The sequence below is a fragment of the Curtobacterium sp. S6 genome (assembly GCF_000710345.2).
In the GTDB taxonomy this organism is placed as follows: domain Bacteria; phylum Actinomycetota; class Actinomycetes; order Actinomycetales; family Micrococcaceae; genus Rothia.
Genome location: NZ_JHEL01000015.1, coordinates 286,763 through 402,105, shown reverse-complemented (window position 1 = coordinate 402,105; position 115,343 = coordinate 286,763). Strand labels below are relative to the sequence as shown.

At 63.0% G+C, this 115,343-nt stretch carries 103 protein-coding genes and 1 tRNA gene (2 of these 104 running past the window's edge); 49 read left to right on the top strand and 55 right to left on the bottom strand.

Going from position 1 to position 115,343, the window contains the following annotated elements; translation table 11 throughout:
• Positions 1 to 30: the 3' portion of a heme o synthase gene (locus CURSPS6_RS04050; RefSeq protein ID WP_051687613.1), read on the top strand. 903 nt of this gene lie to the left of the window's left edge; only the last 30 of its 933 coding nucleotides appear in the window; its start codon lies off the left edge, out of view; the stop codon is at positions 28 to 30.
• A gap of 92 nt (positions 31 to 122) precedes the next feature.
• Here the strand turns inward: CURSPS6_RS04050 and CURSPS6_RS04045 are convergent, their stop codons facing one another.
• The 3 genes from CURSPS6_RS04045 to CURSPS6_RS04035 all read right to left on the bottom strand — a co-directional run bounded on the left by CURSPS6_RS04045 (position 123) and on the right by CURSPS6_RS04035 (position 3,056).
• On the bottom strand, positions 123 to 1,136 hold the full coding sequence (locus CURSPS6_RS04045) for a COX15/CtaA family protein (protein ID WP_030014323.1): 1,014 nt from the start codon (positions 1,134 to 1,136) through the stop codon (positions 123 to 125).
• Between the two features lie 88 nt (positions 1,137 to 1,224).
• Positions 1,225 to 2,040 carry an ABC transporter permease gene (locus CURSPS6_RS04040; RefSeq protein ID WP_082470050.1) on the bottom strand — a complete coding sequence of 272 codons (816 nt, stop codon included), beginning with the start codon at positions 2,038 to 2,040 and terminating at the stop codon, positions 1,225 to 1,227.
• Entirely contained in the window at positions 2,037 to 3,056 is a 1,020-nt protein-coding gene (locus CURSPS6_RS04035; protein ID WP_416371657.1) for an ABC transporter ATP-binding protein, read from the bottom strand. Before CURSPS6_RS04035 ends, CURSPS6_RS04040 begins: the two co-directional genes overlap by 4 nt.
• Positions 3,057 to 3,172: 116 nt before the next feature.
• Between CURSPS6_RS04035 and CURSPS6_RS04030 the strand changes: the two genes are divergently transcribed.
• The 5 genes from CURSPS6_RS04030 (at position 3,173) to CURSPS6_RS04010 (ending at position 7,896) form a co-directional block, all read left to right on the top strand.
• Positions 3,173 to 3,976: an HTH domain-containing protein gene (locus CURSPS6_RS04030; protein ID WP_051687612.1), complete on the top strand. Its 804-nt coding sequence runs from the start codon at positions 3,173 to 3,175 to the stop codon at positions 3,974 to 3,976.
• Positions 3,969 to 5,426, top strand: a complete 1,458-nt coding sequence (gene sufB, locus CURSPS6_RS04025) for a Fe-S cluster assembly protein SufB (protein WP_030014319.1) — start codon at positions 3,969 to 3,971, stop codon at positions 5,424 to 5,426. The genes CURSPS6_RS04030 and sufB overlap by 8 nt, the downstream gene beginning before the upstream one ends.
• A 93-nt stretch (positions 5,427 to 5,519) precedes the next feature.
• Entirely contained in the window at positions 5,520 to 6,746 is a 1,227-nt protein-coding gene (sufD, locus tag CURSPS6_RS04020; protein WP_416371669.1) for a Fe-S cluster assembly protein SufD, read from the top strand.
• Positions 6,747 to 6,793: 47 nt separating this feature from the next.
• On the top strand, positions 6,794 to 7,558 hold the full coding sequence (sufC, locus tag CURSPS6_RS04015; RefSeq protein ID WP_030014317.1) for a Fe-S cluster assembly ATPase SufC: 765 nt from the start codon (positions 6,794 to 6,796) through the stop codon (positions 7,556 to 7,558).
• On the top strand, positions 7,555 to 7,896 hold the full coding sequence (locus CURSPS6_RS04010) for a metal-sulfur cluster assembly factor (RefSeq protein ID WP_030014315.1): 342 nt from the start codon (positions 7,555 to 7,557) through the stop codon (positions 7,894 to 7,896). The genes sufC and CURSPS6_RS04010 overlap by 4 nt, the downstream gene beginning before the upstream one ends.
• Positions 7,897 to 7,983: 87 nt before the next feature.
• Here CURSPS6_RS04010 and CURSPS6_RS04005 read toward each other — a convergent pair whose 3' ends face one another.
• Complete coding sequence (locus tag CURSPS6_RS04005; protein WP_235503667.1) at positions 7,984 to 9,966, bottom strand: PhoX family protein; 1,983 nt, start codon at positions 9,964 to 9,966, stop codon at positions 7,984 to 7,986.
• 402 nt (positions 9,967 to 10,368) lie between these two features.
• Between CURSPS6_RS04005 and CURSPS6_RS04000 the strand changes: the two genes are divergently transcribed.
• Positions 10,369 to 11,967, top strand: a complete 1,599-nt coding sequence (locus CURSPS6_RS04000; RefSeq protein ID WP_030014313.1) for an ABC-F family ATP-binding cassette domain-containing protein — start codon at positions 10,369 to 10,371, stop codon at positions 11,965 to 11,967.
• A 51-nt stretch (positions 11,968 to 12,018) separates the two neighbouring features.
• Here the strand turns inward: CURSPS6_RS04000 and CURSPS6_RS03995 are convergent, their stop codons facing one another.
• Genes CURSPS6_RS03995 through CURSPS6_RS03985 form a run of 3 tightly spaced genes read right to left on the bottom strand, consistent with a single transcriptional unit; the run spans position 12,019 to position 13,755 of the window.
• Entirely contained in the window at positions 12,019 to 12,990 is a 972-nt protein-coding gene (locus CURSPS6_RS03995) for an SURF1 family protein (RefSeq protein WP_030014311.1), read from the bottom strand.
• Between the two features lie 36 nt (positions 12,991 to 13,026).
• Positions 13,027 to 13,260, bottom strand: coding sequence for a hypothetical protein (locus CURSPS6_RS03990; RefSeq protein ID WP_200910826.1), 234 nt, complete (start codon positions 13,258 to 13,260; stop codon positions 13,027 to 13,029).
• Positions 13,261 to 13,299: 39 nt separating this feature from the next.
• On the bottom strand, positions 13,300 to 13,755 hold the full coding sequence (locus CURSPS6_RS03985) for a DUF3099 domain-containing protein (protein WP_051687611.1): 456 nt from the start codon (positions 13,753 to 13,755) through the stop codon (positions 13,300 to 13,302).
• Positions 13,756 to 13,946: 191 nt separating this feature from the next.
• Here CURSPS6_RS03985 and CURSPS6_RS03980 point away from each other — a divergent pair, with 191 nt between their 5' ends.
• Both CURSPS6_RS03980 and CURSPS6_RS03975 read left to right on the top strand, forming a co-directional pair.
• Positions 13,947 to 14,693 carry a beta-ketoacyl-ACP reductase gene (locus CURSPS6_RS03980; RefSeq protein WP_030014307.1) on the top strand — a complete coding sequence of 249 codons (747 nt, stop codon included), beginning with the start codon at positions 13,947 to 13,949 and terminating at the stop codon, positions 14,691 to 14,693.
• A gap of 96 nt (positions 14,694 to 14,789) precedes the next feature.
• A complete protein-coding gene (locus CURSPS6_RS03975) occupies positions 14,790 to 15,533 on the top strand; it encodes an SDR family oxidoreductase (RefSeq protein ID WP_030014305.1) in 744 nt (247 codons plus the stop codon).
• A gap of 73 nt (positions 15,534 to 15,606) precedes the next feature.
• On the opposite strand, the gene serB is transcribed toward CURSPS6_RS03975, so the two are convergent.
• Complete coding sequence (gene serB / locus CURSPS6_RS03970) at positions 15,607 to 16,554, bottom strand: phosphoserine phosphatase SerB (RefSeq protein WP_160319772.1); 948 nt, start codon at positions 16,552 to 16,554, stop codon at positions 15,607 to 15,609.
• Positions 16,555 to 16,661: 107 nt separating this feature from the next.
• Between serB and CURSPS6_RS03965 the strand changes: the two genes are divergently transcribed.
• The 5 genes from CURSPS6_RS03965 (at position 16,662) to CURSPS6_RS03945 (ending at position 20,731) form a co-directional block, all read left to right on the top strand.
• Positions 16,662 to 17,450 carry an ABC transporter ATP-binding protein gene (locus CURSPS6_RS03965; protein WP_030014303.1) on the top strand — a complete coding sequence of 263 codons (789 nt, stop codon included), beginning with the start codon at positions 16,662 to 16,664 and terminating at the stop codon, positions 17,448 to 17,450.
• Positions 17,450 to 18,232, top strand: coding sequence for a sulfite exporter TauE/SafE family protein (locus tag CURSPS6_RS03960; protein WP_030014301.1), 783 nt, complete (start codon positions 17,450 to 17,452; stop codon positions 18,230 to 18,232). The genes CURSPS6_RS03965 and CURSPS6_RS03960 overlap by 1 nt, the downstream gene beginning before the upstream one ends.
• A 27-nt stretch (positions 18,233 to 18,259) precedes the next feature.
• Complete coding sequence (locus tag CURSPS6_RS03955) at positions 18,260 to 19,165, top strand: TrmH family RNA methyltransferase (RefSeq protein WP_030014297.1); 906 nt, start codon at positions 18,260 to 18,262, stop codon at positions 19,163 to 19,165.
• A 155-nt stretch (positions 19,166 to 19,320) separates the two neighbouring features.
• A complete protein-coding gene (locus tag CURSPS6_RS03950; RefSeq protein WP_030014296.1) occupies positions 19,321 to 19,581 on the top strand; it encodes a type B 50S ribosomal protein L31 in 261 nt (86 codons plus the stop codon).
• Between the two features lie 124 nt (positions 19,582 to 19,705).
• Positions 19,706 to 20,731, top strand: coding sequence for an LCP family protein (locus CURSPS6_RS03945; RefSeq protein WP_030014295.1), 1,026 nt, complete (start codon positions 19,706 to 19,708; stop codon positions 20,729 to 20,731).
• Between the two features lie 36 nt (positions 20,732 to 20,767).
• Here the strand turns inward: CURSPS6_RS03945 and CURSPS6_RS03940 are convergent, their stop codons facing one another.
• The 5 genes from CURSPS6_RS03940 to CURSPS6_RS03920 form a co-directional block, all read right to left on the bottom strand.
• Complete coding sequence (locus CURSPS6_RS03940; protein ID WP_051687609.1) at positions 20,768 to 22,468, bottom strand: ABC1 kinase family protein; 1,701 nt, start codon at positions 22,466 to 22,468, stop codon at positions 20,768 to 20,770.
• Positions 22,469 to 24,058, bottom strand: a complete 1,590-nt coding sequence (locus CURSPS6_RS03935) for a hypothetical protein (protein ID WP_051687608.1) — start codon at positions 24,056 to 24,058, stop codon at positions 22,469 to 22,471. It abuts the gene before it with no gap.
• 151 nt (positions 24,059 to 24,209) lie between these two features.
• Positions 24,210 to 26,801 carry an aminopeptidase N gene (gene pepN, locus CURSPS6_RS03930; RefSeq protein WP_030014288.1) on the bottom strand — a complete coding sequence of 864 codons (2,592 nt, stop codon included), beginning with the start codon at positions 26,799 to 26,801 and terminating at the stop codon, positions 24,210 to 24,212.
• Positions 26,802 to 26,926: 125 nt separating this feature from the next.
• On the bottom strand, positions 26,927 to 29,089 hold the full coding sequence (locus tag CURSPS6_RS03925) for an acyl-CoA dehydrogenase (protein ID WP_051687607.1): 2,163 nt from the start codon (positions 29,087 to 29,089) through the stop codon (positions 26,927 to 26,929).
• A 56-nt stretch (positions 29,090 to 29,145) separates the two neighbouring features.
• The gene (locus CURSPS6_RS03920; protein ID WP_160319771.1) at positions 29,146 to 29,847 is read right to left on the bottom strand and encodes a TetR/AcrR family transcriptional regulator; all 702 of its coding nucleotides are present in this window, start codon (positions 29,845 to 29,847) and stop codon (positions 29,146 to 29,148) included.
• A gap of 139 nt (positions 29,848 to 29,986) precedes the next feature.
• Here CURSPS6_RS03920 and CURSPS6_RS03915 point away from each other — a divergent pair, with 139 nt between their 5' ends.
• The 17 genes from CURSPS6_RS03915 (at position 29,987) to CURSPS6_RS03835 (ending at position 48,629) form a co-directional block, all read left to right on the top strand.
• The gene (locus CURSPS6_RS03915) at positions 29,987 to 31,291 is read left to right on the top strand and encodes an acetyl-CoA C-acetyltransferase (RefSeq protein ID WP_082470044.1); all 1,305 of its coding nucleotides are present in this window, start codon (positions 29,987 to 29,989) and stop codon (positions 31,289 to 31,291) included.
• A gap of 36 nt (positions 31,292 to 31,327) precedes the next feature.
• On the top strand, positions 31,328 to 32,665 hold the full coding sequence (locus CURSPS6_RS03910; protein WP_030014283.1) for a 3-oxoacyl-ACP reductase: 1,338 nt from the start codon (positions 31,328 to 31,330) through the stop codon (positions 32,663 to 32,665).
• Positions 32,665 to 33,678: a MaoC/PaaZ C-terminal domain-containing protein gene (locus CURSPS6_RS03905; RefSeq protein WP_051687605.1), complete on the top strand. Its 1,014-nt coding sequence runs from the start codon at positions 32,665 to 32,667 to the stop codon at positions 33,676 to 33,678. The genes CURSPS6_RS03910 and CURSPS6_RS03905 overlap by 1 nt, the downstream gene beginning before the upstream one ends.
• A 101-nt stretch (positions 33,679 to 33,779) precedes the next feature.
• Positions 33,780 to 33,868: transfer RNA gene (locus CURSPS6_RS03900), tRNA-Leu, on the top strand.
• A 166-nt stretch (positions 33,869 to 34,034) separates the two neighbouring features.
• Positions 34,035 to 34,997, top strand: coding sequence for an L-lactate dehydrogenase (locus tag CURSPS6_RS03895; RefSeq protein ID WP_030014281.1), 963 nt, complete (start codon positions 34,035 to 34,037; stop codon positions 34,995 to 34,997).
• An 85-nt stretch (positions 34,998 to 35,082) separates the two neighbouring features.
• Positions 35,083 to 35,403, top strand: a complete 321-nt coding sequence (locus CURSPS6_RS03890) for a hypothetical protein (RefSeq protein WP_030014280.1) — start codon at positions 35,083 to 35,085, stop codon at positions 35,401 to 35,403.
• A gap of 209 nt (positions 35,404 to 35,612) precedes the next feature.
• Complete coding sequence (locus tag CURSPS6_RS03885) at positions 35,613 to 36,443, top strand: undecaprenyl-diphosphate phosphatase (protein WP_030014279.1); 831 nt, start codon at positions 35,613 to 35,615, stop codon at positions 36,441 to 36,443.
• Between the two features lie 35 nt (positions 36,444 to 36,478).
• Complete coding sequence (gene mshC / locus CURSPS6_RS03880) at positions 36,479 to 37,777, top strand: cysteine--1-D-myo-inosityl 2-amino-2-deoxy-alpha-D-glucopyranoside ligase (RefSeq protein ID WP_030014278.1); 1,299 nt, start codon at positions 36,479 to 36,481, stop codon at positions 37,775 to 37,777.
• Positions 37,778 to 37,783: 6 nt separating this feature from the next.
• Positions 37,784 to 38,884 carry a site-2 protease family protein gene (locus tag CURSPS6_RS03875; RefSeq protein ID WP_051687604.1) on the top strand — a complete coding sequence of 367 codons (1,101 nt, stop codon included), beginning with the start codon at positions 37,784 to 37,786 and terminating at the stop codon, positions 38,882 to 38,884.
• An 86-nt stretch (positions 38,885 to 38,970) separates the two neighbouring features.
• A complete protein-coding gene (locus CURSPS6_RS03870) occupies positions 38,971 to 40,020 on the top strand; it encodes a tRNA (adenine-N1)-methyltransferase (RefSeq protein WP_035810173.1) in 1,050 nt (349 codons plus the stop codon).
• A gap of 26 nt (positions 40,021 to 40,046) precedes the next feature.
• On the top strand, positions 40,047 to 41,756 hold the full coding sequence (arc, locus tag CURSPS6_RS03865; protein WP_051687603.1) for a proteasome ATPase: 1,710 nt from the start codon (positions 40,047 to 40,049) through the stop codon (positions 41,754 to 41,756).
• A complete protein-coding gene (gene dop / locus CURSPS6_RS03860; protein WP_035810171.1) occupies positions 41,753 to 43,339 on the top strand; it encodes a depupylase/deamidase Dop in 1,587 nt (528 codons plus the stop codon). Before arc ends, dop begins: the two co-directional genes overlap by 4 nt.
• 21 nt (positions 43,340 to 43,360) lie before the next feature.
• Positions 43,361 to 43,561: a ubiquitin-like protein Pup gene (locus CURSPS6_RS03855; RefSeq protein ID WP_030014270.1), complete on the top strand. Its 201-nt coding sequence runs from the start codon at positions 43,361 to 43,363 to the stop codon at positions 43,559 to 43,561.
• Positions 43,562 to 43,566: 5 nt separating this feature from the next.
• Positions 43,567 to 45,000 (top strand): Pup--protein ligase, encoded by a 1,434-nt coding sequence (pafA, locus tag CURSPS6_RS03850; RefSeq protein WP_030014269.1) that lies wholly within the window; start codon positions 43,567 to 43,569, stop codon positions 44,998 to 45,000.
• A gap of 99 nt (positions 45,001 to 45,099) precedes the next feature.
• Positions 45,100 to 46,071: an FKBP-type peptidyl-prolyl cis-trans isomerase gene (locus CURSPS6_RS03845; protein ID WP_030014268.1), complete on the top strand. Its 972-nt coding sequence runs from the start codon at positions 45,100 to 45,102 to the stop codon at positions 46,069 to 46,071.
• Positions 46,072 to 46,115: 44 nt separating this feature from the next.
• The gene (locus tag CURSPS6_RS03840; protein WP_030014266.1) at positions 46,116 to 46,511 is read left to right on the top strand and encodes an FKBP-type peptidyl-prolyl cis-trans isomerase; all 396 of its coding nucleotides are present in this window, start codon (positions 46,116 to 46,118) and stop codon (positions 46,509 to 46,511) included.
• Between the two features lie 42 nt (positions 46,512 to 46,553).
• The gene (locus tag CURSPS6_RS03835) at positions 46,554 to 48,629 is read left to right on the top strand and encodes a helix-turn-helix transcriptional regulator (protein WP_030014265.1); all 2,076 of its coding nucleotides are present in this window, start codon (positions 46,554 to 46,556) and stop codon (positions 48,627 to 48,629) included.
• A 44-nt stretch (positions 48,630 to 48,673) separates the two neighbouring features.
• Here CURSPS6_RS03835 and CURSPS6_RS12485 read toward each other — a convergent pair whose 3' ends face one another.
• Positions 48,674 to 49,012 (bottom strand): hypothetical protein, encoded by a 339-nt coding sequence (locus CURSPS6_RS12485; RefSeq protein ID WP_152978048.1) that lies wholly within the window; start codon positions 49,010 to 49,012, stop codon positions 48,674 to 48,676.
• Between CURSPS6_RS12485 and tatA the strand changes: the two genes are divergently transcribed.
• The 5 genes from tatA to CURSPS6_RS03805 all read left to right on the top strand — a co-directional run bounded on the left by tatA (position 49,011) and on the right by CURSPS6_RS03805 (position 54,919).
• A complete protein-coding gene (tatA, locus tag CURSPS6_RS03825; RefSeq protein WP_082470040.1) occupies positions 49,011 to 49,316 on the top strand; it encodes a Sec-independent protein translocase subunit TatA in 306 nt (101 codons plus the stop codon). The genes CURSPS6_RS12485 and tatA overlap by 2 nt on opposite strands.
• An 89-nt stretch (positions 49,317 to 49,405) precedes the next feature.
• Complete coding sequence (gene tatC / locus CURSPS6_RS03820) at positions 49,406 to 50,260, top strand: twin-arginine translocase subunit TatC (protein ID WP_030014260.1); 855 nt, start codon at positions 49,406 to 49,408, stop codon at positions 50,258 to 50,260.
• Positions 50,261 to 50,341: 81 nt separating this feature from the next.
• Positions 50,342 to 53,188: a DEAD/DEAH box helicase gene (locus CURSPS6_RS03815; protein ID WP_082470038.1), complete on the top strand. Its 2,847-nt coding sequence runs from the start codon at positions 50,342 to 50,344 to the stop codon at positions 53,186 to 53,188.
• A gap of 5 nt (positions 53,189 to 53,193) precedes the next feature.
• Positions 53,194 to 54,045, top strand: coding sequence for a hypothetical protein (locus CURSPS6_RS03810; protein WP_030014257.1), 852 nt, complete (start codon positions 53,194 to 53,196; stop codon positions 54,043 to 54,045).
• Positions 54,046 to 54,172: 127 nt separating this feature from the next.
• Positions 54,173 to 54,919: a polyprenol monophosphomannose synthase gene (locus CURSPS6_RS03805; protein ID WP_030014255.1), complete on the top strand. Its 747-nt coding sequence runs from the start codon at positions 54,173 to 54,175 to the stop codon at positions 54,917 to 54,919.
• 118 nt (positions 54,920 to 55,037) lie between these two features.
• Here the strand turns inward: CURSPS6_RS03805 and CURSPS6_RS03800 are convergent, their stop codons facing one another.
• The 3 genes from CURSPS6_RS03800 to CURSPS6_RS03790 form a co-directional block, all read right to left on the bottom strand.
• Complete coding sequence (locus CURSPS6_RS03800) at positions 55,038 to 55,388, bottom strand: RNA polymerase-binding protein RbpA (protein WP_030014254.1); 351 nt, start codon at positions 55,386 to 55,388, stop codon at positions 55,038 to 55,040.
• Positions 55,389 to 55,569: 181 nt separating this feature from the next.
• Complete coding sequence (locus tag CURSPS6_RS03795; RefSeq protein WP_082470036.1) at positions 55,570 to 56,769, bottom strand: SPFH domain-containing protein; 1,200 nt, start codon at positions 56,767 to 56,769, stop codon at positions 55,570 to 55,572.
• A gap of 41 nt (positions 56,770 to 56,810) precedes the next feature.
• Positions 56,811 to 57,293 carry an NfeD family protein gene (locus CURSPS6_RS03790; RefSeq protein ID WP_030014250.1) on the bottom strand — a complete coding sequence of 161 codons (483 nt, stop codon included), beginning with the start codon at positions 57,291 to 57,293 and terminating at the stop codon, positions 56,811 to 56,813.
• A gap of 175 nt (positions 57,294 to 57,468) precedes the next feature.
• On the opposite strand from CURSPS6_RS03790, the gene CURSPS6_RS03785 reads away from it, so the two are divergent.
• On the top strand, positions 57,469 to 57,873 hold the full coding sequence (locus CURSPS6_RS03785) for a DUF3054 domain-containing protein (RefSeq protein ID WP_051687601.1): 405 nt from the start codon (positions 57,469 to 57,471) through the stop codon (positions 57,871 to 57,873).
• A gap of 75 nt (positions 57,874 to 57,948) precedes the next feature.
• Here the strand turns inward: CURSPS6_RS03785 and trpD are convergent, their stop codons facing one another.
• Positions 57,949 to 59,004 (bottom strand): anthranilate phosphoribosyltransferase, encoded by a 1,056-nt coding sequence (trpD, locus tag CURSPS6_RS03780; RefSeq protein ID WP_030014247.1) that lies wholly within the window; start codon positions 59,002 to 59,004, stop codon positions 57,949 to 57,951.
• A gap of 250 nt (positions 59,005 to 59,254) precedes the next feature.
• On the opposite strand from trpD, the gene CURSPS6_RS03775 reads away from it, so the two are divergent.
• The 4 genes from CURSPS6_RS03775 to CURSPS6_RS03760 are packed head-to-tail and all read left to right on the top strand — an operon-like array spanning position 59,255 to position 63,527.
• Entirely contained in the window at positions 59,255 to 59,893 is a 639-nt protein-coding gene (locus CURSPS6_RS03775) for a cytochrome c oxidase subunit 3 (protein ID WP_030014246.1), read from the top strand.
• Positions 59,894 to 59,951: 58 nt separating this feature from the next.
• A complete protein-coding gene (locus CURSPS6_RS03770; protein ID WP_030014244.1) occupies positions 59,952 to 60,746 on the top strand; it encodes a cytochrome c in 795 nt (264 codons plus the stop codon).
• Between the two features lie 58 nt (positions 60,747 to 60,804).
• A complete protein-coding gene (locus tag CURSPS6_RS03765; RefSeq protein WP_030014243.1) occupies positions 60,805 to 61,896 on the top strand; it encodes a ubiquinol-cytochrome c reductase iron-sulfur subunit in 1,092 nt (363 codons plus the stop codon).
• A gap of 2 nt (positions 61,897 to 61,898) precedes the next feature.
• Positions 61,899 to 63,527, top strand: coding sequence for a cytochrome b (locus CURSPS6_RS03760; protein ID WP_030014241.1), 1,629 nt, complete (start codon positions 61,899 to 61,901; stop codon positions 63,525 to 63,527).
• 423 nt (positions 63,528 to 63,950) lie between these two features.
• Here the strand turns inward: CURSPS6_RS03760 and CURSPS6_RS03755 are convergent, their stop codons facing one another.
• The 6 genes from CURSPS6_RS03755 to CURSPS6_RS03730 all read right to left on the bottom strand — a co-directional run bounded on the left by CURSPS6_RS03755 (position 63,951) and on the right by CURSPS6_RS03730 (position 70,129).
• A complete protein-coding gene (locus tag CURSPS6_RS03755; RefSeq protein ID WP_321164035.1) occupies positions 63,951 to 64,430 on the bottom strand; it encodes an alpha/beta fold hydrolase in 480 nt (159 codons plus the stop codon).
• A 520-nt stretch (positions 64,431 to 64,950) separates the two neighbouring features.
• Positions 64,951 to 65,352: a cytochrome c oxidase subunit 4 gene (locus CURSPS6_RS03750; RefSeq protein ID WP_030014239.1), complete on the bottom strand. Its 402-nt coding sequence runs from the start codon at positions 65,350 to 65,352 to the stop codon at positions 64,951 to 64,953.
• 11 nt (positions 65,353 to 65,363) lie between these two features.
• On the bottom strand, positions 65,364 to 67,067 hold the full coding sequence (gene ctaD / locus CURSPS6_RS03745; RefSeq protein WP_030014238.1) for a cytochrome c oxidase subunit I: 1,704 nt from the start codon (positions 67,065 to 67,067) through the stop codon (positions 65,364 to 65,366).
• A 10-nt stretch (positions 67,068 to 67,077) separates the two neighbouring features.
• On the bottom strand, positions 67,078 to 67,935 hold the full coding sequence (coxB, locus tag CURSPS6_RS03740) for a cytochrome c oxidase subunit II (RefSeq protein ID WP_030014237.1): 858 nt from the start codon (positions 67,933 to 67,935) through the stop codon (positions 67,078 to 67,080).
• A gap of 294 nt (positions 67,936 to 68,229) precedes the next feature.
• A complete protein-coding gene (locus tag CURSPS6_RS03735) occupies positions 68,230 to 68,592 on the bottom strand; it encodes a HesB/IscA family protein (protein ID WP_030014236.1) in 363 nt (120 codons plus the stop codon).
• 151 nt (positions 68,593 to 68,743) lie between these two features.
• On the bottom strand, positions 68,744 to 70,129 hold the full coding sequence (locus CURSPS6_RS03730) for a dipeptidase (protein ID WP_030014234.1): 1,386 nt from the start codon (positions 70,127 to 70,129) through the stop codon (positions 68,744 to 68,746).
• Between the two features lie 105 nt (positions 70,130 to 70,234).
• Between CURSPS6_RS03730 and CURSPS6_RS03725 the strand changes: the two genes are divergently transcribed.
• Entirely contained in the window at positions 70,235 to 70,834 is a 600-nt protein-coding gene (locus CURSPS6_RS03725) for a DUF3043 domain-containing protein (RefSeq protein ID WP_030014233.1), read from the top strand.
• Positions 70,835 to 70,915: 81 nt separating this feature from the next.
• On the opposite strand, the gene CURSPS6_RS03720 is transcribed toward CURSPS6_RS03725, so the two are convergent.
• The 9 genes from CURSPS6_RS03720 to CURSPS6_RS03680 form a co-directional block, all read right to left on the bottom strand.
• Complete coding sequence (locus CURSPS6_RS03720) at positions 70,916 to 71,962, bottom strand: quinone-dependent dihydroorotate dehydrogenase (RefSeq protein WP_235503725.1); 1,047 nt, start codon at positions 71,960 to 71,962, stop codon at positions 70,916 to 70,918.
• A gap of 94 nt (positions 71,963 to 72,056) precedes the next feature.
• Positions 72,057 to 72,851 carry an isoprenyl transferase gene (locus CURSPS6_RS03715; RefSeq protein WP_082470034.1) on the bottom strand — a complete coding sequence of 265 codons (795 nt, stop codon included), beginning with the start codon at positions 72,849 to 72,851 and terminating at the stop codon, positions 72,057 to 72,059.
• Positions 72,851 to 73,609, bottom strand: coding sequence for a DNA repair protein RecO (gene recO, locus CURSPS6_RS03710; protein ID WP_030014228.1), 759 nt, complete (start codon positions 73,607 to 73,609; stop codon positions 72,851 to 72,853). Before recO ends, CURSPS6_RS03715 begins: the two co-directional genes overlap by 1 nt.
• A gap of 103 nt (positions 73,610 to 73,712) precedes the next feature.
• The gene (gene leuA, locus CURSPS6_RS03705; RefSeq protein ID WP_030014227.1) at positions 73,713 to 75,449 is read right to left on the bottom strand and encodes a 2-isopropylmalate synthase; all 1,737 of its coding nucleotides are present in this window, start codon (positions 75,447 to 75,449) and stop codon (positions 73,713 to 73,715) included.
• Between the two features lie 259 nt (positions 75,450 to 75,708).
• Positions 75,709 to 77,196, bottom strand: coding sequence for an LCP family protein (locus tag CURSPS6_RS03700; protein ID WP_082470033.1), 1,488 nt, complete (start codon positions 77,194 to 77,196; stop codon positions 75,709 to 75,711).
• 111 nt (positions 77,197 to 77,307) lie between these two features.
• Entirely contained in the window at positions 77,308 to 78,396 is a 1,089-nt protein-coding gene (locus CURSPS6_RS03695) for a GTPase Era (RefSeq protein ID WP_030014224.1), read from the bottom strand.
• On the bottom strand, positions 78,397 to 79,686 hold the full coding sequence (locus CURSPS6_RS03690) for a hemolysin family protein (protein WP_035810164.1): 1,290 nt from the start codon (positions 79,684 to 79,686) through the stop codon (positions 78,397 to 78,399). It abuts the gene before it with no gap.
• Between the two features lie 6 nt (positions 79,687 to 79,692).
• A complete protein-coding gene (gene ybeY / locus CURSPS6_RS03685) occupies positions 79,693 to 80,226 on the bottom strand; it encodes an rRNA maturation RNase YbeY (RefSeq protein WP_082470031.1) in 534 nt (177 codons plus the stop codon).
• On the bottom strand, positions 80,223 to 81,203 hold the full coding sequence (locus tag CURSPS6_RS03680) for a PhoH family protein (protein ID WP_082470029.1): 981 nt from the start codon (positions 81,201 to 81,203) through the stop codon (positions 80,223 to 80,225). Before CURSPS6_RS03680 ends, ybeY begins: the two co-directional genes overlap by 4 nt.
• A gap of 297 nt (positions 81,204 to 81,500) precedes the next feature.
• On the opposite strand from CURSPS6_RS03680, the gene CURSPS6_RS03675 reads away from it, so the two are divergent.
• Entirely contained in the window at positions 81,501 to 82,418 is a 918-nt protein-coding gene (locus CURSPS6_RS03675) for a GerMN domain-containing protein (protein WP_082470027.1), read from the top strand.
• A gap of 8 nt (positions 82,419 to 82,426) precedes the next feature.
• On the opposite strand, the gene CURSPS6_RS03670 is transcribed toward CURSPS6_RS03675, so the two are convergent.
• The 3 genes from CURSPS6_RS03670 to hrcA form a co-directional block, all read right to left on the bottom strand.
• Positions 82,427 to 83,191 (bottom strand): 16S rRNA (uracil(1498)-N(3))-methyltransferase, encoded by a 765-nt coding sequence (locus CURSPS6_RS03670; protein ID WP_030014217.1) that lies wholly within the window; start codon positions 83,189 to 83,191, stop codon positions 82,427 to 82,429.
• A gap of 9 nt (positions 83,192 to 83,200) precedes the next feature.
• Entirely contained in the window at positions 83,201 to 84,331 is a 1,131-nt protein-coding gene (gene dnaJ, locus CURSPS6_RS03665; protein WP_030014216.1) for a molecular chaperone DnaJ, read from the bottom strand.
• 64 nt (positions 84,332 to 84,395) lie between these two features.
• Positions 84,396 to 85,409, bottom strand: a complete 1,014-nt coding sequence (gene hrcA, locus CURSPS6_RS03660; protein WP_030014214.1) for a heat-inducible transcriptional repressor HrcA — start codon at positions 85,407 to 85,409, stop codon at positions 84,396 to 84,398.
• A 201-nt stretch (positions 85,410 to 85,610) separates the two neighbouring features.
• On the opposite strand from hrcA, the gene CURSPS6_RS03655 reads away from it, so the two are divergent.
• A complete protein-coding gene (locus CURSPS6_RS03655; protein ID WP_030014213.1) occupies positions 85,611 to 86,480 on the top strand; it encodes a DUF3097 family protein in 870 nt (289 codons plus the stop codon).
• A 147-nt stretch (positions 86,481 to 86,627) separates the two neighbouring features.
• Positions 86,628 to 87,044: a DUF4870 domain-containing protein gene (locus tag CURSPS6_RS03650; protein WP_030014211.1), complete on the top strand. Its 417-nt coding sequence runs from the start codon at positions 86,628 to 86,630 to the stop codon at positions 87,042 to 87,044.
• Between the two features lie 37 nt (positions 87,045 to 87,081).
• Here CURSPS6_RS03650 and hemW read toward each other — a convergent pair whose 3' ends face one another.
• Both hemW and lepA read right to left on the bottom strand, forming a co-directional pair.
• The gene (gene hemW / locus CURSPS6_RS03645; RefSeq protein ID WP_030014210.1) at positions 87,082 to 88,308 is read right to left on the bottom strand and encodes a radical SAM family heme chaperone HemW; all 1,227 of its coding nucleotides are present in this window, start codon (positions 88,306 to 88,308) and stop codon (positions 87,082 to 87,084) included.
• Positions 88,305 to 90,161, bottom strand: coding sequence for a translation elongation factor 4 (gene lepA / locus CURSPS6_RS03640; protein WP_030014208.1), 1,857 nt, complete (start codon positions 90,159 to 90,161; stop codon positions 88,305 to 88,307). Before lepA ends, hemW begins: the two co-directional genes overlap by 4 nt.
• A gap of 102 nt (positions 90,162 to 90,263) precedes the next feature.
• Here lepA and CURSPS6_RS03635 point away from each other — a divergent pair, with 102 nt between their 5' ends.
• Both CURSPS6_RS03635 and rpsT read left to right on the top strand, forming a co-directional pair.
• On the top strand, positions 90,264 to 90,791 hold the full coding sequence (locus CURSPS6_RS03635; protein ID WP_051687596.1) for a type II toxin-antitoxin system PemK/MazF family toxin: 528 nt from the start codon (positions 90,264 to 90,266) through the stop codon (positions 90,789 to 90,791).
• A 219-nt stretch (positions 90,792 to 91,010) separates the two neighbouring features.
• Entirely contained in the window at positions 91,011 to 91,274 is a 264-nt protein-coding gene (rpsT, locus tag CURSPS6_RS03630) for a 30S ribosomal protein S20 (protein ID WP_030014206.1), read from the top strand.
• A 100-nt stretch (positions 91,275 to 91,374) separates the two neighbouring features.
• On the opposite strand, the gene holA is transcribed toward rpsT, so the two are convergent.
• From holA to leuS, 5 genes are all read right to left on the bottom strand, one after another.
• The gene (gene holA, locus CURSPS6_RS03625) at positions 91,375 to 92,391 is read right to left on the bottom strand and encodes a DNA polymerase III subunit delta (RefSeq protein WP_051687595.1); all 1,017 of its coding nucleotides are present in this window, start codon (positions 92,389 to 92,391) and stop codon (positions 91,375 to 91,377) included.
• Positions 92,392 to 92,454: 63 nt separating this feature from the next.
• Positions 92,455 to 94,026: a ComEC/Rec2 family competence protein gene (locus CURSPS6_RS03620; protein ID WP_030014203.1), complete on the bottom strand. Its 1,572-nt coding sequence runs from the start codon at positions 94,024 to 94,026 to the stop codon at positions 92,455 to 92,457.
• Positions 94,020 to 94,922: a ComEA family DNA-binding protein gene (locus tag CURSPS6_RS12285; RefSeq protein ID WP_235503666.1), complete on the bottom strand. Its 903-nt coding sequence runs from the start codon at positions 94,920 to 94,922 to the stop codon at positions 94,020 to 94,022. The genes CURSPS6_RS03620 and CURSPS6_RS12285 overlap by 7 nt, the downstream gene beginning before the upstream one ends.
• A 93-nt stretch (positions 94,923 to 95,015) precedes the next feature.
• The gene (locus tag CURSPS6_RS03610; RefSeq protein WP_051687594.1) at positions 95,016 to 95,963 is read right to left on the bottom strand and encodes a DegV family protein; all 948 of its coding nucleotides are present in this window, start codon (positions 95,961 to 95,963) and stop codon (positions 95,016 to 95,018) included.
• Between the two features lie 8 nt (positions 95,964 to 95,971).
• Positions 95,972 to 98,407 carry a leucine--tRNA ligase gene (gene leuS / locus CURSPS6_RS03605; protein WP_235503724.1) on the bottom strand — a complete coding sequence of 812 codons (2,436 nt, stop codon included), beginning with the start codon at positions 98,405 to 98,407 and terminating at the stop codon, positions 95,972 to 95,974.
• Between the two features lie 253 nt (positions 98,408 to 98,660).
• Here leuS and CURSPS6_RS03600 point away from each other — a divergent pair, with 253 nt between their 5' ends.
• Together CURSPS6_RS03600 and CURSPS6_RS03595 are read left to right on the top strand one after the other, a co-directional pair.
• Complete coding sequence (locus CURSPS6_RS03600; RefSeq protein ID WP_235503665.1) at positions 98,661 to 99,617, top strand: alpha/beta fold hydrolase; 957 nt, start codon at positions 98,661 to 98,663, stop codon at positions 99,615 to 99,617.
• A 26-nt stretch (positions 99,618 to 99,643) separates the two neighbouring features.
• Positions 99,644 to 100,819 carry a glycosyltransferase family 4 protein gene (locus tag CURSPS6_RS03595; protein WP_082470328.1) on the top strand — a complete coding sequence of 392 codons (1,176 nt, stop codon included), beginning with the start codon at positions 99,644 to 99,646 and terminating at the stop codon, positions 100,817 to 100,819.
• Here the strand turns inward: CURSPS6_RS03595 and CURSPS6_RS03590 are convergent.
• The 12 genes from CURSPS6_RS03590 to CURSPS6_RS03540 form a co-directional block, all read right to left on the bottom strand.
• Entirely contained in the window at positions 100,791 to 102,962 is a 2,172-nt protein-coding gene (locus CURSPS6_RS03590; protein WP_030014196.1) for a primosomal protein N', read from the bottom strand. The genes CURSPS6_RS03595 and CURSPS6_RS03590 overlap by 29 nt on opposite strands.
• Entirely contained in the window at positions 102,959 to 104,167 is a 1,209-nt protein-coding gene (metK, locus tag CURSPS6_RS03585) for a methionine adenosyltransferase (RefSeq protein WP_030014195.1), read from the bottom strand. The genes CURSPS6_RS03590 and metK overlap by 4 nt, the downstream gene beginning before the upstream one ends.
• 22 nt (positions 104,168 to 104,189) lie before the next feature.
• Complete coding sequence (gene coaBC, locus CURSPS6_RS03580; RefSeq protein WP_030014194.1) at positions 104,190 to 105,455, bottom strand: bifunctional phosphopantothenoylcysteine decarboxylase/phosphopantothenate--cysteine ligase CoaBC; 1,266 nt, start codon at positions 105,453 to 105,455, stop codon at positions 104,190 to 104,192.
• Between the two features lie 53 nt (positions 105,456 to 105,508).
• Positions 105,509 to 105,907 carry a DNA-directed RNA polymerase subunit omega gene (gene rpoZ / locus CURSPS6_RS12280; RefSeq protein ID WP_082470021.1) on the bottom strand — a complete coding sequence of 133 codons (399 nt, stop codon included), beginning with the start codon at positions 105,905 to 105,907 and terminating at the stop codon, positions 105,509 to 105,511.
• A 206-nt stretch (positions 105,908 to 106,113) separates the two neighbouring features.
• Positions 106,114 to 106,692: a guanylate kinase gene (gmk, locus tag CURSPS6_RS12770; protein ID WP_030014192.1), complete on the bottom strand. Its 579-nt coding sequence runs from the start codon at positions 106,690 to 106,692 to the stop codon at positions 106,114 to 106,116.
• Positions 106,693 to 106,696: 4 nt separating this feature from the next.
• Positions 106,697 to 106,786, bottom strand: coding sequence for a hypothetical protein (locus tag CURSPS6_RS12935; RefSeq protein WP_416371656.1), 90 nt, complete (start codon positions 106,784 to 106,786; stop codon positions 106,697 to 106,699).
• Positions 106,787 to 107,191: 405 nt separating this feature from the next.
• Positions 107,192 to 108,049, bottom strand: a complete 858-nt coding sequence (gene pyrF / locus CURSPS6_RS03565) for an orotidine-5'-phosphate decarboxylase (RefSeq protein WP_051687592.1) — start codon at positions 108,047 to 108,049, stop codon at positions 107,192 to 107,194.
• Positions 108,046 to 111,354, bottom strand: coding sequence for a carbamoyl-phosphate synthase large subunit (gene carB, locus CURSPS6_RS03560; protein WP_030014189.1), 3,309 nt, complete (start codon positions 111,352 to 111,354; stop codon positions 108,046 to 108,048). The genes pyrF and carB overlap by 4 nt, the downstream gene beginning before the upstream one ends.
• 4 nt (positions 111,355 to 111,358) lie before the next feature.
• Positions 111,359 to 112,543 carry a glutamine-hydrolyzing carbamoyl-phosphate synthase small subunit gene (gene carA / locus CURSPS6_RS03555; RefSeq protein ID WP_030014188.1) on the bottom strand — a complete coding sequence of 395 codons (1,185 nt, stop codon included), beginning with the start codon at positions 112,541 to 112,543 and terminating at the stop codon, positions 111,359 to 111,361.
• Positions 112,544 to 112,547: 4 nt separating this feature from the next.
• On the bottom strand, positions 112,548 to 113,132 hold the full coding sequence (locus CURSPS6_RS03550) for a hypothetical protein (RefSeq protein WP_051687591.1): 585 nt from the start codon (positions 113,130 to 113,132) through the stop codon (positions 112,548 to 112,550).
• A 5-nt stretch (positions 113,133 to 113,137) separates the two neighbouring features.
• Positions 113,138 to 114,460: a dihydroorotase gene (locus CURSPS6_RS03545; RefSeq protein WP_030014184.1), complete on the bottom strand. Its 1,323-nt coding sequence runs from the start codon at positions 114,458 to 114,460 to the stop codon at positions 113,138 to 113,140.
• On the bottom strand, positions 114,457 to 115,343 hold the 3' portion of the coding sequence (locus CURSPS6_RS03540) for an aspartate carbamoyltransferase catalytic subunit (protein ID WP_030014182.1). Its footprint extends 109 nt past the window's final position; 887 of the gene's 996 nt are visible here — the last part of the coding sequence; its start codon lies off the right edge, out of view; it ends in the stop codon at positions 114,457 to 114,459. The genes CURSPS6_RS03545 and CURSPS6_RS03540 overlap by 4 nt, the downstream gene beginning before the upstream one ends.

Here is a 115,343-nt window from a genome sequence, read left to right as displayed (position 1 = left end):
GATCCCTTCGTCGGAGGCCCGGTGCTCTGATCCCGGAGGGACCACAAAAAGCCGCACCCATGTGATCATGAGTGCGGCTTTTGCGTGCGGTGGTGATGCCAGAGGACCCTGAGCGTTCGCCCCTAGACGATGCCGTTGGCGTGCGCGATGTCCACTCGGCTCTCGGCGAGCTCCCGGAGGGCAGGCGTTCCCAGAACGACCATGCGTTCGAACAGGAAGGTCACGGTCGCGATCATGAGTCCGGCCCCGATGAGGTGCAACCAGACGAGGGAACCGGGTGAGCCCGTGAAGTACTGCGTGTAGCCGATCGCGCCCTGCAGCATCATGACGATCAGGATCGCGAGGGAATTCCGCGAAATCGCCGGCGCCCAGTCACGCTTCCTGGCAAGGAGGAGGGTGACCACAATGAGGACCAGAAGAAGCCACACCGGCAACGAATGAAACCTGGTCACGATCTCCGGGTTGAACGCGTGACGAGCGGAGGTCGCGTCACCGGAGTGAGGGCCCGTACCGGTCACGAGCGTTCCCATGTAAATCACGATGGTCGACAAGCAGGCGATCACGAAGCCCATGGTCCGCTGCAGGTTATCCGGGCCGGGTCGGTCGGAAAGGCGTTCGCTATCGATCACCGATCGCATGGAATATCGCCGGGCCCGCGCGTAGAAAATGGATGCCAGCGCGATCATGATCCCGGACAGCATGAAGTGCACGCCCACCAACCACGGATTCAGCTTGACCAGGACGGAAAATCCTCCCACGACGGCCTGGACGATGACGCCGAGCCCCAAGGCCAGCGCGATGTAGAAGAGGTCCGTGTAACGGCCCCTGAGGCGCCACACCGCGATGAATGTCGCGATGGCCACGATGCCGACGGCGCCGGTGAGCGTGCGATTGCCGAACTCGATGAATCCGTGGATCCCCATGGCCGGGACGTTCGTCCAGGTTTCATTGGTGCACCGAGGCCACGTGGGGCAACCGAGGCCGGACCCGGTCAGTCGGACGAGCCCGCCGGTGACCACGAGCAAGAGATTGACCAGTACTGAGGCCAGGCCCAGAAACCGAACCCACCCGGTGACGTTGAGCGGGATCAATCGATCCTTCGGGGACCGCGACATGGCCGGGGCGGACGTGGACATTCTGAATACCTCAAATATCTGGAGACAACGCTAGTCGTCACTCATTATCCGTCGCCGGCGTGCCGATATGCGAACCGGTGGATGGTGGCTATGACCACTTGAACCATCGTTTGGCGGCATAGCCGGCAACGACGATCCACAGGATGAGCACCAGGTGGGGCCACCAGTCAAAATACTGGGCCGCCAGGTCCGCACGCAGCGCATCTCCCAGGGCACCGGACGGGAGCAGTGACACCAGCCAGCCGACGACGCCGGGGAAGTGATGCGCGGGAAACAGGGAGCCCCCGACCGCGGCCAGAACCACCCAGAGGGTGTTGACCATCGCCAGAGTCGCCTCCGCACGCACGGTGCCCGCGACCAGCATGCCGACCGCCGTGAAGGCAGCGGCACCGAGCACCAGGCTTGGAAGAGACAAGAGGACGCCGGCTGCCTCCGGTTGCCATCCCAGGCAGAGGCCGACGATGCCGATGACGATGTACTGAATCGCCACGATGGTCAGGACGGCAAGACCTTTGCCCGCGATCAAACCACCGCGCCCCAGCGGGGTCGTCGACAAAAACCGAAGCACCCCGTAGCGCCGGTCGAATCCCGTGGCGATGCCCTGCCCCGAGAGGGCGGTGGACATGGCGCACAAGGCCAGGACGCCCGGCATCGCGATATCCAGCCGACCGACATCCTCGGCTCGGGCGTAGTCATCGAGAAAAGCCGTGAAGGCCAAGGCGAAAAGCGCCATGAGCGGGAAGAGTATCAGCAGCATGAGCTGCTCGCCGTTCTTGAGCATCGCAACGGTCTCGTAGCGACCCTGACGGAAAATCCGGGTTGCACCGGGCGCGGCCGCGTGAGTCTGCTGGTCTTGCACGGTCGAGGGGCCTTCCTGATGCATCTGGTCGGTCGTGTTGCTCATCGAATACTTCTCCCCGAGACGTCGAGGAAGAGATCTTCCAGGCTACGAGGCTTCAAGTCGAAACTGGATGGAAGCTCGTCCCATGATTTCCAGAGCTCGGCCAGCCGGACGAGGTGGTCGGGCGTCAAGGGGCCGGTCAGCTCATACGCCCCGCCCCGCTCTTCGCGCAATTCGAGCCCGTTACCCAAGGACTCCGAGAAGAGATCGGCTATGGACAGCCCCTGAGCGGAGACGGTGAAACGGAGGGTTTGCCCGTTGTAACCGGTCGACAAGAGCTCCTCGACGCGCCCTTCGACGACGTTGCGCCCGCCATCGACGATATAGACGTAGTCGGCCAAGCGCTGCGCATCGTCCATCAGGTGGGTGGTCAGGACGATGCCGGTCCCTTCGTCGCGAAGCTCACGAATCAGGTCGAAGACGACTCGTCGAGATTGCGGGTCGAGCCCCGCCGACGGCTCGTCGAGAAACAGCACTTCCGGGTCGCCGACCAACGCGGCGGCCATGGCAACACGCTGGCGTTGCCCGCCGGACAACCGGCGAATCGCGGTCCGGTCAAAGGTGTCGATGCCCAATCGGTGAATCAACCCGTCGAGGTCGAGGGGGTTCTGATACATCGAGGCGACGTGCTTCAGCAGAGGAATGGGGCGGATGGCCTGGGGGAGCCCGCCTTCCTGGAGCATGATCCCGACCCGTGCCCGGAGGCTCGGGCCCGCTTCGGCAGGATCTTGGCCTAGGAGCCGCACGCGTCCCGCGGTGGGGCGGATCAGCCCCTGAGCGCACGCAAGGGTTGTGGATTTACCGGCTCCGTTGGCTCCGAGCACCGCCGTGACTTCGCCGCGACGAGCTCGCAGGCTGATCCCGTCGACGGCCGTGACGGTCCCCGCGGGACTTCCCGTGGCTGAGTTGCGCCGGGGCCCGCGAGCGACGGGGAATTCCTTACGCAAGTCGTCAACGACAACGGCGGCTTCGCTCACGAACGCTCGAGTTCCGCGTTCCTCATCTCGTAAAACTGGCACTGTCACAGTCTACGATGACCCGACGTTGGCAGAGGCATTGTATTGCGGTGCGGTCCCGCCGCGGGCAAGGTGGGCCTTACTGGATAGGGCGGAATAAATTAGGACATACTTTAGTTATGTATTCCATGAAGCACGCTACCCCGACCAAGGGTGCCTCGCCGCAGGGAGGTGCCGAGACCGAAGAACGAACCCGGGATCGGGTCCTGCAGGGCGTACTGGCCCACGGTCCGGTTTCCGCGGCTGACTTGGGACGCAATTTGGGTCTGACACCAGCCGCCATCCGCAGGCACCTCGAGGCCCTAGAAAAGGAACAGTTCATCGAAGTTACCGTCGTGCGCAAGCGCGGCGGTGGCGCCGGGCGCCCCGCTCGTCGATACGTCATCGCCCCTCAGGGACATGCCGAGCTCGGCAATGACTATCTCGATATCGCGATTGATTCCCTGCACACCATCAAGGAAACATTGGGGGAGGAAGCTCTTCGTGAGTTTGCCCACCGGCGTTTCGAAGAGATGGAACGCAGGTACAGGCCGATCGTCGAGGCGGCAGGTCCCGATATGTCCGACCGGGCCCAGGCGCTCGGTGACGCCATGACCCGTGACGGCTTTGTGGCTAGCACTTCCGTGATGGCCATGGGCAAGGCGGCCCGCACGGTCGAGCTGCCGGAACACCTGCTCTCTAGCATTCAGTTGTGCCAAGGTCACTGCCCGGTCCGTGACCTTGCCCAAGAATTTCCCGAGTTCTGTGATGAAGAGACTCGTCTCATCGCATCCCTTCTGGGGGTCGATGTTCGGCGTCTCTCCACGATGGCCGGGGGAGCTCACGTCTGCACCACACACATCCCATTGGCTCGCGGGACACAGCAAGCCACCGCCCCATCCCAGGGGAAGCGACACTCAGTAAGGAAAGGTCTCAATGACTGAACAAGTTGAGCGCAATGCCGACGGCAACGTCATTTCCGATGTTCTGGAAAGGAACCCTGAGCTCGAAGGGATCGGCACCTACCAATACGGTTGGTACGATTCCGACGACGCCGGGCAGTCCGCCAAACGCGGTCTGAACGAAGACGTTGTTCGTGACATCTCCGCCAAAAAGGATGAGCCGGAATGGATGCTTAACCTTCGCCTGAAGGCTCTTAAGTTCTTTGACCGTAAACCGATGCCGACGTGGGGCGCGGACCTTAACGGGATCGATTTCGACAACATTAAGTACTTCGTGCGCTCGACCGAGCGCCAGGCGGAATCGTGGGAAGACCTCCCCGAGGACATCCGCAATACGTACGAAAAGCTCGGAATCCCCGAGGCCGAGCGGAATCGCCTCGTGGCCGGCGTGGCCGCCCAGTACGAATCCGAAGTGGTGTACCACCAGATTCGCGAGGACCTGGAGCGCCAGGGCGTCATCTTCATGGACACCGACACGGCGCTCAAGGAGCACCCCGAATTCTTCGAAGAGTACTTCGGAACCGTGATTCCCGTCGGTGATAATAAATTCGCGGCGCTGAACACGGCGGTGTGGTCGGGCGGATCGTTCGTTTACGTCCCGCCGGGAGTCCACGTCGAGATCCCGTTGCAGGCCTATTTCCGTATCAACACGGAGAATATGGGCCAGTTCGAGCGAACCCTGATCATCGCGGACGAGGACTCCTACGTTCACTACATCGAGGGTTGCACCGCGCCGATCTACAAGTCCGATTCGCTGCACTCGGCGGTCGTGGAGATCGTGTGCAAGAAGAACGCTCGAGTTCGTTACACGACGATCCAGAACTGGTCGAATAACGTCTACAACCTCGTGACGAAGCGCGCCATCGCTCACGAAGGCGCCACCATGGAGTGGATCGACGGAAACATCGGTTCCAAGGTCACCCAGAAGTACCCCGCGGTCTACATGGTCGGGGAGCACGCCAAGGGCGAGACCCTCTCCATCGCCTTTGCCGGCGAGGGTCAGCACCAGGACACGGGATCGAAGATGGTGCACATCGCACCGAACACCTCGAGCTCGATCGTCTCCAAGTCGGTCGCCCGCTCCGGAGGACGCGCCGCGTATCGGGGACTCGTCCAAGTTCGTGAGGGTGCCAAGCATTCCAAGAACAACGTGGTCTGTGACGCGTTGCTCGTGGACACGATCTCGCGCTCGGACACCTATCCGTACATTGATATCCGCGAGGACGAGGTGACGCTCGGTCACGAGGCGACGGTTTCGCGCGTTTCCGAAGAGCAGCTGTTTTACCTTCAGCAACGCGGACTTCCCGAAGACGAAGCCATGGCGATGATCGTTCGTGGATTCGTGGAACCAATTGCTCGCGAGCTCCCCATGGAATATGCGCTGGAGCTCAACCGTCTTATCGAACTCCAGATGGAAGGATCCGTAGGCTAAAATATGACTGATCAGATCAAACAGGAGCAATCTCAGGCTTCCGAGAAGGTCGACGGCGTCCACATCGGCGGGTCACGCCCGGCCATTCCGGGTATGGACCAGGAAGGCGAGAAGCTGTCTCCGGACCTTGCCAGCGACGACACGATCCGGGCGCGCAAGTCCGAGAACGCCGGCAACGACGGATCCCAGGTCATGCACTCCCGCGCCGAAAGGCCCTGGAGCTTCGACGTCGCCGACTTCTCGTTGCCCAATGGCCGCGAGGAAGAATGGCGGTTCACCCCGATCAAGAAGATCGCGAGCCTCTTCGAGGACGCCGCGACCGACGTCGTGGATGGGCGTCCCGCGGTGAGCGTTTCCTTCGACGGGCCCGAGTCCTGGATCGCCGGACACCTGGCACAGGGCGAAGCGCCTCGCGATACCGTGTTGCGGCCCGCAGATCGCGCGGCCGTCGTCGGCTCCGCGAATGCGCCGGAAGCCCTGCACGTCTTGGTGCCGGAAAACGAAGAACGCCGCGAGCCGGTGACCGTCCGCGTGGAGGGGCATGACGCTTCCGCACGCTCGAACGGTCACCTGGTGATCGAGGCCGGCGCCAATTCGCACAGCACCGTCGTGGTCGACCATTCCGGCTCGACGCGGCACAACGGAAACGTGGAGATCATCGTCGGCCAGGGCGCGACCCTGACCGTTGTCTCGTTGCAGCGTTGGCAGGACGACACCCTGCACGTTGGCCAGCACGACGCCGAGGTCGGCAAGGACGCGCATTACAAGCACATCAACGTGACTCTGGGCGGTAGCGTCGTTCGGTTGAACTCCAACGTGCGCTTCTCGGACGAGGGCGGCAACGCCCAGTTGTTCGGGCTGTACTTCGCGGACGCGGGTCAGCATCTCGAGCACCGTTCGTTCGTCGACCATAACGCCCCGCGCAACACGTCCAACGTGCTTTACAAGGGGACGCTTCAGGGCGAAGACGCACACACCGTGTGGGTGGGTGACGTCCTGATCCAGAAGGCGGCCGAAGGCACCGACAGCTACGAGAAGAACCAGAACCTCGTCTTGACCGACGGGGCGCGCGCGGACTCGGTTCCCAACCTCGAGATCGAGACCGGGATCATCGAGGGCGCCGGCCACGCGTCGACCACGGGCCAATTGGATGCGGAACATCTCTGGTACCTCATGGCCCGAGGAATTCCCGAAAAGCAGGCCCGCCGACTCGTCGTGCGCGGGTTCCTCTACGAGATCATCCAGCAGATCCGCGTGCCCGAGCTTGAGGAGTCCCTGATGGACGCCCTTGAAGACGAACTGGCGATCAGCGACAACTAAGTGCCGGCAGGCAACCGAAGAACTTTATTCACTTCAGAGGAGAATTCATGTCCACTCTTGAGATCAAGGATCTGCACGTCTCGGTCATCCTCGATGACGAAAACACCAAGCCGATCCTCAAAGGCGTCAACCTGACGATCAACTCCGGCGAGATTCACGCCATCATGGGCCCCAACGGCTCGGGCAAGTCGACGCTGGCGTCCACCATCGCCGGTCATCCCAAGTACACCATCGATTCCGGGTCCATCCTGCTGGACGGTGAAGACGTCTCGCAGATGTCCGTCGATGAGCGGGCCCGTGCGGGCCTCTTCTTGGCCATGCAGTACCCGGTCGAAATCCCGGGTGTGACCATGTCCAACTTCCTTCGCTCCGCGAAGACCGCCGTGGATGGGGAGGCACCCGCCCTGCGTACCTGGACCAAGGACGTCAAGGCGGCCATGAACGAGCTGAAGATCGATCCCGACTTCGTGACCCGTAACGTCAACGAGGGCTTCTCGGGTGGCGAGAAGAAGCGTCACGAGATCCTGCAGTTGGAACTCCTCAAGCCGAAATTCGGAATTCTTGATGAGACCGACTCCGGCCTGGACATCGACGCCCTTCAGGTGGTGTCGGAAGGCGTGAACCGCGCCCACGCCGCCAACGACATGGGCGTCATGCTCATCACCCACTACACGCGTATCCTCCGCTACATCAAGCCCGATTTCGTCCACGTTTTCGTCGACGGCCACGTCGCCGACCAGGGCGGCCCGGAGCTGGCCAATCGTCTGGAAGAGGAGGGCTACGTCGGATACCTGCAGGGGGCTAAGGCATGAGCGAAGCAACCACCGAGAAGCCGGCGGGGCGCCCCTCGGAGCAAGAGATCGAGGATGCCCTCGCTAACGTCATCGACCCCGAGCTCGGCGTCAATATCGTGGATCTCGGCCTGCTCTATGGCACCCGCTGGGACGACGACGGCTCGTTGATCATGGACATGACCTTGACGACCGCGGCCTGCCCCTTGCAGGACGTCATCGAGGAGCAGGTCGCGCAAAACCTGGAACCCGTGGTCGACGAATGGCACGTCAACTGGGTCTGGATGCCGCCGTGGGGTCCGGAACGGATCACCGAGGACGGTCGCGACCAGATGCGGGCCCTGGGCTTTAACATCTGATTCGACGGTATACGCCACGATGAGGCCGGTGCGGCTCCGAGAGGAGCCGCACCGGCCTCATCGTCGTTAAGCCCTCAACGCCCTCGCCTACAGGCCGATCGGCGAGTTGTCCCGTTTCCAGGCGACGACCGTGGCCGGCCTGGCAAGGCTGCTCCCGCCGTCCGGCCAATGGGACGACGAAGATTCGACGGTGGCCGTGTCATCTTCGCCGGGATGCTGGACGTTGACCAGAACCCGACGGCCCTGAACGATGGGGCCACAGGTTTCGGCGCCGTTGGGAACCGTGAGGAACTGTTTTGTCAGCCCGCGGGTTGGTCCCTCGAGGGATACACCGAAGAGACCATCGTTGGACTCCAGGGCGTTGCCGTCCGTCGAGATCCAGAGGTTCCCGTGGGGATCGAAGGCCACGTTATCGGGGCACGAAATGGGGGAGACGCTGTTCTTGTCGAAGCCCCCGAAGTAGGTCTCGGCCGCCTGGGGATCCCCGCAGACCAGCAAGAGATTCCACGAAAAGACGGTGCCGGTGTGGTCATCGTCCATTTCCAGGACCAGACCGTTCTTATTTTCCTTGATCGGAGCGTACTCCGCCGTGGGAGCGTCGTGTTTGCCGGGCCGGCCCGCGCCCCGATAGGAATTATTTGTCAAGGCGGCGTAAACCTTACCCGTCGTGGGGCTGGTTTGAATGTCTTCCGGCCGGTCCATCTTGGTGGCTCCGGCCTTATCGCCCGCGATCCGGGTGAACACCAGAACCTCTTCTCCGGTCATCCCGGGGATGTGGGAAGTGACCGAGCCGTCGGGGTTGCTCGTCGCGAGTTTGTGCCAAGCGCCGTGACCGTCGAAAGCGCCGTCTTCGGGCAGCCGCCCCTCCGTGAAGTCCTCGGAATTTCCTTCGAATGATGCGACGTAGAGGGTCCCCTCGTCCAGAGCCTTCATGTTCTCGGCGATCGCCCAGCGGCTGCCGCCCTCCACGATCCTTCGGGACGAGACGAATTTATAGATGTACTCAAAGCGAGAATCGTCCCCGGAGTAGGCGACGATCCTGCCGTCGTCGGCGACGTGGATGGTTGCGGCCTCGTGCTTGAACCTCCCCATGGCGGTGTGCTTGACCGGGGTTGAGGAGGGGTCCCAGGGGTTGATCTCGATCACGTAATTAAACCGATGGGCCTCGTGAGGTTCCAGGCTGAGATCGAAGCGGCGGTCGAATCGCTCCCAGTGACGCACGGTCTCGGAATCCTCCATGCCGTAACGCTTATAACGCTCTTTCGCCTCGTCGCCCGAGACCTGCCCGCCACCGGCGAAGTACTGATCGACGTTCTCTTCTCCGGAGAGGATCGTTCCCCACGGGGTGACCCCGCCGGCGCAGTTTCCCAGGGTTCCGAGCACGGTTGAACCACGGGGATCCTTGCCTGTTCTCAGCAGGTCGCTACCGGCGGCCGGTCCCGTGAGTGTGAACGGGGTCGTGGCCGTGATCCGCCGGTTGTACGGGCCCATCACAGGGGTCAGGCTTCCGTCGCGATCGTTGCCTTGGACCTCGAGCACCGACAAGCCATGAGAGGCCCACTCGATGCGGACCTCGTCTTCGGTGGGATTCTCGGGGTCGTAGCCCGGAAGCATCTGCTGAGGGGTGGTGTACTCGTGATTGCACACGAACAGATAGCGATTCTCCGACTCGTCGAGGGGCAGCAGCGCGGCAAAGTCCGGGTTGAATCCGAACTGAACGGCCGCGGTCTCCGGTGTTTGCCGGTCAAGTTTCCATTCGGGTGCACCCGGTACGACCGGATCTCCCCACCGCACCACGACCTGGCTCGTGTAGCCGGAGGGGACGACGACGGCGTCTTTGGTGTTCGGAGCGACGGCCTCGAAGCGGAGACCCTCGGGAGTGTTGGCTCCCGGGGCCGGCGGGGGACCGGCAGGTACCCCGGCGTGAGCTGCGTCCTGGGCCTGGGCGGACAACACCCCGGAGCCGGCGACCGTCAGCGCGGCGGCGCCGATGCCTTTCAGCACCGACCGGCGATCGAATTCCCGGCGCACAACGTCGCGGAAGTATTCGTTGCTCGAGGTGTTCGACACGGGTCGGGAGCAGGCGTCCCCGCATTTATAAACGCAAGTCCGGTGAGATCGGCTCGATGTGAAATTCAACAACGGAAGTAATTTACGGCCTTGAGGAGACAAGATTCCTCCTAGTCAGGTGCGATGCACGGGTTTCGGTATTTGGTGTCCCTAGCCACAGTGGAAACGTATGCGGCGCGCATTTCTGGCACCGAGAACTCGACTTAACCCGACACCAACGTCGGGTAAACCAGATGTCGTGACAATCCCTACCCGGCAAATATCTTTCGCTGTGATCGTCATCCTTGCAGGGTCCCGTAGAATGGAAAGGATGCCGTGTTCGGCGCCCTGTCGGCGCGAACATCGATCGCACAAGTCACCGCATGACGCACCCTGATCCGTCCGAAAGGTCGATACTCTCCCTTGATTACCGTTTCAAACCTCGAACTGCGCGCAGGCGCTCGTCTCCTCATGGACGAGGTCAATTTCCGAGTGAATCGGGGAGACAAAGTAGGTCTGGTGGGCCGCAACGGTGCAGGCAAGACCACCATGACCAAGGTGCTGGCCGGCCAAGCGCTGCCGGCCAATGGCGAGGTGACCCACTCGGGAACCATCGGATACCTGCCTCAGGATCCAAAGGTCGAGGACATGGAACAGACCGCGCGCGACCGAATCTTCTCGGCCCGCGGGCTCGCCGGTGTGGTCGGGCGCATGCGTCAGGCCCAGGAGGACATGGCCTCGGAGGATCCGGCCGTGCAGGCGAAAGGCATGCGCTCCTACGACCGCCTCGAAGCGGAATTCATTTCGGGTGGCGGCTACGCTGCCGAATCCGAGGCCGCGACGATCACGCACAACCTGGACTTGCCCGAGCGCCTCTTGTCGCAGCCTCTCCGGACGCTGTCGGGCGGTCAGCGCCGACGCGTCGAACTCGCCCGCATCCTGTTCTCGGATGCCGACACGATGCTATTGGACGAGCCGACCAACCACTTGGACGCGGACTCGGTCGACTGGCTTCGCGAATTTCTGCGCAATTACCAGGGTGGGCTCTTGGTGATCAGCCACGACGTCGAGCTCATGGAGCTTGTGGTGAACAAGGTGCTTTACCTGGACGCGATCCGTTGCGTCGTGGACGTCTACAACATGGACTGGAAGCACTACCTTCAACAGCGCGAACAGGACGAGCATCGTCGCAAGCGCGAGCGGGCCAATGCCGAAAAGAAGGCCGGCGCCCTCATGGATCAGGCCAATAAAATGCGGGCCAAAGCGACCAAGGCGGTCGCTGCCCAGCAGATGATCAAACGCGCCGAGCGCCTGATGCGCGAGGTCGAGCCCGAGCAGGCCAAGGATAAGGTCGCCGCCATCCGGTTCCCCGCCCCGGCCGCGTGCGGCAAGACGCCGTTGCGGGCGAGCGGGCTGTCCAAGTCGTATGGGTCCTTGGAGATTTTCACCGATGTGGATTTGGCGATCGACCGCGGGACCCGGGTCGTCGTGTTGGGCCTCAACGGTGCCGGTAAGACGACCCTGTTGCGGATGTTGGCCGGTGTGTCCTCGCCCGATTCGGGGCAGGTGGAACCGGGGCACGGGCTCAAACTGGGATATTTCGCCCAGGAACATGACACGTTGGATCCGGAACGGTCGGTTCTAGAGAACATGCGGACCGCGGCCCCGGATCTCCAGGACACGCAGGTGCGGACGATCTTGGGTTCCTTCCTTTTCCAAGGAGACGACGTCAGCAAGCCCGCCGGCGTTCTCTCCGGTGGCGAAAAGACCCGGCTCGCGCTGGCGACGCTGGTGGCCTCGAGCGCCAACGTCTTGCTCCTGGATGAGCCGACCAATAACTTGGATCCGGCCAGCCGCGAGGAAATCCTCAACGCTCTCAAGACGTACGAAGGCGCCATCGTGATGGTTTCTCACGATGAAGGCGCCGTGGAGGCCCTCGACCCGGAGCGTGTCTTGATGTTGCCGGACGGCATCGAGGATCACTGGAATAAGGAGTACCAGGACCTCATCACCCTCGCCTGAGCCGCCAGCGCCGCGCGGAGCCCTCGGGTCAACCGAGGCCGGTCGACACGGTCACCGCGTCGGCCGGTGGGGGCCCGAGGCGTCGACCTCGGCGTCCTCAATCTCCTCGGCGGTGGGCCGTTTCCGCGTCTTCTGCGGCTTGGGACGCACGATGGCCTTCATGTGCGACGGCATATCGTCGATCATTTCCATTTGCCGCAGCACGATCGACTCGTCGATATCGCCGATGTACCGGCCCTCGGCGTCGTAGAAACGTCCGTAGTATTCCTCGAGCTCGGCCGCGAGCTGGGCGTCCAATCTGTCGTTACGGACCTTCTGCCGCGCGCACCAACCGTAGGCGACGAACACCAGGACGGAGAAGGCGTACCACTGCATCGAATAGGAGAGGTTGGGGCCGGCGTCCTGCTCGGGCTCGCTGAGCCTCGACGGAGACGACGCGGGGGCCGGATCTTCCGAGTCCACGATGCCGTATCCCGATTGCGCCACGGGGTAATCGAGCTGGTGGCCATAACTTTTCAGATCAATCGAGGCGATCTGTCCCGCGGGCGCGTCTTTGCCGGTGTCGGCTTCTCCCGCCTGCAGCCGAGCCACGACGGTCACCGGCCCCTCAGGCGGCGGGGGAACCTGCGAGGCGGGCGTGGCGTTCGAATCTCCCGCCGAAACCCAACCGCGGTCGACGATCACGGTGGATCCCTGTGTCGTCGTAAAGGGAACGAGAACTTCGAATCCGACGCTTCCGTCGTGGGGCCGGTTGCGCACCAATCGCTGATCTTTTGGATGGTAGCTTCCCGTCATGGAGATCGGGGTCCACTGCTTTTCCTGCTGATAGTCCTCGAAATAGTGTCCGGCCTCCGCAAAGGGCACCGGTGTGGCGTTGTAGTTCTGGCTGATTCGGCTATTTCGGTAGTCGAGCGCTTCCTTGCGGTCCATCTGCCAGCCCGCGAGGTAGACGCAGAGCAGAGAAAACAGAATGCACAGACCGAATGCACCGATCCATTTGCCGGAAAGCAGGAATTTATACACGCAGAACCTTTTCGTGTGCCTCGAGATGTGACGAGATCAGCCGCGGTCGTCGATGGGAAGGACATCCTTGAGGAACCCTCGCGCGCCGAGGAAGTCCGCGAGAAATACGCGATGCTCCGAGCACGCCAGCCATACTTTACGCCTATCGGGTGTGTGGACGGACGGGTTATTCCACTCGAGCCGGAATGTGGCCGGCTCCGAGCAACCGCGTCGGGAACAGATCGGTTGCTCCGGTCCGTCGGGTGACCCCATCAGGTCGCGCAGATCCATCGAGACCTCCCTTCCTCGTGGCACGTGGGGGACACGAACCTATTCTTGCGGCTTCTCATCGTTGCGGCCGTGATGACCCGGGCGGAATTCACCGTCGATCACCTCATCCTCGGGGGCCTCGGTGCTTCCGTGAGTTTCCGCACCCGCGGATCCGTCCTGGGTTCCGGGGCGTGAATCGGCGTCGTAGGTTTCACCCGGAATCAGCTCCCGCGGCTGTCGGCCCGGGTCGTAGGAGACGTCGCGCACCTCGGCGTGGTCATTTCCGTTGGCCAACACCACGGCGACCCATGGAAGGACCACGACGCCAACGACGGCGATCCAGCGAATCCATCCGTCGAAGGCCACCGCGACGATGAGGCACACGATGCGTAGCCCCATCTGAAGGGCGTACCGCTTCATGCGATGGTCGATGCCTTCGCTATGGGGAGCTTGAGCACCGGTAATGGTGTGGACGTCCGATGATTCATGGTGAGCCTGGTGGCCGTCGCGTGACATTGTCGGTCCCTCCTCCCGGGTTCGTGATGTTGAGGACCGCATAGTCCTTCATTGTCTCACTTCGGACGATACCCGCGTGGGAAGATCGTCGCCGCCCACGCTGGGCCTCGGCTGCGCCTCGGATAGGATGACAGACTGAATACCTCATCAGGAGAACGGTCCGCGCGACCGGATACAGCCGAAAGGTGATCATGTCAGCACTTCCCTCGACCATCGAGGCCGATCAAGACGTTCAGCCCCGTACTGTCCTCGTGACCGGTGGAAACCGAGGAATCGGGCGATCCATTGCGGAGGCCTACAAGGCGCAAGGCCACCGAGTATGCGTGACCTACCGTTCGGGCGAGGCGCCCGAGGGGTTTTTCGCGGTCAAGGCCGACGTCACCGATTCCGCATCGGTGGACCGTGCGTTTCAGGAGATCGAGGCCGAATTCGGTCCCGTCGAGATCCTCGTGGCGAACGCCGGCATGACCAAAGACACCCTCTTGCTGCGCATGAAGGAGTCGGATTTTACCGACGTCGTCGACACCAACCTCACCGGTGCGTTCCGCGTGGTTCAGCGTGCCGCCAAGGGGTTCATGCGCAAGAAGTTCGGCCGGGTCGTGCTGATCTCCTCGGTCGTGGGCCTGTACGGCTCGCCCGGCCAGATCAACTACTCGGCGTCCAAAGCCGGGCTTGTGGGCATCGCCAGGTCGCTCACGCGTGAGCTAGGCGCCCGCAATGTGACGGCCAACGTGGTCGCCCCGGGGTTCATCGACACCGATATGACCGACGTCTTGCCCGAAGAGACCCAGGCAAAATATTTGGACACGATCCCCGCCCACCGTTTCGGCCAGCCCGAGGACGTGGCCCGAGTCGTGCGGTGGTTGACCAGCGATGAGGCTGCGTACATCAGCGGCGCGGTGATCCCGGTCGATGGCGGCCTGGGCATGGGGCACTAATCTTCACCGACCTTTGCCGCTCGCGCCACCGCGCCGGCGGCTTAACTATCAATCACGCGTTCTCCGGGCGACCGGGGGACGACCAGAAAGGACAGCATGGGCTCGCTCGAGAATAAATCCGCTATTGTCACCGGCTCCTCGCGAGGAGTCGGGGCGGACACCGCCAAAATCCTCGCCGCCGAGGGCGCCGGGGTAGTCATCAATTACCGACAGAAGGCTCCCCGGGCCAATAAGGTCGTCAAGACCATCGAAGAGGCCGGCGGTCGCGCCGTGGCGGTCGGGGCAGACATCACCAACCATGACGATGTCCAGAAGCTCGTCGATACCGCGGTGACCAACTTTGGTGGGCTCGATATCCTCGTCCTCAACGCATCCGGCGGCATGGAGTCGGACCTGGGGGAGGACTACGCGCTCCGGCTCAACCGAGACGCCCAGCTGGACCTTTTGCGGACCGCGGCGGCCTCGATGAATGAAGGGGCACGCGTGGTGTTCGTGACATCGCACCAAGCGCACTTCATCAACGATGTCGAAACGATGCCCGAATACGAGGCCGTGGCGCGATCCAAGCGCGCCGGCGAAGATGCTCTGACCGCCGAGATCCCCGAACTGCGTGAGAAGGGGATTTCCCTCGTCGTGGTCTCGGGAGACATGATCGAGGGGACCGTGACGGCGACCTTGCTGAACCGCGTGCGCCCGGGCACCCTCGATGAACGACGCGCAGAAGCGGGGAAGCTTTATTCGGTCGAAGAATTCGCGCAGGAAGTTGCCAAGATGGTCACCGCCGACGTCGACACGGGCCACATCGAGCTCGTGGGCGGCGCGAAGGGCTTCGTGAACTAAGGCCTGTTCCTCAACCGATCAGGGCGTGTCATGGTGGTGTCCATGACACGCCCTGATGCGTGAGAGTGGGTTTTTAGACGCCGATGAGGTGCCGGACGGCGTCCAACCGGGGAAAATTGATCTGCGATTCGGCGACGTTCCGAAGCGCCGGCTTGGCGTTATAGGCCACACCCAAGCCGGCTCGATCGAGCATCAGCGTGTCGTTGGCGCCGTCACCCACGGCCAGGACGTGCGAGGGCTTGACCCCGAATTTTTTGGCCCATTCCTTGAGGGAATCTTGTTTGATCTGGCCGGTGACGATGGTCCCGCGGACCGAACCGGTCAGCCTGTCGTCCCTGATCTCCAGGTCGTTGGCTCGCGTGCACTCGATATCCAGTTGACGGGCGATTGGCTCGAGGATCTTGATGAAGCCGCCCGAGACGACGCACACGGGGTAGTTCTGCGCGTGAAAGGCATCGACCAGTTGGCGCGCCCCGGGGTTGAGCACCAATGATCGCGCGACCCTGCGCAAGATCCCCACGTGCTGCCCCTTCAGGGTGGCGACGCGCTGGATGAGAGACTCCGAGAAGTCGAGACGGCCCTGCATGGCCTGGGCGGTTACCTCCGCCACCTCCTGACGCACGCCCGCCAGGGCGGCAAGGTCGTCGATCGCCTCGCCATCCAGCAGCGTCGAATCGGCGTCCATCACGAGCATGCGCTTTTGCTCCCGCATGACGCCGGGGTCGATCACGTTGATGTCGTAGCCTCCCGCCGCCCGTTCCAAGGGATCCGGCCGTAAGGACCGCCGGAGTTCCACGACATCGTGGGGCCAACGAACGGTCAGTGTCACGACGCTGTATTGAGGCCCGCCGCGTTGGGGAGCGCGACGCCCGTCCGCACGCACCTCGGCGATTGCGGGCACCGAATAGTCGATGCCGCTGAGAATCTTTGCGCCGACTTGCTCGACGTAGTGGTAGAGACTCTGGTGTCGGTCGCTCGCGGTGCCCTCCATGAGGGCCACGATTCGCAGGTTTTTGCTCATAATGACCATCCTAAGGATCCGATACCTTCGTTCCCAGGTGTGACCGTTAGCTCGCCGTGGAGTGTCTCGGCTAGGTCGTTGGGGGAGACGTGGCTTAAAGTCGAGGTATGAGTGCTGTTTTGGAGCTAGTCAACGTCTCTGTGGTCCGGGGACAGGGCCAACGATTGATCGATGGAATCACCTGGAGCGTGCAGGAAGGTGAACGGTGGGCCATTTTGGGCCCGAACGGTGCGGGAAAATCGACCCTCATGAGCGTCTGCGCCGCCCGCCTCCATCCGACCTCCGGAATGGTCGACATCCTGGACGAGATCTTGGGGGCGGTCGACGTCTTCGAGTTGAGGCCCCGCATCGGCGTGACCTCGGGGGCCATCGCGTCCCAGATTCCCCCGGCGGAGCGGGTTCGCGACGTCGTCGTGACGGCCGCGTACGGCGTGACGGGGCGCTGGCGCGAAGGCTACGACGACATGGACCACGCGCGTGCCAACGAATTGCTTGATCAATGGGGCGTCGCGCACCTCGCGGACCGTACCTTTGGCTCGCTGTCCGACGGTGAGCGCAAGAGGGTGCTCACGGCGCGGGCCCTCATGACCGATCCGGAGCTCATGATTCTCGACGAGCCCGGCGCAGGAATGGACATCGCGGGTCGGGAGGACCTCGTGGCGCGCCTGACCGATCTCGCGAGGGATCCGGAGGCCCCCACGACGTTGCTGGTCACGCACCATCTCGAAGAGCTTCCCCAGGGGCTGACGCATCTGCTGCTCCTCAGCCACGGCAAGATCGTGGCCCAGGGTCCGATCGACGACGTGCTGACCTCCGAGAATCTCACCGAGGCCTATGAGATGCCGCTCAAGCTGTCGAAGATCGACGGCCGATACACGGCGTTCTCCGCTCGCTAATGTCTTTTCTGGAGATATGCATCATTTTGGTGGCCGGCCTGTGGGCCGGAGCCATTAACACGATCGTCGGATCCGGAACACTCGTGACGTTTCCGGTCCTCGTCTCGATGGGCGTACCGCCGGTGACCGCCACGATCTCGAATGCGATGGGTCTCATCGCCGGCAATTTCACCGGCGCCTGGGGATATCGAAAAGAGCTCAAGGGACTTGAGACGACCCTGTGGAAACTCGTGCCGTGTTCACTGGTCGGCGGCATTCTGGGTGCCTATCTCTTGTTGCACTTGCCGGCGAGCGTTTTTGAGTCCATCAGCCCCGTCCTCATCGGCATAGCCCTCCTTTTCGTGATCTTTCAGCCCAAGTTGCAGGCGGTGGTCCGCAAGCGGCGGGAGGGCAAATCCATCACCCCGGCCGACGGCGATCACCAGCCGCCCATCCTGTATGCCCTGGTGTTTTTCGCCGGCGTCTACGGAGGCTATTTCGTCGCGGCGCAGGGCGTGTTGCTCCTGGGCATCCTCGGGGTCTTTCTGCTGGCCTCGTTGCAGGGAGCCAACGCGATCAAGACGGTCCTGGTCGCCGCGGTCAACCTGATCGCCGGGATTTCCTACGTGCTCTTCGCGTTCGACCGCATCGACTGGTGGGTCGTGTTGCTGATCGCCATCAGCTCGACCATCGGATCCTGGGTCGGGGCCAAGATCGGACGGCGCATGAAGCCGGCCGTCCTGCGCACCATCATCGTGATTCTCGGTCTGGCGGCGATCGTCAAGATGGTCTTCCTGGACTGACTCGGCCCACTGCACCTGGAGGCACGGATGAAGAATCCTCAATACGGACCCGACGAGCTCGCCGCCCGTCGGGCGCACGTCGATGCGATCCCGAGCGTGATCCGCATCGGCCACCAAGACCTCGCCCACGCGAACGGACGCGCCGAGGACCAGCGTCTCAGAGACCTCCGGTTCTATCGGGGCCTGACCGACGTGCGCATGCGGACGTCGCGAGAATCCGAATGGGGCGTGTACATCGCGGAGTCCTCCAAGGTCCTGCGGCGTGCACTGGACGCGGGCCATCAACCGATGTCCTTCCTGACCTCCGACAAATGGGCCGCGGACCTGGAAGACGTGCTGCGTGCGTGGCCCGACGTGCCGGCCTACGTGAGCGAGGACGCGGTCCTCGAGGAATTGACGGGATTTCATCTTCACCGGGGTGCGCTGGCGGTCATGCGGCGCCCGCAGCCGGTTGCGGTCGAGGACGTGCTCCGGGGTGCCCGACGCGTCGCGATCCTGGAAGACATCGTGGACCACACCAACATGGGAGCGATCTTTCGTTCGGCCGCCGCTCTGGGGATCGATGCAGTAATCGTCACGCCGCGCTGTGCCGATCCTCTCTATCGTCGGTCTATTCGGGTTTCCATGGGAACGGTCTTTCAGATTCCCTGGGCTCGATCCGAATCCTGGCCGGATGATCTCGCGGTCCTCCACGACCACGGTTTTGTGACGGCGGCCTTGGCCCTCGAGAGCGACTCGATCAGCGTGGCGGAGTTGGGCACGAGGAATCCCGAACGCCTGGCCCTGATCTTGGGAACCGAGGGGCACGGTCTGCACCGACGAACGATTGCAACGGCCTCCGAGACGGTCATGATTCCCATGGGCAACGGCGTGGACTCGCTGAACGTGGCGGCCGCCTCGGCGGTGGCCTTCTGGGAAACGCGCGTCCGTTAATTCCTTCTCCTCTCACCGTTCTCGTGGTAGCGTTGGGAAGTCGTCGCACCGCGGCGTCCTTTGTGTCGTGTTGTGGGCACTCCCACGCTTCACGAAGCATCTCAGCCTCAAACCCTAGGCCTGGCAAAATCCAGTCCGATTGAAAAGGTAGACCCATGCAGACCGATATTCACCCGGATTACCACGCGGTTCTCTTCCGCGACCTCGCTTCCGGCAAGACCTTCCTGACCCGCTCGACCGCCACCAGCCAGAAGACTGAGACCTGGGAAGACGGCAACGAGTACCCGCTGATCGAGGTCGAGATCTCCTCCGAGTCGCACCCGTTCTACACGGGTAAGCAGCGCATCATGGACTCCGCAGGTCGCGTCGAGCGCTTCAACGCTCGCTTCAAGAACTTCGGCAAGGCTGGCAAGTAAGTCGCCCTTTCGCTGGGAAGGTGCCGGGAATCGATCACGATTCCCGGCACCTTTTGTATGTCCGGGGTAAGATCATTCGGGCAATCCGAGCCGCAATCCCTCAATCACCTCACGGAGTATCCGCATGTCGCTCAACGACGACCTCTTGGACCACGGCGACCAGCCGGAGCCCCGGCCACGCAAGAAGCGGCGTGGCGGGCTGATCGTGCTGGGCATCTGTGGAACGCTCGTGCTCGTCGGTCTGATCGCCGTGGGAGCGTATTTCGCGAATCTGGCCCACAATTTCGACGCCGGAACCAAGAAGTTCGAGAATGCCCTGCCGGATAACACCGATAGGCCCGCGGATACGGATGCCTACAACGTCTTGCTCATGGGTAGCGACTCGCGGGAAGGCGAAGCGGACGCGAAGGACGTCTCCGGGCAGCGCGCGGACACCATCATGCTTCTGCACGTGCCCGCGGACGGGGGACAGGCCTATCTGATCTCCATCATGCGTGACACCTGGGTGGATATCCCGGGTCATGGTCCGGCCAAGATCAACGCCGCCCTGGACGAAGGCGGGATCCCGCTGGAGGTCGAGACGATCGAAAAATTGCTCGACACCCGGATCGACCACGTGGCCGGCATTAATTTCGAAGGATTCCGCGACCTGACCAACTCCGTGGGCGGCGTCAACGTCGACGTTCCGATCGGCTTTACCACCGACCACGGGGAGACCTTCCAACAGGGGCCCCAGAAGATGAATGGCGACCGCGCGCTCACCTTTGTGCGGGAAAGGTACGCCTTTGCCGACGGGGACTACCAGCGCGTCAGGGATCAAAGGGCCTATATGCGCGGTTTGATGAAGGCCCTCGGCGATCCGCAGAACTTCGCGAACCCCGTCAAGGTCAACGATATGGTGAAGGACTTTTCGCCGTATGTGCAGGTCGACGATTCGCTCTCGGCCACTCAGGCCGCAAAGATCGGCATGAAAATGGGCCCGAACGGCTTCAAGAACATGAAGATGATGACCCTGCCGAATTCGGGAACCGGATGGTCCGCCGACGGGCAGTCCATCGTGAACCTCGATCAATCGGCGGTCGACAAGCTCAGCCAGGCCATGAAGGACGGGACGATGGACGACTACGCCAAGACCGTGGGAACGGACTAAGGCGCACCACACCTCTCGCCGAGGCGGCGTTGCGGCTCAGAGATTTCCGAGCCTGCGACGCCGCTTCGGGCGTTTAATGCGCAGGCGCGCGGAGCTCAAGAGGTACCCGCCCAACAGGCCGGCGCCTCCCGCCCCTCCGCCGACCAGGAGGCTTTTCCAGGTGGCGTATTTTTCGGGCTGGGTCGAGACGATTTTGGCGGACCCGTTCACGAGTGCGGCCAGGACCGCCCCGGCTACCAGCCGATTCCCGACGACCTCGACGCGATCGATGATCTCTTCGAGCTCGTCGGCGCGCAGATGCACGTCGAACCCGCCGTTCTCGATGACTCCCATGATCTTTCGGAAAGACCCGGGAACTTCGACACCGAAGTCCACGGTCTCCCGGGTGATCTTGGTCAGCCTCTTCAGGAGCGCCTCCGCCGAGATGCGCCGGGAAACGAAGGCCGTGGCGTACGGGGTCAGGACGGCGATGAAATCGAATTCCGGGTCGAGCAACTCCCCGAGGGACTCGGCCGTGGCGATCATCCGGATCAGGAGAGCCGCTTCGGCGGGCAGGCTCAGCTGGTGGCGATGCAATAGGGTCATGACATCGGTCAGCACGCGGCCCAAATTGAGGTCGTCTAGGCTCTGACCGGCATATTGATGGATGATCCGCCCGAGGTCCTGCTCGATCTCCTGCGGGGTCACGTTGCGCCCGTGGGCGTTGGTCAGCCGAATGACGGCACGGCTGCACTGCTTGACGTTTTGCGTGGTCACCCCCAATAACAGGGGCAACATGCTGTCGCGGAAATCCTCGCTGAGTTCCCCGCACATCCCGAAGTCGATCAGGTTGATCGCGCCGTCGGGCCGCACGAAAAGATTGCCGGGGTGGGGATCGGCATGAAAGACGCCGAATTCAAAGATCATCCGGCACATCGCACCGGTCGCGTTGACGGCCAAACGATGTCGGTCAACACCGTGGGCGTCCAGTGCATCGATGTCGCTGATCTTGATCCCGCCGACGCGCTCCTGGGTCAGGATGCGTGAGGTGGTCGCTTCCCAGTAGATCCGCGGGATATTCAGCTCTGGGTCGTCTCGAAAGAACGAGCCGAATCGATCGCAATTGGTGGCTTCTGTCGTGTAATTGAGCTCTTCCAAGAGCGTTTTGGAAAACTCGGCGCTGAGCTCCACGACGTCGTATTGCTTGGCGAGCGGAACGTACCGGCTCAGCAGGGTCGCGAGATCGGAAATGATCTCCAGGTCCTGGTGAACCTCCTCGAGCACCCCGGGTTTCCGGAACTTCACCACCACGGGCTGGCCGTTGAGGACGCCCGCGTGGACCTGACCGATAGAGCCCGAGGCCAGGGGAGAGCTATCGATCGAGTCGAACTGCTCCAACATGGTTTCTTCGGGCTGGCCCGACAGCGATTCGACGAGCTCGCTATAGGGAACGACGGTGGCATCGTCCTGAAGCTTCCGCAGTTCCCGGGTATACGCCTCTGGCAAGAGATCCTGGCGTGTGGAAATGAGCTGGCCGACCTTGATAAACGTTGGTCCGAGCTCCTCGAGGGCCATCCGGAGATGCTGCGGCTGGGATAAACGCTCGCCGGGATCGCTGCGTCTCACGCGGTGAAGGGGGCCGACGATCGGCGCGCCCAGTCCCTCGACAAGAAAACCGAGACCGTGGCGGATGAAGACGTCACCGATCTGGAGGAAACGATCGGTCCGGGAACCCGCTCGTGAAATCAAACGGCCCACTTAGCGTCGCGAACCGGACCCGCGGCCGGTCGGGGAGTCATCGCCTACGGTCTCGTAGTCATCGGAATGCTCCCACTCGGGGTAAATCTCCTCGTACTCGGGAGACTCTTCCTCGTAGTCCGCGTCCACGGGGTGATCGTCGCGATATTCCTCGTCCACATCGACCTCGGGAGCTTCCGACTCGAAGGAGGAGACCTCGTCGGCTTCGGCAGGAAAATCCTGGTCGGCCTGGTGGACGACGTCCTCGCGGGAATCCGCGTCCTCGGCGTCGGTCAGGGGTTGCCCCGTGTCAACCGACGTCGGCTCGGTATCGAATTCCTTCGGGGCCGATGCCTCGGATTCGGGGTGAAAATCGTCATGGTCGGCCTCGTGGTGCTCGCGCTGGGAGACGGAGACGCTGTCCCGGGAACCCTCCGAGCCGGAGGAAACCGAGCGGTTCGGCGGGTTGATGTCGATCTCGTCGTACATACGTCCAGATCCCTGGATACGCCCCAGGTACAGTCCCACGAAGGCCACGGACGCGCCCACGATAATGCCCAAGACGCCCAGAACGGGCTTGAAGAAGATCAGGACGACACCCAGGAAAAGGATCAACAGGCCGAGCGCGCCGAGGCCCCACGCGGACCGTGCGTCCGTTCGGTGCTCGGAATAGCCGGCCAGCGCGGCGGAAGAACTGCCGTGCGTGGCGGGGTGGGTCCGCTCGGCCTCGGCCTTTGGGCTGGCGGCCCGCTTCAGGCTCGGATCTTCCTCGGCCTCGCTCGGGACGTAGCTCGGGTCGAGGTCGTAGTAGTCTTGCTTGGCCTTGAGCTGCGGCAAGGTATTCGGCAATTCGGCGTACCAGGAGCGCGGTATGTCATTGGCCCGGACGGTCTGGACGGTCAGGGACAGCTCGAAGGAACTTCCCCGAATCGTGCCCCACACCGCCGTGAGCTTATTGTGCTGGAACGCGTATCGAACCACCGGCGCCAACTGTTCGGACATCTGCGTGCTCAAGCGGCCGACGACGCGTCGGTCATGAAGCACGTCGACGACGTCGACCTCGGAGCCGTCGGCGAGCTTATGGCGATTGGCCTCGAGCGTCAGAATCACCCGCCCCTCGCCGGAAACGGGAAGGACATCGTGAAGGTATTCCGCGTGTTCGTTCTCGTTGAGCACCTTGACGCTGGATCCCTGGGGGAGGAGCGCCGCGTGCAACGGCGAGGCATTGATCGGGAAGAGCAGCTCGGGTCTGGAGACCGACAGGACGGCCCGGGTTTCGAGGCGGGGGTGGTCCCCATCGCGGCGCTGAGTGGCCCAGAATCGGATCGGGGCGACGGGCGTGTAGCCCGAGAAAATAATGCGGGCCAGGGGATTCCAGTATCGAGCGGAATCCTCGACTCCCATTCGGGCAACCTTGTAGCCGTTGACCCAGATCGCAATGCTCTCCGGAAAGATCGGATTATCCGGTTCGGGCACGAGCTGGGCGGTCGCGTCGACCACCTGCTCGCGGTCCAGGCGTTTTCCGTCGAAGAGCCGCAGAATCTCGGCGTCGTAATAGTCCTCGGTGACAAGCTCCAAAGACCCACGGTCGTTGAGCGCGTAATCCGTCACTGCGAATCTCCTCTGATTTCCCTCTGTACCCGAAGCAGGTCTTCCTAGAATGTCACAATTTGGGCCGGAGGAAGCGTTATCCCCGCCAGTTTTACCGACGTGTTCCGCAACGTGACGGGGCCACGCCGGCTTCCCGCGCGCGGGGTGCGCCTCAGGCCCAACGCTGCCGAATGTGCGCCGCCCGTGTGGCATCTTCCAACCGCTCCGTCAGTTCGCGCCGAAGCGCGTTTGGTGCCGTCGGGTGGGCGTCCAACCAGTGGGCGGCCGCGGTCACGGGGTCGACGTCGTCGTCGAGCTGGGGGAACAGCCCGCGGACGATGCGAGTGGCCATCCCGATCGAATGCTGCTCCCAGACGTCGAGGAGCCGGTCGAAGTACTCGCGGCCCTGTCCCCGCCGGAGCTCTGGCGATCCGGTGGCCAGGCCGGAAGCGGTCGCCGAGAGGATGTCGTTGGACAGGCTCTCGGTGAAGATGCGCTCCCAGTCCCGCGACTTCTCATCCGCATCGGGAAGGGCGGCCAGAGAACGCGCCTGCCCGATGGCCGCGTGCTGGCTCGGCTTGGCGGCGAAGGCTTCCTCGATCGCCGACCGCGTCAGTCGGCCGTGGGCGGCGAGCGCCGTCCTCGCCATCCATTCGAGCTGATCGCCCACCGAAAGGCCGTTCCACGGGGTACCGGGATGGTCCGAGACCCAGGCAAGGAGCTCGGAGGCGACCTCGGCCAAATTCTCCGACGTGCGGGCCAGCACGAGGGCGTGATGGGCCAAGATCCGCTGTGCGTCACTTCCCGGCTCGGCGTTGTCCCAGGAATCACGCAGGGTTCGGCAGAAGGAGGCCGCGCTCACCGAGCGCTCTTCGGGGGAGAGGTAGCTATGGAAAACCGTCTCCGCGTGGGTCAGCATGGTGTCTAGGAGAGTCGAGGATTCCTCCTGCCCGCTTCCGGCCGCCACGTGATCGACGTATCGACGAGGGTCGAGGAGGCCCTCCCGCACCATGTTCCACAGCGAGCTTCCCAGGACGCCACGGTCGATGGCATCGGCCAGTGAATGTCCGTGGCTGAGGGCGAGATCGGTGTCCGCGGCGGCTACGAGCGACAACGCGTAGGTTTGGTCGTCCTGGTTGATCAGCATGAGGCCTTGCCCGGGCTCTTCCGTGTCCACGGGGAGGGATACGACCGTCGACCGGCTCTCGCTCCCTTCGCCGATCTCGCAGGCGACGGTCTCCGCGCGCTTCAGGACGCCGTCCTCGAGGCGCAGCGGTGCCATGTTAAGGACGTGGGGACGCCCGACCGATCGCGACGTCTCGTCAGGAAACGCCTGCTGGATCTCGCGCGTTGCGGAGTCGTAGGTCAGGCGTGTGACACCCGAGGTTTGCAACCATGCCCGGGCCCACGCCCCGAGGTCCCGGCCGCACGTCTCGCTCAGGACGGCCAGGAAGTCGGCCAGTTCGGCCGTTCCGAATTGGTGCCGAGCGAAGTACACGCGAGCAGCCGAGATGAAGCCGTCGAATCCCACGTAGGCGACGAGCTGCTTGAGCACGGAAGCGCCCTTGGCGTAGGTGATCCCGTCAAAGTTTTGCTTGGCCGCTTCGACGTCCGGTATCTCCGCGACGATGGGATGCGTGGTCGAATATTGATCTTGGGTGTAGGCCCACGCCTTGCGTCGGTTGGCGAAGGTCACCCACGATTCGTCGTATCCGCCGACTCGATCCGCGGCCAGCGCACCCATGTACTCGGCAAAGGACTCCTTGAGCCAGAGATCCGACCACCAGCGCATCGTGACCAAGTCGCCGAACCACATGTGGGACATCTCGTGCATGATGACGTTCGCGCGTCCCTCGCGCTGCGCCACGGTGGATCCTTCGGGGAACAGATAAGACTCCGTGAAGGTCACGAGGCCGGGATTTTCCATGGCACCCAAGTTGTACTCGGGCACGAACGCCTGATCGTATTTGCCCCACGGGTAGGCGAAATCGAAGAGGTCCTGGAAAAAGTCCAACCCGGATCTGACGAGCGCGAAGATGTCATCGGAATCCAGATGCTCGGCCATGGACTGGCGGCAATACAGCGTCATCGGGGCCGTGGCCGAGCCGTCGACGGACGGACGATAGAGCGAACTCACGGCGTGATATTGACCGGCGAGGAGGGTCGTGATGTACGTCGACATCCTCTTCGTCGGGGCGAATCGCCGGCGTGAGACTCCCTCGATCACGGGATCGTCATCCGTGGCGACGATTTCGGTATTTGAGGCCACGACCCAGTCGCTCGGAGCCGTGATGGCAAAAGCGAAGACGGCTTTGAGATCCGGTTGTTCAAACGTGGGAAACACCCTGCGGGCGTCGGCCGGCTCGTACTGGGTGTAGAGATAGGTGCGCCCGTCCTGAGGATCGATGAACCGGTGAAGGCCTTCCCCGGAGCGCGAATAGAGCGAGCGTCCGTGAATCACGAGGGTATTCCGCGATGCCAGCCCCGAGAGGAGAATCCTGCTTCCGACGACGGCCTCGGCGAGATTCAGCGCCCGCCCGTTGAGCGTCACGGACTCGATGCTGTGGTGAATGTACTCGATGAATGTCGAGGCCTCGTCCGTGCCGGACACCTCGGCCGAGAAAGCCACCGTGGTCTTTACCGGATAGGACTCCATGGTCGAATCCGCCGCGTGGGTCAGATCGACATGGACGTCGTACCGGTCGATCTCGAGAAGGTTGGATCGGCTTTTGGCTTCGTCATAGGTCAGATTGTCGTTGCGCACACCACAAAGTATAGAAGCTGACTCCTCTGGATCGGCCGGTCCCGACACGGCGCGGGACGGATCGAAGGGTCCCTCGATCCGTCCCGCGTCATGGAGATTGCCGAGGTGCGCCGGTCCCGGACCGATTACTTCTTGCGCTTGCCGGAGCCTTTCAACTTCAGGAGGGTCTTCTCGTCAATGGGAGCCTCCGACGACGCGCGGAGCTTACGGAAGTACTCCTCGGCATCCGCCTGACGAACCTCTTCGAGGCCGCTGGAGATGTCCGCTCGAAGATGAGCTTGTTTCAGGCCGAAGGCCTCGACCAGCTGCAACGAATACGGTTCGACCTTGTCCAAGAGGCGGTTGATGTACTCGTCCAGCGCCCGACCGCGCTGGGTCGAGATGAGCCCGTAGGAGACGTACCAGCCGAGGTTCTTCTGGATCAGGGTCAGGCCGAAGAGGTCGCGAAGCCACGTCATGACCTGCGCGGTGTGTCCCTCGAGCTTTCCGAGGGTCTCGGTCATGGCTTCCCACTGGAGAAGTTCTCCGTGGGACCTGGCCGCCTCGATGAGCTTGACCTGCTGCGAATTGAACAGCTTGGTCGCCTCCGTCGCGGACATCTTCCTGGCGGGTCGAAGCGCGTCGGCGGCCTCCGCGACCATCGTGTGGACCCGGTCCTGCATCAGGTCGCGCTGCCACTTCGGATCCCGCAGTGCCTTGGCCGACTTCTTCTGGGTGCCGGTGTCTTGGATGAGCTGTGCGACCCGACGAAGGCCCGTGCGGTTGAAGGCCAGATCCTCGGCCCTGGAAGAGACGTACTTGGTGATGGTTCCGACATCGAGACCGGCGAATTCTTTGGAGTAGTCCCCGAGCAGGCGTTTGGCCACCAGCTGAAGGAGAACGTGATTGTCACCTTCAAACGTCGCGTACACGTCCAGGTCTTGGTACAGGGAGGTGAAGCGGTTCTTGGTCATGAAGCCCGCCCCGCCCGTGGCCTCGCGGCACTCTTGCAGAGCGTCCAACGCGCCCCACGTCGACAACGGCTTGAGGGCGGCCGCCAACGTTTCCAGCTCGGCGCGGTTTTCCGGGGTGTCTTCGCGGCCGGAGAAAACATCGTCAAAAGTCGACAAGAGATCGTGGTGCGCGAAGGCCTGTGCGTACGTGCGCGCCAGGAGCGGTAAAAGTCGCCGGCGATGAAGCTGGTAGCTCATCAGGGTCGCCTCGGTGTCTCCGCCCGAGGAGAACTGGCGCCTTTCATAGGCGTATCGAATCGCGATGCTGAGCGCGATCTTGGAGGCGTTGACGGCCGAGCCGTCGAGGCTGACGCGCCCCTGAACGAGGGTTCCGAGCATGGTGAAGAACCGTCGCCCTGGCGAATCGATGGGTGAGGTGTAGGTGCCGTCTTCGGCGACGTCGCCGTATCGATTCAACAGGTTGGTGCGCGGAATGCGCACGTGGTCAAAGGCCAAGCGGCCGTTGTCCACGCCGTTGAGCCCGCCCTTGCGTCCGTCATCTTCGGATTGGATCCCGGGGAGATTGACACCCTCGGCGTCGCGAATCGGAACGTAGAAAGCGTGTACGCCGTGGTTGACCCCGGCGGTGATCAACTGAGCGAAGACCACTGCCGCGTTGCCGTGCTGGGCCGCATTGCCCAGGAATTCTTTCCACGCGGCCTTGAACGGGGTATTGATCACGAATTCTTGGGACTGCGCGTCATAGGTCGCCGTGGTCCCGATGGAGGCGACGTCCGAACCGTGGCCGATCTCGGTCATCGCGAACGCGCCGGGGGCCTTGAGGCTCATGATGTCGGGAAGGAAGCGTCGGTGGTGATCCTCGGATCCGAGCTGATGGACCGCGGCACCGAAGAGGCCCCACTGAACGCCGGCCTTAATCTGCAAGGACGGATCCGCCGCCACGAGTTCCTCGAATCCGGCGATATTTCCACCGGGATCATCCTGTCCGCCCACATAGTCGGGGTAGGCGCGATGGACGATTCCGCGGTCCACGAGGATCTTCATCTGGTCCATGACCCGTTCGCGCTGGTCCTGATAGCTGAGGGTATCGATCTTGTGCAACGCCGGGTCCTCGATGATGTCGCGGACCGTCTGGCGGAGGTCCTTCCACGGTCCCATCAGATGGCGGTGGAGGTTCTCGACGTCGATGCGCTCCGCCGTGTCCGGGCCCTGAACGGATTGCACCTCTTCCAGGGCGCCCTGTGAGGTTCCCTCGGGAGAGCCTTTCGAGGAGGTGTGGTGCGGGGTTGCGGGCGCGACATCGTCCGCGCGCGTCGTGTTCTCGTTCAGAGGCATGATTTCTCCTGAATCTTCTGGGGTGGTGTGTGTGTCACGGTATGGATGCGACGGCGTCATCGGCTTTGCTCCAACGGCATGAGGATCCAGCGGGTCAGCTGATCGACCGTTTGTTCTCGGGGAGGGGCCACACCTTCCACGTAGGCGCGGCTCCATTTATTGGTCACGGACTGGACCATCCCGACGACCGCCCGGGCCCAATAGTCCTGGGTCACCTCGTCGGAGAGTTCCGTCCCTCGTAACTCACCGGCCACGTTGTGCAGCGAGTCCAGAAGGACTTTCGCCACGTGGTCGGCGAAAAGGCCGAGCGAGGCGGTGGGTTCGTCGCCCTCATCGGGCCGGGCCCATCCGAGACCGGCATGCGAAGACACGAATTCGTGGATGGATGGCGAACGCTGAACCATCACGAGATACGCGTCGATCATCCGATGGACGGTGTCCGACGGGGACGATCCGTTCGCGGCGGCTTCGACGATTCTTTGTTCGAGGCCGGCCAACAAGAATTCACCCAGTGCTTGGCTGAGCCCCGCTTTGTCGGTGAAGTATCGGTAGTAGACCGATTTGGACGTCCCGGAATGCTGCGCGATCTCTTCCATGGAGGCCTGCGGGCCGATCTTGTGGATCGCGTGCCGGGCTTCCCGGAGGAGTTGCCGGCGTCGAACCTTGCGGTGGTTCTGCCAGCGAGTCGCGCGCCCATCCAGGGCGTCGGCCTCGGCCGGCGGCACTTTCCGAATTTTTACGGCGTCGTTGGTGTTCACGATACGCAGAGTATCAGGTACTCTTGTCTTTTGTAACCCCAGTCACACGGGGCGACGCTCCGCGGACATCAGCCGCGACCTGTCGGTGGACCATATCCGCCAGGTGTGTCGTTCCGACCCATCTAGATCCGGAGGATCCATGACTCAGGCCTATGTTCTCGGCAGCAATCGCATTCCTTTCGCCCGCTCACACGGGGCGTACGCCTCGGCAAGCAATTTGGACATGTTGACGAGCGTTCTCGATGGGCTGGCCGCCCGATACGGCCTCGCCGGTCAACAGGTGGGCGAGGTCGCGGCCGGAGCCGTCCTCAAGCACTCCAAAGACTTCAATCTCACCCGCGAGTCCGTCTTGGGCTCGGCTCTGTCCTCGGCAACTCCGGCCTACGACGTACAGCAGGCCTGCGCTACCGGATTGGAGACCGTGTGGGGGTTGACGAACAAGATCCGTCTGGGTCAGATGGATTCGGCCATCGCGGGCGGCGTCGACTCCGCTTCCGACGCTCCGATCGTCGTCTCCGAAGGATTGCGCCGAAGCCTGCTCAAGCTGGCCCGCGCCAAGACCCTCAAACAACGCCTCGCCGCGGTCTCGTCGCTTCGACCCTCGGATATCAAGCCCCAGGCCCCGGGCACCGGCGAGCCGCGGACCGGTCTCTCCATGGGCGAGCACCAGGCCATCACCACCTCCGAGTGGGAAGTTAGCCGAGAGGAACAGGACCAGCTCGCGCTCACGAGTCATCAGAATCTGGCGGCGGCCTACGACCGCGGTTTCTTCGACGATTTGATCACCGGTTTCCGCGGCCTGAATAAGGACAATAACCTCCGGCCGGATTCCTCCCTCGAGAAGCTCGCAAAGCTCAACCCCGCCTTCGGGCGCAGCCTTCCCGGGGAAGCGACGATGACGGCCGGCAACTCCACCCCGCTGACCGACGGCGCCTCGGCCGTGCTCTTGGGAAGCCAGGAATGGGCCGAGGCCCACCAAATGACGCCTTTGGCTCGCGTCGTCGATGCCCAAGCCGCGGCGGTCGACTTCGTCGACGGTGAAGAGGGCCTGCTCATGGCGCCCGCCTACGCCGTGCCCCAGCTGATCGAGCGCAATAACCTCGCCCTCGGAGATTTCGACTACTACGAAATCCACGAGGCTTTCGCCGGAACCGTGCTGTGCCACCTTAAAGCCTGGGAATCGGAAAAATTCGCGCAAGAGAAATTGGGTCGCGACCACGCCGTCGGCACCATCGACCGCGCAAAGCTCAACGTCAACGGTTCCTCGTTGGCAGCCGGTCACCCCTTCGCCGCTACCGGTGGACGGATCGTCGCGTCCCTCGCCAAGCAACTCCACGAGCAGGCCTCGGCAACGGGTAAGACGCAGCGCGGACTCGTGTCCGTCTGCGCGGCGGGTGGCCTCGGTGTGGCGATGATTCTCGAAGCCGACAAGCCCGGCAACTAGCGCAGACGAAGCAATCACGAGGAGGCAAAACACACGATGAAAGATTCTTACGCACAGCTCGTCAACTCATCGCTGGGGAAGAAGGTTGCGGGAGCCCTCGGACTTCCGCAACCGGTCACGCTTCGCCGTTTCGAACCGGGCCAAGAACTTCTGGCGGATCGTAAGGTCCTGTTGGTCGGCGCAGACGGTTCCGATCGGCTAGCCGACACCCTCTTGGACTGGAACCTTGAGGTTCGGCGGCACCCGGAGACCAAGACGAGGTACGGCGCTATCATCGTCGACTTCACGGACGCGGTGAAGCCCGCCGATCTCCAGCGCGGAGCATTGGCCGTCGGTGCGGCGCTGCGCAGCCTGGGTTCATCGGGCCGCGTCGTCGTGCTGGGCCGTTCGACCGACCCCTCGGACACGCCCGAGATCGCGGCCACCCAGGCGGGCGTCGTGGGATTCATGCGGTCCCTGGCGCACGAGATGCGGAAGGGAGCGACGTGCAATCTGCTCCAGCTTGCCCCGGGAGTGAGCCCCGACGACCAGGCCGTGGCCGGACCATTGCGTTTTCTCCTCTCGGCCCGTTCGGCCTATGTCAGTGGTCAACCGCTGACGGTCGAGGCGGCCGCGGCGGACCAGCTCACGTCGGATCGCCCGGTCGAGGGAAAGGTCGCGGTCGTCACCGGGGCCGCCCGGGGCATTGGAGAGGCGATCGTGCGTCGGCTCCACGAGGATGGGGCGAAGTTGCTCCTGGTCGATGTCCCCGCGGCGGGGGAGTCTCTTTCCCAGGTCGCCAACAGCGTGGGCGGTCGTGCCCTCCAGCTGGACATCACCCATCCGGACGCCGGGAAACGAATTGCCGAGGCGGCCAAGTCGCATTATGGGTCCCTCGACATCGTGATTCACAACGCGGGGATCACGCGCGACAAGATGCTGGCCAACATGGACGAAGCCAAATGGGGGTCGGTTCTGGCGGTCAACCTTGCCTCACAGCTCGCCATGAACCGGCAACTGCTGGATTCAGGCGTGCTCGGCTCTGCTCCGCACATCGTGTCGCTCGCCTCGACGAGCGGCATCGCCGGAAACCGCGGCCAAACCAACTACGCAGCGTCGAAGTCCGGCATCATCGGGATGGTCGCCGCCATGGCTCAGGACCTCAAGGCCGCCGGCGGCACCATCAACGCCGTTGCCCCGGGGTTCATCGAGACCGACATGACCCAGGCCATGCCGACGGTTACCCGGGAGGTTGCCAGGAGGCTGAATTCCCTGCAACAGGGTGGTCGCCCGGAGGATGTCGCCCAAGCCGTCGGGTTCCTTGCCTCGAATGCGGCCGGTGGCGTCAACGGCCAGACCCTCCGCGTCTGCGGACAGTCGATGGTGGGTGCGTGATGAAGGTTCCTGCACTCTCCTCGATCGCCGGATGGCGGAAAGAACATCCCGTGCCGGGGTTGGGAAAGATCTCCGAAGGCACGGGCCCGGCCGGGATGTACGCGAGCATCCTCACCAAGGAGATCGGCTCGGCCGTGAGCAAGCAGCTGAGACGACGGGGTGGCCACGGTTCATCGGATCGACCCCAGCTGCCCGCCCCGGAAGCGCTCGAATCGCGTGAGCGACGCGTTCGGGTCGATGGCCAGAAGAACTCGGAATTCTGTGCGGTGGTGCATTCTCCGGTAGGTGCCAACGCCCACGGCGGGTACCTTCACGCGCTGACGTTCCCGCTCTCCACCGAGGTCATGACCAGCGGCTCCTTTCCGCTCCGGCTCTTGGGCCTCATCCATCTCAAAAACAGCGTCGTGCAGTTGCGCCCGGTCGCGGTGAATAGCACGATCAAGATCAGGTCGAGGGTCAAAGAATTCGGGACCCATCGCAGGGGAGTGACGGTCACGATCCTGGCCGAGATCTGGGACGAGTCGGGCGAGCTGGCCATGACGGACGAATCGCTGTATTTGTCCAAGCAAGCCTCCTCGAAGCAGAAGGAATCCTCGAGCCACTCGGCTGGCCAGAAGTCAGCTGCCTCAACACGCCCGGACCCACGGGAGGGAATGCGTCTCACGGCGCGGTGGCGCCTGGCGGCGGATACCGGTCGCCAATACGCCAAGGTGTCCGGAGACGCGAACCCGATTCACCTGAGCGCGGCGTCGGCCAAGCTCTTCGGTCTCCAGGGATCGATCGCGCACGGGATGTACTGCGCTTCACGGGCCCTCGGACGGCTCGCCGCTGATCCCTCCGCGCCCGGAGAGTGGAACGTGGAATTTGGCGCACCGGTCTTACTGCCGGCGACGGTCGAGCTATGGCGTGACCGCTCGCCCAGCGGCGCTGAACGGCGCGTGCGAGGAATCGGCCGCAAGGCACGAAAAAACTTCGAGCTGGTCTGGTCGCCGTCGAGCGAAGACCGGCAATAGTGCCGAGCATCACAGGTGAACAACGGGTCTGAATTTGCGTGCCTCTTCCGCATCAAGTAAGTTATTACTCGTTGCCCGGGAGATTGCTCCCGAGATCACCTGCGCGGGTGGCGGAATAGGCAGACGCGCTAGCTTGAGGTGCTAGTCCTCGTATTAGAGGGTGGGGGTTCAAGTCCCCCCTCGCGCACCAGCATGAGGCCCCGGTCGGAAACAGTGTTTTCCGCCGGGGCCTTTTTGGTGCCCGTTCGCTCCTTCGTGAATTCCCACTCAAACCAACAACAAACAACACGAATGTGGGATAATGAAGGTGGGCCGTCGGCCCGGATTTTTGGCCAACTCGGCGAAAGGCAACCGACATGAACCGTCAGGATCACTCTTCGAGAAAACTCGGAATCGTAGGAGCGGGAGGTGTCGGTTCCGCGTTGGCCTACGCCACGATGATCCGCGGTTCGGCGTCCGACATCGCCCTCTACGACGTCGACGGGCCGCGCGCAGAGGCCGAGGCCCTGGATATCTCTCACAGTTCGCTCTTCGCCGGCGGAGTTTCCGTCCGGGGCGGTGACGATCCCTCGATCCTTCACGACAGCGACATGGTCGTCGTCACGGCCGGGGCGAGGCAACGGCCAGGACAGTCCCGGCTCGAGTTGGCCGACGCCAACGCCGGCATCTTGTCGACCATGCTTCCCGAGCTGTTGTCGGTGGCTCCCGGCGCCGTCTTCATGTTGGTGACCAACCCCTGCGACGTGCTCACGCTCGTGGGGCAACGCGTCACGGGGCTGCCGCCTCACCGGATCTTCTCCTCGGGGACGGTGATCGATAGCTCACGACTGCGTTTGCTGATCGGGCAAACCGCCCGCGTGATGACGTCGAGCGTCCACGCGATGATCATCGGCGAGCATGGGGACTCGGAATTTCCTCTGTGGTCCCAGGCGAACATCGGTCATATCCCGATCGACGATTGGACTGACGCATCCGGCACCCGCGTCTTTACCGCCCAGAAGCGGGCGGAGCTCGCGGAGGAGGCCATGAAGGCCGCCTACCGGGTCATCAACGGCAAAGGGTCGACGAACTACGCGATCGGCCTCGCGGGAGCGCGAATCGTCGAGGCCGTGCTGGGGGACCAGGCCGCAATTCTTCCGGTCTCCACGGTCTTGGATGGCTATCACGGCCTGAGCGATGTGGCACTATCCGTTCCCTCGGTAGTTGACCGCAGCGGCGTCCGCGAGTGCTTGTCGGTGCCTATGTCGGACGACGAGCTGGAGCGACTCCACCGATCCGCGGAGGCCCTCCGGAAATCCGTGGCGAAACTCAACCTGTGAGCCGACCGGGACGTGGCCGACGGCATACCCGGTTTTCGGCGCGGCCGGTGTTTCCACCTGCGGGAAAGTCGGATAGTTTAGGAGCATGACTACCGAACCGCGCGTCGCGCTCAACTCGCTCATTCAGGCTTTTGAAGAACATCTAACTGCCCTTTCTGCCAAGCGCGGCGAGCAGGACACCGCGGTGGAAAACGCATACCTCGGCATCGCAGACGCCTTCGAGGTTTACGAGGACGCCATCTATGTGGCCTTCAACGAGGTCACCCCGCTGGAGGTCTTCGTCGAAGACGAGGACGATGAGGATGACGACGATTTCGACGACCTCGATGATCTGGATGAAGATCTCGAAGACAACGAAGAGCCCGACGAAGACTACGGGGATCTCGAGGACGAAGACCTCAAATAACGAGTAGTCCCGGTCCGGTGTGGACGGCGGCGGAGGTGGCCTGCGGGCTCCTCCGCCGCCGTCTTTCGTTGGCGGGGCGCCCGGGACCGGGGCTCGCAACCTACGGTGTCGGTCGGGCACCTGTCAGGAACCACGGTGCCGCCTGTAACTTCACCCACAAAGGTTTGTCCGTGCGGCCGGCTGGGCATCGATGTATGTAGAGTCGAGGCGTGGAATGGTTACAAGCAATTATCCTCGGCCTGGTGCAAGGCCTGACTGAATTTCTGCCGATCTCGTCCTCGGCCCATATCAGCATTGTGGGGCAGCTCCTGCCGCACAAGGAGGACCCCGGCGCGGCGTTTACCGCCATCACGCAATTGGGCACCGAGACCGCGGTCCTGTTGTTTTTCTGGCGGGACATTGCCCGGATCATTTCCCGCTGGTTCCTTTCCCTGCGGGGCAAGGTCGATAAGAAGGACCCGGACGCCCGCATGGGCTGGTTCATCATCATCGGTTCGATCCCCATCGGAATTCTCGGCCTGCTGTTGCAGGACTACATCGATACCGAATTCCGTAGCCTATGGATCACCGCGACCATGCTGATCGTCTTCGGCGTCTTCCTGGGAATAGCCGACCGGATCGGCAGGGAGCAGCTCAAGCTGGACGACCTCAATATCAAGCACGGCATTCTCTACGGCCTCGGCCAGGCACTCGCCTTGATTCCCGGCGTTTCGAGGTCCGGCGGAACCATCATGACCGGTCTCTTTCTGGGTTATACCCGTCGGGCCGCCACACGCTATTCGTTCCTCCTGGCCATTCCGGCGGTTTTTCTTTCGGGTCTCTATAAACTCGCCAAGTCGCTGTCCGATGGTTTTGACAGCTTCTATTCGGTCGGGCCCACCCTGTTGGCCACGGTGATTGCCTTTGCCGTGGGATACGTGATGATCGGTTGGCTCTTGAAGTTCATCTCGAATCACAGCTATAGCATTTTCGTGTGGTACCGCATCGCGGCGGGCGTGATCGTCTTCGCGCTCCTCGGCACCGGCGTCATTGCCGCGTAGCCTCACACACACTCGTCCTCACCCGAAAGGTTCCCATGCGCACTTGGTCCGCACCGCACATTCCAGCACTCCAGACCACCGGACCTGTGCCGTCGATCTTCGACTCGCGGCTCAATGACATCGTTCAGCTGCCCGAAGATCGCGCCTCTGCGTCTTTGTACGTCTGCGGCATCACGCCCTACGACGCGACGCACATGGGCCACGCGGCCACGTACGTCGCGTTTGACCTGTTGAACCGGGCATGGCTGGATGCCGGATATGACGTCTCGTTTGTGCAGAACGTGACCGACGTCGACGACCCACTTCTGGAGCGTGCAGCGCAGACCGGCGTCGAATGGGAACAACTCGCCGAGGATCAGACCGATCTGTTCCGGGCCGACATGGAGGCGCTCAACGTCATACCGCCCGAACACTACATCGGCGCCACGGAGTCGGTGGACTGGATCGTCCCCTGGGTCGAACGCATGATCGACGATGGCTACGCGTACCGGGCCGGAGGCTACGTCGACGATTCCGGTACGTCTCATCCCGACGGCGATGTCTACTTCAGTGTGAGGGCGGCCGCCGATTCGGACCACGAACCGGCACGATGGTTCCTGGGGTACGTGTCTCACTATTCCGAACGGGACATGGCACCACTCTTTGCGGAACGCGGCGGCGATCCGGAACGCCCCGGTAAAAAGGACCCGTTCGATGCCCTGCTGTGGCGGGCCCACCGTGAGGGGGAGCCGGCATGGGACGGAGCCTCGCTCGGCCGCGGTCGTCCGGGGTGGCACATCGAGTGCACGGTCATCGCCGAACGGTTCCTGGGGATGCCGTACACGGTGCAGGGCGGCGGCAACGACTTGCGTTTTCCGCATCACGAGATGGGTGCCGGACACGCGTATGCCATGACCGGCGAGCGCATGGCCGACCACTATGTGCACACCGGAATGGTCGGCCTCGATGGCGAGAAGATGAGCAAGTCCAAGGGAAATTTGGTGCTGGTTTCGACGCTCCGTCACGACGGCGTCGAACCCGCGGCGATCCGCTTGGCCATCGTGTCGAATCACTACCGGTCCGACTGGTCCTGGACGGACTCGTTGCTCTCGGACTCCCAAGCGCGGCTCGAGGCATGGCGCCGTGCGATGTCCGCGGAGGCCACCGATTCTCACACGGAGGTCAGCGACGCGGTGATCGATGCGGTGCGAGCGGCACTGGCCCGTGATTTGGACGCCCCCGAGGCCGTCCGCGCCATCGACACCTGGGTCGCGAAGGCCGAAGCCGGCCAGCCCGTGGGAGACCGACGCGAGGTCGCGCGGGTCGTCGAAGCCCGCCTCGGCATAGCACTGTGAGAACCCATGAACGGTCATGAAGGCTATCTCATCGGTCGCATAGCGGGAATCCCGGTCAGATTATCGAGATCGTGGTTCCTCCTGACCGTGCTGATCGTGGTGGGATACGGAAGCTATCTTGCCGACAGGTTCGCGTGGCTGGGCCCGGGTGCTTACCTCGCGGCGTTGACGTTCGCCGTTCTATTGGCCGTTTCGGTGCTCATCCACGAGCTGAGTCACGCCCTCGTGGCGAAGGGTTTCGGCTGGAGCGTCGGGGGAATCAACCTGACGCTCATGGGTGGTCACACCACTTTTCAGTCGGCGCGGTCGAGCGCTGGCCGATCTGCGCTGGTCTCGCTCTCGGGTCCCGTGGCCAACCTCGTCCTGGCGGGAATCGGCTGGGGACTCCTTTCCGTCCTCGACCTGACCGGCTGGTCGGCTCTCGTGTTGTACCTCATCACGACATCCAATGGATTCGTCGGCCTGTTTAACCTCCTGCCGGGCATTCCCCTGGACGGGGGATACGCGGTCGAAGCCATCGCCTGGAAGATCACCAGAAACCGAGATATCGGGACGCGCACCGCCGCCGTCGTGGGTTACCTCACGGCGTTGGGCCTCGTGGCCTGGCTGGTGGTGTCGGGAACCTGGCACAACGTCGGCATGATCGTGTTGACCATGATGGTCGCCTTCATCGTGGTTGCCGGCTCCTCGCAGGCCCTCCGCAATGTTCGGTTGCGCCAGGCGGTCGACGGCCTGTCCGTCGCGGCCTTGGCGCGCCCCACCACGCGAGTCACACGGGATCAACCGCTGAGTGAATTTCCCCCGCTCGACGATCCGCGCGGGGTCTATGTGGTGACCGACGACGGTGGCGCGCCCCAGGGGATCGTCGATGCCACCGCCATGGCGGAGGCGGGGGCCACCGGGGACGCTCAGATTGTGGCCGACAGCCTGATGGTCACGGTCACCTGGAATCGCCCGGTTCCGGCCGGGCTTCAGGGCCAGGCCCTTGTGTCGCATATTGCCCAGCTCCCCGGTCGGATCTGGCCGGTGGCCTCGTGGGGCGGCCCGCCCAAGGTCCTCTTCGAGGCCGACGTGATCGACGCAGTCCGACGAAACCAACAGCGCTGATCCCCGACCGTCCGGGAGCAGGCCGGGGACGTGCAAGAATGGTTCGCGAATCATTCCCATCACGAATCGTCAGGAGTCGCACTGAGATGGCCTCAGAATCTTCGGAACCACAGGGGCAGGCCCCATCTGTCACGGGCGCCCAGAACCGCAGGGGGCCGTTTCGAGCCGGTGAGCGGGTGCAGCTGACGGACGAACGTCGCCGCATGAACACGATTACCCTGGTCGACGGCGGTGAGTTCCACACTCATCGGGGTGTCCTCCTCCACGACGATCTCATTGGACAGCCCGAGGGCACCGTGATCCCCAACTCCGCGGGGTTTCACTACCAGGCTCTCAGGCCTCTGCTGAAGGATTTTGTGTTGTCCATGCCGCGCGGAGCGGCGGTGGTCTATCCCAAAGACGCCGGCCAAATCATCACCATGGCCGATATCTTCCCGGGGGCCCGAGTCATTGAGGCCGGAGTGGGATCGGGAGCACTCAGCATTTCCCTCCTCCGCGCAATCGGCGATGCGGGGCACCTCAGGTCCTTCGAGCGACGCGAAGAATTCGCGGATATCGCCGCCGGAAACGTCGAGACGATGTTCGGCGGTCCCCACCCCGCGTGGGAGCTCACCCTGGGCGACCTGGCGGAGCAGCTGGGGGAGTACGAAGCGCCCGGATCGGTGGACCGCGCCGTCTTGGACATGTTGGCCCCCTGGGAGTGTGTCTCCGCGGTGGGCACCGCGCTCGTACCGGGCGGCGTCGTGATGTGTTACGTCGCCACGGTGACCCAGCTTTCGCGCGTCGCCGAGGCGATCCGCGCGGACGGTCGGTTTACCGAGCCCGAATCCTTCGAGACCATGGTCCGGGGTTGGCACGTTGAAGGCCTCGCGGTCCGTCCCGACCACCGCATGGTTGCCCACACGGGATTCCTCATCTCGGCGCGACGCCTCGCCGACGGGGCCCAACGTTTGGCACCGAAGCGCCGCGCCTCGAAGACGGACTTCACGGAAGAGGATATGAACGCGTGGACCCCTACGGCCCTGGGGGAACGGAACGTGTCCGATCGAAAGTTGCGCCGCGCGGGGCGAGACGCTCAGCGTCAGGCGGAGAACGCGGCTCGCCACGGACACGATGCGGACAGTAGTGGAGAGTAGTACTCCTGCGGTGAGACCATAGAATCATGGCCGAAACTGAACCGACGATTAATTCGCGCGACCACGAGATGACCCTGAGGCAGCTCAACGTCTTGCGCGACCAACGTCTCAACCTCAACAAGCAGTTGAAGGAATCGACGTTACGCAACGACAAGTTGGTCCGCGCGTTGGAGAGCGCGCGCAGCGATATCCAACGACTCAAACAGGCCATCGCCCAAGACCTCGAAGCGCCCATGAACCAAGCCCAAGTGGTTCAGGTCAATCGCAGGAACTTGTCCTCGGCGTCGCTGAGCGACGATGTCTCTCCGCTGGTTGCCACGCAGGCCAGCTTGGACGTCGTGATGGGCGGCCGACGGGTGCGCGTTCCGGTGAGCCCGATCCTCGATGTGGACGAGGTTAAGGTCGGCATGACGGTCCTCCTCACCGAAACCGTGGGCGCCTGCGCCTGCATCGGGTATCGGGCAACGGGCGAAATCGCCAGCGTGCGGGAGCTTCTCGGCCGGGACCGACTCGTCCTGGGCACCGGTTCGAACACCCAAGTCGTGGTCCTCCGCTCTGGGCACCTCGAAGACGTCGACGTCAAGATCGGGGACGCCGTTTCCTACGATTCGGCGAGCGGGATAGCGCTGTCGGTCGTTCCCAAGACCGATGCCGAGGAACTGGTGCTCGAGGACACCCCCGACGTCTCCTATGAAGACGTCGGCGGCCTGACGGCCCAGATCGAACAGATTCGCGACGCGGTGGAGCTTCCCTTCCTGCATCCCGACCTGTATCGAGAACACGATCTGAAGCCTCCGAAGGGAATCCTTCTCTACGGGCCTCCCGGAAACGGTAAGACCCTGATCGCGAAGGCGGTGGCCAAATCGCTCGCCGATCGGATGACCGGACAGTCGAACGACGGGTCGTTGCGCGGATACTTCCTGAACATCAAGGGTCCCGAGCTGCTGGACAAGTTCGTGGGGGAGACGGAACGTCAGATTCGTGCGATCTTCGCCCGGGCACGGGACAAGGCCACCGCGGGCAATCCGGTCGTGATCTTCTTCGATGAGATGGAGTCCCTCTTCCGGACCCGGGGCGCCGGAAAGTCTTCCGACGTGGAAACCACGATCGTGCCTCAGCTGCTCGCCGAAATCGACGGGGTCGAATCCTTGGATAACGTGATCGTTATCGGGGCCACTAACCGAGAAGACATGATTGATCCCGCCGTTCTTCGCCCGGGTCGCCTGGACGTCAAGGTGCGCATCGATCGCCCGGATCTGCAAGGAACCGAGGAGATTTTTGGGCTGTACGTCCACAGCGGGCTTCCGCTGCGCGAGGAGGACATCGAACGACACCACGGGGATCGCGAGACGGTCGTCGCCGCGATGATCCGCTCGGTGGTCGAGGACATCTTCACGAGGGACGAGTCTCACCGTTATCTCGACGCCGTCCTGGTCGACGGTCGGAGAATCCAGGCGTATTGGTCTGACTTCCTGTCGGGCGCCCTGATCCACAACATCGTGGACCGGGCCAAGAAATTGGCCATTAAGGCGTATCTTGACGACGGGGCCAGGGGCATGACCCTGGAGCATTTGCGCGACAGCGCCCGAACGGAATTCCTGCAGCAGAGGGATTCCGCCTCCCGAGGCGATGTCGAGGACTGGCTCGGGCGCATCGGTCACTCCGTTCCGCTCTCGGGGATCGAGATCCCCTCCGCGAGCCGTGATCTCGGCCACGATGCACGGGAGACCTTATGATTTTCGAGCGCATCATGGGGACCGAAACCGAGTTCGGCGTCATCTGTCCCGAGAAACCCTCCGCGAACGAGTCGGTGCTTTCGACGTTGGTCGTCGACAGCTATCCGCACGCGGCCGCAGAGGCCGGATGGGACTACGAATCGGAATCCCCCCTCGACGACGCGCGCGGCTTCAACATGGGCCTCTCCGAGGCCCACCCGAGCCAGCTAACCCACCAAGGTCACGTCCTGACCAGTGAAGACATCGCACGCGAGGCTTTTGAAGACACCCCGGGCATGTTGAACCGGTCGTTCTGGGACCGGGCCGTCATGAACCGGGTGCTTCCAAATGGTGCCCGACTGTACGTCGACCACGCGCATCCTGAATATTCCGCACCGGAGACCACGAATCCCTGGGACGCGATCGCGTGGGATCTCGCCGGTGACCGTGTCGCCGCGGCCGCCGCCTCATCGGTTCAGGGCCGTTACGGAGACTCCTGGCCCGAGGCCATATACCTCTACAAAAACAACACCGACAACAAGTCGGTCTCCTACGGGGCCCACGAGAACTACCTTGTGCCGCGTTCGGTCAACTTTCGTCACTTGGCACGCCACCTCATGCCGTATCTCGCGACCCGGCAGGTCATCACCGGGGCGGGTCGCGCGGGAATCGGTGCGGTGGACGTCCGCCCTGGTTTTCAGATCAGCCAGCGAGCGGACTTCTTTGAACGGGAAATCGGTTTGGAAACGACGATACGTCGGCCCATCGTGAATACTCGCGATGAGCCGCATGCCGATCCAGATCGCTTCCGACGCCTGCACGTGATCACGGGGGACTCGAACCTCTCCCACACGTCGAATCTGCTGAAACTGGCGAGCGCTGCCGCGGTCCTGACCCTTATCGAGCACGACGCCGTCCCCGATATCCAGCTCGCCGATCCCGTGCAGGCGATGCGGCGCACCAGCCACGACCTGGGTCTCCAGGAATTGCTAGAGCTCAAAGACGGGCGCCGGATGACCGCGCTGGAGATCCAGCGTGCCTATGCCGAGGCCGCCCTGGACCTGGCCGACCGGAAGGGATGGCGCGACGAGCCGTCCGAGAAGATCTTCCGCATCTGGTTCGAGGTGCTCGACGGTTTGCAGAAGGATGTTCTGTCGATGGCCGACCGGCTCGATTGGGTGGCCAAACTGGCCTTGATCCGGCAGTACCAGGATCGAGACGTTGACATCGCGAGCCCCAAGATCCAGGCGCTCGACCTGCAATACGCGGACTTAAGGCCGTCGAAGAGCCTGTATAGCAAGCTGGTTTCCCTCGGAAGAATGAAGACGTTGATCCCACAGGATCGCATCGATGCCGCCGCGGTTGAGCCACCGGCCGATACGCGCGCCTTTCTTCGGGGAAAGCTCCTGGGGAGATGGCCTCACCAGATCCAGTCGGCGGGGTGGGACGTGTTGACGGTTGCTGACCCGCACACCGATCGGAGACACCGGTGGCTCATGGATGACCCAGAGCGCTGGACCCGGTCCGAAACGGATCGGGTGATCGCCTCGAGCCAGAGCGCCCATCAGGCTTTATCGAAGCTTGGGCTCCGTAAGATTCAGTGACGAGGAAAGGACTATTTCGACATGGCACAATTTCGCGAATCTTCGCAACAATCGTCCCAGGACAATACCCAGGAGCAGGACCAGAGCCTGATCCAGGGCACTAGTCACGGCGACCAAGATCTGGTCAGCGAGACCGATAGCATCCTGGATGAAATCGACAGCGTCCTCGAGGAAAACGCCGAGGACTACGTCCGTGGGTTCGTTCAGAAGGGCGGCCAGTAGGCCGCATGAAGAACAGAATTTTCGGCATAGAAACCGAATTCGGCATTCGGTACTCGATGTCCGGGATGGGTCACCTGGGGCCGGAAGAGGCCGCCCGGAAGCTTTTCCGTCCGGTGGTGGATTGGGGGAGATCCTCCAACGTCTTCCTCGACAACGGGGCCCGTCTGTACCTGGATGTGGGCTCCCACCCCGAGTACGCGACCGCCGAATGCGCCGACCTCACCGACCTCGTGAGGCAGGACAAGGCCGGGGAACGACTCTTCGAGCGTCTGGCATTGCACGCGGAGGAGTCCCTCGCATCGCAAGACATGGCCGGGCGTCTGCACCTTTTCAAAAATAATGTGGATTCCGCCGGCCATTCATTCGGGTCTCATGAGAATTACTTGCTCTCGCGCAAGGCCGAATTTTCCCGACTCGTCCGGTTCCTCGTTCCCTTCCTCGTGAGCCGCCAACTCGTGGTTGGCGCGGGGCGAGTCCATCCCTCGGGGCCGCCCGAGGCTCAGGGTTCTCCCGGATCGGGGGAAGCCTCCTATTCTTTCTCTCAGCGAGCAGATTACGTGTGGGAGGCCTCGTCGTCGGCGACCACGCGGTCTCGGCCTCTGATCAACACCCGTGACGAGCCGCACGCCGATGCGTCTCAATACCGTCGATTGCACGTCATCGTCGGCGACTCCAACATGTCGGAGACGACCACGCTGCTTCGGCTGGGAATGACCGACATCATCCTTCAGATGATCGAGGAGCATTCGGAACTGGACGATTTGGAGCTGTCCAATACCGGCCAGGCGCTCCGGAGCCTCTCGCACGACCTCACGGGGCGGGCCACCGTCGAGCTCAAGGACGGCAGGCTCATGTCCGGCCTGGACCTTCAGCGCTACTACCTTGCGGCGGCGAAACATTTCGTGGCCGAGCACGGCCCACGACGCGACGAGACCGGATATATTCTGGACCTTTGGGAACGCACGCTGGAAGCTATCGAGCGCCAAGACACCTCGGGCATCGATACCGAAATCGACTGGGCCATCAAGAAGAAGATCCTCGATAGCAGTGCGGCCAAACGCGGGGTGGATTATTCCGACCCGAAGATCGCGCAATTGGACTTGGCGTATCACGATATCAACCGTTCACGAGGCATTTATTACCTGCTCGAGCGCAAGGGCCAGGTTCGTCGGTGGGTCGATGAAAACACCGTTGCCCAAGCGGAGACCAAGCCCCCGGAGACCCGGGCTCAACTGCGAGGACGCTTCATCGCGGCCGCGCAGCATGGCGGATTCGACTACACCGTGGATTGGGTGCACTACAAAATCAATCAGATGCCGTCCATGTCCCACGTCTGTCAGGATCCCTTCGCGACGACGGACGAACAGGTCGAACGTTCCATCCAGCTCATGCAGGAAGCCACCCGCGACCGCGCCCATCCGATGCCGCCGCTGATCTAACACGTCCAGGACATTCCCTGCCGATTCATCTAGAGTCGGCGCCGTGCCCCGGACACGACCACACGCCAATCTCAGCCACCACAGTGAGGAAAATACTCAGTGCGTAGATCCCTGAAAATCTCGGCCGCTACCGTCGCCCTGGCGCTTGCCTTGGCAGGTTGCAGCAACAGCCATGGCCTCGACTCGATCGACTACAAGGATCAAGGCGCGGATAAGGCCCCGTCCATCTCCTTCGAGACTCCGCTGACCGTCAAAGACGATTCGACGCGCGAGCTCAAGGACGGCGACGGCGAAAAGGTCGGCAAGGGCGACACCATCCTCGTCAACGCCGCCGTCTTCAACGGCGCGGACCAGAAGAGCCAGGGGGATACGTATTCGGGAGCCCCCATTCCGATCACGATCAATGACGATCTCAAGGAGAAGCTTCCGAAGGTCTATGACGTTCTGAAGGACACCAAGGTTGGCGCCACTTTCGCCTATGCCAAGAAGCCGCAGGATGATTCCAGCGGTGGACAGTCGGGTGGGTCTGACGCCAGCGCGGTGGAGATCTACAGCGTGTCCAAGAAGCTCAAGAAGTCCGCGGAAGGAGACCCCGTACCCGCTCAGGAGGGGTTGCCCTCGGTCACGATGAAGGACAGCGGCCCGGAGATCTCCATTCCCCAGGGGCAGCCCGATCCGACCACGTTGACCTCCCAGAACCTGATCAATGGAAAGGGCGACGAGGTCAAGGAGAGCGACCAAGTCTTCGTCAAATACTCCGGTGTGACATGGTCGGACGGTAAACAGTTCGATTCGAACTGGACCAAGGACCCGACCGGCTTCCCGCTCAACCAGGTCATCAAGGGATGGACGGAAGGGCTCAAGGGCAAAAAGGTCGGCGACCGCGTCCTCCTGGTGGTGCCCACCGATAAGGCTTACGGCACCAAGGAGTCCTTGGGCGCCAACGCCCAGCAACAGCCCGCCGGTCCATTGGTCTTCGTCGTGGACATCCTGGGGACTTCCAAGGCCGATCCGGCAGGTTCGGGGCAGTCAGCTCAGCAAGGTACCCAGCAACAGGGCGGCACTCAGTAAAGTGGCGACCTCGAGTCAGCCACACACCGCAGGAAAGGAACCCCATGTCATTTGGACAACGCAATCTTGACCGCAGCAAACCCGAGGTCGACTTCCCGGAAGGGCCGGTCCCGACGGAACTGCGAATCACCGACATCGTCGTGGGCGCCGGACGCGAAGTCTCTCCGGGCGACCAGGTTCAGTGCCACTATGTTGGCGTGACCTATGAAGACGGCGAAGAATTCGACGCCTCGTGGAACCGCGGCGAGCCGTTGGCGTTCCAGGCCGGCGTCGGTCAGGTCATCGAAGGCTGGGACCGGGGGCTGATCGGGATGAAGGTCGGCGGACGCCGGCGTCTCGAGATCCCCTCGGAGCTCGCCTACGGTGAGCGCGGGGCCGGCGGCGCGATCGGGCCCAATCAGGCTCTCGTGTTCGTGGTCGACCTCGTCGACGCCCGCTAGGAAAGGACTCGGGGCCGAGCCATCGGCCCCGCAGGTAGCCTCATGGCCGCATCCGTCCCCGAACGGCTCTTCGCCCTCTACAGTCTGTTGGTCTCCCGGGACCGGCCCATATCCAGGAGCCGGATCCGGGAGAGCATCGACGCGTATCGGCGTGCGATTTCAGAAGCGGCGTTCGAGAGAACTTTCGAACGCGACAAGTCTGCCCTCCGTCGGCTCGGAATGCGTTTGAAGACGAGCCAGGTCATGGGAGAAACGGTCTACAGCCTGGACCGCGACAAGTTGTGGCTGGCCGGGGAGCCGTTTACCCCCTCCGAGAGGCTGACTCTCGGCATCGCCGCGAGGCTCTGGTCGGACCCCGAGTACGCCCGCGACGTCGACCGCGCGGTCCGTCGGCTGGGATACCGGGATCACGCAGATTCGATGGAACCTAACGCAAAGCTGACGCCACGGCTGGTCGGTGGGGGAGAGAACCTGGATATAGTCCTCGAAGCCCTCGCGCAGGGCTACGAGGTGGAATTTTTCTACCGGGGCGCCGAATCGCTCCGATCTTCTGAGCGAAGGGTCAGGCCCTGGGGCGTGGGCCAACGCTTTGGGCATTGGTATCTCGGCGGGTGGGACGCCGACCGGGACGCATTCCGGATGTTCCGGCTTTCCAGGATAGGCCGGGTCGTGGCGAAGGAAACCTCCTTGCCCGGTGCCGATTCCGGATTCTCGATGTCCCGGGCGCTCGAGGGGGTCTCCGAGGCGCCCAACCCCCGGATTCGTTTGAGCTTTCCGACACCCGCGTGGCCCATGATCATGGATTGGGTGGAGGCCGGCGCCGGTGTCCGACGGCCGGATCCGACCGCGGAGGGATTCGGCGCGGATGATGCGGAAGGCGGAGACTTTTCCACCGCGGAGGTCGACGTTCCCGAGGTTCGCGAGCTGATTCGGTGCATCGCGGAACTCGGCGGGGCCGTTGGGCTGACGGTTCCCCGACACACGGGATTCACCGAGGCAGAGGTGCGGGACCGAGCGAAGAATCTGACCGCAAAGGCGCTGACGCGACAGACACAGGTTTCGTCTGCCTACAACTCGAACTGTGAGGTTCAACCGCCCCGCAAGGAGCGCAACCGGGAAGCGAGCGATCGGCGCTTCGTTCGCATGGTGGACTTGGCCTCCTACCTGGGATCGCACACCGGATGCACCACGGCCGAACTCGCCGAGCACCTAGGAGTCCCGCAACGGCAGGTCACGCGAGATCTACACGCGCTGGCCAACGCGGGCGACGAACTCCTGGGCAGCGCCTATTTGAGGGTCGATGCCCAGGACGATGTCGTCCACGTGGAGCTACCGCGGGACCTCGATCAACCGTTGAATCTGGCCCCGGAACAGACGCTACGACTGCTGTTAGCTCTTCAGCTCCTGGGGGAGATCAGCCCGGACCTCGACGAGGCGACCCGCGCCATCGGCCGCAAACTCGCCGATACCGCCAACCAGGCCAGGGTTGGTGCGGAGCAGCTGTCGATCCACATCGAGCCGGAGACCGCCGAGCGTCTTGCGGCCGTGCGCGAAGCCGCGAGCTCCGGCGAGTCGATAGAGATCCTGTACCGGTCACGCTCCCAGAGCACGGCCGCGTGGCGTGCGATTCGGCCCCTTGACGTCTACTCGAACGGGTCCACCTGGTACGTGACCGCCTCGGCCGCACGGTCCGGGGGCTTGCGCACGTTCCGCGTGGAATCCATCCGGAAGGTCCGAGAGCCGCAACAAGCCGACGAGGCCCCCTCCTCGACGCGCGACCACGGTGCTACCTCGGCGGGCGAAACAGCGGAGGAGCCCACGACCTATCTGTGGATCAACGGTTCCCGGCCTGAACTGTCCACGGTGGTGGGAGGATCGCTCGTCGGTTACGTGAACTTGAGGCTTCCCGACGGGGCGGCCCTCGAGGGACACATCCGCAAGATCAGGGTTCTGAGTTGGCTGAGCTTATATCGACTGATGATTCACCACGGTGGAGATCTTGCCCTGTGGCAATCGCAGACCTGGGAAGACTCGTGGCGTCAAGAACTGAGACGGCGAGGGATCGAGGCACGGCTGCGTGACCCGCGCGACGAGCAGGATCAAGGAACGCGACCGTGATGGGTGTTTATAATGGGGGCATGCCTTGGTGGTTCTGGATAGTGTTATGGACGGTCCTCGTCCTCATATCCGCGGTCGTTCTCGGTTGGTTGCTGTGGAAGGTCGCCCGGCGATTTTTCACGATGTTGGACGAGGTCGGCACACTCGGGGAAGATATGACAAACAGGTGGGAGCAGGCGTCGAGTTCCGTGGCCACGGGGATCCGTGAGGCACCGGTGCCAGGCATCCTGATTCCCATTCACCAAGCTCGCGAGGACTACCTTCGCGAACGCTCGACGCGACACGATCGTCAAGTCGCCCAGCGCATCGCGCGGCGTGACCGTCTTGGGCAGCCCCAGAATATGAGGGATCTGCTCCGAGGCGATAAGAAAGGAAATACTCATGCTCGGTAGGCTCTTCGACCACCCCCTGTACCTGGTGATCCTTCTGGTCATCATTCTCTTGCTGTTCGGAGCTCCCAAGCTTCCCGGCATGGCACGCAGCCTGGGTCAGTCCATGCGCATCTTCAAGTCTGAAGTCAAGGAAATGAAGGACGACAAGTCGGACGGCCGTGACGGTTCCAAGAAGTCACACGTCGTCAACGGCGAAGTCGTCTCTAACGGCGAGGAGAAGCCCGCCGGTTCGCACGCCCCGGGCGGAGCGACCGGTGAGCCGAACGTCCGAGATCAGGGGACGTCGCACAACTGATCGACGTTCTCGAAGAGCGGGTCCATGCCATGCGGCATGGCCCGCTTTATGCGAGATATCGCGTGTTGAGTCAAGGACGATAAGAGCTCATGGCATCAAAATATAGCCGGAAGGGTAATCCCGAGGCGCAGATGGCGTTGCGGGAACACCTCCGCGAATTCCGCAATCGCCTGATCAAGGCCGCCATCGCGACCGTCATCGGGGCCGTCGCGGGATTCTTTTTCTACAATCCCGTCATGAAGGCGATCACCGAGCCCATCGCCGAGATCGCCACGGAGCAAGGGCGCCACGCCAGCATCAATTTCAACGGCGTCGCATCGGCCTTCGACGTGATGGTTCAGGTATCGCTGGCGATCGGGTTGGTGCTCGCCTCGCCCGTGTGGCTGTATCAATTGTGGGCCTACATCATGCCGGCACTGCATAAGAAAGAGAAACTCTATGCGATGAGTTTCATCGGGGTTTCCGTTCCTCTTTTTCTCTTGGGCATTTTCATTGCCTGGTTGTGCATGCCGGCCGCCGTCTTCACCTTGACCGCGTTTACGCCCGAAGGCCAATCGAACTTCATCGAGGCCAAAACCTACATTTCCTTTGTGGTCAAGCTGATTCTTTCCTTCGGCATCTCCTTCGTGGTCCCGGTGGCTCTTGTCGGGGTCAACATGATGGGGCTGATCCGCGGTAAGACGATCCTGAAGTCATGGCGATGGGTCGTGGTCATCGTTGCGCTCCTCGCCGCCATGACGGCGCCCGGCACGGACGTGATGACCATGTTCTACCTCATGGCGCCGTTGTTGCTCCTCTTCTTCCTGGCCATCGTCATCTGCATCAATAACGACAAGCGTCGTGACAAGAAGAATGCGAAACTGGCCGAAAGTTACGGAACGGAAGCCGACCAAGCTACTCCGGATGCCCGCCTGAAGGATTTGGGAGTCGAGTCCACGAAGTAGAGCACCGGTTTGATCAAGGCCCTGTGAGGCGCGTAGCTGAATCGGCGTCCGGCCCCTCCCGGAGACCGATAGGGTGGGAGCATGCCTAGTTATGCCGACCAATACCGTGCGGCTCGGGCCCGCAATGAGCATCTGCGCTCTCCGCTTGGCACCTTCGAGTCCACTCTCAGCTTTCCCCTGGACGACTTTCAACGTGAGTCTTGCGAGGTCCTCCAACGAGGGGACGGGGTCCTTGTGGCGGCCCCAACCGGTGCCGGAAAAACGGTCGTCGGCGAATTCGCCGTGTACCTCGCCCGCGAACAAGGCAAGAAAGCGTTTTATACGACCCCCATCAAGGCGCTCTCCAACCAAAAATACCAAGACCTTTGCGCCATTTACGGCTCGGATCACGTCGGGCTCCTCACCGGAGACGTCGCGGTCAATTCCGAGGCGCCGATCATGGTGATGACCACCGAAGTCTTGCGCAACATGTTGTACGCGCAGTCGAGCACCCTGGATTCGCTGGGGTACGTCGTGATGGACGAGGTTCACTACCTGGCCGACCGTTTCAGGGGAGCGGTGTGGGAAGAGGTCATCATTCACCTCCCCGAGTCCGTGGCCGTGGTTTCCCTGTCGGCGACCATTTCCAACGCCGAGGAATTTGGCCAGTGGCTCGACACGGTGCGAGGCTCAACCACCGTGGTCGTCTCGGAACATCGGCCCGTGCCCCTCTGGCAACATGTCATGACGGGTCACCGGATCTACGATCTTTTCGCCGACAATACGACGATCTCGAAAGCCGCAGACATCGTTCGGACGGGCGGTGCGGAGAAGCTCAAGGTCAATACCGAGCTGCTGAAAGCCACCTCGAAACGGGGCGCGCCCAAACGGGGTCGGCATGGAAAGGGCCATGGGCGGTCCGGGGCTCAGCGGATGCGTCGGGCTCCCAGGCCCGTGGTCCTGCGTTCGCTGGAAGAAGAGGGCCTCCTTCCGGCCATTTATTTCATCTTTTCGCGCGCCGCGTGCGACGACGCCGTCTCGCAGTGCATCAACGCCGACGTGCGGCTGACCGATCAGCGACAGGCCCAGATCATCCGTGCTTACATTTCCGAGGCGACGGCATCCATCGATCTCAAAGACCTCCGGGTCCTCGGGTTCGACACTTGGAGGGAAGGCCTGTGTCGGGGCATCGCCTCGCATCACGCGGGCATGTTGCCCCTGTTCAAGGAGATCGTCGAACATCTATTTTCGATGGGCCTGGTCCAGGTGGTTTTCGCGACCGAGACCTTGGCGCTCGGGATTAACATGCCGGCACGGTCGGTCGTCATCGAGAAGCTCTCCAAGTTCAACGGCGAGCAACACGTCGATATTACGCCGGGGGAGTACACCCAGCTCACGGGTCGCGCCGGTCGGCGCGGTATCGACGTCGAAGGGCACGCTGTGGTCCTCTGGGACGACGGAATGGACGCGCGCCAGATCGCAGGGCTCGCCTCGCGACGCACCTACCCGCTGTATTCGAGCTTCCGGCCGACGTACAACATGTCGGTCAATCTGCTGGACCACTTCGGCTCGGACAGGGCCATGAGCATCTTGGAATCCTCCTTCGCTCAGTTCCAGGCGGACAAATCCGTGGTGAACCTCGCCTCGAAGGTACGACGCCAGGAGAAGGCGCTCGAGGGATACGAAGAGTCCATGACCTGCCACCTCGGAGATTACGTCGAATACTCAAACCTAAAGTATAGGTTGAACCAAAGCGAGAAAAAGTTTTCGAGGGACCGCAAGAGGGCCAATCGGGATGCGGTCGATTCGATGCTTCAGCTGCTGAACCCCGGCGACGTCATCGAGGTTCCTCGAGGACGAAACGCGGGATATGCCGTGGTCGTCGGAAAGCCCCAGGGTGGATTCGAGACGAGGGTTGGGGTCGTCACGCTTTCTGCACATTTGCGCGTGGTCGGGCCTTCCGATTTTGACGGTGATGTAAATGTCGTCTCGAAGGTGAAGGTTCCGAAGCATTTCACCGGCCGTACCCCTCAGGAACGGCGAGACATGTCGGCCCGAGCGACGACCGCCCTGGACGAGGGGAGGCCGCCGCGTTCCCTATCGTCCTCGAAGGTTCCGGACTTTCAGCGCCGTGACCAGGAGCGGGATGAAATAGAACGCCTTCGAAAGGCCGTGGAGTCCCACCCGTGCCACGGATGTTCGGAGCGGGAGGATCACGCCCGATGGTTCAATCGATGGGTGAAGTTGAAGAAGGAGACGGACTCTCTTCGGCACCAGATCGATTCACGCACCAATACGATTGCGCAACGCTTTGCCCACATCCTCGAGCTTCTGGCCGACTACGGGTACGTGGCTCCTGGACAGGACGGGAGACCCGAGCTTCAACGCGCAGGCGAGGCCCTGAGAAAAATCTACGGAGACCGTGACTTGCTGACGTCTCTCGCCCTGAGGGACGGATACTTTGCCGAACTTGACCCGGCGGCTCTGTGCGCGGCCATGTCTACGCTGGTCTTTTCCGGTAAGCGAGAAGAGACCGTCTTTATGCGGAAATATCCCGCGAATTTGGGAGAACGCGTCACCGAACTCCACGCGCTATGGAATGAACTGACTTCGGCGGAACGCCGCCATCGTCTGCCCGAAACGCCCGTGCCAGACGTCGGGCTCATGTGGTCCATCTATCGTTGGGCCCGCGGCGGGACACTGGCCCATTCGTTGGAGGGATCTGACTTGGTCGCCGGCGACTTCGTGCGGGCAACGAAACAGGTCATCGATGCATTAGACCAACTAGGTCACGCGGTCGAGGACGCCACGTGGCGCACCGGCTGCGAAGCGGCGATCAACCTCATCAAACGTGGTGTCATCATCCACGAGCTCGACTCGCCCTCGAACGGGGACGAAGAGAGCATCATCAGTACAGACGAGTTTCAGGAAGTATCGGAAGAAGAATGACTGCCATGATCACAGACCGCGGGCAACAGACGGTGATGTACAGAAACGGTTCCGTCTACAGTCCCGCCAATCCTTTTGCTACCGCCGTGTTAGTCCACAACGACCGTGTGGCGTGGGTAGGGGAAGAAGCCGGGGCCGATTCGCTCATCGATCCGACCATGGTGACCGTTGATCTCGACGGGTTAATCCTGGTTCCAGGCTTCGTCGGGCGCGTGGCCGAGGGCGACGAGTCCGCGGACACGGATGAGGTCTTGGCTCGTGCGGGGTACACGGCCGGCGTCGTCTTCACCGACCGGGGTGTCAGCCTTCGTTCGATCTACACCAACGATTCCCATGACTTGCCGCACGCCGTCCGCGTCGCCAGCCCCGGCGAAGAATTTGTTGGGACAGAGGACCATGGATTGCTCCTGGCCGCGTCTCTGGAGGACGAGGCCTGGATCGACATCGTCAAAGAGCAGCTCAAGCTCGGGACGGCGATCGGGCTGGTGGGGGACACCAGCATCGTGGGAGCACCGGAAACGCCGAATCCCTGGGCCTGGGCCACGAAGGCTTTGAGATTGGACAGCCAGGAGAGCATCGGCCTGCCCACCCGCGCGACGTTTACGGCTCAGACGCGCGGCCTGAAGCGGCTGTTCAGGGCAGGCGGTCCTTTCGGAGGACAGATCGTTCCGGATGCTCCCGTGGACTTCGTCGGGTGGCGTGCCGAGGCGCTCATGGTCCAGACCGCCGATTCCCGCATCGCCGCCTGGAGCACGGACCCTCGGGCCAGAACGCCTCTTCTACCCGAGTTGTCGGACACGAGCTATCCGGAGGCCAGATTAGCCCGGGTCGGTTCCCGCGAGCTGTCCTGGTCGTGACCCAGAATTCCCGAACGTCCCTCGACCGGGGCAAACGTGGGATAAAGTAGCCGCCGGTACAATTAATACGACCAACGTCATCATCGGGGATCCGCGACGTAGCGTGATCTCAGCAGGAGAATACATAGTGCGACTCAAGACCCTGACAGTGATCCCCACGTACAACGAGCTCGAAGCTCTGCCCGTGGTGATCAAGCGCCTGCGGGCGGCCCAACCCGATGTGCACGTACTCGTGGTGGACGACAACAGCCCCGACGGGACCGGCCAGCTCGCGGACCGCCTGTCGGTTCAGGACGAGCTGATTCATGTTTTGCATCGCGAGGGGAAGGGTGGCCTCGGGGCGGCCTACATCGCCGGCTTCACGTGGGGCCTGGCCCACGGGTACGACGTCTTGGTCGAGATGGATGCGGATTGCTCGCATCGCCCGGAAGAGCTCGGGGGCCTCCTCGAGGCCATCGAACACGGCGCAGACCTCGCGATCGGATCTCGCTATGTTCCCGGCGGCAAGACGGTCAATTGGCCGTGGCATCGCCAGTTCCTCTCGTGGGGCGCCAACGTCTATGCCCGGACCATGCTCGGAACCACGGTCAAAGACATCACCGCCGGATACCGGGCATTCCGCAGGGAAACCCTGGAAAAGATTGATCTCGAGACCATCGAGTCGGTCGGCTACTGCTTCCAAATCGACCTCGGCTGGAGGACCCAGCTGCAGGGACTGACCATCGCCGAGGTGCCGATCACCTTCGTCGAACGCGAAGTCGGGGACTCCAAGATGGATTCCGGGGTCATCGTGGAATCCATGACCAAGGTCGCTCAGTGGGGGCTCAGCGCACGCGCCAAGACACTGAAGAATAAGTTGGCGGCCCGAAAGTAACGTTGGGGGCAGTTCCCACCGTAGAAATGACATCGGGACGGCACCCCGCATGGGGTGCCGTCCCGATGTCATGGCGGCCGCGGCGAAGTATTCGCCGTGACCGGGTCGCGTAACGGCCTTATTTTTCCGGTGTCGCCAGGTCTAGGCGGTCACGGTAGTATTCGATGCGCTTCTGCAGAGTCTCTTCGAGCTCTTCCATGGAACGGCGCTCCAGCAACATATCCCAGTGGGTGCGGATCGGCTTCTCGTTACCCGCGTCCGGCTTCGAACCGTCGACGAGGAATGCCTGCTTGCCCGTTTTCGCGGACCAGGTGGCGGGGATGTCCGCTTCGGCGGCGAAGGTGACGAAAACCTGTTCGCCGTCCTCGGTCCGGTACTCGACGCGCTGACGAGGCGCCGGCTCGACGCCCTGTTCCGACTCCATGGACTGCGAGCCCAAACGCATGCCTCGGAGGCTACGATCACTCATAATTAATTCCTTCCCGGGTGGACACGCAAAGACAACATCTTATATCAGCGTCGACGAGTCCCTCTTTATTCCTTCTCATGGTCTCATTGATCGTGCCGATCATCGAAATCTCTGGTGGCTGCAACGCGGCGCCGCCCATACCGCCCTCGGAAAAGGGGAGTGAGGGCGGCGCCGCGTGCTGTCAGCGACGTCGTTGACTCGCTGAGTTGCCCGGAATGCCGTACGCCGACCCGGAGGAATCTCCGCGGGAATCCTGCTGCGGATGGGCCTCGGAGCCGGAGGACGCCGGGTCATTCGCGGTTCCCGTGCTGACCGCGTCGGGGTCGATACTCGACGGCGGCATCTCGAAATCATCGGGATCAACCATGGTCTGCGTCGGATCGGCCTTGAGATCCTCTTCGGTGACCTTGAGTTCAGGGGTATCGACGATGGGTTCGTCGTCCAGCGGAACGTCGACCTCCTCGTCGGTGTCGGAAACGTTGGTAAACGGATTCATGGGGTCCACCCTGGCGCCGTCGTCTCCGAAGGCCTTGCCGATGCCGCGCAACGCGTCGCCGAGTTCCGTCGGGATGAACCACAGCTTGTTGGCATCGCCTTCGGCCAGCTTCGGCAGTGTCTGCAGATACTGGTAGCTCAACAGTTTCTGGGTCGGCTTCGCCTTGTGAATCGCGGTGAAGACCTTGTGCACGGCCTGAGCCTCACCGTCGGCCCGAAGAATCGCGGCCTTGGCATCACCCTCGGCCGACAGGATCGCCGCCTGCCGCTCGCCCTCGGCCGTGAGAATCTGCGACTGCTTTTGCCCTTCGGCCGTCAGGATGGCCGCACGACGATCACGTTCCGCACGCATCTGCTTCTCCATCGAATCCTGGATGGAAACCGGCGGCTGGATCTCCTTGATGTCCACGCGGGACACCCGCAGGCCCCAGCGACCGGTGGTGCTATCCAAAACTCCTCGAAGCTCGGCGTTGATCTGGTCACGGGAGGTCAACGTCTGTTCCAGGTTGAGACCGCCGACCACGTTACGCAGCGTCGCGCTCGTGAGCTCGTCGACGGCGTGGATGTAGTTGGTGATTTCATAGGTTGCTGCCCGAGAATCCGTGACCTGGAAATAGACCACCGTGTCGATTCCGACGACCAGGTTGTCCTCGGTAATCACGGACTGCGACGGGAAGGACACTACCTGTTCGCGAAGGTCGATGAGGGGGAGAACCCTGTCGATAAAAGGAACGACAAAATGCAGACCCGGGTTAAGGGTGGTCTGATATTTGCCCAATCGTTCGACGATTCCGGCCCGTGCCTGGGGGATGATGCGGACGGCCTTAAAGACCGTGATCACCACAAAAATGATGATGAGGACCAGCACGATAATGAGCGGTGCCATGGTGGGTTACCTTTCCAATGGTTCTGCTGCGGGCGTTGAGACTATTCCTGATCCGGCGTGGGATGATCACCCTCGTTCACGGCCGAGATCACGGCCGTGGCACCGTCGATGCTACGCACGATTCCTTGCTGACCAGGTGAGATATGGCCCCGATGACCCATTATCCGGGCCGACCAATGATCACCAGCCAACCGAACGAGACCGGCGTTTTCCGTGACGGTCTCCAAAACGTCGACCCGTTGACCAATCAATCGATCAACATTGCTCAGAGATTCCGGAGTGTTCCGATGAAGCTTGCGCACGATGATGGGACGAACGAGGAAGATGAGAAGGATTGCCACTATGGCGAAAACGAGGACCTGAATCGTCCAGCTGTCGACAGCAAGTGCGACGACCATCGATGCTAGGCACGCGACCGAAAGCATCAGGCAGAAGAAATCCAAAGAGAGCATTTCGACCACGCCCAAAATAATCGCCGCGATCAGCCAGACGGCAACGGGATTTTCGGCAATCCAAGCCAACATGTCGACGTCCTTTCAGGGTGTATAGATCTATCGTGCCCGAAAGTGCCTCCGAACACACGCTTTACCGCCCATCATGAACCGCCTACGTAACACCGATAATCTACATTATGTAAAGTAGTGCCTTTTTGGACCCCTCTCTTCGTGCTCACGTGGCCACCTGAGATAGATTCGCGTCATGAGTCAGACAACCCGCAACCCTCACACTCACAGCCACGCCCCCGCAACGGGATCCACTGCGGTCCTGTATGCCATCGTCGACGCCGTCCTGATCGTCGCCTTTGCGGTGATCGGTCGGCTGTCTCACGGAGAAAATGCGGCTGGATTTGCGGAAACGGCCTGGCCGTTCTTGGTTGGCGGCCTCGTCGGATGGCTCGTCATTCGCGCCTGGCGGCAACCTCAGGCCATATTCCCTAGCGGTGTCATCATTTGGGTGGCAACCGTCGTCGTCGGGATGCTCCTCCGCGCGGTCACCGGATACGGCACGCACTGGTCGTTCATCATCGTGGCGACCATCGCAACCGGCGTCTTCCTGCTGGGTTTCAGGCTCGTCATGAGGATCATCGCTCGGATCACGCGCTGAACTCGACGCGCGAGCTCTCCGGATCTCGAACACCCTGAGCCTATCACAACCTTCAACCTTAGATATAAGGTTAGGTCAAGCCTGAAGGAAGGCGATCCAGTCCGTCAAGACCTGGTGTGCCCGTCCGGAGTCGAGCGACTCTTCCGCCACGACCATGGCATCGTTGAGGCGCTCCGCCAGGGGGCGGGTGACCTCGTTCGAGGCGGCCACCAAACCCGCGGCCGCGTTGAGGACCACGGTGTCGCGAATCGGCCCCTTCTCCCCCGATATCACTCTGCGAATCACGTCGGCGTTGAATTCGGGGTCTTTGCCGGTGATGTCGGCGAGCGTGTTGGATGGCAGGTTCAGATCGGCAACCTCGATCACCGATTCCTGAATGTCCCCGTCGTAGGCTTCCCACATCTGAGTCGGCCCGATCAGGCTTAGCTCGTCCAGGTTGAGGGGCCCGGTAAACACCAGGGCGTGCTGCCCCCTGCGGGCAAAGACGTCGGCCATCAACGGAGCGATCCGCAAGCTCGAGACGCCGATCACCGAGGAATTCACGCGCGCCGGATTGGCCAGCGGGCCGAGGAAGTTGAAGACGGTCGGGACGCCCAGAGTCTTGCGGATGGGCCCGATGTAGCGCATGGCCGGGTGATAGGTATTGGCGAAGAGGAATGAGATGCCCACCTCGTCGACGGATGCTTCGACTCGATCCGCCGGGGCGTCGAGGGGCAATCCGAGCCGCTCCAGGGCATCCGCCGACCCCGTGGACGAGGACGATGCACGGTTTCCGTGCTTGACGACCTTGAGGCCGGTGCCGGCGATCACCAACGAGGCCATGGTCGAGATATTGACGGTGTTGTGCTGGTCTCCCCCGGTGCCGACGATATCGACGGCGTCGTGCGGGCCCTGATACTTCTCGGCCATGCTGAGCATCTGCTCCGACAGTCCATGCAGCTCTTCGGCTGACTCCCCCTTGGTGTGGAGCCCCACCAGGAAGGCCGCTACCTGCACCGGGTCGGCCACCCCGGTCATCATTTCCTTCATGGCCCACGCGGACTCGTCATACGTCAGGTCCTCGTGACGTTCGATCGCATTGATCAGGGACTTCCAGGTGGTCTCGCGCGCAGGAAATTGGGCATTGCTCATGGGGCAACCTTACGGGATCCGTGGCGGATTTCCCGTGCATACCTCCGGCGTCTGGAGGTCAGCTGGATGTGTCCTGGGTGAATGGGTGTGGCACTCGTCCCACCGTTACGTGAGCTTAATTCCTGTCCGACCTTAGCCGCCCCTAGATACCGCGGAAATCAGGGGGTTTTCGCGCCCAGACGTGACACGCCGAGCGGCCCAAAACCCCTCCCTGTTGGTTCGGCAGGAGTTTTACCGACATAATGTCTATGTGACAACTGCAACCCAAACTCCCAGTAAGTCGGCGCAACCGACGCTCAACCGCCCCAACATCGTGTCCGTAGGCACGGTCGTTTGGCTCGCGAGTGAGCTGATGTTCTTCGCCGGACTCTTTGCCATGTACTTCACCCTGCGCGCCACGGTGCCCGAGGTGTGGGCGGAAAACACCCACCACCTCGACGTTCCTCTCGCGCTGGCCAACACGATCGTCCTCGTCCTGAGTTCGGTCACCTGCCAGTTCGGCGTCTTCAAGGCCGAACAGCTCAAGGCCCGCCGGTCGGGATCGATCTGGCAGGTCGGACAGTGGGGAATGATCGAATGGTTCTTCCTCACGTTCTTGATGGGCGCCTTCTTCGTGAGCATCCAGTCGATGGAATACGCGACGCTCGTCTCCGAAGGCGTCTCGATCGCCGGAAGCGCGTATGGATCGGCGTTCTACATCACGACCGGTTTCCACGCTCTTCACGTGACGGCGGGACTCATCGCGTTCCTCTTCATCATTGGGCGTGCCTACGTCGCCAAGCGCTTCGGTCATTACGAAGCGACTTCGGCAATCGTGGTCTCGTACTACTGGCACTTCGTCGACGTGGTCTGGATCGTGCTGTTCCTCGTCGTCTACTTCGTCAAGTAGCCGCCGCCCCGGCAGTCCCTCCGCACATCAATCACACACAGACAAAGGAACTCTTGACGTGAAGGCACTTTCTCAAAAGCGGCGTCATCCGCTGGCAGCCATCATTCTTTTGGCTGTCGCTCTTGTCCTGACTGGCGGCCTCTATGCAGTTGCCTCAGCCACCAACCAGGCCAAGGCCGACTCCTCGCAGAGCTATACAGCAGATGACATCGCCGCCGGACAAAAGTTGTTCCAGTCGAACTGCGCCACCTGCCACGGAACCAACGCAGAGGGCACTCAGGACGGTCCCTCGCTGATCGGCGTGGGCGCCGCTGCGGTGGACTTCCAGGTCGGCACCGGCCGTATGCCCATGGAGATGCAGGGCACTCAGGCTCAGCTGAAGCCGGGTCAGTTCAATGAAGAGCAGACCAAGCAGCTGGCCGCGTACGTTGCCTCCACCGGTGCAGGCCCCGGCGTACCGGACGCAGAGTCCGTCGATACGAGCAAGGGCGACGCGGCCAATGGTGCCAAGGTCTTCCTGGCCAACTGTGCCATGTGCCACAACGCGGCCGGCGCCGGTGGTGCGCTGACGCGAGGAAAATTCGCACCCACCCTGATGGGCGTCTCCGAACAGCACATCTACGAGGCCATGGAAACCGGCCCTCAGAACATGCCCGTCTTCAACGACGCCAACATCACTCCCGATGAGAAGCGCGACGTGATCACGTACCTGAAGGCTCAGGAAACCAACAGCTCCCCCGGCGGACTCGCCCTGGGATCCCTCGGCCCGGTCTCTGAAGGTCTGTTCATTTGGACCATCGGTCTTGGCGTCGTGGTTGGGTTCACCGTTTGGCTGACCTCGCGCTCCGCATAAGCTCATCTGAGCATCACACACTTACTAGCAGCTCGTACCAAGGAAGATAGAGGAACACATGGGCAACCATCGTGACGGAGCACCGGATCAGTCCGGCGCCGTTGCTACCTCAGGAGATCAGAACCAGGAAAAATTTCCGGATCCCGGTCTGCCGCACCACGAACCGCGTCTGACGGATCTTGACCCTCGTCGCGCCAAGCGTGCGGAACGTCAAGTCTCCTGGCTGTTTATCCTGTCGATCGTCGGGGCCTTCGTCTTCTGGATCGGCTTCTTCGCGATCAAGGCCGACGGCAACATGTACGACGTGACCAATCCCGACCCCACGAATAATCTGCGCTTGCAGAATTTGCTGTTGGGTCTGGGCATCGCCTGCACGATGTTCGGCATCGGCATCGGCATCGTCCACTGGGCTCGCACTCTCATGCCCGACCACGAGCTGGTCGAGATGCGGCACGAGATCAGCTCCGAAGACTCGCGCGCCGAGGCTCAGGAAATCGTCGAGACCATCATCGACGAGTCGGGCGTCAAGCGTCGCCCGCTCCTGCGGAATACCCTGATCGGTGCAATCATTCTTGCTCCTCTCACGTTCGTTACCCTCTTCCGTGAGCTCGGCCCCATCGACACCAAGGTCTTGTCCCACACACTGTGGGATCAGGGAATCCGTCTCGTGCGTGACCCCTCGGGCACTCCCATCAAGGCCGCAGACGTGACCATGGGTTCCGCTTACCACGTGTTGCCGGAAAACATCTTGGACATCTCTCACGAGGACGGATATCTCGAAGAGAAGGCTAAGGCCGTGGTGTTGCTCATGCGGATGGATCCCGAAGAACTGCACGTTTCGGAGGATCGCAAAGACTGGAACGTCGACGGCATCATTGCCTACTCGAAGGTGTGCACGCACGTCGGTTGCCCTATCGCCCTGTACGAGCAGCGCACGCACCATTTGCTGTGCCCCTGCCATCAGTCCACGTTCGATGCTGCCAACGAATGCGAAGTGATCTTCGGTCCCGCCGCACACGCGTTGCCGCAGCTTCCGATCACCGTCGATTCCGAGGGCTACCTCGTTGCCCGCAGCGACTTCCACGAGCCGGTTGGCCCGGCGTACTGGGAGCGCGGCAAGCAGAAGCAAGAGATGGCGAGTGAGGCCTAAACATGTCTAACGCTGTAAATGATTACCAGGCCTCGACCACACCGGGGCGCATCGCAAACTTCGTCGACAGCCGAGTCGGCATGTCGGGGATCGTCCGTGAATTCGGGCGCAAGATCTTTCCGGACCACTGGACCTTCATGTTCGGCGAGGTTGCCCTGTACAGCCTCGTCATCTTGATTCTGTCGGGCACCTACCTGACGTTCTTTTTTGATCCCTCGATGACCTCCAAGGTCTACGACGGAAGCTATGTGCCCATGAAGGGCGTCGAGATGTCGGCGGCGTACGCCTCGGCTCTGCATATTTCCTTCGATATTCGCGGCGGGCTCTTCATGCGCCAGGTCCACCACTGGGCCGCGCTGATGTTCGTGGTGGCGATCGCCGTGCACATGATGCGCGTGTTCTTCACCGGCGCCTTCCGGCGCCCCCGTGAGCTGAACTGGGTCGTCGGCGGAATGTTGTTTGTTCTGTCCATGGCCGCAGGGTTCACCGGGTACTCCCTTCCCGACGACGTCCTCTCCGGAAACGGCCTGCGCATTATCGATGGCGTGATGAAGGCCATCCCGCTGGTCGGCACGCACCTGTCGCTGTTCTTCTTCGGTGGCGAATTCCCGGGGCATGCCGTTATTGGACGTCTCTACACGCTGCACATCATGATCGTTCCGGCGTTGATTCTCCTGACCGTCGCGATTCACCTCTTCATGGTTGTCGTGCACAAGCACACCCAGTACCCCGGTCCGGGACGCACCGAAAAGAACGTCGTCGGGTTCCCGGTGGGACCCGTGTACGCGGCCAAGGCCGGCGGCTTCTTCTTCGTGGTCTTCGGAATCATCGCCTTGATGGCCGGAACCGTGACCATCAACTCCATCTGGAACTACGGACCTTACGATCCCTCCCCCGTCCAGGCAGGTACCCAGCCTGACTGGTACATCGGCTGGGTCGACGGTGCCTTGCGTCTGATGCCGGGTTCGTGGCCGTTCCACTGGCAGCTCCAGGCGGGAGGAACCTGGGTTCTGGCCGTGCTTTTGCCGATGGTTCCCGCCGCGATCCTGCTCGGTTGCTTCTTCATGTGGCCGTGGATTGAGCGTTGGGTCACCAAGGATGATCGCGAACACAACATCTTGGATCGTCCTCGCAACGCCCCGTTCCGTACGGGCGCCGGCGCAGCGGGAGTCACCTGGTACGCGGTCATGATGACGGCGGCTAGCTCCGACTTGATCGCTACGCACTTCCACGTGGCGCTCAACGACGTGGCCTACGTGTTGCGGTTCCTGTTCTTCTTCGGCCCGTTCATCGCGTTCGAAATCACGCGCCGAATTTGCCTGGCCCTCCAGCGCAAGGACCGTGAGCTGGTCCTCCACGGCGTCGAGACCGGTCGAGTGGTCCAGTTGCCTCACGGTGAATTCATCGAGGTTCACGAGCCCCTCAACGAGTACGACATGTATCGTCTGGTCGATTACAACGCGCCGACGGTCATTCCCGCTCAACCCAATAAGAAGGGCAAGATCACCGGGTCCGAAAAGGTTCGCGGACGGCTGTCCCGTCTCTTCTTCGAAGACCGCGTGGCCCCCGTGACACGCGCCGAGTTGGAAGCAGCCCACCACCACCACGAGATCGAGTCCGGGGGCCACTAACCCCGTCCTCGCCTCTGTGGGCTCAAGCAGAGAAGGCCCCCAGTTTCCGCTATGGGAACTGGGGGCCTTTTCTCGTTGCTTGCTCCGGCGAAGTGCAGCCTGGGAGACTTTGACCGTCTCGGCGCCGCCGGCCCTCAGGCGGCCCCTTGACTCGTAGACTCCGGAGCCCCCCCGACGAAAAGGGGCCAGGCCCAGTCGGCTGGCCCCTTGGCGTTGCGTGAGCGTTTCAGCCGGTCTTGCAGGCTGACCGAATGATTGCGGCAAGATCGCGCGGGGGCTCCCCATGGGCCAGTGGCCCCTGGGGACGTCAACAACATCGACGCGCTCGAGGTGCGCGACCTCAGCAAACATGGGATGGCCCGCCCCGACCGGCTTCATGACCTGTTCACTCGGGGTCGAGCAGCACACCAGCATCCTCGGGACTCAGCGGCGGTCATCGTTCCTGAGCTCGACGGATTGGCGTGCCACCGGACCAGGTTCCGGGACTGTCATCTTCCGGAAGCGCTCGAGGGTTTCGGCACCCAACCCTACGAGACTCGCCCGCCGTCCAAGGTCCTCGTACAACGGGAGAGGCAACTCTTCACGCTCGGCCGAGAGCTCAGGGGCGAACGCTGTTCCATCGGCTGCGGGCCCCGAGTCGGCCCACACCACCCTGACGGTCAGTTCCGGGTGCCGATCGGGGCCGAGGCTGACGGGGGTGTTGGCCCCGCCGTGCGCGACGACGACCACGGGCTGATCGCCCCGCCAGGCAATCACGCCCCGGATGGCTCCCGCTTGGTCGCCGACGGTCTTCAGGGTGCGGGCCGCGTCGTCTCCGTCCAGTCCCGGCAGCGTCATCGCCACTACGTGCGTGTGATCGCCTTCGAGGTACTCGACGACCTCGTCCCAGGCCCATGCTCCCAGCCAGTGGCCGGGGATGAGTACGACAGATCGATGGATATTTGTTGTTGTCCTGGGACACCCCCCTCAGCCTCGAAGGCAGTCCGACGAACTTGCCCACCGGGTATGGCTCAACTCGCTTCCCTCTTCATTGCGCGCCATCGGGTAGGCACAGGAGGAAGCCATGGCCGATCAACGAGTGCTTCGAACTCCCTACACGTCACGGGAGGACGCCACGACAGCTCGTGACGTCGAGCCTGTGTTTGTTCGCTTCCATGAGCCGGCCGGTGATACCTGCTCGGATAGTGCCTTTTGCGCGCTGCGATGCGATGGTTCGCCGCGGTGTCGCGTCATGAGCGCGCAACTGTGACGATGACGGCGCCTGCCGCGGCCATACCGTTCAGCAGGTTGGGCTCCCCCGGCGAACGCTCGGCCCATTCATGGCCGCGCTCCTCACGCGCATCTGGGCATACAAAAATCCCCCGCATTCTCATGGAATGCGGGGGATTTTTAGGGGATCGGCGGACGCCCGCCTCCCTGCGGATTAGTGAGCGTGGCTACCGCGGTTGTACTCGTAAACCCAGCCGACCAGGGCGACGAAGGCAACGGGCACAGCCAGCATCAACAGCCACCAACCGATCGCCAGAGCGACCACGCCGATCGTTGCGCCGATAGCCAGCAGCAAGGGCCACCAACTCCACGGAGAGTAGAAACCGTAGTCTCCCGCTGCATCCGCAATTTCGCCGTCGAGATTGTCGGAGGGCTGATTCGGGTGCTTCTTATTCGTGAAGGAAAAGAAGAAACCGAGGAAGGCCGACATCAACGCGGTCAGCAACAGCGCCGGAAATCCAACCCACTCATCGAATCCGGTCATGAACCCGTAGACAATGGTGACGGGAACGAGGAAGACGAAGAGACCCCAGAAGAGGATGCCATTTTCGCGCATTTCAATACCTCCTAGGAGTTCACCGTGGCAGCTTTTCGTGCTGCCGAGGCGACGTCGTGGTTAGTGGACAGCTCCGGGTGGTGCAGATCCAAGGCCGGACGCTCCGAACGGATTCGGGGCAACGCGGTGAAGTTGTGACGCGGCGGCGGGCATGACGTCGCCCACTCGAGGGAGCCACCAAAGCCCCACGGATCGTCAACTTCTACCTTCTTGCCGTTCCTGCTCGTGATGTAGACGTTCCAGAAGAAGGGCAACATCGACAAGGCCAAGATCATGGCGCCGACCGTTGAGAACTGGTTCATCCAGGTGAACCCGTCCTCGGGGAGGTAGTCCGCATAACGACGCGGCATACCGTCAACACCGAGCCAGTGCTGGATCAAGAAGGTCGTGTGGAAACCGATGAACAGCAACCAGAAGTGGATCTTGCCCAGGCGCTCGTTCAGCATCTTTCCGGTGAACTTCGGCCACCAGAAGTACAGGCCACCGAACATGCAGAACACGACGGTACCGAACACGGTGTAGTGGAAGTGGGCCACCACGAAGTAGGAATCCGAGAGATGGAAGTCCAGCGGCGGCGTCGCCAAGATAATACCGGTCACACCACCGAAGAGGAAGGTGAGCAAGAAGCCGAACACCCACAGCAATGGTGTTTCGAACGTCATGGACCCTTGCCACATGGTGCCGATCCAGTTGAAGAACTTCACGCCGGTGGGCACGCCGATCATCATCGTCATGAACGAGAAGAACGGAAGCATCACGGCGCCCGTGACGTACATGTGGTGCGCCCAGACGGTGACGGACAAGGCAGCGATAGCGATCGTGGCGTACACGAGGCCCTTGTAACCGAAGATTGGCTTTCGGGAGAAGACCGGAATGATCTCCGAGACGACCCCGAAGAATGGTAGGGCCAACACGTAAACCTCTGGGTGTCCGAAGAACCAGAAGAGGTGTTGCCACAGGATCGCACCACCATTTTCGGCATCAAAGATATGTCCTCCCAGGCGACGATCCATGCCCAAGGCAAAGAGCGCGGCCGCCAGCGGCGGGAAGATCATGATGAGGAGAATTGCCGTGATGAGCGTGGTCCAGGTGAAGATGGGCATACGCCACATCGTCATACCGGGAGCGCGCATGCACAGGATGGTGGTGATGAAGTTGACGCCACCCATGATGGTTCCGAATCCCTGGAGGGCCAGACCGAAGACCCACAGATCGCCGCCCACGCTGGGGCTGTACGTCGTGGAGTTCAGCGGCGCGTAGGCGAACCAGCCGAAGGAAGCGGCACCCTGCGGCGTGATGAAGCCGGAAATCGCGACGAGCGAGCCAAAGAGGAAGAACCAGAAGGCCAAGGCGTTGAGTCGCGGGAACGCGACGTCGGGGGCGCCAAGCTGAAGCGGCACGATGACGTTGGCGAAGCCGATGAACACCGGCGTTCCGAACATCAGCAACATGAGCGTGCCGTGCATCGTGAACAGCTGGTTGAACTGATCCTTGGTCTCAAGGATCTGCATTCCCGGCTGAAAGAGCTCGAGGCGCATGACCAGAGCCATGATGCCGGCGAGTAGGAAGAACGTGATGGACGCGATCAGGTACATGTACCCGATCGTCTTGTGGTCGGTCGAAGTCAGCCAGCTGACCACGATCCGCCCTCGCGAGCGAGGAACGGTGCGTTGGGCAACCGTCGACTCTTCAGCTGAATACTCGAGTGTAGACACCGGTACTCCCCTACTTCGATTCGTTCATGGTGGGATTGCGGTTGTACTCATCGCCAAGGCGTCCGTTATTGCCCTGATCCTTGAGTTCCTGCATGTGCTTGTCGTAGTCCGACTGGGAGACAACCTTGACGTTGAAGAGCATCTCGGAGTGGTACTCACCGCAGAGCTCAGCGCACTTGCCCTGGTAGTCACCCGTTCCGCCGGTCTTGAAGTCCATGTAGTTGGTCTGGCCGGGGATCGTATCGATCTTCTGGAGGAAGGCCGGTACCCAGAACGAGTGGTTCACATCGCGGGACTTGAGCTGCAGCTCGACCTCGGTGTGCTCCGGGAGGTAAAGCGTCGGCAGCGTGTCTTCGACTCCCGGCTTTCCGTCAAGATGTCCCTGAGTTCCGGAGGTGTAGGTCTTGCTGTCCAGGTAGTTGAAGTCCCAAGCCCACTGCTTGCCGTATACCTCGACCGTGACGCCGGGGTTGTCCCACCGCGAGTCAACGGACCGCTCGGCGCGATCCGAGAAGGAGAAAAGGCTGACGATCAAGATGATCGGGATGATCGTGTACATGATCTCCAGGGGCAGGTGATACCCGAGCTGTCGCGGATATCCCGTCTCACCCTTGCGGCGACGGTAAGCGATGATGCACCAGAGCATCAAGCCCCAGGTCACAAGGCCGACTGCAAGAGCAGCGATCCAGGAACCAATCCAAAGATCCATGATCGTGTCGACGTTGTCAGTTGTTCCGCGCTTTGTCGGCAAGAAGCCGTTTTCGGCGGTCTCCGAACAACCCGTCAACAGCAGCGTGGCGGCCGCCGTCGCGCCAACGGCGACGATGCCCTTGGCGCGGCTGCTACCGGTTCGATTCTGCGAACTCACAGACTGCCCTTCCTCTTCTATGCGTGCGTGTGATGAAAACCGTTCAACCACGGTTTTCACATGGCTGGGCCGGTCACCTCTATCTTAGAGCCAGCTTACTCGTACCTTGGGATTCGCGCTGACACTGTGTCACCACAATATCGGTTTCCTGGGGGTGATCGGACACCCCGGGGGAATGTCCGATGCGATGCTGGGCCCCGAAAAGGGTGCATCGTACAAGGATATGGCCCGGATCCTCCCGCATCGGGGAGGGCCGGGCCATATTACGAGGTGATCTCGCGCGATCTATGTCACTTAGTGGAACGAGTCGCCGCACGCGCAGGAACCCTGCGCGTTGGGGTTATCGATCGCGAAGCCCTGCTTCTGAATGGTGTCTTCGAAATCGATCGTCGAGCCCTCGAGGTAGGGCGTGCTCATGCGGTCCACGATGACCTCCACGCCGTCGAAGTCGCGGACGGCGTCGCCGTCCAAGATGCGCTCATCGAAGTACAGCTGGTAAATCAGGCCCGAGCAACCGCCAGGCTGAACGGCGACCCGCAGTCGCAGATCGGTGCGCCCCTCTTGCTCCAAGAGGGCCCGAACCTTCTCCGCGGCACCCTCGGTCAGAGTGACACCGTGAGTCGGCATTTCCGTGGTTGTTTCCGGGGCTACAGTCATGTCCACACCGGCCTTTCTGCTCCGCGAGGAGCCCTGACATTGGTCTCGTTCCAGTGTAACGCCGGACGGAACACGCGTATTCCGAAGTTACCGCGTGGTCGCCCCTAATCCCCCGGCCCGCGACGAGGGATCCCACCGGCGTTGGGGTCGGCTACTGGGCCCGAGCGTTCATAGCCACCAGGAACATCGCCTCGGACACAATGGCCCGCTGGAAGTCCGGAACGTAGAGCGACTCGTTGGCGCTGTGGGCCCGCGTGTCCGGATCCTCGATTCCCGTGATGAGAATCGCCGCTTCGGGGAAGGTCTCCACCAGGGACGCGACAAACGGAATGGACCCGCCCATTCCCATCAGGACCGGCTCCTCGGACCAGGCCGAGCGCATCGCTTCCAGGACGGCCTCGGCCGGGCCGCTGCTGACATCGGCCTCAAATGGTTGCCCGGCCTCGCCTGCTTCGTAGTCAACCTGGCATCCCCAAGGAGCGTTCTTCTCGACGTGCTCTTTGAGGAGGCGGTGGGCTTCGTGCGGATCTTGGCCCGGCGGAACCCGCAGGCTGACTCGGGCCCGCGTCGTCGCCGCCATCGTATTAGAGGACTGCTCGACCGGGGTGATGTCCATGCCGATGATGGACAGGGCCGGTTGCTGCCAGAGGCGTGACGAGACGCTGCCCGTTCCGGTGAGCGGGGCGTCGGGCAGGGTTCCGGCATCGTTGCGGAAATCATCCTCGTCATAGGTCAGGCTCGGTTCCTGGCCCCTCGTCAGCCCTTCGATGGCGACCGATCCGTTGTCGTCGTGTAGCGAGGCCAGAATGCGAACCATCGCCGTATTTGCGTCGACGACGGGGCCGCCGAACATCCCGGAGTGCAGGGCGTGGTCAAGGGTCCGAACGGAAATGGTGCCGGAGATGACGCCTCGTAGGCTCGTGGTCAAGGCCGGAACGCCCGCCCGCCAATTCGAGGAATCGGCCACAACGATGGCATCCGCCGAGAGCTTGTCCCGATACGTTGCGAGGAAATTCTCGAAACTCGGCGAACCTGCCTCTTCCTCTCCCTCGATAAAGAGGGTGACTCCGAGACCCAAGTCCTCGCCCACGGCTTCTTGAAGGGCCGCGAACGATGTCAGATGGGTCATGAGACCGGCCTTATCGTCGGCCGCGCCTCGCCCGTAAAGCCTGTCACCCACGAGCGTGGCCGACCACGGGTCCGTCTTCCAGTCCGACCCGTCACCCACGGGTTGGACGTCGTGATGGGCGTAGAGAAGGACCGTCGGGAATCCGGGACGGGGCTTCTTGTGAGCCACAACCGCGGGCATGCCGTCCTGACCATCCGGACGCGGTGCCCTCAAGATATCTACCTCGTCGAACCCCGCCGATTTGGCCAATTCGCGCACGGCCTCTGCGCTCTCTTGCACCTTGCTGAGATCGTGGCTCTCCCACGCGACGGAGGGTATCGATACGAGTTCTTTCAGGGTCTCCAGAGCGGTCTCGAAGTGCGCTTCGACGTACTTCTTGACTTCAACCTCTACTTGTTGTTTAGACATCTATTCACGCTTTCGCTGGTATGCCGAGGAGTCGATGATGGAATCCACTCTAGGACTCCCCGCTGGCTGACGGTAATAGCCAGGTATTTCACGTATCCTGGACGGGTGTTCGGTAGTAAGAAGAAAACCCCCAACGACAACGCCACTGGAGAGTCGTCATCACAGCCGATGAACGACGCCAGCGCGCACACATCTCAGGGAAAGGGCCGCCCCACCCCCACGCGCAAGGAGCGCGAACAGGCTCGTAAGCGCCCCCTCGTTCCCGATGACCGCAAGGTCGCGAAGGAAAAACAGCGGGAGGCAGCCCGGGAGGCACGGCTTCGCCAGAATCAGGCGATGCAGACGGGCGACGACCGCTACCTTCCCGTGAAGGACCGCGGTCCGCAACGGCGATTCCTCCGCGATTACGTAGATGCCCGGTTCAACATCGGCGACTACTTCATCGTCATCCTGCTCGTGATCTTCATCCTCGGGCTGTTGATGCCGTTGCATATTCAGCAGTACACGATTTGGGTCATGTGGATCTTCATCGCCATCTGGGTGCTCGACTTCTTTATCCTGTGGCGCAAGCTCAAGCGTGCCGTTGTCGAGAAATTCGGCTCGGCCGAACCGGGTTCCGGCATGTACGTCTTCAACCGGGTCATGATGATTCGTAAACTTCGTATGCCTAAGCCTCAGGTGAAGCGCGGCGACTACCCCTCCTGAGCGCGAGGTTCGCCCTGCACGACGACGAAGGCTGGCCCCTCTCGGGGCCGGCCTTCGTCGTCTCTACCGGGGATATAAGGTCTACCGCGCCCGTGGGCCGCGCATTTTCGCGAGGCCCCGATTGATCCGTGCGGCCCAGAAGGGACCCTCGTAGAGGAATGCCGTGTATCCCTGGACGAGATCGGCCCCACGCTCCAACCGTTCCTGGACGTCGCGCGCCGTGGTTACTCCCCCCACCGAAATGATCGTCATCTCGGTCCCAACGTGCCGTCGGAGCCGCGAGAGAACCTCCAGGGAGCGTTCGGACAAGGGTGCCCCGGACAACCCGCCGTCGCCGCACGCCTCAACGTCTTCCCGTGCCGAACGGAGTCCAAGCCCGTCGCGCTCGATGGTGGTATTGGTGGCGATGATCCCGTCGAGCCCGAGGTCCAGGGCTAAGTCTCCGATGGCCTCGATATCTTCGTCAGCGAGGTCGGGGGCGATCTTCACCAGGAGCGGCACGTGGCGGCGGGCGGCCTCGTCTGCGGCCTCTCCAACGGCGCTCAGCAAGGGACGCAAGGATGAGATGTGTTGCAAGTCCCGCAACCCCGGGGTATTCGGAGAGCTGACGTTCACCACCAGATAGTCAGCCTGGGGCGCGAGCGTCTTTGCGCTATGGAGGTAGTCGTCCACGGCATCTTCCAGCGCGACCTTCTTGGTCTTGCCGATATTAACCCCGACGATCGGCCGAGTTCCGTGCCGGTGATCATGCCACAGGTCCGCGTGGACGGAAGCCAGCCGCGGCCCGATGACATCGGCGCCGTCGTTATTGAAGCCCATGCGGTTGATGACGGCCCGATCTTTGACGAGGCGGAAGAGGCGTGGTTGTGGATTTCCCGGCTGCGCCTGGCCCGTTACGGTTCCGATCTCGACGTGTCCGAACCCCAAATCCGTCAGGGCGCCCACGCCGGTGGCTCCCTTATCAAAGCCCGCGGCAAGACCGAAGGGTGACGGGAAGGACAGGCCCATGGCCTCGGTGCGCAGGCACCGGTCGGGGGCGAACGCCCGACGAAAAGCCTTGGAGATCCCCAAAGCCCGGCACATTTTGATGCCGGCGAATCCTATGGAATGCGCTTTCTCGGCGTCCATCCCCGAAAAGACGAGTTTAAAAAAGGTGGGGTAAATTCTCGGCACCCTAGCTCCTGGAGTATCTCTCGCAACCATTAAATCTCTACTTGAACTTCTAAGAAGCGCGGTCCGGGCTCTCGCGCGTCACCGTGTCCACCGCGCCTCCATACCGACGATCTCTGCGGGCAAATTCGTCCACGGCCTTCCACAGAACCAACCGGTCGACATCCGGCCACAGGACGTCCATGAAAATCATTTCCGCGTAGGCACTCTGCCACAGCAAGAAATTCGAGAATCGCTGCTCACCGGATGTCCTGAGGAACATGTCGACGTCGGGAAGCTCTGGGGCGTAGAGATACTTGGCAAAGGTCTTCTCGGAAACCTGTCCCGGCTTAATGACCCCGGCGGCCGCGTCGCGAGAAATGGCCGCCGCGGCGTCTGCAATTTCCGCCCGACCGCCGTAGTTGACGCACATCACGAGCGTGCACACGGTGTTGTCCTTGGTCTCCCGCTCGCAGGTCTCCAGCTGTCGGATCACCGATTTCCAGAGCTTGGGCCGGCGTCCGGCCCACCTGATGCGAACGCCCCATGATGTGAGTGTCTCCAGCTGGCGTTCGAGGACGTCGCCGCAGAAACGCATCAGAAAGTTCACCTCGTCCAGGGAACGCTTCCAGTTCTCGGTGGAAAACGCGTAGGCGCTGACCACAGGAATCCCCATTTCGATGGCGCCCGCCACGACATCCAGAAGTGCCTGTTCGCCGGCCTTATGCCCTTCATTCCTGGGTAGACCGCGCTCATTGGCCCATCGACCGTTTCCGTCCATCACGACGGCCACGTGCCGAGGAACAAACTTCTGTGGAATCGCCGGAGCACGCTGTCCCGATGGGTGAGGGTACGGCGCCTGAACCATCATGAATTCCTTTCGAGCAGGGCAAATGTGCGGAATTCCCGTTCCACGTGCCACTGTACATAACGTTGCAGAAGGGTCCCGACGCGTTCGGCGACGGTTCGGTCGGCCATCCCATCGATGGTCTCCCAGGCACCGGTCGCGACGGCACGCAGATACGCGACGACCTCCGGTGTCACGGGGCGGTCGCCTGCCTGGGCACAGGCCGAGCACACGAGACCGCCATCAATCATGCTCCATGCTCGCAGGTCTTCGTCGGAACCGCACCGGACGCACCGTTCGGTTTCGATATACCAACCGGCAATCTTCATGGAGCGAATCAAAAAGGAATTGAAAATATCCGTCACGTCGTGGGTGAACCGCGCCAGCGCGGACAACGCCCCCGCGGTGAGGGTAAAGAGCTGGTTTCCCGTCATCTCATCGGCCTGCGCCAGATACTCCGTGACCTCGGCGACGCCCGCCGCGTGCGTATATGACGTGTAGTCCGCGACGATCGGGGCTGCGTAGGCCTTACGGGTGACGGCCTGCGTGACGGTATCGAGGTTTCGACCGTAGACGAGCGACACATCCGTGATCATAAAGGGTTCGAGACGAGCGCCGAGCTTGGAGGTGCTCCGGCGAACCCCTTTGGCCACCGCACGAACGAGTCCGTGGTGGGAAGAGATACCAATGATGATGCGGTCGGACTCCCCGAGCTGATAGGTCCTCAGGACGATGAGGGTCTCTCGGTAGCTTCGAGACGTCGCGGTGGTAGTCGGCACACCTCCAGTATTTCATGATGCGACGGCCCCGCCCGCGTGGCCCGCCCCACGGCACGTGCGTGCGTCGTGGGGCGGGCCACGATTGGGGACCGTCGGGCGGCCTCTACCGGAGGGCCCGGTTGACCGCCGAGATGAGTGCCTTGAGTCCCGCTCGGGTGGTGTTCGCGTCGACGCCCACGCCCCAGAGGACCCTGTCCCCCACGGCGGCCTCAACATAGCTGGCGGCCTTGGCATTTTCGCCGGCCGACATGGCGTGTTCCGTGTAGTCCATCACCCGGACATCGACGCCTTCGTGGGCCAACACCCTGGTCAACGCGTCGATCGGACCGTTGCCGACGCCGGAACGCTCGATCTCCCGTCCGTTGATGTCCAGAACGAGTTTGAGCGTGGTATCGCCGGTCTCGGTTGCTTCGGTCGCCATCTTGGCGATGCGGAACTTCCCCCAGCGGCGTTCGCCGTGTTCCTCGCGGGCCGGCAAATATTCGTCCTTGAAGATGTCCCACAGCGCAACGCTGGTGATCTCGCCACCCTCGCTGTCGGTGCGATTCTGCACGACGTTCGAGAACTCGATCTGCGCGCGTTTGGGCATATCCAGCCCCTTTTGCTGCTTCAGGAGATACGCGACGCCGCCCTTGCCGGACTGGGAATTGACCCGGATCACCGCCTCGTAGTTTCGCCCGAGGTCCTTCGGGTCGATCGGCAAATACGGAACGGCCCATTCGACGGAATCGATGTCCTGCTGGGATTTCTGGGCGTCGGCCTCCATCGCCTCGAAGCCCTTCTTGATGGCGTCCTGATGCGAGCCAGAGAATGCGGTGAAGACCAGGTCTCCGCCGTAGGGCGACCTCTCGTGAACCTTGATCTGGTTGCAGTACTCGACGGTCTGGCGGATCTCATCGATATTCGAGAAATCAATCTGCGGGTCGATTCCCTGGGTCAGGAGGTTGAGCCCCAGCGTCACGAGGTCGACGTTGCCGGTTCGTTCGCCATTGCCAAAGAGGCAACCCTCGATGCGATCTGCGCCGGCCAAATATCCCAATTCCGCGGCGGCCACGCCGGTGCCGCGGTCGTTGTGCGGGTGCAATGACAAGATCACGTTCTCGCGATGGTCGAGGTGGCGATGCATCCACTCGATGGAGTCCGCGTAGACGTTGGGTGTGGCCATTTCGACGGTCGCCGGAAGATTGATGATGACCTTGCGGTCCTCGCCGATCCCCAATTCATTCGTCACCGCGTTGGCGACCCGGGCGGCATACTCGACCTCGGTGCCGGTATACGACTCGGGCGAGTATTGGTAGGTAATCGGAACAGACGTGCTCAACTGCTCCTCGTATTTGGTGCACAGCCGTGCCCCGTTCAGGGCGATGTCCAGGATTCCGTCTTGGTCCTGGTGGAAAACGACCCGCCTTTGCAATACGGAGGTCGAATTATAGAAGTGAACAATCGCCGACGGCGCGCCCTCGATGGCCTCGTAGGTCCGTTCGATGAGGTGTTCCCGGCACTGGACCAGAACCTGGATCGACACGTCGTCCGGGATCAGGTGATCCTCGATCAACGTCCGGACGAAGTTGAAGTCGGTCTGGGAGGCGGCGGGAAAGCCGACCTCGATTTCCTTGTATCCCATGGCGACCAGCAACTTGAACATCGCCAGCTTCCGGTCGGTGTCCATGGGGTCCACCAGCGCTTGATTACCATCGCGGAGGTCCACGGCGCACCATCGGGGCGCCTGAGTCATGACCTTGTCCGGCCAGGTGCGGTCGGGAAGGTTGACCGAGATTTCCTCGTGAAACGGGCGGTATTTGTGAACCGGCATTCCGGAGGGTTTCTGTGCGTAAGTCATCGTGGGCTCATATCTCCTGTGAAGTGATGCGGTTGCGGCCGGCGCAACAATCCTCCGCAGCGAGGTGTCGGCCTAAGAGTAATTCGAGGCCTCGCTACGGCACCTAAGGAGAAGGTTGACCCGGGTTCGTTCCACGCTTGTCAACGTACCACCGGTGAGCCCGCACACGTCCATCCCCGGGAACCGAGGTCCACATAGTGAAATGACGCGGCGCCCCGGGCCGTAGGGTCCCGAGGCGCCGCATCTGGCACGCTAGCCCTTAGTATTCAAAGGCCTGCTGACACTTCTGCTGATCGGCGGTTTGGCCCTGAGCACCGCCCACGATCTTTTGGGAATCGTCCTTCTTGACGGTGTCCCCGGAGGTAAAGTCCTTGCCGATACTGATGCTCACGCCCGCCAGTCCCGGTGCCTCAACCACTTCCGTGGAGCCGACGCCGAATTTGTCGGCGATCTCCTGAGCTTGGGCCTGATATCCGGTCGGGTATTGGATCGTGGTCTTATCCGCGGTCTCGGCCAGGTCCTGATAGGTCACGTTGTTGTAGCCCAGATCCTCGACGTGCGAACTCAGCTTCTTCCCGCGGTCCTTCGCCCCGGAGGCATTGGACAGGGTCACCGGTACGCTACGATCCACCGGCGCCGAGGAAGATTCCTTGGGAGCCGGATCCTGCTGGCCCTGCGTGGGGTCCGCCAAGGAGCCGTCCTTCTGGAGGGTCTTGAAGACCTGCTCGGAATCGGCGCTCAGCTGCAATTTATTCTGGTCGTACGTATACGGTTCCGTGGGCACGGTCGCGAAGACGATCTTGGATAGGTCCACCCCGGAGAGGATCCGGCCGATGTCGACCATCGTCGCGGGGTCGGTGAATCCCTTGTCTACGGTCACGTTCTGCGTGACCGCTTCCGCGATCCCGTACATCTTTCCGGGGTTCGACAGGGTTCCTTGAGACTTAACCTTGCGCATCATGGAGGCCAGGAAGCCCTGCTGCGCCTGGATGCGGCTCGTATCGGAGCCGTCACCGAATCCGTGACGGGACCGGAGGAAGGCAAGGGCCTGCTCCCCCTCGACCTCGGAATTGCCCGCCGGCAGGTCCAGCCCGGAGTACTCGTCCTTGATGGGCTTGTTCACGCACACGTTGACGCCGCCGACGACCGAGCTGAGCTGCTTGACGGCGTTGAAGTCCACGAGCATGAAGTGGTCCACGTTGACACCGGTCAATTGATTGATCGTCGCGACGGTGCACCCGGCTCCACCGTTGGTGAGGGACTCGTTGATCTGGGTGTCCTGTTCCGCCGGGTAGACCTTGCCGTCTGGGCCCTTGCACTGGGGAATATCCACCATGAGGTCGCGAGGGAAGGACAGAACGTTGACGTTCTTACGGTCCTCACTGATCTGCATGAGCATCATGACGTCAGAGCGGGCACCGGACTCCCCATCGCTCGCACTGCCGTAGTTGGCGTTATTTCCGGAACGTGTGTCAGACCCGATCACCAAGATGTCGAGCGGGCCGTCCGAGAGCTGGCTTCCGCCGTCCATCTGGTCGCCGAGGTTCAGGGCTTGGGTGCTCACGTTGGACCGCAGTCTCATGGCCGCGAACCCGCCGGCCCCGAGGACGACGACCAAGAGTCCCACGCAGCAGAGGGCCAGCCACACGCCGCGTCGCGACGTGCGTGCGCGGTTCTGGTAGTGGCGTCCCCGTGGGGTCAGGCGCGGCGTCTGGCTGTCGTCCGACGTCTCCGGCGCGTGCGTCACAGATGGGTCCTCTCGAAGGTGGCATATGTCAAACTTTATCTATTCTACGCGTGCTCATCCCATGAAGATCCGATTCGCATGCGGTGCCCCGACCCTATCCCAGGTGTCGGATCAGAAGCCGAGTCGCCCCAGGGCTCGAGGGTCACGTTGCCAGTCCTTGGCGACCTTGACGTGGATACTCAAATAGACCTTAGTGCCCAGCAGCGCTTCGATGCCCTGGCGCGCGGTGGTCCCGATGTCGCGAAGCCTGGCCCCGCGTTTGCCGATGATAATGGCCTTCTGCGAGTCGCGCTCGACGTAAAGATTCACGTGAACATCGATCATGGGGTCATCCTCGGGACGATCTTCTCGGTCGTTCATCTCCTCGACCGTGACCGCCACGGAGTGAGGCAACTCATCCCGAACGCCTTCGAGCGCGGCTTCTCGAACCAGTTCGCCGACCATGACCGCTTCGGGCTCGTCGGTGAGGTCCCCGTCCGGGTACAGCGGCGGAGAAGCTGGCAGATGCGAGCTCAAGACCTCGCCGACCTGCTCGACTTGGAATTCCTTGGCCGCAGATACGGGGATGACATCGGCCCAGCCGCCCTGCCCGTCATCGGTTCCCGGCGCCGCGTCGCCCTTGTGGCCGGAGGGCTTGGAATCACGGCCGAAGAGCTGCGGTCGATCGTCCGCCCGGCCGCCACGACCCTTCGCGGCTCGGCGTTCGCGCCGCTCCGCCCGGGCGGCGCGTTCGGCGGTCATGATCTCGTTGCCGAGTTGAGACACCGCGATGAGCTGTTCGGCCAGTTTGTCCGGAGTCACCTTATCCGCCTTGGTGACCACGGCCACGATGGGCTTATTGCCGGCCGCCGCAAGCTGCGAGGCAATGTAGCGGTCCCCCGGTCCGATCTTTTCGTCCGCCGGGATGCAGAATCCGATGACATCGACCTCGGCGAGCGTCTCGGCCACGAGGTCGTTGAGTCGCTCCCCCAGCAGGGTCCGTGGACGGTGCAGACCGGGCGTGTCGATGAGTATGAGTTGGGAGTGCTCGCGATGCACGATGCCGCGAATCGTGTGACGGGTCGTCTGAGGACGGTTCGACGTGATCGCGACCTTTCGGCCGACGAGCGCGTTCGTCAGGGTCGACTTTCCGGCGTTGGGTCGCCCCACCAGGACGGCAAAGCCCGCAACGAAGTCCTCGGGGACTGTGGCAAATTCCATTTACTGCTCCTCCGAGGGCTCAGGCGCCTCGTCGTTGTCGGGAGACGATTCGCGCCAGGCCAATATCGTGCCGACGCGGTTTCGACGTCCCTCAAGTTTAACGGCCTTGAGGCCTATTCCGTAGATCTCGGCGGTGGATCCGACGATCGGAACCCGTCCGAGGGCCTTGGCCAGCAGGCCACCGACGGATTCGACGTCGTCGTCCTCCAAGTCCATGTCGAAGAGTTCGCCGAGGTCGCCAATGCTGGTTCTCGCGGAGATCCTGTAGGCGTCTCCCTCGGGTGTTACCTCGGGCTCCGCGGCATCGTATTCATCAACGATCTCACCGACGAGCTCTTCGATGAGGTCTTCCAAGGTGACCAATCCCGCGGTATCTCCGTATTCGTCGACGACGATAGCCACGTGCGTGCCTTCGCGTTGCATGATGGACAACAGTTCGGAAACCTTCTGCGACTCCGGAACGAATCTCGCGGGTCGAAGCAGCGCGGAAACCTGCGGGTTGTGCCCCTTGGAGGGATTCGAGAGCATCGCCTCGGCGACGTCCTTGAGATAGAGAAAGCCGCGAACGTCATCGAAGTCTTGTCCCATGACGGGTATCCGGGAGTACCCGGAGCGCAGAAAGAGGTTCAGCGCGTTGTCCAGCGAGTCGTCGAGGTCGAAGGTCACGGTGTCGGTGCGGGGCACCATCACCGCACGAATGCGGGTGTCGTCGAGTTCGAAAATCGAGTGCAGCATGGCCGCCTCGTTGTCCTCGATAACGTCGTTTCCGCTGGCCCGATCGACGAACTCGCGCAGCTCTTCCTCGGTAAAGAACCCCGCGTTCTCTTCCGTCGCGGGCGAAACCGCCGATCCGCTCCTCATGAGCCATTTTGGTATGGGGCCCAAGAGGCCCGTCAGCAACCGCAACAACCCGGACGTCTTGGAGACGACGGCCAGAGGATGCGCCCTGCCCACATGACGTGGGCTGACCCCGATCACGACGAATCCGAGCACCGTGGCGATGAGCACGGCACAGACGACCGCCAGCCACACCCACGGGACAAACCGCAAAAACATGACGGTCAGGGTTACCGAGACCAAGGACTCGCACAAGATGCGCACGAAACGCAACGCGTGCATATAAGGACGGGGGTCTTCCACGATGCGCCGAAGGCTCGTACGACCGTTGGCTTGAGAAGCCTTTTCAGCCTCGTGTCGTGGCAGATACGTGAACGCCGACTCCGTGGCGGTGAGAACGAACGCAACCGCCAAGAGAGCCAAGGTCACGACGATGAGGAGTGCCGTGATCATGCGTTGCTAGTGCCTCGTTTCGACGGGAGCCGGGTGACCCAGGAATTCTTCCAGCAGGGTGCGCTGAATTCCGAACATCTCGGCCTCTTCTTCTGGTGTGCCGTGATCGTATCCCAGGCAGTGCAGGATCCCGTGGAGCGTCAGCAGACACAGCTCATCCTCCAGGCTGTGCCCGGCGGCTTGGGCTTGCCGGGCCGCGACGGACGCGCACAGGGCGATGTCGCCCAGGCTGCCCTCGGCGGGGTGCTCCGTCGTACCGGGGACCAGCTCGTCCATCGGGAAGGACATGACGTCGGTAGGGCCCGGTAAGTCCATCCACTCGAGGTGGAGTCGTTCCATCTCGCCCTCACCGATCACGGCGATACCCAATTCCGTGGCCTGGGACACGCACAACCGATCGAAGCTGAAGGCGACCAGCGATCGCAGGGTCTCGACCGAGACCTTCTCGAGAATGACCCGTTGCTCCTCCGACTCGGGGTCGGCGACCTCGATCCCCACCTGAGGCAACTGATCCGGGGACGTTTCGGCGACGTCGTTCATGCGCTCTCCCCGTGCGGGTTGTGGTTCTTCGATGTCCGGCCTCGGCGGGGCGCAGAAGCGTCCTGCTGGGCCTCTTCCCACTGGCCGTAGGCGGTGACGATATCGCTGACAAGCTGGTGCCTGACCACGTCCACCGGCTGCAGGCGGGCGAAGTGGATGTCGTCAATGCCGTCAAGAATGCGCTGCACTTGGCGCAGGCCGGAGGCCGACCCGGTCGGAAGATCAACCTGGGTCACGTCGCCGGTAATGATCATCTTCGATCCAAAACCCAGTCGAGTCAGGAACATTTTCATCTGCTCGATCGTGGTGTTCTGGGCCTCATCCAGAATCACGAAAGCATCGTTAAGGGTCCTGCCGCGCATGTACGCCAACGGTGCAACCTCGATGGTTCCCGCTTCCATCAGACGGGGAATGGATTCCGGGTCCATCATGTCGTGCAGGGCGTCATAAAGCGGCCGAAGATAGGGGTCGATCTTTTCGCTGAGGCTTCCCGGCAGGAACCCCAGGCTTTCTCCGGCCTCCACCGCGGGGCGGGTCAGGATGATTCGCGTGACCTCTTTGGCCTGAAGGGCCTGGACGGCCTTCGCCATCGCCAGGTAGGTCTTTCCCGTTCCCGCCGGTCCAATGCCAAAAGTCACGGTGTTGGCGTCGATCGCGTCGACGTATGCCGACTGGTTGACGGTCTTGGGGCGGATTTTGCGGCCCCGTGAGGACAAAATATTCTGCGTCATCGTCGGAGTCGCGGTCGCCATGTTCTTGACCAGCAGGTCGACGAGACGTTTGACGACCTCCGCGGTGATGCGGACCTCCTGCCCTGAAAGGACCTCGAGTTCCTCCAGAAGCCGGATCACCAGATCGACCTGCGCGGATGGCCCGGACACGGAAACGTCCAAACCCTTCACGCCGAGAGTCACATCAGCGAATGCGCGTTCGATGACCAGCAACGACGAGTCCTGCGGTCCCAAGACCTGGACCATGGCCTCTCGAGTTCTGAATGAATACGTTCGAGAAACGGATAATGGACGCGAAAGCCCAGGCGTAGTCGGGGTCGTCAAGTGCGGGAATACCTCTCCTCTGCGAAATATGGATCCGGGTTCTCCGGAATCCACCTCTGCCACCCAGACTACCGTGCTCGTTCGCCAGTCTCTACGCGATCAGCGGGCCCAACACGAAGGTCACAGCATATTCTCCCCGGCTAGGCGGCCCCGTAGACTGTCAGGAACAGCACCTGAGTGCCCGTGACGATTGATGCACCGAGTGAGGGGACAAATGCGATGAAGACTCGCGGTTGGCGACACGCGGCGTGCGCCGTGATCGCGATATCGGCCTTCTCGGCCGTCCTCAGCGGTTGCGGTCTTCTCGACGCCGCCAATCAGGCGAGTGAATCGAAAGAGTCCCAACAGCCTTCCCCGGTGGCGTCGCCGAGCGACCTCAAGGTCCCCCTCTACTGGGTTGGTGACGCGGGCGACTCGTCGTACCTTTACCGCGAATACCGCGACTACGAAGTCCAGGATTCTGCCTCGAGCGGGGACGTCGTTTCCACCGCGATCGCGATGTTGACCAGGAGCCACCCCCGGGACGACGACTACCACACGTTGTGGAAACCCGTGAGTCGCGTGGGCTCATCGATGTCGGCAGACGGAACCCTGACCATCGATGTCTCGTCCGACATGTTTGATCCCACGGTGAGTCCCGGCCAGGCGCAGATGGGCCTGCAACAACTCATCTACACGGCGACCGCCGCCGCCGCCGTCGGCGGTATCAGCGACGTTGGTCCCGAAACCAAGGTAGTGATCCTTGTCGACGGCAAAAGGGGCTATAAATTCGGCGATCAAGTATTAGGACGGCCCATGAGCCGGGATAAAGCGGCCGCCGCTCCCCTGTGGATCATCGATCCCGGTCAGGACACGAAGACGAAGTCCAACATCAGCGTCAAAATGGTGGCCTCGAATATCGCATCCAAGGTTCACTGGGACATTAAAACCAATAACGACATCGTGGCCTCGGGCGAGGAAAAGCTCTCCGGTCAGGACGCCGGCCTGCAAGAAATCCAGTTCAGCAAATCACTGCCCAAGGGCAAGTACACGATCCGTCTCTACGTCCGGACCGAAGAGCTGCGCGACCCTAGTTTCGCCATCAAGAACCAAGAGGTCAGCGTCTACGACGACCACACCTTTACGGTCGAGGACTAACGGCGAGGCTATCCCCACCGTCCACGGACAACGTTCAGGACCGACAGCGCCGCGGCTCCGGCGGTGGAACTCCGCAGAACCTCCGAGCCCAGACGCACCGTTTGCGCCCCAGCCCCCTCGAGAAGGTCGAGTTCATCCGCGCCGATCCCGCCCTCGGGGCCCACGACGAGATAGACCTTTCCTTGCCGCGGGGCGTCGTCGCCATACGTTTGTTGCGCGACCGAGATGAGCGGCTCCACGGCCTCCTCATGGAGGACGAACATGCGATCCGCGGATTCGAGTAGCCCGGCCACTTGACGCGTGGTGTGGAGGGATTCGACCCCCGGGACCCTGGAACGTCTGGCCTGTTTGGCCGCGGCCTCGACGGTCTTGAGCCACTTTCCGTGGGACTTCGCGGCGCGGTCTGCCTTCCACCGGACGATACTGCGTTGCGCCTGCCATGGAATGATCCCGGACACTCCGAGCTCCGTGGCCATTTCTACCGCCAGAATGTCCCGGTCACCCTTGGCCAATGCCTGCACCAGAACGACCCCGCTGTCGGAATCCGAGGTGATCTCCGACTCCACGATGAGGAGAAGGCCCGCGGATTTCGAGTCCGAGACCCCGCAGACGACCCGACGGCCCTCGCCATCGACAAGATCAACGGACTCCCCGGCCGCAATTCTCTTCACGTTTTTCGCATGGTGCCCCTCCGGCCCGGAGAGCTCAAAGGTTTCCCCCGGAGCGAGGGTGTCGAGCTCTTCGGGCCGAATATAGAAAACCGGTCGCGTCACGCCGAACTCCTAGTCCTGAAATTTGTCGCGGAGTCGGGAGAAGAAACCGTGGCCGGTGTTCTGGACGGTCTCACCCACCGGTGATTCCTCACTGCGCAATTCGGCGAGGCGGCGCAGCAGATCACGCTGTTCGTCGGACAGTTTGGTCGGGGTCTCGACCTCGAAGTGAACGATGATGTTGCCCCGCCCGGAGCCGCGAAGTTTGGTCACGCCGAGGTCCCGCAGCGTGGTGGTCTGGCCGGTCTGCGTCCCGGCCTTGACCGGGACATCCTGGGGACCGTCGAACGTGTCGAGGGTAATCGTCGTGCCGAGGGCGGCGGCCGTCATCGGCACCGTCATGCGAGCGTGCAGGTCGTCGCCTTCCCTGTTGAAGGTTTCGTCCGGCGTCACTCGAATCTCGACGTAGAGGTCGCCGTTGGGGCCCCCGCCGGTTCCGGCCTCACCCTGGCCGCTCAGCCGGATTCGGGTCCCCGTGGAGACGCCGGCGGGAATCTTGAGGGTCAGAGGCTTGCGCTGACGCACGCGCCCCTCGCCGTAGCATTCCTGGCAGGGGTGCTTGATGACCGTGCCGAAGCCACGGCAGGAGGGGCACTCCGCGGTGGTGACCACGTTGCCGAGAATGGACTGGACCTGGCGCTGAATGTGGCCCTGCCCGTGACAAACGCTGCAGGTTTCGGGTTCGGTTCCCTTCTCCGTGCCCTTGCCCTCACACAACGAGCAGGTCACCGCCGTGTCCACGGTGACCTCCTTCTCGGTGCCGAAAACGGCGTCCTTGAGGGAAACCCGCACGTTGATCAAGGCATCCTGCCCCTGGCGAACCCGGCTTTCCGGGCCACGCGGGGAACCCGCGCCTTGGAAGAAGGTCTCGAAAATATCGGAGAATCCGAATCCCGACCCGGGGAATCCGCCGCCGAAACCGGTATTGGTCCCATTTTCGTTGCCGGTCGCGTCGTAAACACGCCGCTTTTCCGGGTCGGAGAGCACATCATTGGCGTGGGAAACCCGCTTGAATTCTTCGGCGGCCTCGGGCGACGGGTTCACGTCGGGGTGCAAAGTGCGTGCCTTTTTGCGGTACGCCTTTTTGATTTCTTCCGGGCTGGCGTCCCGCGAGACACCGAGGGTCTGATAGTGGTCGCTCACTGATGTTCCTTAATCTGCGGCGGGGGGCCGCGTGGATGACTCGTTTTCTGAGATCTTGGTCTTTCTAGTCGTGCAGGATACGAGAGAGGTACCGGGCAACGGCGCGCACCGCGGACATGGTGCCTGGGTAATCCATGCGGGTCGGGCCCACGACGCCTAGCTTCGAGGCGAGCTCCGGTCCGTAGCCGGTCGCGACGACGGAGGCATCTGACAGAGGCGTCTCCGAATTCTCCTGGCCGATGCGCACCGAGACGCCTCCGGCATCGTCATCGATCTCCGACAACAACCGCAACATCACGACCTGTTCCTCCAAGACGTCCAGGATCGGTGCGATGCTCCGCTTGAAGTCTCCCGTCGATTCGGCCAAATACGACGTGCCGGCCATCAGGAGGCGTTCGTCTTGTTCGCCTCGACCCAGGATCGCGACGGTGGCCGCCATGAGGCTCGCCGTCTCACGATATCGCGGATCCGAGTCCGCGACCGCCGAAACCAGGGGTTTCTCCAGGTCACCGACGGATCGGTCCAGTACCCGATCGAGGAATCGTGCCCTCAAGCCGGCCAAGAAATCCTCCGGGACTTCCTCGGGGACCTCGACGGCCCGCTGGGCCACGCCGCCTCGATGAGTAATCAGGACGACGAGAACAATTCGCGGTGCCATCCGCACGAGCTCCAGGTGCCTCACTTTGGCACCGTTATTCGTGGGATACTGGATCAGGGCGACCTGCCGCGTCAACTGGGATAAAAGGCGGACGGTCTTCTCCATCATTCGATCGACGTCGTCGGTCGAATCGAGGAAGCTGGCGATGGCCCGTCGCTCGGCGACGGACAGCGGCTTGACCGAGGAGATCTGATCGACGAAAGCGCGGTAGCCCTTGTCCGTGGGGATGCGCCCCGCGCTGGCATGCGGAGCGGAGACCATGCCGGCGTCCTCGAGCGCGGCCATGTCATTACGCACGGTCGCACTGGACACGCCCAGGTTGTGCCTCTCGACGAGGGCTTTAGATCCCACCGGTTCTCGAGAGTGCACGTAGTCCTCGACGATCGCCGACAAGACCTCGAGTCGTCGCGGCTGATTCACGGATGCGTCCCTCCTCGATGCTCCAACCAATGGGTCTGCCGATCTTGGGCCTGGCACTCCTGCCGCCCGTCTGCTAAGTCTACGCCGGAGGCCCCAGCACGAAAAACGAGCCGCGGCCCGATCAGCTCTCGGCGAGCACGGCGAGATATATTGACCACTGACCAATCCGTCGCCGATATTAACCTGCCGTGAGGAGCTCGAATGGATCGCTATGGGTGGGGACCGCAAGATCTCAGCAACGATCGGCTCAATCACCGCGCACCCGAGCCCGCGACCCTCGAGGTTCGCCGCGGAATGGTCATTGAGGAGGTCCAGAGCGGCTGGGTCGGCGCGGCCATTTCCCTCCGCGCCGTGGGTGGGCAGCGGATCGTCGGCCTCGAGGACCGGCACGGAAAAGTGCGTGAGTTTCCCCTGGGCTATGGCTACCTGTACGAAGGCGAACCCGTCGTCTTGACGGCGCCGAGCCCTTCCCGGAAGGCAGCGCCGAAGAGGACACGCTCGGGGTCCGTTGCCGTCCCCGGTGCCAAGGCTCGCGAGGCGAGGGCCTCCCGCATGATCGTCGAGGGCCTCCACGATGCCGAGCTGATCGAAAAGGTCTGGGGAGACGATTTGCGCATCGAAGGTATCGTGGTCGAGCCTCTGCACGGCCTGGACCACGTGGCCGACTACATTCGGGACTTCGGACCTGGACCGCACCGTCGCCTCGGGATCCTGGCGGATCACCTGGTTCGGGGCAGCAAAGAATCCAAGCTCGCGGAGCAGGCCATGGGCCTGCCAGGCTCTTCGGGGCATGTGCTGTTCGTGGGCCATCCCTACGTCGACGTGTGGGAATCGGTCAAGCCGGCCGCCGTCGGGCTCGATTCGTGGCCTGCCGTGCCGCGCAACGAAGACTGGAAAACGGGAATTCTGAAGCGAATCGGCTGGCCTCATGCGACCGCCGCGCAGAGGGCCATGGCGTGGAAAAAGATTCTCTCGAGCGTCAACACCTATTCCGACCTCGATCCGGGTATTCTCGGACCGGTGGAGCACATCATCGATTTCCTGACGGAATCGCCGGCGGGCTCCTCGTGACCGCCGCGTGAACGATTTTTGGCACGGGCCTCACCAACATGGCAATGTGTCGACTAGCACGTATCCGAAAGTGAGTACCCCTCGGTATCATGGGCAGGCATATCGTGTGACGACGTGAACTACAGGTTCGGCAGAAAAGGCGAGTTTTTGACGACCAGCACCAACCAGAAGACACCCTTCGAGGGCGTTTCGGCGACGCCGCAGCCCTTGAGCGTCAAAGACGACCGCTCGATGGCCACGATGGCACATTTCGGCGGCGTCGTCGGGTGCGTGCCGTCGGCCATCATCTACGCGACTCTCCGTTCGAGGGGCCGTTTTACGGCTCAAGAGGCCCGCGAGGCCCTCAACTTCACCCTGATTCCCTCGGTTGTGATCGTTGCCTGCGTCGCGCTATCGGTCCTGCCGGGCATCGGTTGGCTCTTCGGCCTCTTCGCGGCAATCGTATGGGTATACCTTGCCGTCTCGTCCCTCGTGGCGGGGATCCGCGTGAACCGTGGAAACCCTTACCAGTACCGCTTCAATACGCGGGCTCTTGACTGGGTTTCTCGCCGCCGAGCCCGCTGATTCCGGTCCTGGCCGTGTGGGAGCGCACGTGTGGTCGTCAGGCCAAGAGCTCCCGAACGACCGCGTCCCCCAATAGTCTGCCCTGAAGGGTCAGCCGAATAGTCCCCCGCTGAAGGGCTGGTTCGTCGATCAGGCCCTGTTGCGCCAGCCACGCCGTCCGTTCCCGCCCGGCGGTTCGGACACGCTCCAGCGGCAAGCCATCTCGAATACGAGCGGCCAGCATGACCGTCTCCATGTACCGCGTGTCCTCATCCAGGTTTTCCCGAGCCAAGGCCGGGGAGGAATGCTCGCGCACGCGCTGCGCATAAGGCAGCGGATGCTTGATATTCCACCACCGGGTTCCGTTGACGTGGGAATGTGCGCCCGGGCCGATCCCCCACCAGTCTTGGTTATGCCAATAGGCCAGGTTGTGTCGCGAGCGGGTTCCGGGAGATCTCGACCAGTTGGATACCTCGTACCACTGGTATCCGGCCGCGGTGAGTAGCTCGTCGGCCAGGAGATACATGTCGGCCTGCTGGTCGTCGTCGACCTCGGTGTAGACGCCGCGAGCGATCTGCGCCGCGAGTTTGGTCCCCGGCTCGACGATCAGCGAATACGCGGAAATGTGATCGGGCTGATAACTGATCGCCGCCTCGACCGAGGCCCGCCACTCCTCCAGCGTCTCTCCGGGAGCCCCGGAAATCAGATCCACCGAGACCTCGAGGCCAACCTGCTTGGCCCAGGAAACCACCTTGGGCACATTGGACGGTTCGTGGGTTCGGTCCAGGACGCTCAGAACCCGCGGGACAGCTGACTGCATCCCGAAGGAGACCCGGGTAAAACCGGCCTGTTTCAGGGTCTTGAGGTCGTCGAGGTCGACGGAGTCCGGATTGGCCTCGGTCGTCACCTCGGCCCCTTCTTCCAGACCGAATGTCTCGATCGCTCGACGCAGGATGTCCACGAGGTCCCTGGTAGGGATTCGGGTCGGTGTTCCGCCCCCGAAAAATACCGAATGCAGCGGTCGTGGTTCGACCCCGGAGGCATCGAGCACCTCGCCCGCGAGATCGATCTCCCGCAGAGCATCCCGCGCGTAGGTCAGGCGGCCGACGTCGTCGCCGAAGTCGTCCGCCGCGTAGGTATTGAAATCGCAATACCCGCACCTGATGGAACAGTACGGAACGTGAACGTACAGGCTGAGGGTTCGCCCGGTGGCGTCGCGGTGGACGGAGGCGGGCAGGAGACCGTCGCGAGGGGCTGGGTCTCCCGTTGGCTGGGCGGGACTCACTTCTTGGGCTTGTCCTTGGCCTCGTCGGCGGAGCTCAGGGCCGCCACGAAGGCTTCCTGGGGAACGTCCACGCGTCCAATGGTCTTCATGCGCTTCTTTCCCTCCTTCTGCTTTTCCAACAATTTGCGCTTGCGCGAAATGTCGCCGCCATAACACTTTGACAGGACGTCTTTGCGGATCGCGCGAATATTTTCGCGAGCGATGATTCGCGAACCGATGGCGGCCTGAATCGGCACCTCGAACTGCTGACGGGGAATCAGCTCCTTGAGCTTCGCGGCCATGCTCACGCCATAGGAATAGGCCTTATCCCGGTGCGTGATGGCGGAGAATGCGTCCACCCGCTCCCCCTGAAGAAGAATGTCCACCTTGACGAGGTCTGACTCTTGTTGACCATCGAGTTTCCAGTCCAGGGATGCGTAACCCCGGGTCCGGGACTTGAGCTGATCGAAGAAATCGAAAACGATCTCCGCGAGGGGCAACCGATACCGCAATTCGACGCGCTCCTCGGACAGGTAGTCCATGCCCCCGATCTGCCCGCGCCGCGATTGACACAATTCCATGATGGCGCCGACGAATTCGCTGGGCGCAATGATGGTGATGGCCACCATGGGCTCGGCAATCGTCTGCAATTTGCCCTCGGGGAATTCGCTCGGGCTCGTCACGCGCATCGAGGTGCCGTCTTCCTCGACGACGTCGTAGATGACGTTGGGCGCCGTGGAAATCAGCGACAGGTTGAATTCCCGTTCCAGTCGTTCGCGGATGATCTCCAAGTGCAGCATTCCCAGGAACCCACAGCGGAAGCCGAATCCCAGGGCCGCGGAGGTCTCCGGTTCGTAGACGAGCGCGGCGTCGTTGAGCTTGAGTTTGTCCAGCGCGTCGCGCAGAACGGGGTAATCGGAGCCGTCGATCGGGAACAGGCCCGAGAAAACCATCGGCTTAGGGTCTTCGTAGCCACCGAGCGACTCTTCGGCAGGGTGCCGACCGTCCGTGACGGTGTCACCGACCCTCGAGAGCCGGACGTCCTTCACGCCGGTAATCAGGTAACCCACCTCGCCGACCCCCAGACCCTCCGTGGCCTGAGGCTCGGGCGAGATCACGCCGATCTCCAGCAATTCGTGTTCGGCCCCCGTCGACATCATCGCGATGCGCTGTCGGGGGGTCAGTTTTCCGTCCACGACCCGGATGTAGGTCACGACGCCGCGGTAGGAGTCGTAAACCGAGTCGAAGATCATGGCTCGTGCAGGCGCATCGGCCTTTCCCTCGGGTGCCGGAAGATCGCGCACAATGCGGTCCAGCAACTCCTCGACGCCGTCGCCGGTCTTGCCAGAAACGCGCAGGACGTCCTCGGGATCGCCACCGATCAAATTGGCGATTTCCTGCGCATACTTGTCCGGTTGCGCGGCCGGAAGATCAATCTTGTTGAGAACGGGGATGATGACCAGGTCGTTCTCCATGGCCAAATACAGGTTGGCGAGGGTCTGTGCCTCAATGCCCTGAGCGGCATCGACGAGCAACAAGGCGCCTTCGCACGCCGCCAGGGAGCGGGAGACCTCGTAGGTGAAGTCCACGTGCCCGGGCGTGTCGATCATATTCAGGGCGTAGGAAGTGCCATCGACCTCCCACGGCATGCGAACCGCCTGGGACTTGATCGTGATTCCTCGTTCGCGTTCGATATCCATGCGATCGAGATACTGCGCCTTCATCTCTCGTGGAGTGACGACGCCGGTCGCCTGCAACATGCGGTCCGCGAGAGTCGACTTCCCGTGGTCAATATGGGCGATGATGCAAAAGTTCCGGAGAATCGCCGGATCAGTTGCGGCGGGCCGAGGGGCCTGACTCGCCTGTGGTGCCACGGGGGCCTTCCTTTCCTGGTACGGACGCACGCTAGTGCCGGTCAAGGTCTTAGTTTCCCACGTTTTCCCGCGGTTAGCGAAGTTCTCCCCTAAGCTGGGGCCATGAATCTCGATGGGAACACCGTGAACAGAATCTTCCGCCTGGGACGCTCGATTTATCGTCAGGTTCGGCAGTTGCGGAACAGCTCGGGCGGACCCGCTGGGCAGGGCCCATCTCGGGGACAGAATCGTGGGGCATCCGGCTATACCGGGGATTTCCACGGGCGGCTGGAGGCCAGCTACGCGCCCAAGCCGGACGGTCGACCGGATCCCGGCGAAATCGTCTGGACGTGGGTGCCCTTCGAAGAGGACTACTCAAAGGGCAAGGACCGCCCGGTCCTCTTGGTGGGGCGTGACGGCGCGAACCTGCTGGGTCTCATGCTCACGAGCAAAGACCACAACAACCGGAGCCATGCCGATGCGCGCTACGTCGATATCGGAAGCGGCCCGTGGGACAGGCAGGGCCGAGCCTCCGAGGTCAAGATTGATCGGGTGATCCGCGTGGACGCCGCGCAGGTACGGCGTGAGGGCGCCACCGTCAGCCGGGAGATTTTCGATCGGGTGGTATCCGAGGCCAACTCGGTACGGTGATCCGGGTCCACGGCTCAGGCGATGCCGTTGAGACGTGGCGTGGTTCATGGCGTGTTTACCCTGGCTCCATGTGATGGGCTCTGATAAACTCGTTAGCTGTGTGTCCGATGGTCATCGGGCACTGCGAGCCGGGTTGCCATAGGCATCCCCACGCCGCTCAGTCAAGATCCGGCTCGTTTGCCCTCACTGACCTATTAGACAAAACAGAAGGTTTTTTACGTGGCTAACATCAAGTCCCAGAAGAAGCGCATCCTCACGAACGAGAAGTCGCGTCTGCGCAACAACGCTTATAAGTCGGAGCTGCGCACCGCGGTTCGTAAGGTGAACTCCGCTGTCGCCGCCGGCAACAAGGATGAGGCCGTCAAGGCCCTCAGCGTCGCCGGCCAGAAGTTCGACAAGGCCGTGAGCAAGGGTGTTCTGCACAAGAACAACGCTGCGAACAAGAAGTCGGGCCTCAGCCAGCGAGTCAACGCTCTTTCCTAACCTGTTTCAGGAAAAGTGAGCCGAAGGGCCCCTCCCATCCGGGAGGGGCCCTTCGTGCATCCCCTAGGGCTTTGTTCGTCTGACCGCCGTGCCGGAGGCCTTACCGGCTCCTCCCCCGTGAACCTGCCATGGACAACGTCAACACCGCCCTTTCGAGCGCGAAGATGGGGTCCTGCCCTTCGCCTTTGACCTGTGCGTCTGCCGTCGCCAGCCCGCGAATGACCCAGCTCAGAGATTCCGAGGTGAATCGTCGGGAATCCCGTTGCGCCTGTTCGACCTGCCACGGTGCCATTCCTAGCGCTTTGGCCAGGGATGCCGGGCTCTCACGACGTCCGTGAACCTGCGCGATGTGGCGGACCCGCATCGAAATGGCGCCCACCAGCGGTACCGGATCGACGCCAGAATCCAGGGCCTGACGCAAGCTCCTGAGCGCGAAGCCGCTTTGTCCGCTGACGGCCGCGTCGGCGACCTTAAAGGCGGTGACCTCGACCCGGCCGCCGTAGTATTTTTCCACGACCGCATCGGTGATGGTCGCAGGCCCATCCGAAATGAGCTGATGACTCGCGGACGCGAGCTCTGCGACATCCGATCCCGCCGCCGCGATCAACATCCTCGCCGCGTCGGGTTCGATGCGACGCTCCTCGGCACGAAAGAGCTGGTACACGAAATCCATCTTGTCGCGATCGTTCTTGAGCGGCTTGCACTCCACGACCGGATGACGCGCCTTCTTGACGGCGTCGAGGAGTCGTTTCCCCCGGTTGCCTCCTCCGTGTTGGAGCACCACGACGGACTCCGGGTCGGGTGCCTCGACGTAGCGAAGGCTCTCGGTCAAGAACTCGTCGCTCATCTTGTCCAGTTCCCGAATCACGACGACGCGTGCATCGCCGAAAAGCGAGGGGCTGGTCGCCATGGTCAACGTTCCGGGGGTGTAATCCTTGGCCGACAGATCGTGGACCTCGACCTCGCCGTCGGCCTCCCGCACTTGTTCTACGATGCGTCGGCGTGCTTGGGTCGCGAAGAATTCCTCCGAGCCGTGCAGCAGAACGACGGGCGCTGGCTCGACATCGCGCCAGGTCGGTCCCGTCGGTGCGGTCCGTGACGGTGAACGTGGAGGCACGTCAAACTCCCTGTGTCGGCGAGAAGTGTGGGCGATCATGAGACACCGCGACCGGGGCGGGGATCATCCTTTTCCCTCAAGATCGTTGACCAGTCTAGTTCGTTGCCACGAGGAAAGAAGAAAGATCCCGACGACGAGCACCAGACTCACCAGGATGGTGCCGACCATCGCCCGAGTATCATCGCCGATCGGCACGGAGGCACCGGGCAACGATGCGATCGTCTCCCCCACGACCAGTATCGGCTTGGCGCCGTAACCTGCCACCACGGTGAGCACGTCCGCCGCGGAAGGGATCGAGGCCGCCAGGGTGGCTCCGAGGCCCACCACCGTCACGATCGGAACCACGGGGGCGACGAGGACGTTTGCCACGACGGTAAATGCCCCCACCGTTCCCGATATCGCGGTCACGACCGGAGCACACCACACGGTCGCGACGATACTCATGGAAAGCGTATCCGCGAGCGTCCGGGGGCAGAACCGCACGAGCCATTCGCTCAGCGCGGTTCCCTGCGAGAGGATCCCTAACGTCGCCAGAACCGAGAGCACAAAGCCGAGGTCCGTCGAGAGGCCTGGGTCCAGGATGAGCAGGCCGACCATGCTGGCCCACAATGCCGACATCGTCGGCCGCGTTCGGCCCAGCGTCATCCCTATGGCCCCCAGGATGCCCATCCATGATGCCCTCAGCACGGAAGGTTCTGGACCTACCAGACGGACAAATCCCCACACGGCTGCTATCGCCACGAGGAAGCCGACAATTCGGGGGCAACGGATCGATCTGGCGGCCCACGTCCCGACCACCGCAACGAGAGCCACGTCGGATCCACTGACCGCCGTGAGATGCGTGAGGCCGGAGATTCTCATGGCATCCCGCGCCTCGGGGCTGAGCCGTGAATCATCCCCGTAGCTCATTCCCATGACCAATGCACCGACGTCCGTGTCGAGGAGGCGTTGACTCCTTTCCGACATGCTACGCCTCAGATCGCTCCGCCACGTCGAGGCGGACCTGACGGGGCCTTCGCGGCCCACACCGCGAGGCCGATTGCGGAGCTTGAGAGAGATCCGCCCGTCCGCTTCCGGGCGAATTGTTGCCACGGCGGACATGAGCTCGTGGTCGTCGTCAGAGAACCACGATGAGTCAGGGCCGGACCACCGCACGGTGATCGGCATCGACCCGGTTGCCTTCTCGGGGCCCACCTCGAGACGGTGAAGCCTCGCCGGGATCATCGTTGCGCCTCCGAAGCGAGACGAAACGCTGCGTGCAGCACCGACCACCTCAAAAGTAGCCCGCACGGTGACTCCCTGCTCGGCGGCCTGTGTGGCCAGGCGGCTCATGCCCTCGGTGCTCGACGGGTTCGAGAATCCCACCCTCCCCAGAACACCGGCCACCCCGAGGGCCCCCAGGCACGCGACGACGGCCGCGGTGCGCCAGACCGCGGGCCCATTCCTCGACATCAGATACCACGCGAAAATTCCCAGGCCCGCTGCGCAGCCCCAGAGGACCGGGGCCGTCCAAACGCTATCCACATGCCCGTCTCGCGACACGTAGATCGCCGTGGCCCACGCCGCCAGCGCGGAGGGCGCCAGACGGAAGTCCGTCGCTTGGGGTCCCCGCGCCGACCCTCTGACGTTCACCATGTGACGAGAGGTTCGAGGGAGGCCAGCAGGCCCGGCCCGATACCCGGCACCGCGTCCAACTCGTCGGCGCTGTGGAAGGGGCCGTGTTGCGTCCGCCATTCGATGATGCGTTGAGCCAGTTTAGGGCCGACCTTGGGGAGCCGCTGAAGATCCTCGGCGCTGGCAGAATTAATATTGATCTTTCCCGTGTCCGCGTGATCGCCCGGGGTTCCGCTCGATCCGGCGGATTCCGTCGGCCCCGAGGCCTCATCGGTGCTCGGCACCCTGACCTGCCGCCCGCTGACCAGGACCTCGGCGAGGTTGATGCCTTCCAAACGGGCGGTCTCGCTGGCGCCACCTGCCGCTTGAATCGCGTCGTTGACCAAGGAGCCACGGGGCAGCCTGACCAGTCCGGGGGTCTTCACGGCGCCGACCACGTGAACGACGACTTCCTCGCCTTCTCCGGCCGATGCTCCGGCGGGAGCACCCGATGAGGCGGCCAAGGACTCCCACGGGATGGTGCTACCGGAGGCCTGGACGGCTACCGTCGCCGCTTCGCGCCCCTGGGATTGAAACACGACGGCTCCGAGCACCACGACGGCGAAGAGCGCCACCAGGGCCAACGCCGCTCGTGGGGAGGGCACGAGGCCACGCCATCGCGCCGAAGAACCCTCAGGACCCGGCGTCCGGAGACGAGACAATACCGGGGAAGTTTCCTCGCCATGGTGATCCCGAGCCGTCGGCAACTCCCCGCGGGAGACGAGGAGCGGGTCATCCGATACGCCCAGGTCGCGGCGTGAACGCTCCATCATGGCATCGAGCCGCTCACGTCCCGCCGCCGAGCCCGCGCGGCGTCGGCCCGGAGAAACCCGGGGTCGGGGCGTGCGGACCGTGTCGCTCGATGTTCTCTGTTCCATGGACCGAGGCTATGGACGACCGAGACCGATGCGGCTCCCCGACGAACCGAAAATCCGCCGACTGGGGAGGGAGTACAGGAAATTGCCCGGCGATCAGGCCACTGTGGATGTCAGACCGTGCACCAACGACGCCGGCTCGCAGACCACGCTGACCGGACCCAACCCGGCGTGAACGGCCAAAACCGGCGGGACGGTCGAGCGTTGGATGATCGCGTCCCCGCCGAATTCCTTGGCCACCACGTCGGAGAGGTGATCGGCCAGAGAACTGCCGTAGAAATCCTGGATGGCCACGACGACCCGGCCGGATTCCCCAACCGTCGTGCGGTCCTCTTCGAGGGCCTGACGGGCATCGGCCGCCACGAGTTCACCGAGTCTCTTCACCGCGGACGCCTCCTGGCGGGGGCGCTCGAGGTATTTCAAGCGACCCTGAGCGACCGTTGCTATGGGCCGAATCTGAAACATCTGCCCCACGATCGCGAGGCTCTTCGGAATGCGTCCGCTGCGGGCCAGGGCCTCCAGGGTGGGGACGTAAAAGAGCAGCCGGGCTCGTCGGGCCGCGTTTCCCGCAGCGGCCTCGACCTCCGCCGGACCGCCGCCCGCGCGGGCCGCATCCAACGCCGCGATCACGGCCATGCCCTCGGCCATCGCCACGGTCCGGGTATCGATCACCGATACGGTGGCGGCCGCCCCCCGAGCGCTGGCGCGAGCGGCGTCGACGGTCCCGGATAGCTCCGAGGAGAGATGAACCGACACGATGTGCTCGTACCCTTCCTTCGCCAACGACTCGTAGGCCGTGGCGAAGGCCCCCGGCGAGGGCCTGGAGGTGGTCATGCGGCGGCCTTCCGCGCTCGCCACCACGAGCTTTTCGTTCACGCCCGGGTCGTCGATCTCGGTGAAAATTTGGTCACCAACCATCAACGGCAACGGGACCCTCAAGAAACCGCCCCCGACGCTCAGCGACTCCGCCATGGCGCGGCTGAGTCCCGTGGCCGAATCCGTCACGACGGCGACCGTTGGCCGGGGGCTTGATTCCGTGGTCATCGCGGCCCTCAGACCACGATGTTGACGAGTTTGGGTTCCCGGACAATCACCTTGCGGATCGTCGCGCCTTCGATGTTTCGCTGCACGGCGGGATCGGCGAGGGCCATGGCCTCCAGAGATTCGGCGGAGATATCCTTGGCGACCTCCAGCCGCGCCCGCACCTTGCCCTTGACCTGCACGACGGCCGTCACGGTGTCGTCGATCAACAGCGCGGGGTCCACGGCGGGCCACCCGGCCGTCAAGACCGGAGTCTCGTGGCCGATCTCGTGCCAGAGGTCCTCCGCGGTGTACGGGGCGTAGAGCGAGAGCAGCACCGCCACCGCCTCGGTCGCCTCGCGGACCGCGGCGTCCCGTGCACCGGGGCCGGAGTCGATGGCCTTTCGGGTCGCGTTGACCAATTCCATCGTCTTGGCCACGACCACGTTGAACTTATGAGACTCCAAGGCGCTTTGGGCCTCGTGAATGGTCCGGTGAGTGATCTGGCGCAACCCGACGTCACCCGTGCCCTCGGCGGGCTTGTCTCGTCCCACGTCCTGGCCCAAGCGCCATGCCCGGGCCAGGAATTTACCGGCGCCACCCGGAGAGACATCGGCCCAGTCCACGTCGTCCTCGGGAGGTGACGCGAAGACCATCGTCGTGCGCACGGCGTCAACGCCGTATTCGTCGATTTGCTGGCCGAGGTCGACGCCGTTGCCCAAGGATTTGGACATCGCCTTACCGCCGTTGAGGACCTGGCCCTGGTTCAACAGGGCACGGAACGGCTCGTCGTAGTCGATGTAGCCGAGGTCCCGGATGACCTTGACGAAGAAGCGTGAGTACAACAGGTGCAGGATCGCGTGCTCGACGCCGCCGACATACTGGTCCACCGGCTCCCATTTGCGGAGTTCCTCCGGGTCGAAGGCCGCGGTGTCCAGGTGAGGCGAGGCGAAGCGCAGGAAGTACCACGACGAGTCCACGAACGTGTCCATCGTGTCGGTATCCCGCTGCGCGGGACCTCCGCACGAGGGGCAGTCCACGTTGACCCAATCGGCGGCCGCCGCCAACGGAGACTGCCCCTTCGGGGAGAGGTCCTCGCCCTTGAGGTCCGAGGGCAGCCGAACCGGAAGCTGGTCCTCCGGAACCGGCACCTCGCCACACGCATCACAGTGGATGATGGGGATGGGCGCGCCCCAGAAGCGCTGGCGGGAAAGCAGCCAGTCACGCAACCGGAAGATCGTCTTTCCCTCGCCCGCGCCGTCGCGCTCCAAGATGTCAATGGCCCGACGGATCGCGTCGGTTTTGCCGAGGCCGTTGAGGTCTGCCGAGTTGATCATGACGCCGTCCCCGGCGGTCGCTTCGCCGGTCTCCCGGGGATCGCCCTCGTCCGTGCTGACGACCACGCGGACCGGCAGGTCGAAGGCCAGGGCAAAGTCGAGGTCGCGCTGATCGTGCGCCGGAACCGCCATGATCGCGCCGGTTCCGTAGTCCGCCAACACGTAGTCGGCGGCCCAGATGGGCAGACGTTCGCCCGTCAACGGATTGACCGCGTGCCGGCCGGTGAACACGCCCGTCTTGGGACGCTCGCTCGACTGGCGCTCGATATCGGAGAAGGCCTTGACCTCCTCGCGGTATTGATCCAGCGCGTCCTTCTGCTCGTCGGTCACCAGCTCCAGGGCGAGCTCGGAGTCCGCCGCGACGACGAAAAAGGTATTCCCGTACAGGGTGTCCGGCCGGGTCGTGAACACGGAAAGCCGGGTCCCGGGCTTCTGGCCCGCGGATTCCACCTCAAAGTGCACCTCGGCGCCTTCCGAGCGCCCGATCCAGTTGCGTTGCATGGCCAGCACCCGGTCGGGCCAATGCCCTTCGAGCTGCTTCATGTCGTCGAGCAGCTCCTGGGCGTATTCGGTGATCTTGAAGTACCACTGGTTCAACGACTTCTTGGTCACCTGGGTACCGCATCGTTCACAGGCCCCGTTGACCACCTGTTCGTTCGCCAGGACGGTCTGGTCCTTGGGGCACCAGTTGACCGGCGAATCCTTGCGGTAAGCCAATCCCCGAGAGTAAAACTGCTGGAACAGCCACTGGGTCCAGCGATAGTACTCGGGGTCGGAGGTGTGGAGTCGCCGGGACCAGTCGACGGCGATGCCGTAACGCTTAAAGGACGATGCCTGCGTCTCAATATTCTTGTAGGTCCACTCCGCCGGATGCGTGTTGTTTTTGATGGCGGCGTTCTCCGCCGGCAGGCCGAAGGAATCCCAGCCGATCGGGTGTAGGACGTCGTAGCCCTTCTGCTTCCAATACCGCGTCACGACGTCCCCCATGGCGAACGCCTCGGCGTGGCCCATGTGCAGGTCGCCCGAGGGATACGGGAACATGTCCAGGACGTATTTGCGCTCCCGTGAACCGTCGTCGAGCGGGGCGAAAACCTTCTCGCGATCCCAGTAGTCCGCCCACGTCGCTTCCATCGAGGAGAAGTCGTAGGTCTTCTCGTCCGCGAGATCTCGTGAGGGATTCTCTCCAACCGATTGAGGCACAGTGTTTCCTTTGCGCTGGTGGGGCATAGAACGTGTTTAACAGGGCGCACCCGTCGAGGGCATGTCACCGGGAATATTCCACAGTCTAACCCTCATTCCGTGGGAGCACCGATACGGCTTGTAAGGTGTGAAGTGGCCGCGTCGAGACATCACGCGTAGCCCCCGGCGACCTGTAAGGAGCATCGTGCCTCGAACCGTAGATTCTTCCGTATTCGAGGATGCCCCCACGTCACTGGGGTTTCCCGCGGAATCGACCATGGCCTTCGAAGGCTCACGGGTCCGATATTGGACCTACGGTCGAAACCACCCCGCGCAGACCGACGAGCGACCGACCATAGTCATGGTCCACGGATTCCGAGGGGACCATCACGGGCTGGCCATCATCGCTGATGCTCTGGCATCACGCTGGAACGTGGTGGTGCCGGATCTTCCCGGATTCGGACGTTCGGAGCCTCTTCTCGAACGGGAGCATTCCGCCGATAGCTATGCCGAGGTGATCGGTGCGCTGATCCACCGACTGGGTTCGGGCCCCGTGGCCTTGGTCGGCCACTCCTTTGGATCCGTGATCGCCGCGCGTACCGCCGCACGACATCCTCGCGACGTCGTCTCGTTGGCACTGATCAATCCGATCTGTGAACCGGCGTTGGACTCCTCGGCAAGGCTCGCGACGCTGGCCGCGTCCGCGTTCTACCGCACGTGCGCCGCCCTGCCCTCGGGGCCCGGCAACGCCCTGGTGCGATCCTCGTGGGTCACGCGCATCTCCTCGGAGATCATGATGAAGAACCGCCGTCCGGAATTGCGTCGATTCATCAACGGACAACATGACGCGTATTTCGGTTCCTTCGCGTCTCGCGCCGTGGTCCTCGAGTCCTATGAGTCGTCCATCCGCGATACCGTGCGCGAGGTGGCCGGCGAGGTCCGGTCGCCGACCTCACTCATCGTGGCCGAACGCGACGACCTGGGATCGGTGCCGGCCCAGCAACGGCTGGCCGAGAAGTTTCCCGACGCGCGCCTCGAGGTGATCCCCCAGGTCGGGCACCTGATCCACTACGAGACCCCCCGCCGGGCGGCGAAGCTGGTGTCATCATTCGTGGAGGCCCACGACGCCGCGCCGGCCGTTTCCCGGGCGACGGCACGATGATGGCACCGAAAGACTCTCATGAGGACCTGAAGCTCATGGTCGACGCCCGGTATGTTCGCCCGGTCCACGATGGCATCAGCCGGTATACCTCGAGCCTCCTCCATGCCCTCTACCGCGGGGTGACCGACGGTTCTCTTGCCGGGGTTCGCGTGGCGATGCTGATCTCGGACGACGAGCAATTGGCCCAGCTCCCCGACCTGCCGCATGTCCGGGGGTTCTCCCCCACGGGGCCCCTCGAGCCCTTGAGCGCCCTGGCGATCAATCGGTACCGGCCAGATGTCCTTTTCTCCCCCATGCAGACCATAGGTTCCTGGGGCAGAAACTACGGCCTGATCCTGACCCTGCACGACCTGATCTACTACGACCACCCAGAAGCACCGGGGTTTCTGCCGGGACCCGTTCGCTGGGGGTGGCGCCAATTTCATCGCACGTATGTCCCCCAACGGATTCTGTTGAACCGTGCCGACGACGTCGCGACGGTCAGCCACACCACCGCCGGACTGATCGCGCGTCATCGGCTGACCCGCAGACCGGTGCACGTGATCCCGAACGCCCCGCCCGAGGGCTCGATCATCGATCGCTCCACGGCGTTGGCGAGGATCCCCGGTCGCGGCAAGTCGCTGGTGTACATGGGGTCGGCTATGCCGTACAAGGGTGTTGACCTGCTCATCCGGTCGATGACGGACCTTCCCGACTACGAGCTTCATCTCCTCTCCCGGTTCGATCCTCGACGCCGCGAAGAATTGGAACGGATGGTGCCTGACGGAGCCCGCGTGGTCTTTCACGACGGAGTCAGCGACGAGGAGTATCGCCACCTATTGGCGACCTGTACCGCCTTGGTCTCCGCAAGTTCCGCGGAAGGCTACGGATTGCCGGTCGTCGAGGCGGCCGCGGAAGGCGCCCCACGGATTCTCTCCGACATCCCCATTTTCCGGGAGGTGGCTCCGGGCGCGGTGCATCTGAACTTCCGACGTCCCGGCGCGCTCCGGCAGGCCGTGCGCGATCTGGAAGAGCCGGGTGAATTCAAGCGGCAAGTACTCAGCGCCCTGCGGGACGCCGAGCGGGATAGCTGGGAGACTTCGGCCCGTGCCCTCGTCAGTCTGGCCCACACCGTGCGGGGCCGCCGCGGCCGGTCAGCAAGATTCTCCCCTCCGCCGACGGCAGGGGGACCCGTCAGAGAACGTCCGGGGCGTCGCACCTGACCTGGACCGACTGATACTTCTTCGAGGCCGAGAACGAGGCCCTCGCGCTCCGGAGTCTCTCCGTGACGCGCGCCGCGAGGCCGTAGGGCATAAAGATGATGGCCCGGTATTCGTCGTCCTCGTCGTCGTCGGACAACGGCACGGGGTCAATGACCCGGATTCCGGTCGCCGGATCGAACTCGTCGAGCCCGAGAACCCGGACGAATTCTTCGACCGAGACCCGGGGGCCGGTGATGGCCGCGGTGCGAACCGCCGGAGGCAAGGAAAGCTCGTGACGCTCGGCCAGCTCCCGGGAGGCATAGCCCGCCGGATCCCATCGGATGAGCGCGCCCAGCACGGAGGAATCCTCCGCCGTGCAGATGACCTGACCGCCGTTGGCCTGCGAGGCGACGAGCGCGCAGGCATTCATCCAGCGACGTAGCACCGCCTCGTTGTTCCGCAGCGAGTCGCGCGCCATCATGCGGTCGCCGTCAAGAAGCAACGCCGCGCGGTACCCGCCGGGAACCTGGGGCTCGGCCCCTGGCGTGGCCACCACGATGGCCGGCTCGTCACCGACCGCCGCCTTGATGTTCTCCCCGCTGGACGATACGACGGGGACCTGCGGAAAGGCCCGTCCCAGCTCCTCCGCGGTGCGCAGGGCTCCCACCGTGGTCAGCCGCCACTTCTCGCCGCCACATTCGGCGCAGTGCCAATTGGTGACGCCTCGATGGCACCAGCGGCAGATCGCCTGCGATCGCGAGTCCTTCTCCAGGCTCAAGGGACCGAAACAGTGCTCGCACCTGGCGGAGGCCCGGCATCGCGTGCAGGCCAGGGACGGCGCATAGCCGGTCCTCGCGACCTGGATCAATACCGGCCCACGGTTCAGGGCCTCCCGCGCGACCTGATACGCCAGGTGCGGGATGCGCGCCATCGCCGCCATCGGGTCCCGTTCCCTCGTGTAAGAGTCCGACGTGGAGCGGATCAGCGGCGAATGGTGGCGCAGGTTCTCCCGCGAGGCGGCCAATGGCCTGGCCCACCGCGTCTGGACCAGGCGCTGGCATTCCGGGCTCACGCTGTGACCCGAGAATAAGGCCGAGCACTCCTCCTGCTGCGCGCGCAATAGGAGCACGTCGCGGGCGTGGCAATACGGCGCCTGCCGCTCGATGAGATTGGAGTCGCCATCGTCGAAGCAGGAGACCAGTCCAAGCCCGGGCACCGGCGCAAAGGCAGCGGACCGGGTACCGATCACGACCCAGGCCTCCCCCGAAAGGATTCGGAGAAACGAAGAGTAGCGGGCCGCCTGACCGTCGTCATGATTCAGGCGTGCGATCTTCTCCGCGTCGACGAAGCGGTTGATGGCCGCTTCGAGGCGATCCAGGCTCCTGCGGTCTGGCACCACGACCAACGCGCGGCGACCCGAAGACAGGGTCGCGGCGCAAGCCCGGGCCGTGAGCTCGGCCCAATTCTGCGGTGCCGACGGCGCGACCGCCAGGACCCCTCGGGCGGGCTTCCCCTCGCGGTCGGCCACGGCCGCCAGGAATTCCGGACCGCCTTGGTACAGGCCCCAACCCGGTGACGCCTCATCGGCCGTCCCCGGGGTCCACGCGGGTTCCGGAAACTGAACGGTACCCTGGCGGTCCTCGGCCTCGCGGCCGTCATCCGGCGACGCGTCCCCCGGCGGTTCGGCGGGCTTCGCAGAGATGCCGAGGACGTCGCGTTCAAAGGCCCTTTCGGTTCGCGCCGCACGCGGGGGAACCGCCAATCGCAGTACATCGGAGACCAGGCCCGCGCTCCGCGAGGCCACGGACTGGCACAATCGCCACACCTCGGGCGTCAGGGCTCGCACCGGCGACACGACGTCTCGCAGCGGCTGTAGGGCGACCCTGGAATCGCTCGCGTCGACCCGATCGATCAGCCAAGCGACCGTGTCACGACCGTGGAACGAGACCCTGACGCGAACGCCGGGTTGGGCCGTATCCGCCAGATGCGCGGGCACCGAATAGTCAAACAGGCGATCCAGGTGCGGGACGCGGGTATCAATCGCGACCTTGGCCACCGGCAGCTGAGCGGCCAAGGCCACGGCGCCGGGCTCTTTCCCCGGATCGATCGCGGAAGTCTCCCAGCCCTCGAGGCCGGGAAGGACCTCCTCCGATTCCTCGGTCATTCCGAGATGGCGGCCCGCAAGGCGTCCACGCGGTCTGTACGTTCCCAGGTGAACTCGGGCTCGGACCGCCCGAAGTGACCGTGCGCCGCTGTTTTCGCATAGATGGGCCGACGTAGGTCGAGGTCGTTGATGATGGCCAGGGGGCGCAGATCGAAGACCTCGCTGATGGCCTTTTCGATGCGCAACGGGTCGACGTGATGGGTTCCGAAGGTCTCGACGTAGAGCCCCACCGGACGTGCCCGTCCGATCGCGTACGCGACCTGCACCTCCGCGCGATCCGCGAGGCCCGCCGCGACGACGTTCTTGGCGATCCACCGCATGGCGTACGCCGCGGAGCGATCCACCTTGGACGGGTCCTTGCCCGAGAAAGCGCCGCCGCCGTGTCGGGCCATGCCGCCGTAGGTATCCACGATGATTTTGCGGCCGGTCAGGCCGGCATCGCCGACCGGACCACCCTGCACAAACTGGCCAGCCGGATTGATGATGAATTTCGCCGCGTCGATATCGAGATCGAGGTCTTCAAGCACGGGATCGATCACGTAACGCTGAACTTCCTCCTTGAGGGTGCTCAGCGCGTATTTTTCGTCGTGTTGGGTCGAGAGCACCACGGTGTCCACCGAAACGGGGGTGCTGCCGTCGTAGCCCAGGGTGACCTGCGTTTTCCCGTCCGGGCGGAGGTCCGGAAGAACCCCTTCCTTCCGGACGTTGGTCAGTCGCTCCGAGAGACGATGCGCGATCCAGATGGGGGCCGGCATCAACGCCTCGGTCTCATTGCTCGCGTATCCGAACATCAGGCCTTGGTCTCCCGCGCCCTGGCTGTCCAGGACGTCGTTGGCGGTGCCATCGCGCGTCTCCAGCGACGTGTATACGCCGGCGTTGATATCCGGGGACTGCTCGCCAATCGAGACCGACACTCCGCAGAATTCGCCGTCGAATCCTCGCGTCGAGGAGTTGTAGCCGATCTCCAAGATGGTGTCGCGCACGATCTTAGGGATCTCGACGTACCCGTTGGTCGTCACCTCGCCGGCGACCATCACCTGCCCGGTGGTGACCATCGTTTCCACGGCCACATTTGAGGTGGGGTCGACCGCCAGCAGGGCGTCGAGGATCGAGTCAGAGATCTGATCACAGATCTTGTCCGGATGGCCTTCGGTCACCGATTCGGAGGTGAAGAGGCGCAAGTGCTGGTTGTCTTTGGAAGTCACCCGTCCACTCTACTCGTTCGGTTCATCCGCGCGCGGTGCGTGAGCCAATGTTGAGGTGTGACGCCACCCGCGTCATGAGACGTCGCGCAAGGTCGATTTTTGTACCGACGACGGCCTCGGAGCGGATCTCCTCGGCCTCTCGGACCAAGATCGTGGCGGCCGTCTGGTCCTGGCCGAAGACGAGGTCGGTTCCTACCTCGTTGACCACCAGCATGTCCGCGCCCTTGGAGACGAGCTTCGACTCCCCCAGTTCCGCGACCGTGTGGTCCTCCGAACCCGTTTCGGCGGCGAAACCCACGAGGAACGCCCCGTGCTCCCCCCGCGACTTGGCCTCGACCAGCCCGCGGAGAATATCCGGGTTGCGCACCAGCTCCAGGGTCGGCGCGTCGTCGGCGGAGGGATCCTTCTTGATTTTGGACACGGCCACGGACCGCGGACGAAAATCCGCGACCGCGGCCGTCATGATGACCCCGTCCACGGACCGTCCGTCCCCGAGGGCTTCACCGACGGCGTTTTCCAGTTCCAGGGCCGAGGAGACCCGGCGGATGCGGAGCTTCTCCGAGCCTTCGGGAGCAGATACTTCGGTGTGCGCGAGGATCAGTTCGACCGAGGCGCCAAGGTCGGCGGCCGCCTGTGCTATCGCGATCCCCTGTTTTCCCGACGAGCGGTTGCCGAGGTAGCGCACGGGGTCCAGGGCTTCGCGGGTTCCTCCCGCGGTGACCACCAGCCGACACCCCGTCAGGTCCGGCAACGCCGCGCCGGCAGAGCTCGCGGCGGCCAGGGCACGTCGGTAGATCTCGCGCGGATCCGGCAAACGTCCGGCCCCGGAGTCGTGACCCGTCAGCCGGCCCACGGCGGGGTCGATGACGGTGTATCCGTCCTCGCGGAGCTGCGCGACATTACGCCGTGTCGCCGGGTTCTCCCACATTTGGGTGTGCATGGCCGGGGCAAAGACGACCGGGCACGTCGCGGTGAGGATCGTGGCGCTCAACAGATCATCCGCCCGCCCGCCGACCACGCGCGCCATGAGATCCGCGGTCGCGGGGGCAACCACCACAAGATCGGCCCGTTCGGCCTGTCGCACGTGATTGACGGATTCGACGTCCTCGAACACCGAGGTATTCACGGGGTGTCCCGACAACGCCTCCCACGTGGGCTCGCCGACGAACCGCAAGGCAGATCGGGTGGGCATGGGCACGACGTCGTGCCCTTGTTCGGTGAATAAACGCAGAAGCATCGCGGCCTTATACGCCGCGATGCCTCCACCGATTCCTAATATGATTCGCACCCGTTCAGTCTAACGGGCGCGGGCCCGGACGGCGGATCGCCGTCCGACCCGTGTTATTCGGACTGTGCGGAATTGTCTTCGCTGAACTCCACGAAGGCGTCCGCGGAATCCGATTCCTGGGCGAAAATCTCCGAGTTGAAGAAGTCGGCCACGGGCTGGTCATCGTGGATGACCTGGCCGTTTTCGTTGAAGCGACCGCCCTCGACGTGGCGGGCCTCGATGACGTCGTTTTCGATCTCGCGCATCGCGATGGACAACGACTTCTCGTTGACCGCGGTATCGACCAGGGGCCCCACGTGCTCGAAGAGGCCTTCCTGAAGCTGCGAATAGTACGCGTTGATCTGACGCGCACGGCGGGCACCGAAGATCACCAGACCGTACTTCGAATCGGTCTTCTCGAGGAGCGAGTCCACGGAGGGGTCGATGATGCCTTCATGTTCGGAAAGTGCCAAGAATTTCTCCCGTGACGTTGATGGGTATGCATCGGACGGAGCGTCCGGATGTCATCCGACGACCACACGATGGGCCTCGGGCAAAACTAAAAGTCCATGATACAACCGCGGGGCAACGATTGCACCCTCAGGCGCGCATTCGGCGCGCGAGAACCACAGGCTCCACCGCTCGGAGAGACGATGGCGCCCGTGGTCCTCGGGCCGGATTACTTCGCCGGGGAGCTGATTCCCATGATCTCGAGGACCTCGGCGGCGGCCTTCTCGACTGTCTCGTTGACCACCGTGACGTCGAATTCGGGTTCCGAGGCCAGCTCTTCCTTGGCCGTCTCCAGCCGCACCTGCTGTTCGGTATCGGTCTCGGTGCCACGCGTGCGCAGGCGACGGACCAGCTCTTCCCAGCTCGGCGGGGCAAGGAAAATCATATTCGCCTCCGGCATGGCGTTGCGCACCTGCCGAGCACCCTGAATATCGATTTCCAACAACACGTGGCGGCCGGCGTCGAGCGCCTCGAGCACCATCCGCTTCATGGTTCCGTACCGATGATTGTTGTGGACTTTAGCCCACTCGAGCATCTGTCGGTTATCGACCATGGAGTCGAATTCTTCGTCCGAGACGAAGTAGTAATGGACGCCGTCTTCCTCGCCGCGCCTCGGGTCGCGCGTGGTCGCCGAGATCGACAACCATACCTCGGGGTGGTGATCGCGAATGTATGCAGAGACCGTCCCCTTTCCGACGGCTGTCGGTCCGGCCAACACGGTCAATTTCGGGGACTGGGTCTCTGTCACTGGACTACCCTTCGAGGTATTCGATGAGATTCTTGCGCTGGTGTGCCCCCAAGCCACGAAGACGGCGGCTCGGCGCGATCCGTAGTTCTCGCATGATCGCCGCCGCGCGCACGTCCCCAATGCTTGGGAGGGATTTTTCAACATATCCTCGACACGGATGCGTTGCAAAGCCTCATCCGCGTCTGCCCGTTGCAAGAATTCACTGATCGTGATTTCTCTGTTTTTGAGCGCCTGTTTCGCAGTGGCGCGAATCTGCCGCGACTGCTTAGCCTTTTCGCGGGCAGCGGCACGTTCCTGATCTGTCAGAGGGCGTAGAGCCATAGTTACTTCCTCTCCACTGCGTACGGGATAACAATTACGAATCCCCAAGATTCCCGTACGTATGGAGACCAAAGTACCCCAGGAATGTCGGCCATACCAGTCAGTAACCCGAGCAAATTTCTCGTCCCCACCCCCGGCAGGGCACCCCTGGCCCCTTCACCGCGAGCAGTTACATTGGTTACCGATGCAGTGCTTTCCTGAGTCGGTCATTGCACGCCGTCGCTTCGGCCAGGAGCGCGTCTTGGGCCGGACCGTGACGCAAAACCCCACGTGAGGAGGACACCACGATCTTGTCTCGGCATCCGGCAAAGACGTGGGCAAGGTCCTCTTCGGTCGCCCCTTGCGCCCCGTATCCGGGTGCCAGCATCAGGCCATTGAACCGGCCGAGGTCGATGCCCAACGCTGCGAGAGCGTCACCCACCGTAGCGCCCACGACGAGACCGCAAGGGCCCGCGTATTTCGCTTTGTGACGTTCGTTTTCGCGCTGGGCGGCCTCGACGATCGACCGTGCCACCGAAGACTCCGCCCCGCGATGCTGCACCGATGCCCCTTCGGGATTGGAGGTGAGGGCCAACACGAACGTCCCTCGTCCGGATTCCTCCGCGACCCGGTGTGCCGGGTCCAGCGAACCGAATCCCAGATAAGGGCTCAGGGTCACCCAGTCACCGGCCAGCGGTGACTGGGGGCCCAACCACGCGTCCGCGTAGGCGGCCATCGTGGACCCGATATCGCCGCGCTTCGCGTCGCACACGACCTGGGTTGCCGATCCCTGCATCGCCTCGATGACCCGTTCGAGGACCCTCATCCCCTCGGACCCGTGCCGCTCGAACAGGGCCACCTGCGGTTTGATCGAGGCGACCCGGCCCGAGACCGATTCGGCGACGGTCAGGGCAAAGGATTCGAGGCCCGCGACGGAGTCCTCGAGCCCCCAATCGCGCAGCAACCCCGGGTGGGGGTCGATCCCCACGCACAGCGGGCCGAATTCCTGCATGGCCTCGTAGAGGCGGTCTCCGGCCGGCGACTCGGGGGCGCTCATGCCCGGGCGGCCTTCGCCGAGGCCGTCAACGTGGCTTCGTGATCCTGCAGGCTCATCACGTCCCACGTGTGGCGCCGCTGCGCATCGATCGACTGGATGGCCGCACCAAATTCCGAAATGGTGGTCATCAGCGGGCACCCGATGCTCGTGGCGGCGGCACGAATCTCGTAGCCATCGCCGCGTGATTCGCCCGCGCCCGAGGGCGTGTTGAAGATCAGGTCGATGTCACCGTCGGTGATCATGTCCACGATGGTCCGCTCCCCTTCGGCGGCGTCACGAAGCTTGGAGACCACCGTGCAGTCGATGCCGTTGCGGCGCATCACCGTGGCCGTGCCACCGGTCGTGATGATCTCGAAGCCCAGCTCCTGAAGCATCTTGACGTAGACCACCGCCGCGCGCTTGTCCCGGTCGGAGACCGTGACGAACGCCTTGCCCTCGGTCGGCAGGATGTTGCCGACGGCGGCCTGCGCCTTGGCGAACGCGGTGTCGAAGAAGGTGTGCAGGCCCATGACCTCACCGGTCGAGCGCATCTCGGGCCCCAGCAGCGAATCCACCGCGGCGCCGGTCTTGGTGCGGAAACGGTTGAACGGAAGAACGGCTTCCTTGACCGCGATGGCCGTGTCATCGGGTAGGTCCGCGCCGTCCATGTGCGAGGGCAGGCGGCCTTCCTCGATGAGCGAGGCAATGGTGCGCCCGGTGCCGATCAGCGCGGCGGACTTGGCCAGCTGAACACCCGTGGACTTCGAGACGAACGGAACCGTCCGCGAGGCCCGGGGATTGGCCTCGATGACATACAGGTTGTTGGAAGCGACCGCGAATTGGATGTTGATGAGTCCTCGCACGCCGACGCCCTCGGCGATGCCCCGCGTCGCCTCTCGGACCCGCTCGATGACATTGGGGCTCAGCGTGACGGGAGGCAAGGTGCAGGCCGAGTCTCCCGAGTGGATGCCGGCCTCCTCGATGTGCTCCATGACGCCGCCCATGTACAGGTCGGTTCCGTCGAAGAGGGCATCGACGTCGATCTCGATGGCGTCCTCAAGGAATTTGTCGATGAGGGCCGGCTGCGACGGCGAGACCTCGGTCGCGTTGGAGAGGTAACGTTCCAGGTTCTGCTCGTCGTAGACGATCTCCATGCCGCGCCCGCCGAGCACGTAGGACGGGCGAACCAGCACGGGATACCCGATCTCGTCGGCGATGACCTTGGCATCGGCAAAGGTCGAGGCCGTGCCGTTCTTCGGCGTCATCAGGCCGGCGCGTTCCAGCACCTGCGAGAACTCGCCACGGTCCTCCGCGAGGTCGATGGCCTCGGGCGAGGTCCCCAGAATGGGCACTCCCGCTTCCTTGAGTTCGCGAGCGAGCTTGAGCGGTGTCTGACCACCCAGCTGCACGAAGACTCCCAACAGCCCACCGGTCCGCCGTTCCGAGTCGATGACCTCGAGGACGTCCTCGAGGGTCAGCGGCTCGAAGTACAGCCGCGTCGAGACGTCATAGTCGGTCGACACGGTTTCCGGATTGCAGTTGACCATGACGGTCTCGTACCCGGCCTCGCGCAGAACCATGGACGCGTGGACGCAGGAATAGTCGAATTCGATGCCCTGACCGATGCGGTTCGGCCCGGAACCGAGGATCATGACGGATTTTCCCTGGTGTTGGGCTACCTCGTCCTCCTGGTCGTAGGACGAATAGTGATACGGCGTGAAAGCTTCGAATTCGGCCGCGCAGGTGTCCACGGTCTTGAACACCGGGCGGACGTTCAGGGCATGGCGGACGCCGCGCACGACGTCTTCTTTCAGGTGAACCAGCTGCCCGATCTGTGCATCCGAAAAACCGTGCCTCTTGGCGGTCTGGAGTGTTTCCCGCGTCAGGTTCGCGTCCTCGCGAATCTCGGCGGCGACCTCATTGATCAGCACGAGCTGGTCGAGGAACCACGGGTCGATCCCGGTCGCCTCGTACATGCGCTCGATGCTCGCTCCCCCGGCCAAGGCGCGACGGACCTGGTGGATTCGTTCCGTGGTGGGCGTCTTGCACGCCTCGACCAGCGCATCCAGCTCGTCGGCATCCATGCGGTCGTGGGCGAAGGAAAATTCGCTGTTCTTCTGCTCGAGCGAACGCATCGCCTTTTGCAGGGCCTCGGTGAAGTTGCGGCCGAGGGCCATCGCCTCTCCCACGGACTTCATGGTCGTGGTCAGCGTGGGGTCGGCGGCGGGGAATTTCTCGAAGGCGAACCGCGGGATCTTGACGACCACGTAGTCCAGCGTCGGCTCAAAGGACGCCGGGGTCTTGCGGGTGATGTCGTTGGGGATCTCGTCGAGGGTGTACCCCAGCGAGAGCTTGGTCGCGATCTTGGCGATAGGGAATCCCGTGGCCTTCGATGCCAGGGCCGATGACCGTGAGACGCGCGGGTTCATCTCGATCACGACCACGCGCCCGGTTGCCGGGTCGACCGCGAACTGGATATTGCATCCGCCCGTGTCCACTCCGACCTCGCGAATCACGGCGATCGCGACGTCCCGCATCTTCTGGTACTCGCGGTCCGTCAGCGTCAGCGCGGGCGCGACGGTGATGGAGTCACCGGTGTGGACTCCCACGGGGTCGAAATTCTCAATCGAGCACACGACGACGACGTTGTCGTTCTTGTCGCGCATCATTTCCAGCTCGTATTCTTTCCACCCGAGAATCGACTCCTCGAGCAAAACCTCCGAGGTGGGGCTGTACTGAATCCCGGCGCCGGCGATGCGGTGCAGGTCTTCCTCGTTGTACGCCATGCCCGATCCCAGGCCACCCATCGTGAAGGAAGGGCGGACGACCATCGGGTAGCCGAGCTCGTCCGCGGCCTTCAGGGCTTCGTCCATCGAGTGCACGATGACCGATCGCGCCGACTCGGCACCGCAGCGTTCGACGACTCCCTTGAAGGCCTCGCGGTCCTCGCCGAGATTGATCGCGGCGATGTTGGCACCGATCAGCTCCACGTTGTACTTCTCGAGGGTGCCGCGATCGTCCAGCGCGATCGCCGCGTTCAGCGCGGTCTGCCCACCGAGGGTCGGGAGGATCGCATCGGGGCGTTCCCGCTCGATGATGCGCTCGATGGTTTCGGGGGTGATCGGTTCGATGTACGTGGCGTCCGCGAATTCCGGATCCGTCATGATGGTGGCGGGGTTCGAGTTCACGAGGATCACGCGGATGCCCTCTTCCCGGAGGACCCGCAGGGCCTGTGTTCCGGAGTAGTCAAACTCGGCGGCCTGCCCGATGACGATGGGGCCAGAACCGATGACCAGGACGCTCTTGAGGTCGTGACGACGAGGCATGGGGTTATTTTCCTGCTTTCTGGCTGGCGGCATCGGTGGAGTTCATGAGTTCGATGAATCGATCGAACAGGTAGGCGGCATCGTGCGGGCCCGCCGCGGCCTCGGGGTGGTACTGGACGGAGAAGGCCGGGACATCCAGGCAGCGCAGGCCCTCGACGACGTCGTCGTTGAGACACACGTGCGAGACCTCGACCCTGCCGAACTCGGACACGGGCGCGGTGACCGGTCCGTCCAGCGGGGCGTCCACGGCGAACCCGTGATTCTGCGCGGTGATCTCGACACGACCGGTCGACCGGTCCAAGACGGGTTGGTTGATCCCGCGGTGCCCGAAGGGCAACTTGTAGGTGCCGAATCCCAGGGCCCGCCCGAGGAGCTGGTTGCCGAAGCAGATGCCGAAGAACGGGATCCCCCGTCGAAGGATGCCGCGCAACAGCTCGACCTGGAGGTCCGCCGTCTCCGGGTCGCCGGGGCCGTTCGAGAAAAACGCTCCGTCCGGGTGCAATGCGGTGAGTTCGTCCAGGGTGATATCGGCGGGCACCACGTGGACGCGCACGCCACGCTCGGCGAATCGCTGCGGCGTCATGGACTTGATGCCCAAGTCCACGGCGACCAAGGTGCCCTTGGTCTCGCCCGTCCATCCGTGGTCGCGCGGCTCGATCGTGTAAGTTTCCTCGACGCTGACCTCGTCGGCGAGCTGGCGACCCTTCATCGGCGCCACGTCGGTGACCCGCCGGATCATCTCTTCCTGGGTGAGGTCCGCCGACGCCCCGCTGAAGACCCCGGCCCTCATGGCACCGGAGTCACGCAGGTGACGGGTCAGGCCACGGGTATCAATATTCTGGATTCCCACGATGTTCTGCTTGGTCAGGTCCTCGTCCAAGGAACCTTCCGACCGCCAGTTGGAGGCTCGCCGCGCCGCGTCACGCACCACATAGCCGCTGACCCAGATGCGGCGCGATTCGGCGTCCTGCCGGTTGACCCCGGTATTGCCGATGTGCGGCGCGGTCTGCACCACGATCTGGCCCGCGTACGAGGGATCGGTCAAGGTCTCCTGGTATCCGGTCATACCGGTGGAAAATACCGCTTCCCCGAAGGCCTCGCCGGTCGCGCCGTAGCTTCGGCCTCGGTAGATCGTGCCGTCTTCGAGAACCAGTACCGCCCGAGCCTCGGGCTGATGTGCGTTGGTCATGAATTCACTTCCTTGAGGGATGGTCGGAGGCGGCATCGTCGGACGCCGCGGTGTCCTGGTTCTGGTCTGTTGCGGGCAACGATGAGGATGCCTGCGGGGCGTGGTCGCGGAGACGATCGAGCAGCTCCGGGGTGTCTGCGGCGCGTCGGGTTCGCAGGCCGGTATCGACCAAGCGCCCGCCCAATCGCCACGAGATCACCGCGAGTCCGTCTTTCTCAACGAATTTTCCGGCCATACCGGATTCGCGGCGCAGCACCTCGATGGATTCGCTACCGATCCAGAGATCACGAGCCCCGTCACGGGTCACGATGAGCCCCGTGGGGTACACGAGGGCCTGGCCGTTGGCCTTGACCCCCAATCCGTGAACCGCGATGCGGTCGAGCCAATCGCCGGCCGTGGTCGTGCACACGTATTGGACGTCGCAGGCGAACTCGGCGGCGGCGCCGTCCAGCTCGCGCGGGACCTCGGGGAGATCCGCGATTCCCGCCTGCCGCTTGGTTCGGGAACGCCAGCCCCAGGCGATCAGGGAAAAGACGATTCCCGCCAGGATCACCGAGGAAACCAGCGTGAGCATGTGGTTGAGAGTCATATGTCCTAATTCTCCGCGGGGTTACGAGAACCCGGTGTGGTCAGGCGGCCGTTCAGGACCGTCGGGTGGCCCCGAAGGAAGGTCGCACGGACCTGGCCAGGAAGTTCCATGGCCCGATACGGCGAGTTCCGTCCCTTCGAAGCGTGCGTCTGCGGGTCGACGACGCGGCGAACCGCAGGGTCGACGAGCACGATGTTGGCGGGTTCGCCCTGCGTCAGGGGGCGGCCCTGGTCGTCGATGCGGGCGATCCTGGCGGGCACGGTGGACATGATGCGGGCGACGTCGCTCCAGTTCACGATGCCGGTTTCCACCAGGGTCATCTGAATGACCGACAGGGCGGTCTCCAGGCCGGTCATGCCCATCGCCGCGCTGGCCCATTCGCATTCCTTGGCCTCGAGCGGGTGCGGGGCATGATCCGTGCCGATCACGTCGATCGTGCCATCGGCGACCGCGGCGCGGAGGGCCTCGACGTCCTCGCGGGTCCGCAGCGGCGGATTGACCTTGTACACGGGGTCATAGGATCTGACCATCTCGTCCGTCAGCACCAGGTGATGAGGCGTGACCTCCGCGGTGACATCGATGCCCCGCTCTTTGGCCCAGCGGATGATCTCCACGGATCCTTGGGTCGACACGTGGCAGATGTGCACGCGGGAGCCCACGTGCTGCGCGAGGAGCACGTCGCGGGCGATGATCGCTTCCTCCGCGACGGCCGGCCATCCGGCCAGCCCCAAATCCGCCGAGACGCTTCCCTCGTTCATTTGCGCGCCCTCGGTGAGCTGGGGCTCCTGGGCGTGCTGGGCCACGACGCCGTCGAAGGTCTTGACGTATTCCAGGGCACGCCGCATGAGCAGCGCGTTGTGAACACACTTGCCGTCGTCGGAAAACATCCGCACCTGAGCGCGGGAGTCGGCCATCGCGCCGATCTCGGCGAGTTGCTCGCCGCCAAGGCCCACGGTCACCGCGCCGATCGGGTGGACGTCGGCCCACCCGGCAGCCCGGCCCAGTTCCCACACCTGTTCGACCAAGCCCGCGGTGTCCGCGACGGGTTGGGAATTGGCCATCGCGCACACGGCGGTGTATCCACCTGCCGCCGCGGCACGCGTGCCGGTTTCGACCGTCTCAGCGTCCTCGCGGCCCGGCTCTCGGAGGTGGGTGTGGACGTCAACGAGGCCGGGTAGGGCGATCAGCCCCTCCGCGTCGATCATCTCCGCCCCGCGGGGCTCCAGATCGGTACCGGTTTCCGTGATGGTTCCCGCCTCGAGGCGCAGGTCGGTGACCTTTTCACCGAGAACAGTGGCGCGGCGGATGAGGTAGTGCTGAGGGCTCATGACGTCCTAAGGGGTGCGGTGTGTTCGGTGGTGTCCTGCGGGCCGGTCATCAGGCTGTAGAGCACCGACATCCGGACGGACACCCCGTTGGTGACCTGGTCGAGAACCAGCGAACGCGGCGAATCTGCGGCGGCCGCGCTGATCTCGAGGCCCCGATTCATCGGGCCGGGATGCAGGATCGCGGTCTCGGCTCCCCGGGCGTCCAGAAGGGCCAGCCTCTCGGGCGTCAGGCCCCACAGCCGGGCGTACTCCTCCGAGGAGGGGAAAAAGGACGCGTGCATGCGTTCCCGCTGGATTCTCAGCATCATGATGGCGTCCAGGTCCCTGGTCAGGGCCTCGTCCATGTCGTAGCACACCTCGACCGGCCAGTCGTCGATGCGCACCGGGAGCAACGTCGGAGGCGAGACCAGAACGACGCGCGCGCCGAGGAGAGCCAGCAACCACACGTTCGATCGGGCCACGCGGGAGTGCAGCACGTCTCCGACGATCGCGACGCTCATGCCCTCGAGGGTCGAGCCCCGCGTGGGCTCCCCCGTCAGGCGGGAGCGATGCTGCCTGAGCGTCATCGCGTCGAGCAGGGCCTGCGTGGGGTGGGCGTGCATCCCGTCACCGGCGTTAATGACCGGCGAGGTGATCCACCCGCTGGTGGCCAACCGCTCGGGGGCCCCCGACGCGGGGTGACGAATCACGATGGCGTCGGCGTTGATGGCCTCGAGGGTCTGGGCGGTGTCTTTGAGCGATTCGCCCTTCGAGACCGACGACCCCTTGGCAGCAAAGTTGATGACGTCCGCCGAGAGCCTCTTTTCGGCCGTCTCGAAAGAGATCCGCGTGCGCGTCGAGTCCTCGAAGAAGAGGTTGACCACGGTCCGGCCCCGGAGAGCCG

Bases quoted from the DNA above. Each gene is read 5' to 3' on its own strand.
- CURSPS6_RS03870 (WP_035810173.1), top strand. From the start codon at position 38,971: ATGGCCTCAGAATCTTCGGAACCACAGGGGCAGGCCCCATCTGTCACG.
- CURSPS6_RS03620 (WP_030014203.1), bottom strand. From the start codon at position 94,026: ATGGTGAACGTCAGAGGGTCGGCGCGGGGACCCCAAGCGACGGACTTC.
- CURSPS6_RS03840 (WP_030014266.1), top strand. From the start codon at position 46,116: ATGTCATTTGGACAACGCAATCTTGACCGCAGCAAACCCGAGGTCGAC.
- CURSPS6_RS03790 (WP_030014250.1), bottom strand. From the start codon at position 57,293: ATGTTGGCTTGGATTGCCGAAAATCCCGTTGCCGTCTGGCTGATCGCG.
- CURSPS6_RS12485 (WP_152978048.1), bottom strand. From the start codon at position 49,012: ATGAGTATTTCCTTTCTTATCGCCTCGGAGCAGATCCCTCATATTCTG.
- mshC (WP_030014278.1), top strand. From the start codon at position 36,479: ATGCGCACTTGGTCCGCACCGCACATTCCAGCACTCCAGACCACCGGA.
- leuS (WP_235503724.1), bottom strand. From the start codon at position 98,407: ATGGAAGCGACGTGGGCGGACTACTGGGATCGCGAGAAGGTTTTCGCC.
- CURSPS6_RS03965 (WP_030014303.1), top strand. From the start codon at position 16,662: ATGAGTGCTGTTTTGGAGCTAGTCAACGTCTCTGTGGTCCGGGGACAG.
- CURSPS6_RS03695 (WP_030014224.1), bottom strand. From the start codon at position 78,396: ATGGAATTTGCCACAGTCCCCGAGGACTTCGTTGCGGGCTTTGCCGTC.
- CURSPS6_RS03945 (WP_030014295.1), top strand. From the start codon at position 19,706: ATGTCGCTCAACGACGACCTCTTGGACCACGGCGACCAGCCGGAGCCC.
- CURSPS6_RS03905 (WP_051687605.1), top strand. From the start codon at position 32,665: ATGAAGGTTCCTGCACTCTCCTCGATCGCCGGATGGCGGAAAGAACAT.
- serB (WP_160319772.1), bottom strand. From the start codon at position 16,554: ATGAGCAAAAACCTGCGAATCGTGGCCCTCATGGAGGGCACCGCGAGC.
- CURSPS6_RS03550 (WP_051687591.1), bottom strand. From the start codon at position 113,132: ATGACTCTCAACCACATGCTCACGCTGGTTTCCTCGGTGATCCTGGCG.
- CURSPS6_RS03715 (WP_082470034.1), bottom strand. From the start codon at position 72,851: ATGGTTCAGGCGCCGTACCCTCACCCATCGGGACAGCGTGCTCCGGCG.
- CURSPS6_RS03750 (WP_030014239.1), bottom strand. From the start codon at position 65,352: ATGCGCGAAAATGGCATCCTCTTCTGGGGTCTCTTCGTCTTCCTCGTT.
- sufC (WP_030014317.1), top strand. From the start codon at position 6,794: ATGTCCACTCTTGAGATCAAGGATCTGCACGTCTCGGTCATCCTCGAT.
- CURSPS6_RS03855 (WP_030014270.1), top strand. From the start codon at position 43,361: ATGGCACAATTTCGCGAATCTTCGCAACAATCGTCCCAGGACAATACC.
- pafA (WP_030014269.1), top strand. From the start codon at position 43,567: ATGAAGAACAGAATTTTCGGCATAGAAACCGAATTCGGCATTCGGTAC.
- sufD (WP_416371669.1), top strand. From the start codon at position 5,520: ATGGACCAGGAAGGCGAGAAGCTGTCTCCGGACCTTGCCAGCGACGAC.
- leuA (WP_030014227.1), bottom strand. From the start codon at position 75,449: ATGACTTACGCACAGAAACCCTCCGGAATGCCGGTTCACAAATACCGC.
- pyrF (WP_051687592.1), bottom strand. From the start codon at position 108,049: ATGAGCGCCCCCGAGTCGCCGGCCGGAGACCGCCTCTACGAGGCCATG.
- CURSPS6_RS03980 (WP_030014307.1), top strand. From the start codon at position 13,947: ATGTCAGCACTTCCCTCGACCATCGAGGCCGATCAAGACGTTCAGCCC.
- CURSPS6_RS03765 (WP_030014243.1), top strand. From the start codon at position 60,805: ATGGGCAACCATCGTGACGGAGCACCGGATCAGTCCGGCGCCGTTGCT.
- CURSPS6_RS03680 (WP_082470029.1), bottom strand. From the start codon at position 81,203: ATGGTCCAGGTCTTGGGACCGCAGGACTCGTCGTTGCTGGTCATCGAA.
- tatC (WP_030014260.1), top strand. From the start codon at position 49,406: ATGGCATCAAAATATAGCCGGAAGGGTAATCCCGAGGCGCAGATGGCG.
- trpD (WP_030014247.1), bottom strand. From the start codon at position 59,004: ATGAGCAATGCCCAATTTCCTGCGCGCGAGACCACCTGGAAGTCCCTG.
- CURSPS6_RS12935 (WP_416371656.1), bottom strand. From the start codon at position 106,786: ATGCGAGAACTACGGATCGCGCCGAGCCGCCGTCTTCGTGGCTTGGGG.
- CURSPS6_RS03985 (WP_051687611.1), bottom strand. From the start codon at position 13,755: ATGTCACGCGACGGCCACCAGGCTCACCATGAATCATCGGACGTCCAC.
- CURSPS6_RS03950 (WP_030014296.1), top strand. From the start codon at position 19,321: ATGCAGACCGATATTCACCCGGATTACCACGCGGTTCTCTTCCGCGAC.
- CURSPS6_RS03875 (WP_051687604.1), top strand. From the start codon at position 37,784: ATGAACGGTCATGAAGGCTATCTCATCGGTCGCATAGCGGGAATCCCG.
- CURSPS6_RS03960 (WP_030014301.1), top strand. From the start codon at position 17,450: ATGTCTTTTCTGGAGATATGCATCATTTTGGTGGCCGGCCTGTGGGCC.
- CURSPS6_RS03835 (WP_030014265.1), top strand. From the start codon at position 46,554: ATGGCCGCATCCGTCCCCGAACGGCTCTTCGCCCTCTACAGTCTGTTG.
- arc (WP_051687603.1), top strand. From the start codon at position 40,047: ATGGCCGAAACTGAACCGACGATTAATTCGCGCGACCACGAGATGACC.
- CURSPS6_RS03800 (WP_030014254.1), bottom strand. From the start codon at position 55,388: ATGAGTGATCGTAGCCTCCGAGGCATGCGTTTGGGCTCGCAGTCCATG.
- dop (WP_035810171.1), top strand. From the start codon at position 41,753: ATGATTTTCGAGCGCATCATGGGGACCGAAACCGAGTTCGGCGTCATC.
- CURSPS6_RS03545 (WP_030014184.1), bottom strand. From the start codon at position 114,460: ATGAGCCCTCAGCACTACCTCATCCGCCGCGCCACTGTTCTCGGTGAA.
- CURSPS6_RS03675 (WP_082470027.1), top strand. From the start codon at position 81,501: ATGAAGACTCGCGGTTGGCGACACGCGGCGTGCGCCGTGATCGCGATA.
- CURSPS6_RS12285 (WP_235503666.1), bottom strand. From the start codon at position 94,922: ATGGAACAGAGAACATCGAGCGACACGGTCCGCACGCCCCGACCCCGG.
- CURSPS6_RS03760 (WP_030014241.1), top strand. From the start codon at position 61,899: ATGTCTAACGCTGTAAATGATTACCAGGCCTCGACCACACCGGGGCGC.
- CURSPS6_RS03915 (WP_082470044.1), top strand. From the start codon at position 29,987: ATGACTCAGGCCTATGTTCTCGGCAGCAATCGCATTCCTTTCGCCCGC.
- CURSPS6_RS03690 (WP_035810164.1), bottom strand. From the start codon at position 79,686: ATGATCACGGCACTCCTCATCGTCGTGACCTTGGCTCTCTTGGCGGTT.
- sufB (WP_030014319.1), top strand. From the start codon at position 3,969: ATGACTGAACAAGTTGAGCGCAATGCCGACGGCAACGTCATTTCCGAT.
- CURSPS6_RS03795 (WP_082470036.1), bottom strand. From the start codon at position 56,769: ATGGCACCGCTCATTATCGTGCTGGTCCTCATCATCATTTTTGTGGTG.
- CURSPS6_RS03785 (WP_051687601.1), top strand. From the start codon at position 57,469: ATGAGTCAGACAACCCGCAACCCTCACACTCACAGCCACGCCCCCGCA.
- CURSPS6_RS03910 (WP_030014283.1), top strand. From the start codon at position 31,328: ATGAAAGATTCTTACGCACAGCTCGTCAACTCATCGCTGGGGAAGAAG.
- CURSPS6_RS03975 (WP_030014305.1), top strand. From the start codon at position 14,790: ATGGGCTCGCTCGAGAATAAATCCGCTATTGTCACCGGCTCCTCGCGA.
- CURSPS6_RS03735 (WP_030014236.1), bottom strand. From the start codon at position 68,592: ATGACTGTAGCCCCGGAAACAACCACGGAAATGCCGACTCACGGTGTC.
- CURSPS6_RS03590 (WP_030014196.1), bottom strand. From the start codon at position 102,962: ATGACCGAGGAATCGGAGGAGGTCCTTCCCGGCCTCGAGGGCTGGGAG.
- CURSPS6_RS03895 (WP_030014281.1), top strand. From the start codon at position 34,035: ATGAACCGTCAGGATCACTCTTCGAGAAAACTCGGAATCGTAGGAGCG.
- CURSPS6_RS03990 (WP_200910826.1), bottom strand. From the start codon at position 13,260: ATGGATCTGCGCGACCTGATGGGGTCACCCGACGGACCGGAGCAACCG.
- CURSPS6_RS03720 (WP_235503725.1), bottom strand. From the start codon at position 71,962: ATGGACGCCGAGAAAGCGCATTCCATAGGATTCGCCGGCATCAAAATG.
- ybeY (WP_082470031.1), bottom strand. From the start codon at position 80,226: ATGAACGACGTCGCCGAAACGTCCCCGGATCAGTTGCCTCAGGTGGGG.
- CURSPS6_RS03955 (WP_030014297.1), top strand. From the start codon at position 18,260: ATGAAGAATCCTCAATACGGACCCGACGAGCTCGCCGCCCGTCGGGCG.
- CURSPS6_RS03815 (WP_082470038.1), top strand. From the start codon at position 50,342: ATGCCTAGTTATGCCGACCAATACCGTGCGGCTCGGGCCCGCAATGAG.
- CURSPS6_RS04010 (WP_030014315.1), top strand. From the start codon at position 7,555: ATGAGCGAAGCAACCACCGAGAAGCCGGCGGGGCGCCCCTCGGAGCAA.
- CURSPS6_RS03925 (WP_051687607.1), bottom strand. From the start codon at position 29,089: ATGCCTCTGAACGAGAACACGACGCGCGCGGACGATGTCGCGCCCGCA.
- CURSPS6_RS04045 (WP_030014323.1), bottom strand. From the start codon at position 1,136: ATGTCCACGTCCGCCCCGGCCATGTCGCGGTCCCCGAAGGATCGATTG.
- CURSPS6_RS04030 (WP_051687612.1), top strand. From the start codon at position 3,173: ATGTATTCCATGAAGCACGCTACCCCGACCAAGGGTGCCTCGCCGCAG.
- tatA (WP_082470040.1), top strand. From the start codon at position 49,011: ATGCTCGGTAGGCTCTTCGACCACCCCCTGTACCTGGTGATCCTTCTG.
- carA (WP_030014188.1), bottom strand. From the start codon at position 112,543: ATGACCAACGCACATCAGCCCGAGGCTCGGGCGGTACTGGTTCTCGAA.
- CURSPS6_RS04040 (WP_082470050.1), bottom strand. From the start codon at position 2,040: ATGAGCAACACGACCGACCAGATGCATCAGGAAGGCCCCTCGACCGTG.
- CURSPS6_RS03730 (WP_030014234.1), bottom strand. From the start codon at position 70,129: ATGTCTAAACAACAAGTAGAGGTTGAAGTCAAGAAGTACGTCGAAGCG.
- CURSPS6_RS03890 (WP_030014280.1), top strand. From the start codon at position 35,083: ATGACTACCGAACCGCGCGTCGCGCTCAACTCGCTCATTCAGGCTTTT.
- carB (WP_030014189.1), bottom strand. From the start codon at position 111,354: ATGCCTCGTCGTCACGACCTCAAGAGCGTCCTGGTCATCGGTTCTGGC.
- CURSPS6_RS03655 (WP_030014213.1), top strand. From the start codon at position 85,611: ATGGATCGCTATGGGTGGGGACCGCAAGATCTCAGCAACGATCGGCTC.
- CURSPS6_RS03610 (WP_051687594.1), bottom strand. From the start codon at position 95,963: ATGACCACGGAATCAAGCCCCCGGCCAACGGTCGCCGTCGTGACGGAT.
- CURSPS6_RS03635 (WP_051687596.1), top strand. From the start codon at position 90,264: ATGAATCTCGATGGGAACACCGTGAACAGAATCTTCCGCCTGGGACGC.
- CURSPS6_RS03810 (WP_030014257.1), top strand. From the start codon at position 53,194: ATGATCACAGACCGCGGGCAACAGACGGTGATGTACAGAAACGGTTCC.